At 53.2% G+C, this 115343-nt stretch carries 104 protein-coding genes and 1 tRNA gene (2 of these 105 running past the window's edge); 47 read left to right on the forward strand and 58 right to left on the reverse strand.

Annotated elements, in window-relative coordinates:
• The 5 genes from JFC11_RS04505 to JFC11_RS19135 all read right to left on the reverse strand — a co-directional run.
• Positions 1–594, reverse strand: the 5' portion of a protein-coding gene (locus JFC11_RS04505) for a FecCD family ABC transporter permease (RefSeq protein WP_198348809.1). Its footprint begins 456 nt before the window's first position; only the first 594 of its 1050 coding nucleotides appear in the window; it begins with the start codon at positions 592–594; the stop codon falls past the left edge of the window.
• A 3-nt stretch (positions 595–597) separates the two neighbouring features.
• Complete coding sequence (locus tag JFC11_RS04510) at positions 598–1614, reverse strand: FecCD family ABC transporter permease (protein WP_198348810.1); 1017 nt, start codon at positions 1612–1614, stop codon at positions 598–600.
• Positions 1611–2588 carry an ABC transporter substrate-binding protein gene (locus JFC11_RS04515; RefSeq protein ID WP_198348811.1) on the reverse strand — a complete coding sequence of 326 codons (978 nt, stop codon included), beginning with the start codon at positions 2586–2588 and terminating at the stop codon, positions 1611–1613. The genes JFC11_RS04510 and JFC11_RS04515 overlap by 4 nt, the downstream gene beginning before the upstream one ends.
• Positions 2589–2595: 7 nt before the next feature.
• Positions 2596–4740, reverse strand: coding sequence for a TonB-dependent alcaligin siderophore receptor FauA (gene fauA / locus JFC11_RS04520; RefSeq protein WP_198348812.1), 2145 nt, complete (start codon positions 4738–4740; stop codon positions 2596–2598).
• Positions 4741–4867: 127 nt separating this feature from the next.
• The gene (locus tag JFC11_RS19135) at positions 4868–5803 is read right to left on the reverse strand and encodes a helix-turn-helix transcriptional regulator (RefSeq protein WP_198348813.1); all 936 of its coding nucleotides are present in this window, start codon (positions 5801–5803) and stop codon (positions 4868–4870) included.
• Positions 5804–6175: 372 nt separating this feature from the next.
• On the opposite strand from JFC11_RS19135, the gene JFC11_RS04530 reads away from it, so the two are divergent.
• The 7 genes from JFC11_RS04530 to JFC11_RS04560 all read left to right on the forward strand — a co-directional run bounded on the left by JFC11_RS04530 (position 6176) and on the right by JFC11_RS04560 (position 12790).
• The gene (locus tag JFC11_RS04530; protein WP_009723133.1) at positions 6176–6478 is read left to right on the forward strand and encodes an urease subunit gamma; all 303 of its coding nucleotides are present in this window, start codon (positions 6176–6178) and stop codon (positions 6476–6478) included.
• 38 nt (positions 6479–6516) lie between these two features.
• Complete coding sequence (locus JFC11_RS04535; RefSeq protein WP_198348903.1) at positions 6517–6837, forward strand: urease subunit beta; 321 nt, start codon at positions 6517–6519, stop codon at positions 6835–6837.
• Positions 6834–8549, forward strand: a complete 1716-nt coding sequence (gene ureC, locus JFC11_RS04540; protein ID WP_198348814.1) for an urease subunit alpha — start codon at positions 6834–6836, stop codon at positions 8547–8549. The genes JFC11_RS04535 and ureC overlap by 4 nt, the downstream gene beginning before the upstream one ends.
• A 207-nt stretch (positions 8550–8756) precedes the next feature.
• Positions 8757–9329, forward strand: a complete 573-nt coding sequence (locus tag JFC11_RS04545; RefSeq protein ID WP_198348815.1) for an urease accessory protein UreE — start codon at positions 8757–8759, stop codon at positions 9327–9329.
• Positions 9319–10041, forward strand: coding sequence for an urease accessory protein UreF (locus JFC11_RS04550; protein WP_198348904.1), 723 nt, complete (start codon positions 9319–9321; stop codon positions 10039–10041). Before JFC11_RS04545 ends, JFC11_RS04550 begins: the two co-directional genes overlap by 11 nt.
• A gap of 23 nt (positions 10042–10064) precedes the next feature.
• Entirely contained in the window at positions 10065–10697 is a 633-nt protein-coding gene (gene ureG / locus JFC11_RS04555; RefSeq protein WP_198348816.1) for an urease accessory protein UreG, read from the forward strand.
• A 302-nt stretch (positions 10698–10999) separates the two neighbouring features.
• The gene (locus tag JFC11_RS04560) at positions 11000–12790 is read left to right on the forward strand and encodes a methyl-accepting chemotaxis protein (protein WP_198348817.1); all 1791 of its coding nucleotides are present in this window, start codon (positions 11000–11002) and stop codon (positions 12788–12790) included.
• A 167-nt stretch (positions 12791–12957) separates the two neighbouring features.
• Here JFC11_RS04560 and JFC11_RS04565 read toward each other — a convergent pair whose 3' ends face one another.
• From JFC11_RS04565 to JFC11_RS04575, 3 genes are read right to left on the reverse strand one after another with little or no spacing between them, the layout of a single operon-like run.
• A complete protein-coding gene (locus tag JFC11_RS04565; RefSeq protein ID WP_095603489.1) occupies positions 12958–14220 on the reverse strand; it encodes a TRAP transporter large permease in 1263 nt (420 codons plus the stop codon).
• Positions 14217–14741, reverse strand: a complete 525-nt coding sequence (locus JFC11_RS04570; RefSeq protein WP_198348818.1) for a TRAP transporter small permease — start codon at positions 14739–14741, stop codon at positions 14217–14219. Before JFC11_RS04570 ends, JFC11_RS04565 begins: the two co-directional genes overlap by 4 nt.
• Positions 14741–15781 carry a TRAP transporter substrate-binding protein gene (locus JFC11_RS04575; RefSeq protein WP_198348819.1) on the reverse strand — a complete coding sequence of 347 codons (1041 nt, stop codon included), beginning with the start codon at positions 15779–15781 and terminating at the stop codon, positions 14741–14743. The genes JFC11_RS04570 and JFC11_RS04575 overlap by 1 nt, the downstream gene beginning before the upstream one ends.
• Before the next feature lie 290 nt (positions 15782–16071).
• On the opposite strand from JFC11_RS04575, the gene JFC11_RS04580 reads away from it, so the two are divergent.
• Positions 16072–17463 carry an FAD-binding oxidoreductase gene (locus JFC11_RS04580; protein ID WP_038479275.1) on the forward strand — a complete coding sequence of 464 codons (1392 nt, stop codon included), beginning with the start codon at positions 16072–16074 and terminating at the stop codon, positions 17461–17463.
• Between the two features lie 35 nt (positions 17464–17498).
• On the opposite strand, the gene JFC11_RS04585 is transcribed toward JFC11_RS04580, so the two are convergent.
• Positions 17499–18446 (reverse strand): LysR family transcriptional regulator, encoded by a 948-nt coding sequence (locus JFC11_RS04585; RefSeq protein WP_038479272.1) that lies wholly within the window; start codon positions 18444–18446, stop codon positions 17499–17501.
• Between the two features lie 121 nt (positions 18447–18567).
• Entirely contained in the window at positions 18568–19563 is a 996-nt protein-coding gene (locus tag JFC11_RS04590) for a TRAP transporter substrate-binding protein (RefSeq protein WP_038479269.1), read from the reverse strand.
• Positions 19564–19706: 143 nt separating this feature from the next.
• Between JFC11_RS04590 and JFC11_RS04595 the strand changes: the two genes are divergently transcribed.
• Positions 19707–19783: transfer RNA gene (locus JFC11_RS04595), tRNA-Arg, on the forward strand.
• A 599-nt stretch (positions 19784–20382) separates the two neighbouring features.
• Here the strand turns inward: JFC11_RS04595 and JFC11_RS04600 are convergent.
• The 15 genes from JFC11_RS04600 to JFC11_RS04670 all read right to left on the reverse strand — a co-directional run bounded on the left by JFC11_RS04600 (position 20383) and on the right by JFC11_RS04670 (position 31346).
• Complete coding sequence (locus JFC11_RS04600; protein ID WP_198348820.1) at positions 20383–21753, reverse strand: phage terminase large subunit; 1371 nt, start codon at positions 21751–21753, stop codon at positions 20383–20385.
• Complete coding sequence (locus JFC11_RS04605) at positions 21740–22144, reverse strand: hypothetical protein (RefSeq protein WP_051233849.1); 405 nt, start codon at positions 22142–22144, stop codon at positions 21740–21742. Before JFC11_RS04605 ends, JFC11_RS04600 begins: the two co-directional genes overlap by 14 nt.
• A 40-nt stretch (positions 22145–22184) precedes the next feature.
• Positions 22185–23174: a hypothetical protein gene (locus tag JFC11_RS04610; RefSeq protein WP_198348821.1), complete on the reverse strand. Its 990-nt coding sequence runs from the start codon at positions 23172–23174 to the stop codon at positions 22185–22187.
• A 154-nt stretch (positions 23175–23328) separates the two neighbouring features.
• A complete protein-coding gene (locus JFC11_RS04615) occupies positions 23329–23907 on the reverse strand; it encodes a hypothetical protein (protein WP_198348822.1) in 579 nt (192 codons plus the stop codon).
• A complete protein-coding gene (locus JFC11_RS04620) occupies positions 23900–24280 on the reverse strand; it encodes a hypothetical protein (protein ID WP_198348823.1) in 381 nt (126 codons plus the stop codon). Before JFC11_RS04620 ends, JFC11_RS04615 begins: the two co-directional genes overlap by 8 nt.
• Positions 24280–25785 (reverse strand): YfjI family protein, encoded by a 1506-nt coding sequence (locus JFC11_RS04625; protein ID WP_198348824.1) that lies wholly within the window; start codon positions 25783–25785, stop codon positions 24280–24282. The genes JFC11_RS04620 and JFC11_RS04625 overlap by 1 nt, the downstream gene beginning before the upstream one ends.
• On the reverse strand, positions 25778–26284 hold the full coding sequence (locus JFC11_RS04630; RefSeq protein ID WP_198348825.1) for a CHC2 zinc finger domain-containing protein: 507 nt from the start codon (positions 26282–26284) through the stop codon (positions 25778–25780). The genes JFC11_RS04625 and JFC11_RS04630 overlap by 8 nt, the downstream gene beginning before the upstream one ends.
• Positions 26269–26499 carry a hypothetical protein gene (locus JFC11_RS04635; RefSeq protein WP_198348826.1) on the reverse strand — a complete coding sequence of 77 codons (231 nt, stop codon included), beginning with the start codon at positions 26497–26499 and terminating at the stop codon, positions 26269–26271. Before JFC11_RS04635 ends, JFC11_RS04630 begins: the two co-directional genes overlap by 16 nt.
• Positions 26496–26672, reverse strand: a complete 177-nt coding sequence (locus JFC11_RS04640) for a hypothetical protein (RefSeq protein WP_193053234.1) — start codon at positions 26670–26672, stop codon at positions 26496–26498. The genes JFC11_RS04635 and JFC11_RS04640 overlap by 4 nt, the downstream gene beginning before the upstream one ends.
• A complete protein-coding gene (locus tag JFC11_RS04645; RefSeq protein ID WP_198348827.1) occupies positions 26669–26917 on the reverse strand; it encodes a hypothetical protein in 249 nt (82 codons plus the stop codon). Before JFC11_RS04645 ends, JFC11_RS04640 begins: the two co-directional genes overlap by 4 nt.
• Positions 26914–27057 carry a hypothetical protein gene (locus JFC11_RS04650; RefSeq protein WP_198348828.1) on the reverse strand — a complete coding sequence of 48 codons (144 nt, stop codon included), beginning with the start codon at positions 27055–27057 and terminating at the stop codon, positions 26914–26916. Before JFC11_RS04650 ends, JFC11_RS04645 begins: the two co-directional genes overlap by 4 nt.
• Complete coding sequence (locus tag JFC11_RS04655) at positions 27054–27266, reverse strand: helix-turn-helix transcriptional regulator (protein ID WP_035536438.1); 213 nt, start codon at positions 27264–27266, stop codon at positions 27054–27056. Before JFC11_RS04655 ends, JFC11_RS04650 begins: the two co-directional genes overlap by 4 nt.
• A 534-nt stretch (positions 27267–27800) precedes the next feature.
• Positions 27801–29096 carry a tyrosine-type recombinase/integrase gene (locus tag JFC11_RS04660; protein WP_198348829.1) on the reverse strand — a complete coding sequence of 432 codons (1296 nt, stop codon included), beginning with the start codon at positions 29094–29096 and terminating at the stop codon, positions 27801–27803.
• A gap of 437 nt (positions 29097–29533) precedes the next feature.
• Positions 29534–30499 (reverse strand): SLAC1 anion channel family protein, encoded by a 966-nt coding sequence (locus tag JFC11_RS04665; protein ID WP_198348830.1) that lies wholly within the window; start codon positions 30497–30499, stop codon positions 29534–29536.
• Between the two features lie 373 nt (positions 30500–30872).
• Positions 30873–31346, reverse strand: coding sequence for a Dps family protein (locus tag JFC11_RS04670; RefSeq protein WP_038479262.1), 474 nt, complete (start codon positions 31344–31346; stop codon positions 30873–30875).
• A 696-nt stretch (positions 31347–32042) separates the two neighbouring features.
• On the opposite strand from JFC11_RS04670, the gene JFC11_RS04675 reads away from it, so the two are divergent.
• The 5 genes from JFC11_RS04675 to JFC11_RS04695 all read left to right on the forward strand — a co-directional run bounded on the left by JFC11_RS04675 (position 32043) and on the right by JFC11_RS04695 (position 37427).
• Positions 32043–32690 carry a peroxiredoxin gene (locus JFC11_RS04675; RefSeq protein WP_038479256.1) on the forward strand — a complete coding sequence of 216 codons (648 nt, stop codon included), beginning with the start codon at positions 32043–32045 and terminating at the stop codon, positions 32688–32690.
• Positions 32691–32781: 91 nt separating this feature from the next.
• Complete coding sequence (locus JFC11_RS04680) at positions 32782–33690, forward strand: MBL fold metallo-hydrolase (protein ID WP_038479253.1); 909 nt, start codon at positions 32782–32784, stop codon at positions 33688–33690.
• 36 nt (positions 33691–33726) lie between these two features.
• A complete protein-coding gene (locus JFC11_RS04685; protein WP_095603495.1) occupies positions 33727–34161 on the forward strand; it encodes a protein tyrosine phosphatase family protein in 435 nt (144 codons plus the stop codon).
• Between the two features lie 14 nt (positions 34162–34175).
• Positions 34176–35924 (forward strand): SulP family inorganic anion transporter, encoded by a 1749-nt coding sequence (locus JFC11_RS04690; protein WP_198348905.1) that lies wholly within the window; start codon positions 34176–34178, stop codon positions 35922–35924.
• Between the two features lie 36 nt (positions 35925–35960).
• Positions 35961–37427, forward strand: coding sequence for a dihydrolipoyl dehydrogenase (locus tag JFC11_RS04695; RefSeq protein ID WP_038479247.1), 1467 nt, complete (start codon positions 35961–35963; stop codon positions 37425–37427).
• Positions 37428–37473: 46 nt separating this feature from the next.
• On the opposite strand, the gene JFC11_RS04700 is transcribed toward JFC11_RS04695, so the two are convergent.
• The 6 genes from JFC11_RS04700 to JFC11_RS04725 form a co-directional block, all read right to left on the reverse strand.
• Entirely contained in the window at positions 37474–38367 is an 894-nt protein-coding gene (locus tag JFC11_RS04700; RefSeq protein ID WP_051626391.1) for an alpha/beta hydrolase, read from the reverse strand.
• Between the two features lie 106 nt (positions 38368–38473).
• Positions 38474–38821 carry a carboxymuconolactone decarboxylase family protein gene (locus tag JFC11_RS04705; protein ID WP_038479244.1) on the reverse strand — a complete coding sequence of 116 codons (348 nt, stop codon included), beginning with the start codon at positions 38819–38821 and terminating at the stop codon, positions 38474–38476.
• A 109-nt stretch (positions 38822–38930) separates the two neighbouring features.
• On the reverse strand, positions 38931–39929 hold the full coding sequence (gene cydB, locus JFC11_RS04710; protein ID WP_038479241.1) for a cytochrome d ubiquinol oxidase subunit II: 999 nt from the start codon (positions 39927–39929) through the stop codon (positions 38931–38933).
• The gene (locus JFC11_RS04715) at positions 39926–41350 is read right to left on the reverse strand and encodes a cytochrome ubiquinol oxidase subunit I (RefSeq protein WP_038479238.1); all 1425 of its coding nucleotides are present in this window, start codon (positions 41348–41350) and stop codon (positions 39926–39928) included. The genes cydB and JFC11_RS04715 overlap by 4 nt, the downstream gene beginning before the upstream one ends.
• Before the next feature lie 274 nt (positions 41351–41624).
• A complete protein-coding gene (locus tag JFC11_RS04720) occupies positions 41625–41966 on the reverse strand; it encodes a DUF5368 family protein (protein ID WP_038479235.1) in 342 nt (113 codons plus the stop codon).
• Positions 41967–41978: 12 nt separating this feature from the next.
• Positions 41979–43361: an NAD(P)/FAD-dependent oxidoreductase gene (locus tag JFC11_RS04725; protein ID WP_038479232.1), complete on the reverse strand. Its 1383-nt coding sequence runs from the start codon at positions 43359–43361 to the stop codon at positions 41979–41981.
• A gap of 355 nt (positions 43362–43716) precedes the next feature.
• Here JFC11_RS04725 and JFC11_RS04730 point away from each other — a divergent pair, with 355 nt between their 5' ends.
• The 3 genes from JFC11_RS04730 (at position 43717) to JFC11_RS04740 (ending at position 45457) form a co-directional block, all read left to right on the forward strand.
• Positions 43717–44151 (forward strand): hypothetical protein, encoded by a 435-nt coding sequence (locus tag JFC11_RS04730; protein WP_198348831.1) that lies wholly within the window; start codon positions 43717–43719, stop codon positions 44149–44151.
• Positions 44152–44243: 92 nt separating this feature from the next.
• Entirely contained in the window at positions 44244–44702 is a 459-nt protein-coding gene (locus JFC11_RS04735; RefSeq protein WP_095603500.1) for a copper chaperone PCu(A)C, read from the forward strand.
• A gap of 137 nt (positions 44703–44839) precedes the next feature.
• The gene (locus tag JFC11_RS04740; RefSeq protein ID WP_319618679.1) at positions 44840–45457 is read left to right on the forward strand and encodes an SCO family protein; all 618 of its coding nucleotides are present in this window, start codon (positions 44840–44842) and stop codon (positions 45455–45457) included.
• A 221-nt stretch (positions 45458–45678) separates the two neighbouring features.
• Here the strand turns inward: JFC11_RS04740 and JFC11_RS04745 are convergent, their stop codons facing one another.
• From JFC11_RS04745 to JFC11_RS04755, 3 genes are all read right to left on the reverse strand, one after another.
• Positions 45679–46290 (reverse strand): ankyrin repeat domain-containing protein, encoded by a 612-nt coding sequence (locus JFC11_RS04745; RefSeq protein WP_198348833.1) that lies wholly within the window; start codon positions 46288–46290, stop codon positions 45679–45681.
• Positions 46291–46362: 72 nt separating this feature from the next.
• Positions 46363–49473 carry an efflux RND transporter permease subunit gene (locus JFC11_RS04750; protein WP_198348834.1) on the reverse strand — a complete coding sequence of 1037 codons (3111 nt, stop codon included), beginning with the start codon at positions 49471–49473 and terminating at the stop codon, positions 46363–46365.
• Positions 49470–50717 carry an efflux RND transporter periplasmic adaptor subunit gene (locus JFC11_RS04755; protein ID WP_198348835.1) on the reverse strand — a complete coding sequence of 416 codons (1248 nt, stop codon included), beginning with the start codon at positions 50715–50717 and terminating at the stop codon, positions 49470–49472. Before JFC11_RS04755 ends, JFC11_RS04750 begins: the two co-directional genes overlap by 4 nt.
• 330 nt (positions 50718–51047) lie before the next feature.
• On the opposite strand from JFC11_RS04755, the gene JFC11_RS04760 reads away from it, so the two are divergent.
• On the forward strand, positions 51048–52148 hold the full coding sequence (locus tag JFC11_RS04760; RefSeq protein WP_198348836.1) for a flavin monoamine oxidase family protein: 1101 nt from the start codon (positions 51048–51050) through the stop codon (positions 52146–52148).
• Positions 52149–52293: 145 nt separating this feature from the next.
• Here the strand turns inward: JFC11_RS04760 and JFC11_RS04765 are convergent, their stop codons facing one another.
• Complete coding sequence (locus JFC11_RS04765) at positions 52294–53142, reverse strand: sulfurtransferase (RefSeq protein ID WP_198348837.1); 849 nt, start codon at positions 53140–53142, stop codon at positions 52294–52296.
• Between the two features lie 194 nt (positions 53143–53336).
• On the reverse strand, positions 53337–54329 hold the full coding sequence (locus JFC11_RS04770; protein ID WP_038479212.1) for a YeiH family protein: 993 nt from the start codon (positions 54327–54329) through the stop codon (positions 53337–53339).
• A 111-nt stretch (positions 54330–54440) separates the two neighbouring features.
• Between JFC11_RS04770 and JFC11_RS04775 the strand changes: the two genes are divergently transcribed.
• The 4 genes from JFC11_RS04775 to JFC11_RS04790 all read left to right on the forward strand — a co-directional run bounded on the left by JFC11_RS04775 (position 54441) and on the right by JFC11_RS04790 (position 61378).
• Positions 54441–55349: a LysR family transcriptional regulator gene (locus tag JFC11_RS04775; RefSeq protein WP_332838105.1), complete on the forward strand. Its 909-nt coding sequence runs from the start codon at positions 54441–54443 to the stop codon at positions 55347–55349.
• A 400-nt stretch (positions 55350–55749) separates the two neighbouring features.
• Complete coding sequence (locus tag JFC11_RS04780; protein WP_198348838.1) at positions 55750–57099, forward strand: purine-cytosine permease family protein; 1350 nt, start codon at positions 55750–55752, stop codon at positions 57097–57099.
• A gap of 263 nt (positions 57100–57362) precedes the next feature.
• Positions 57363–59408 carry a hydantoinase/oxoprolinase family protein gene (locus JFC11_RS04785; RefSeq protein WP_198348839.1) on the forward strand — a complete coding sequence of 682 codons (2046 nt, stop codon included), beginning with the start codon at positions 57363–57365 and terminating at the stop codon, positions 59406–59408.
• Positions 59405–61378, forward strand: a complete 1974-nt coding sequence (locus JFC11_RS04790) for a hydantoinase B/oxoprolinase family protein (RefSeq protein WP_198348840.1) — start codon at positions 59405–59407, stop codon at positions 61376–61378. Before JFC11_RS04785 ends, JFC11_RS04790 begins: the two co-directional genes overlap by 4 nt.
• On the opposite strand, the gene JFC11_RS04795 is transcribed toward JFC11_RS04790, so the two are convergent.
• Complete coding sequence (locus tag JFC11_RS04795) at positions 61366–61515, reverse strand: hypothetical protein (protein WP_198348841.1); 150 nt, start codon at positions 61513–61515, stop codon at positions 61366–61368. The genes JFC11_RS04790 and JFC11_RS04795 overlap by 13 nt on opposite strands.
• A gap of 15 nt (positions 61516–61530) precedes the next feature.
• Here JFC11_RS04795 and JFC11_RS04800 point away from each other — a divergent pair, with 15 nt between their 5' ends.
• The 6 genes from JFC11_RS04800 to JFC11_RS04825 all read left to right on the forward strand — a co-directional run bounded on the left by JFC11_RS04800 (position 61531) and on the right by JFC11_RS04825 (position 67957).
• A complete protein-coding gene (locus JFC11_RS04800; RefSeq protein WP_198348842.1) occupies positions 61531–62454 on the forward strand; it encodes an AraC family transcriptional regulator in 924 nt (307 codons plus the stop codon).
• 57 nt (positions 62455–62511) lie between these two features.
• Positions 62512–62796 carry a cupin domain-containing protein gene (locus JFC11_RS04805; RefSeq protein ID WP_038479197.1) on the forward strand — a complete coding sequence of 95 codons (285 nt, stop codon included), beginning with the start codon at positions 62512–62514 and terminating at the stop codon, positions 62794–62796.
• Positions 62797–63291: 495 nt separating this feature from the next.
• A complete protein-coding gene (locus tag JFC11_RS04810) occupies positions 63292–64281 on the forward strand; it encodes a Bug family tripartite tricarboxylate transporter substrate binding protein (protein ID WP_198348843.1) in 990 nt (329 codons plus the stop codon).
• 104 nt (positions 64282–64385) lie between these two features.
• Positions 64386–64886 carry a tripartite tricarboxylate transporter TctB family protein gene (locus JFC11_RS04815; protein WP_198348844.1) on the forward strand — a complete coding sequence of 167 codons (501 nt, stop codon included), beginning with the start codon at positions 64386–64388 and terminating at the stop codon, positions 64884–64886.
• Between the two features lie 31 nt (positions 64887–64917).
• On the forward strand, positions 64918–66426 hold the full coding sequence (locus JFC11_RS04820) for a tripartite tricarboxylate transporter permease (RefSeq protein WP_198348845.1): 1509 nt from the start codon (positions 64918–64920) through the stop codon (positions 66424–66426).
• Positions 66427–66550: 124 nt separating this feature from the next.
• Entirely contained in the window at positions 66551–67957 is a 1407-nt protein-coding gene (locus JFC11_RS04825; RefSeq protein ID WP_232482772.1) for a hypothetical protein, read from the forward strand.
• 9 nt (positions 67958–67966) lie between these two features.
• On the opposite strand, the gene JFC11_RS04830 is transcribed toward JFC11_RS04825, so the two are convergent.
• The 3 genes from JFC11_RS04830 to JFC11_RS04840 all read right to left on the reverse strand — a co-directional run bounded on the left by JFC11_RS04830 (position 67967) and on the right by JFC11_RS04840 (position 70803).
• Positions 67967–68680, reverse strand: coding sequence for an SDR family NAD(P)-dependent oxidoreductase (locus JFC11_RS04830; protein WP_198348846.1), 714 nt, complete (start codon positions 68678–68680; stop codon positions 67967–67969).
• Between the two features lie 103 nt (positions 68681–68783).
• The gene (locus tag JFC11_RS04835) at positions 68784–69935 is read right to left on the reverse strand and encodes an acyl-CoA dehydrogenase family protein (protein WP_198348847.1); all 1152 of its coding nucleotides are present in this window, start codon (positions 69933–69935) and stop codon (positions 68784–68786) included.
• Positions 69936–69981: 46 nt separating this feature from the next.
• The gene (locus JFC11_RS04840; protein WP_198348848.1) at positions 69982–70803 is read right to left on the reverse strand and encodes an IclR family transcriptional regulator; all 822 of its coding nucleotides are present in this window, start codon (positions 70801–70803) and stop codon (positions 69982–69984) included.
• Between the two features lie 279 nt (positions 70804–71082).
• Between JFC11_RS04840 and JFC11_RS04845 the strand changes: the two genes are divergently transcribed.
• The 9 genes from JFC11_RS04845 (at position 71083) to JFC11_RS04885 (ending at position 80327) form a co-directional block, all read left to right on the forward strand.
• A complete protein-coding gene (locus JFC11_RS04845; RefSeq protein WP_198348849.1) occupies positions 71083–71874 on the forward strand; it encodes an enoyl-CoA hydratase in 792 nt (263 codons plus the stop codon).
• On the forward strand, positions 71874–73403 hold the full coding sequence (locus JFC11_RS04850) for a 3-hydroxyacyl-CoA dehydrogenase (protein WP_198348850.1): 1530 nt from the start codon (positions 71874–71876) through the stop codon (positions 73401–73403). The genes JFC11_RS04845 and JFC11_RS04850 overlap by 1 nt, the downstream gene beginning before the upstream one ends.
• A gap of 40 nt (positions 73404–73443) precedes the next feature.
• A complete protein-coding gene (locus JFC11_RS04855; protein WP_198348851.1) occupies positions 73444–74667 on the forward strand; it encodes a CaiB/BaiF CoA transferase family protein in 1224 nt (407 codons plus the stop codon).
• A 119-nt stretch (positions 74668–74786) separates the two neighbouring features.
• Positions 74787–75518, forward strand: coding sequence for an oxygen-insensitive NADPH nitroreductase (gene nfsA / locus JFC11_RS04860; RefSeq protein WP_198348852.1), 732 nt, complete (start codon positions 74787–74789; stop codon positions 75516–75518).
• Positions 75519–75903: 385 nt separating this feature from the next.
• Complete coding sequence (gene aroQ / locus JFC11_RS04865) at positions 75904–76347, forward strand: type II 3-dehydroquinate dehydratase (protein WP_198348853.1); 444 nt, start codon at positions 75904–75906, stop codon at positions 76345–76347.
• Between the two features lie 331 nt (positions 76348–76678).
• Complete coding sequence (locus JFC11_RS04870) at positions 76679–77497, forward strand: CoA transferase subunit A (protein ID WP_198348854.1); 819 nt, start codon at positions 76679–76681, stop codon at positions 77495–77497.
• Positions 77497–78270 (forward strand): CoA-transferase subunit beta, encoded by a 774-nt coding sequence (locus JFC11_RS04875; protein ID WP_198348855.1) that lies wholly within the window; start codon positions 77497–77499, stop codon positions 78268–78270. The genes JFC11_RS04870 and JFC11_RS04875 overlap by 1 nt, the downstream gene beginning before the upstream one ends.
• Positions 78271–78280: 10 nt before the next feature.
• Positions 78281–79483: a 3-oxoadipyl-CoA thiolase gene (gene pcaF, locus JFC11_RS04880; protein WP_198348856.1), complete on the forward strand. Its 1203-nt coding sequence runs from the start codon at positions 78281–78283 to the stop codon at positions 79481–79483.
• Positions 79484–79493: 10 nt separating this feature from the next.
• A complete protein-coding gene (locus JFC11_RS04885; RefSeq protein ID WP_232482773.1) occupies positions 79494–80327 on the forward strand; it encodes an alpha/beta fold hydrolase in 834 nt (277 codons plus the stop codon).
• A gap of 215 nt (positions 80328–80542) precedes the next feature.
• Here the strand turns inward: JFC11_RS04885 and catC are convergent, their stop codons facing one another.
• The 3 genes from catC to JFC11_RS04900 are packed head-to-tail and all read right to left on the reverse strand — an operon-like array spanning position 80543 to position 82550.
• Positions 80543–80833, reverse strand: a complete 291-nt coding sequence (gene catC, locus JFC11_RS04890) for a muconolactone Delta-isomerase (protein WP_198348857.1) — start codon at positions 80831–80833, stop codon at positions 80543–80545.
• Between the two features lie 39 nt (positions 80834–80872).
• A complete protein-coding gene (locus JFC11_RS04895; RefSeq protein ID WP_198348858.1) occupies positions 80873–81169 on the reverse strand; it encodes a YciI family protein in 297 nt (98 codons plus the stop codon).
• A 46-nt stretch (positions 81170–81215) separates the two neighbouring features.
• Positions 81216–82550 carry a short-chain fatty acid transporter gene (locus JFC11_RS04900; protein ID WP_198348859.1) on the reverse strand — a complete coding sequence of 445 codons (1335 nt, stop codon included), beginning with the start codon at positions 82548–82550 and terminating at the stop codon, positions 81216–81218.
• A gap of 169 nt (positions 82551–82719) precedes the next feature.
• On the opposite strand from JFC11_RS04900, the gene JFC11_RS04905 reads away from it, so the two are divergent.
• The 6 genes from JFC11_RS04905 (at position 82720) to JFC11_RS04930 (ending at position 91390) form a co-directional block, all read left to right on the forward strand.
• Positions 82720–83625 carry a 3-hydroxyacyl-CoA dehydrogenase NAD-binding domain-containing protein gene (locus JFC11_RS04905; RefSeq protein WP_198348860.1) on the forward strand — a complete coding sequence of 302 codons (906 nt, stop codon included), beginning with the start codon at positions 82720–82722 and terminating at the stop codon, positions 83623–83625.
• A complete protein-coding gene (locus JFC11_RS04910; RefSeq protein ID WP_198348861.1) occupies positions 83622–84650 on the forward strand; it encodes a cyclase family protein in 1029 nt (342 codons plus the stop codon). The genes JFC11_RS04905 and JFC11_RS04910 overlap by 4 nt, the downstream gene beginning before the upstream one ends.
• A 116-nt stretch (positions 84651–84766) precedes the next feature.
• On the forward strand, positions 84767–86533 hold the full coding sequence (locus JFC11_RS04915; RefSeq protein WP_198348862.1) for a sensor histidine kinase: 1767 nt from the start codon (positions 84767–84769) through the stop codon (positions 86531–86533).
• Positions 86530–87912, forward strand: a complete 1383-nt coding sequence (locus JFC11_RS04920; RefSeq protein WP_198348863.1) for a sigma-54-dependent transcriptional regulator — start codon at positions 86530–86532, stop codon at positions 87910–87912. The genes JFC11_RS04915 and JFC11_RS04920 overlap by 4 nt, the downstream gene beginning before the upstream one ends.
• A gap of 239 nt (positions 87913–88151) precedes the next feature.
• On the forward strand, positions 88152–89177 hold the full coding sequence (locus tag JFC11_RS04925; RefSeq protein ID WP_198348864.1) for a TAXI family TRAP transporter solute-binding subunit: 1026 nt from the start codon (positions 88152–88154) through the stop codon (positions 89175–89177).
• Positions 89178–89257: 80 nt separating this feature from the next.
• Positions 89258–91390: a TRAP transporter permease gene (locus tag JFC11_RS04930; protein ID WP_198348865.1), complete on the forward strand. Its 2133-nt coding sequence runs from the start codon at positions 89258–89260 to the stop codon at positions 91388–91390.
• A 91-nt stretch (positions 91391–91481) separates the two neighbouring features.
• Here JFC11_RS04930 and JFC11_RS04935 read toward each other — a convergent pair whose 3' ends face one another.
• From JFC11_RS04935 to hppD, 8 genes are all read right to left on the reverse strand, one after another.
• The gene (locus JFC11_RS04935; RefSeq protein WP_198348866.1) at positions 91482–92408 is read right to left on the reverse strand and encodes a YihY/virulence factor BrkB family protein; all 927 of its coding nucleotides are present in this window, start codon (positions 92406–92408) and stop codon (positions 91482–91484) included.
• A 131-nt stretch (positions 92409–92539) separates the two neighbouring features.
• On the reverse strand, positions 92540–93055 hold the full coding sequence (locus JFC11_RS04940; protein ID WP_198348867.1) for an RNA polymerase sigma factor: 516 nt from the start codon (positions 93053–93055) through the stop codon (positions 92540–92542).
• An 82-nt stretch (positions 93056–93137) separates the two neighbouring features.
• Entirely contained in the window at positions 93138–95585 is a 2448-nt protein-coding gene (locus JFC11_RS04945; protein WP_198348868.1) for a GNAT family N-acetyltransferase, read from the reverse strand.
• A 2-nt stretch (positions 95586–95587) separates the two neighbouring features.
• Positions 95588–96763, reverse strand: coding sequence for an MFS transporter (locus tag JFC11_RS04950; RefSeq protein ID WP_198348869.1), 1176 nt, complete (start codon positions 96761–96763; stop codon positions 95588–95590).
• Positions 96760–98088 (reverse strand): lysine N(6)-hydroxylase/L-ornithine N(5)-oxygenase family protein, encoded by a 1329-nt coding sequence (locus JFC11_RS04955; RefSeq protein WP_198348870.1) that lies wholly within the window; start codon positions 98086–98088, stop codon positions 96760–96762. The genes JFC11_RS04950 and JFC11_RS04955 overlap by 4 nt, the downstream gene beginning before the upstream one ends.
• 18 nt (positions 98089–98106) lie before the next feature.
• A complete protein-coding gene (locus tag JFC11_RS04960; protein WP_198348871.1) occupies positions 98107–99684 on the reverse strand; it encodes a pyridoxal phosphate-dependent decarboxylase family protein in 1578 nt (525 codons plus the stop codon).
• Between the two features lie 343 nt (positions 99685–100027).
• The gene (locus JFC11_RS04965) at positions 100028–100393 is read right to left on the reverse strand and encodes a Rieske (2Fe-2S) protein (protein WP_198348872.1); all 366 of its coding nucleotides are present in this window, start codon (positions 100391–100393) and stop codon (positions 100028–100030) included.
• 46 nt (positions 100394–100439) lie between these two features.
• Positions 100440–101546, reverse strand: coding sequence for a 4-hydroxyphenylpyruvate dioxygenase (hppD, locus tag JFC11_RS04970; RefSeq protein WP_038479155.1), 1107 nt, complete (start codon positions 101544–101546; stop codon positions 100440–100442).
• Positions 101547–101675: 129 nt separating this feature from the next.
• Between hppD and JFC11_RS04975 the strand changes: the two genes are divergently transcribed.
• The 3 genes from JFC11_RS04975 (at position 101676) to JFC11_RS04985 (ending at position 105640) form a co-directional block, all read left to right on the forward strand.
• Complete coding sequence (locus tag JFC11_RS04975) at positions 101676–102152, forward strand: Lrp/AsnC family transcriptional regulator (protein WP_038479152.1); 477 nt, start codon at positions 101676–101678, stop codon at positions 102150–102152.
• Between the two features lie 72 nt (positions 102153–102224).
• The gene (locus tag JFC11_RS04980; RefSeq protein WP_198348873.1) at positions 102225–103787 is read left to right on the forward strand and encodes a sigma-54-dependent transcriptional regulator; all 1563 of its coding nucleotides are present in this window, start codon (positions 102225–102227) and stop codon (positions 103785–103787) included.
• A gap of 392 nt (positions 103788–104179) precedes the next feature.
• Entirely contained in the window at positions 104180–105640 is a 1461-nt protein-coding gene (locus JFC11_RS04985; protein WP_038479146.1) for a sodium-dependent transporter, read from the forward strand.
• Positions 105641–105715: 75 nt separating this feature from the next.
• Here JFC11_RS04985 and JFC11_RS04990 read toward each other — a convergent pair whose 3' ends face one another.
• The 3 genes from JFC11_RS04990 to JFC11_RS05000 all read right to left on the reverse strand — a co-directional run bounded on the left by JFC11_RS04990 (position 105716) and on the right by JFC11_RS05000 (position 108154).
• Positions 105716–106162: a DUF6455 family protein gene (locus tag JFC11_RS04990; RefSeq protein ID WP_038479143.1), complete on the reverse strand. Its 447-nt coding sequence runs from the start codon at positions 106160–106162 to the stop codon at positions 105716–105718.
• Positions 106163–106385: 223 nt separating this feature from the next.
• Positions 106386–107441 carry a TRAP transporter substrate-binding protein gene (locus tag JFC11_RS04995; protein WP_038479140.1) on the reverse strand — a complete coding sequence of 352 codons (1056 nt, stop codon included), beginning with the start codon at positions 107439–107441 and terminating at the stop codon, positions 106386–106388.
• A gap of 230 nt (positions 107442–107671) precedes the next feature.
• Positions 107672–108154, reverse strand: coding sequence for an Lrp/AsnC family transcriptional regulator (locus tag JFC11_RS05000; protein WP_038479138.1), 483 nt, complete (start codon positions 108152–108154; stop codon positions 107672–107674).
• Between the two features lie 177 nt (positions 108155–108331).
• On the opposite strand from JFC11_RS05000, the gene JFC11_RS05005 reads away from it, so the two are divergent.
• Positions 108332–111847: an indolepyruvate ferredoxin oxidoreductase family protein gene (locus JFC11_RS05005; protein WP_198348874.1), complete on the forward strand. Its 3516-nt coding sequence runs from the start codon at positions 108332–108334 to the stop codon at positions 111845–111847.
• Positions 111848–111918: 71 nt separating this feature from the next.
• On the opposite strand, the gene JFC11_RS05010 is transcribed toward JFC11_RS05005, so the two are convergent.
• The 4 genes from JFC11_RS05010 to hmgA form a co-directional block, all read right to left on the reverse strand.
• On the reverse strand, positions 111919–113109 hold the full coding sequence (locus tag JFC11_RS05010; RefSeq protein WP_198348875.1) for a multidrug effflux MFS transporter: 1191 nt from the start codon (positions 113107–113109) through the stop codon (positions 111919–111921).
• Between the two features lie 135 nt (positions 113110–113244).
• Positions 113245–113889 carry a maleylacetoacetate isomerase gene (gene maiA, locus JFC11_RS05015; RefSeq protein ID WP_198348876.1) on the reverse strand — a complete coding sequence of 215 codons (645 nt, stop codon included), beginning with the start codon at positions 113887–113889 and terminating at the stop codon, positions 113245–113247.
• 35 nt (positions 113890–113924) lie between these two features.
• On the reverse strand, positions 113925–114944 hold the full coding sequence (locus JFC11_RS05020) for a fumarylacetoacetate hydrolase family protein (RefSeq protein ID WP_198348877.1): 1020 nt from the start codon (positions 114942–114944) through the stop codon (positions 113925–113927).
• A 36-nt stretch (positions 114945–114980) separates the two neighbouring features.
• Positions 114981–115343 carry the 3' portion of a homogentisate 1,2-dioxygenase gene (gene hmgA, locus JFC11_RS05025; protein ID WP_038479123.1) on the reverse strand. The gene runs 945 nt beyond the window's last position, so 363 of the gene's 1308 nt are visible here — the last part of the coding sequence; its start codon lies off the right edge, out of view; its stop codon occupies positions 114981–114983.

Raw genomic sequence — 115343 nt, forward strand, 5'->3', positions numbered from 1 at the left:
CATTGCGTCTCGCGCTTGCTCTTGGCCCAGCCAGGTCAAATTTAGCTGCACGCCTGCTAGGGCTAAGGCATTGATAGCGATGCCAGCAATAATCATTGAAGAGGGGTGGCGAAAACCGCGCCCAGAGCCGCTATAGACCGCCAGCGTGCCGATGATCGCACCCAGCGCGGCCCCCGTTGTGGTAGAGACAATGCCCACCAGCCAACTGCTTGCCAGCAGTGCTCCCAGGCTAGCGCTGGCGGTAAGGCCGATAATATCGGGACTACCTAATGGGTTACGGGTGATGCCTTGAAACAGGGCACCCGATACGCCTAGCGCAAAGCCAGCACACAGCGCGACGAATGCCCGTGGTAAGCGCAGCGTAAACGCCTGCCACTGTTCAAACGGTGTCGCATTACCTTGGATAAGGTGCCCAAGCGCTTCCTTGCTAAGCCCTTGGCTTCCTAGCATGAGAGAACCCAGTAATAGCCCTAAAGCGATAATGCTGGCCAACACGTAGGGAGCTAAAGCGCGGGGTGGCAAAAGACAGGGTGGTAAAATACGGGGAAGTAAAAGGCAGGGGGATGGCAGTAACGTATTCAAGCGTTTCATCATGTTTCACACACCGCGCTGGTTTATGCGCAGAGCAACTAGCAGAAATGGCGCGCCTAGCAGCGCTGTCAGAATCCCTGTCATGATTTCAGAAGGGCTTAGCAAAAGGCGTGCGAGCAGGTCTGCCACTATCATCATTAGAGGGCCCATCACTAGCGCGATGGCAAGTTGCCAATAAACGTAATGACCAGCAATTTTTTTGGCCAATAACGGCACGGCTAAGCCCACGAAGGCGATAGGGCCCACCGTGGCGGTTGAAATCGCCGCTAGCAACGCGCTACCGCTCAGCACCGCCAGCCTTAAACAACCCGCACTCAGCCCCAGCGCTTTGGTCACGCCGTCACCCATTTGCAGGACGTGCAAAAAGCGCGGGAGGATAAACGACAGGCCTAGCCCGACCGCTATCCAGCCCAATAGCCGCTGGGCTTCATCTAGCGTATGCCCATTGATGGACCCAACGATCCAGAAGCGATAGTTGGCAAATAAGGCGGGGTGAGTAAGGGTGATGGCTTGTACGTAGGCAAATAGAACGGCGTTAAGCGCCGCCCCTAACAGCAGCAGGTGTGATGGGTCATGCTGGCGATAAGCGCTCTGAACGCCGACTAAAACAGCCACGCAAAGCGCGCCAGGTAGCGCTAACCAAAAAGCGCCTGCAGGCAGCGAGCCAAGCACCAAACCAGCGGTTACCAGAGAGGCGGCTGCGCCTGCATTGATGCCTAGAAGCCCAGGCTCGGCAAGCGGGTTGCGGGTTAAATTTTGGAGCAGCGTACCGGCGACAGCAAGCGCCGCGCCGGTAGCGATGGCGAGCAGTGTGCGTGACAGGCGTGCTTCCACTAAGTCGTTGGCGTAGCTGGGGCCTGCCGCTTGAAGCGCCCGCCATACTTGATAAGGGGAAAGGTGTTCTGCTCCCACCGAGAGGTTGACCCAGCCAAACAGCAGCACCGCCCCTATTAGCCCTGCCAGCCAGCGTGTTCGTTGCCGTAAAGAGGGAAGTAGACCGTTCATACCCGCTTCAGCATTCATCGCCGCTCAGCTGCCTCGGCAAGGCGTGGCAATAGCCGCTCGATCATCCATTGAGTCGCTAGTGGTGAACCGGCAGAACTAGCAACGATTAATGGTTGATCGGTCAGCGCCAGATAGCGGCCATCTGAAATGGCTGGCAACGAGGCAAAAAGCGGTAGCTCAGCCACTCTATCGCGCTGCTCTTCGCTGTGATACCAAGAGACCACTAAATCGACATCTTCGAGCATGGGAAGATGTTCAAAACCTAGGTAGTGCGCAAAGTGATTGCCGCTTGGCGATAGGCCTTCAACCGTTGGTGACAAGAGAAGCCCAAGGCCTGTCAGTGTGCCAACGCGAGGGTCGTCTGCTAAATACACGGAGACGTTTCCGGAGGCTGGGTCGGGCCGAACATAAGCAAAAGTGGTCTCCGCAAGACTTGGATAAGACTCGCCTGCAGAGCTCAGCGATGTGTCGAGATGACGTATTAAGGCAGCGCCTTGTTCCGGCACGCCAAGCGCTTGTGCAATACGTTCAATCTGCTCATCGACAGAGGTGAGATAAGGGCGCTCTGGGTAAGCGACAATGGGTACCAGCGGCGACAGCAGATCGTAAATGGCGTCTGGAACACCACTGGAAGGCGCCAGAATTACATCCGGCTCCAGCGCGAGCAGTGCTTCAACATCCAGCTCGGGGTATTGGGTAATCGTTGTGGGGAGCGGCGTTGCCTGTGCTTCCAGAGCATCTCGTACCCATGGCCAATAGCCGTCCTCATCGCCGCCCCACTCCGCACGGCTGACCCCGACCGGCACCACGCCAAGTGAAATGGCAATATCATCAGCGCCAACGCCAAGGGTGACGACGCGCTGCGGTGGCTCGTCAATGGTGGCTGTTCCCAGTGGGCTTGGGATGACAACGGGAAACAGAGAGGTATCAGCCACTGCCCCCATCATGGGGGCAGCCGCAATTAACAGCGTGATGAATGAGCGCAGCATCATTAGCTTCTCACCAATCCCAGTTGATTGACATGACGGCACTACGCGGTTCGCCAAGCCAATACTGGCTGTAGAAACCAATTTGCTCGTAGTAGTCCTTGTCAAACACGTTGTTGATGTTCAGCTGCGCGCTTAATTGATCGTTGAAGCGATAGCGTGCCATCAGGTCAGCAACGGCGTAAGCGTCTTGCCCAACCTTAACTTGGCCATTGGGGCTAGATGTGTTCCGCCAAATATCGCTTTGCCAACGTGCCCCGCCGCCCAGTGTTAAGCCACTCCATGCGCCCGGCAGTTGGTAAGTGGTAAACAGTTTTATCTGTTGGCGCGGATGGGTCGTGTTGGTACGCTCGCCGTCGGAATTTTCTGCATTGGCTAGGGTGTAGCTGGCGCTCACATTCCAGCCCGAGGCCACTTCGCCAATCAATTCGACCTCTACGCCATTGACCTGATTACCATCAACACTGCGGTGGGCGGACGTTCCAGGCTGGCCGATCACATCAACGCCAGGAATAGCTTCGGCCACACCGTTTTGCTCTGTTCTAAACAGTGCAATGCTGCTATCCAAGTGGCCGTTCAGAAGGGTTGCCTTAGCGCCCAGCTCATAGCTGCGACCCTGAATAGGGTCAAGCAGAGAGCCATCCTCACGGCGGGCATTCTGAGACTGGAAAATCTCGGTATAACTCGCGTAAACAGAGGCGTAGTCATTAATATCGTAAATAATGCCCGCATAAGGCGTTATTTCGTTGCTGTATCGGTATTGCCGCTCAGACCCATAGTAAGTCTGATCCAATTCCCAATCGCTCAGGCGTGCGCCAACAATGAGATTAAGCGGATCACTCAACGAAAAGCGCGACACCATATAGCCGCCGCTTTGCGTTACCTGCATATTATCTGAGCTGCTGAATTCCCCCCACTGAGGCTTGGCCACCACACTGTCTCGCCAATTAAAGTAACTGCCCGCGGAAGGCGGTGTGCCAACCGGGGTGGCCAGTTTTATCTCAAAGTCATCTTCGTTATGCATCCAGCCAAAGCCCAGCTCATGTTGGCGGCCAAATAAGCTGAAATCACCTTCGGCTGTAACGTTCACGGTTTGCTGAGTGCGGTTGCCGCGGTAATTCAAGAAGGAGCTGGACATACCAAGGCCTGTCTCCCTGTCTGGGAAACCGCCGCGATAAAGGTACTCTAGGCCATAGTTACCGTCGTTATGGCTAACGGCGGCGCGTAACGTCCAGCCGTTATCCAGTTGGTGGCTAAGATCAGCGAACACGCGAGTGGTCTCGTTGTAAAACGTTGACCAGTGGGTGTTGTTTGATGCGCTGCGGTCAAAGTCCGTTCGGCTGCCGTCAGCATAAAAAGCCGGGACACTGGCCCCTGCGCCAACCGTCTCGTTGTGCTGATATTCAACCCCTACGGTTAATTGAGTCGCGGGGGTAAGCTCGCTACTGATAACACCGTAAAGTGTCTCATGGTCATCTTCGAGATGAGAGATAAAGCTATCGTTCTGGCCTTTGGCCACGACCAAACGGGCCCCTGTCGTGCCATCGCTGCTTAACGGTACAGACACATCCGCGGTGGCGCGGCGACGATCCCAGCGGCCGATGCCTGCGGAAACAGACGCAGCCGCTTCGGACAACGGGCGTTTGCGAATAAAGTTAACGCTTGCCGAGGGTTCGCCAGCGCCGGTCAATAAACCGGTTGCCCCGCGCACCACTTCAACACGGTCATAAATCGCCGCATCCCAGTCGGTATCGCCAAAATTCCAAAAACCGCTGAGCGGAATGCTGAGCCCGTCAAACTGCACGCTACGGATTGAGAAACCACGCGCGGCATAGCTAATTCGGTTGCTGTCAGCTCGGCTTGGCGAAACGCCGGGTACTTGAGCTAACACATCACCGCCTGTCTGTGCCGCACGGTCGTCGATCTGCTGGCGAGTAATAACACTTGTTGATTGGGGCGTCTCGCGTGGCGTTAATGACAGCCCGACCGCACTGCGGCTAGCGGGCACTGTGTAGCGTTGAGTGCCTTCACTGCTGGTGCTGAGGCGCTCACCGGTCACTAGCAAATTGTCCAATGTTTCGTCAGGAGCTTCAGCAAAGGCAAGCAAAGGGTAGGCAAGAATAAGAGCAGTGCATGTTGATCGATATAACAATGGCATGGAGCGGTTTTCCAAAGTGGATGTTGCTAGTAGTTAATATTTCATAATGAGAATTATTCCACTTATGCTGGGCGGGCGGTTATGCCCGCCGCGCAATTGATTATGCGCAAACGTCAGCCGTATCGTTTTAGGAGCGTTTAAGGGAACTTTCCGTCAAAGCACCCGGCGAGATACCGTAGTTTTTCTTGAAAGCAGTAATAAAGTTGCTGGCATGGCGGTAGCCGCTTAAATGTGCCGCTTGTTGAACGCTGTGGCCGCTCAGCAGCAGCTCGCGGGCTAGCGCAAGCCGACGCTTGCGCAAATAGTCGATGGGCGCTAGGCCGTAAGCCATCTTGAAATGCCGCATTAGCGTACTTGGGCTCATGGCCGCGCGATCCGCTAAGCGTTGCAGCGTGTGGTCAAACGACGGCTCTTCATCCAGCCAGCGGCGTATTAGCGCCAAGCGCTGTCGATACAGTGCGCCACTGTCAGCCGTATATGGCGAACGGCAGTCCAGCCCCTGGGCGATGATTTGCAGTGCCAGCCCTTGAAAGCGCATGCGTTGCGACTCAGCGCTACTGGAAGCACAGCACGCTTCATCGATGGTGAGCTGTAATCCAGGACTGAGCTGCCAGACATGGGGGGAAGTCGATGAAATGTAAGAACCATACCAAGCCTGCATCGCTGGTGCGTCGAGCGATAGGCATAGCGTGCGAAGCCGTTGATTAGCAGGATGAAAAGCGCTTAGCGTTAAACCTGTGTCCAGCCTTAGCCAGCAAGCTTCCCCTGCCGTTATCCAACGCTTTTGGCCATCAATATCGAAATGTGCGCAGCCCTCTAACATCACCACAATCAGCAGGTCGGTATTGCCCTTAGAGAACGATTGATAAGGTCGCAGCACATCCAAATCGGAAATAAAAAGCTCCACACCCGCCGCTAGACTAACTTCTTCTACATGCCCTTGGGCGATCGATGTTTTCGGCGTGCAAGCAGCGCTGGAGGTTATGGGAAAGCAGTAATCGATACTGTATCGGCGTCCGTAGCCTAAAAAATGATCAACGGTATAGCGGGTGCTAATGGTCACGTGGTGTGTCTCAACCTGGTGTAGAAATAGAGGCTCAACAAAAGCCTTATTTAAAAGACGCTCTTAAATAGTAATGTGTTTTATTTCTATTTGATAGTAAATGCTAAGTGGGAGTTTTGTTGCACTGTTTTGGTGCGATTAAAGGATTGGTTAATTGGCGTGGTGCAATTTTGGTGCGAATAAAGGAAAGTCGGTATTTTTCAAGCTATTGAATAATAATGACTATTTTTTCTATTCACCATTTTGGTACGGCGGTTGCGCTGCATTGCTTCAAATAGGCGTGCTCGGTTTCGATAGTCTGGGAGCGTTGTTCCAAATCCTGCACCGTCGTTTCTGTTGAGCGCTCCCACTGATCGAGCCAATGGAGCCCCCATGGAACTGACCCCACGAGACAAAGATAAGCTGCTGCTATTTTCTGCTGCCCAGCTTGCCGAGCGCCGCAAAGCACGCGGCCTAAAGCTTAATTACCCCGAGGCTGTCGCGCTGATCAGCTTTGAAATTATCGAAGGTGCCCGTGACGGCAGAAGTGTCGCCGACTTAATGAGCTACGGCCGTGAAATCCTTAGCCGTGATGACGTCATGGATGGCGTGGCGGAAATGGTGGATGAGGTGCAGGTAGAAGCCACCTTTCCGGACGGCACCAAACTTGTGACCGTTCACACGCCAATCAACTAGTCGTCAGCAACCAGGAGGCTGCCATGATTTCCGGCCCAATGATTCCAGGACAGTACCAGTTAAAAGACGGTGATATTGAGCTATGCGTGGGCCGCGAGCGGATTAGCGTCGAAGTGGCCAATACCGGCGACCGCCCCATTCAGATCGGCTCTCACTACCACTTCGCTGAAGCCAACCCCGCGCTGGTATTTGATCGTAGCAAATCCCGTGGCTTTCGCTTAGATGTGGCAGCGGGCACCGCGATTCGCTTTGAGCCAGGCCAGACCCGCGAGGTCACGCTAATTCCCTTCGTTGGTAAGCGCGAAATTTACGGCTTCCGTGGCGATGTGATGGGTACGCTCGATGGAGATAAACAATGAAGCCGGTTAACAAAATCAGTCGGCAAGCCTATGCCGATATGTATGGCCCCACTGTGGGCGACCGCGTGCGCCTGGGCGATACCGAACTGTGGATCGAAGTGGAGCAAGACGCTACCCACTACGGCGATGAGGTGAAATTCGGCGGTGGTAAGGTCATCCGCGACGGCATGGGGCAAAGCCAGCGTAACGACGCCACGGTGATGGATACGGTGATTACCAATGCGCTGATTTTAGACTGGTGGGGCATTGTTAAAGCCGATGTCGGCCTGCAAAACGGGCGCATTGCCGCGATTGGCAAGGCAGGCAACCCCGACACCCAGCCCGATGTAGATATAGTGATTGGCCCCGGCACTGAAATTATCTCAGGCGAAGGCAAGATTCTCACCGCTGGAGGTATCGACGCGCATATTCACTTTATTTGCCCCCAACAGGTAGAAGAAGCGCTGATGAGCGGCGTGACCACCATGCTGGGAGGCGGCACTGGTCCTGCAACGGGCTCTAATGCGACAACCTGCACTCCCGGTGTCTGGCATATTGGCAAAATGCTGCAAGCGGTGGACGACCTGCCGATGAATATTGGCCTGTTGGGTAAAGGCAACGCCAGCTTGCCGGAAGCGTTGGAGGCGCAGCTGGAAGCCGGTGCCATGGGGCTTAAACTCCACGAAGACTGGGGCACCACGCCTGCTTCCATTGATACCTGCCTCAGTGTGGCAGAAAAGTATGATGTGCAGATCGCAATCCACACCGACACACTCAACGAATCCGGCTTTGTGGAAGACACCCTGGCGGCGTTTAAAGAGCGTGGCATTCACACCTATCACACCGAAGGGGCAGGCGGCGGTCACGCGCCGGATATCCTGACCGCCTGCTCAAAAGAGTACGTGCTGCCGTCTTCCACTAACCCGACGCGGCCTTATACGGTTAACACCATCGACGAACACCTGGACATGTTGATGGTCTGCCACCACTTGGACCCCAACATTCCCGAAGATGTGGCCTTTGCTGACTCACGTATTCGCCGTGAAACGATCGCCGCCGAAGATATTCTCCACGACTTGGGCGTGATCTCGATGATTGCCTCGGATTCCCAAGCCATGGGGCGAGTGGGCGAAGTGGTCTGCCGTACCTGGCAAACGGCCCATAAAATGAAAGTGCAGCGCGGTTTATTGCCCGAAGATGAAGCATTGGGCGCTGATAACCTGCGCGCCAAGCGTTATATCGCCAAATACACTATTAATCCCGCGATTACCCATGGCATTGCCCATGAGGTGGGCTCCATCGAAGTTGGCAAACTGGCTGATTTAGTGCTCTGGAAACCGGCATTTTTCGGTGTAAAGCCCTCGCTGATTTTAAAAGGCGGCATGATTGCAGCGGCGCCCATGGGCGACCCCAATGCGTCGATTCCCACGCCTCAGCCGGTGCATTATCGCTTTATGTTTGGGGCGTTTGGAAAGGCCGCCAGCCAAACGCGGCTCAACTTCGTGAGCCAAGCGGCGATTGACGCAGGCATTAAAGAGCGGCTGGGCCTGCAGAGCACGCTTTCCGCCTGTAAAAACGTACGCGGCGTGCGCAAAAAAGATATGAAGCTCAACGACGCCTGCCCAGAACTCACCGTCGACCCGCAAACTTATGAAGTGCGCTGCGATGGCGAGCTACTTACCTGCGAGCCCGCCACCGAACTGCCGCTAGCCCAGCGTTATCACTTGTTTTAATTGGGGCTATTTCATTTAGGTAGAGGTGACGGGGGTAGGCCGTAGAGAGGGTCTTTTGCCATGGCCGGAAAATGTTCCCTACATTTCCGGCATTTCCTCCATCCATGGAGGTCAGGTGGCAAAAGTAGCGTACAGGGATGTATTCACAGCGCCCTCTCGTAGGCCTACCCCCGGCACAGCCGCATAGATAGCGAAAGGACGGTAGAGATGCTGAAACTGATAGAACGTTTAGGGCCGGTGGAAGAGCGTGCCGCCAGCGACACGCTGACACTACCCTTCGAACTGCGCATTCGCGGGCGCTTAAAAGCCCAAAGCGATAGCGGCCGCGAGCTGGGGCTGTTTCTAGACCGTGGCCCAGTGCTGCGCGATGGCGAAGGCTTAAAAGCTGAATATGGCGAAGTGGTGCGCATACGCGCTGCCATCGAGCCGGTGGTGACCGCGCGAGTCAGTACTGGCCTACCCCTGGCACGGCTGGCATACCACTTGGGCAACCGCCATGTACAGCTGGCGCTGGGCGAAGATGAAAAGGGTGGCTGGGTGCGTTTCCCACCCGACCATGTGCTAGAAGAACTGGCGGAACTACTGGGGGCTGAGCTTGAGCACCACAACGCCACCTTCGATCCAGAACCAGGGGCCTATAACCAAGTAGGTGGCGGTGGGCACTCTCACGGACATTCTCACGGGCATTCTCATGGTCATGGGCACTCCCACGACCACGCTCATGACCACGCTCATGACCACGACCATTCACACGCGCATGAGCATCATCATGCCCACTGAGTATGCCGCACCAGAAAGCCATGACTTAGCCCTGCTAGGGCTAATGCAGCTGGTCAGCCCCGCGCTACCCATTGGTGCCTTTGCGTTTTCCCAGGGGCTGGAAAGTGCCTTTGAACTCGGCTGGGTAAGTGATGAGAAAAGTCTGGCTGAGTGGCTTTCGGGCGTACTGGAAGATGGCCTAACCCGCTGTGAACTGCCGCTGATCGCGCGCTTTTACACTGCCCTTGAGCAGCATGACAGCGATGCAATCGCTCAGTGGGACGAGTGGTTGGCGGCCACCCGCGAAACCGCTGAATTAGCCGCTGAAGATAGCCGCTTGGGTGCTTCGCTCAAGCGCCTGCTGGGCAGCCTGGATTTATTACCCCGCCAGGATGAGCGAAGTGAAGGCTTTCAGCCGCCTTTATTACCTGCCCATGCAGGCTATGTGACGCTATTTAGCTACGCCGCTTTTATGCGCCGTGTGCCCCCGCGCCAAGCGCTATTAGGGTTTGGCTGGGCGTGGCTGGAAAACCAGCTGGCAGTGGCCTGCAAAGCACTTCCCCTGGGCCATACCGCCGCCCAGCGGGTGATTGAACAGCTGCGCGGGGAACTGGTGGCGGCCGTCGATCAGGCACTATTGCTGAAAGATGATGACCTTGGCCCGGTACTGCCCGGCGTGGCGCTGGCAAGCGCTCTGCACGAAACACAATATTCACGCTTGTTTAGAAGTTAAACGCTTATGAGTAGGAGATGACAATGACGCACTGTTTACGTGTAGGTGTGGGTGGCCCGGTGGGTTCCGGCAAAACGGCACTGCTTAAGCAGCTTTGTTCGGCACTACGGGATTACTACGATATCGCTGTCGTAACCAACGACATATATACCCGTGAAGACGCCGACTTTCTGCTCAAGCACGATGCGCTGCCTGCTGACCGCATCTTAGGTGTGGAAACCGGCGGTTGCCCGCATACCGCCATTCGCGAAGATGCCTCGATGAACCTGGCGGCCATCGATGAGCTACACGCTCGCCATCCAAAACTAGAGCTGGTACTAGTGGAGTCCGGCGGTGACAACCTCTCTGCGACGTTCAGCCCCGAGCTTTCTGACCTCACGCTTTACGTGATTGACGTTTCCGCAGGCGATAAGATCCCCCGTAAAGGCGGGCCAGGCATTACTAAGTCAGACCTGCTGATTATCAACAAAATCGATATTGCCGAGCAGGTTCATGCATCGCTTGAGGTGATGGAGCGGGATTCGAAGAAAATGCGCGGCGAGCGTCCCTTTGTGTTTACCAATCTTTACGACGGGGTAGGTCTTGAAGAGATCATCCGCTTTATTCTCGACAAAGGCATCCTGGATGAGCGTCGGCCCCAGGCAGCAACGGCATAAGCGTTGTGATGCGAAAATCGCCCCCAATAAAAAACTGCCCTGCCCCAATAGGGGGCAGAGCAGTCAAAAAGACGTGGCTAGCGGCTTGCTAAAACGGGCCGTCCTTGGCCACCACACCCCTACAGTGAGCGGATAGGGCAAAGATAACCTTAACGCAGGTTATGAAAGTCCTATTTAGCGACGTTAATTCGCTGTTCATAAACAAAAAACACGAGAGATGGCTCAAGTCGACACAGGTTAGGTCGATAAAGAATGCATAAAACTACTAAAAATTCTTCCGATGACCTACTGAGAAACACTTTATGGCTACTCCTCCTTCTTCGACTCCGCAAAAACGAAGCCTTAGCTTACAGGCTAAGGTGTTGACGCTTGTCCTACTGCCACTTTTCATAGTGACAGCAGGGTTAGTCGCGTTTAATGCCTATGAGCGCATTCAAAACACCCGCGAGACGCTGGCGAATCAGCGTGAGGTGCTGATTGAAGAGCGCCGCAATGCAGTGCGCGACATTGTGCAAATGGCGACGTCCGCTATTTCTCCTATTTATGAGCAAGCAGGTGTTAATGATGAGGAAGCCAAACAGCAGGTAGCAGAGCTCGTGCGCGCCATGCGCTTTGAAGGTAATAACTACGTTTTTATCTACGACTTCGATGGTAACAATATCGTGACGGCCCCTGCGCCAGAGCGTGAAGGTACCAACATGATGGACGTAAGAACCCCAGACGGAAATTACCTTATTCGCGATATTCTTCAGGTTGCCAAGAACGGTGGCGGTTTCCATAGTTACTTATGGGAGTACCCAAGCACCCGGGAGATTGAGCCGAAGCACTCGTATGTAGAGAGTCTAGAAAAGTGGGGCTGGATGATCGGTGCCGGGGTTTACGTCACTGATGTTGATGCAGTTGTCGCAGAACTTGAGGCGACCGCTAACGCGGATCTAGGCCAGTCTATCCTGTTCGCTATTTTGTTGGGTGCCGCCTTATTTCTAGCAGTGGCGCTGCTCGCATTTGGTTTTGTGCGTCGCACCGTCGGGCCGATTAAACGCACCGCCAGCGCTATGCATGATATCGCTCAAGGCCGTGGTGACCTTACCCGCCGCCTAGCGGTAGAAAGCAATGACGAGGTTGGTAACCTAGCGGTTCAGTTCAATGCCTTTGTCGAGCGCATGCAGGAAACCCTGCGTGATGTGCGCCGTAGCACCATGAGTGTTTATCATTCGGCGGGGGAAATTTCCCATAGCTCCGAGGAACTGGCCACCCGTACCGAGCAGGCCGCTGCCAACCTGCAAGAAACGTCAGCTTCCATGGAAGAAATTACCTCGACCGTGAATCACAGTGCAGATAATGCCCAGCAGGCCAATCAGCTGGTGCAGTCCACTGCTGAAGTAGCTCACCATGGTGAAGAAGCCATGGGACAGGTCGAGCGGACGATGCACGATATCAACGACTCGGCGACGCGTATCAGCGAAATCATCACCATGATTGATGCCATCGCTTTCCAAACCAACATTCTGGCGCTTAACGCCTCGGTGGAAGCCGCACGGGCGGGTGAACATGGCCGTGGCTTTGCGGTCGTCGCGCAAGAAGTACGCACACTGGCTAGCCGCTCTAGCAACGCGTCAAAAGAGATTCGTACGCTGATTGATAGCTCTGTTAAGCACACCCACACCGGTGCCGAGCTAGTACGTAAGGCGGGTGCGACGATGCATGACATTGTGGAAAGTGTCTCCAAGGTGACCGATGTGATCGGTGAGATTACGGCGGGTGCCAAGGAGCAAAGTAGCGGTATTGGCCAGATCAACACCGCCGTCGCGGAAATGGATACCATGACCCAGCAAAACGCTGCCATGGTGCAGGAATCCACCACAGCTGCTAGCAACATGCGCCGTCATGCCGAGCACCTTAATGAGCTGATTAACACCTTTGTGCTTGGCGACGATGAGCCACAAGCTTCATCGACACGGCCAGCGTTAAACCAACCGCGTCAGTCTCTGCCTTCTAGCACACCAAGTGCGCAACAGGCGCTCAAGCGCCCTGTGCTCTCTTCTAAGCCTGCTCCGGTTAACGCTGGCGAAGACGACTGGGAAGAGTTTTAAGCCTAACGCTATGCTCCTGCTGGCTGAAAATACGCCTTGTTAAACAGCCAGCAGTAGCAAACACGCCCAGTAGACGAAACGTCGTCGAAAAAAACGTAGTAGAAAGAACGTAGTAGAAAAAAAAGGGGCTGCCACATGGCAAGCCCCTTTTTCATTTCAGCCCAGCGTTAACTTCCCGACCAGCCCAGCAGGATCGGTACATAAACCACTAATAGCAGCACCCCAATCAAGCCTAAAAGATACGGGATAATTGCCCGAGTGATGCGCTCCAGCGGTAGCTGAGTGACTGACGAAGCCACATAGAGGTTGATCGCAACCGGCGGGGTAATCATGCCAATCGATAGCCCCACCACAATAATCAAACCAAAGTGGATCGGGTCGATGCCCAATTGCAGTACCAGCGGCAGCAACACCGGGGTAAGAATAATTAAAGCGCTAGCGGTCTCGATAAACACCCCCGTGAGCAGAATCACGGCCACGACCAGCAGCATAATCACGTAGGGGTTGGTGGAAAGCGACAGCACTGCCTGGGCGATGGCGCCGGGTACCTGCCAGCTTGAAAGTGTCCAGCTGAGTACTGCCGACATGGCAATCACCAGCATAATCACCGCGGTGGTCATCGCCGAGCGAATCAGCAGCTTATACACCTGGGGCAGGGTTAAATCCCGATACACAAACAGCGACACCAGCAGCGCATAGTTGACTGCGACCACGGCCGCTTCTGAAGGCGTGAAAATGCCCGAGAAGATACCGCCCAGAATAATCACCGGCGTCATCAGCCCCCAGCTAGCCGCTTTCAGCGTGCGCCAAATGGTCGGCAGCGACAGCGGTGTACCTTTGGGGTACTGGCGCTTATAGGCCTGAGTGATCGCAATGGCCATCAGCCCCAGCCCCATTGCCAGCCCCGGCAAAAAGCCGTTCAAAAACAGCTTTGATACCGACTGCTGAGCAATCACCGCGTAGATAATCATCGGCACCGAAGGGGGAATCACAACGCCAATCGTACCGCTAGCAGCAATTAAGCTCGCCGCTGAGGCAGGATCGTAGCCTTTGCGCTTAAGCTCCGGCACTAGGCTTGAACCCACCGCTGCGGTGGTGGCTGCACCAGAGCCGGAGATAGCTGCGAAGAACATGCCTGCCATTACCGATACCACCGAAAGCCCGCCGCGCATAAAGCCGACTAACGAATCGGCAAAGCTCACCAGCCGCTCGCTGACCTTACCCTGGGCCATTAAGTCACCGGCCAGAATAAACATCGGGATAGCGACCAGAGCAAACGAGTTAATGCCCTGGAACATCTGCTGGGTGACCACCATGAGAGGCACGCCCGACTGGTACAGCGCATAAAGCGTGCTTGCGCCAATCGCAAAGGCAATCGGCACTCCCAGTAGCATAAACAGGAAGAACAGCCCGAACAGCACCAGAGTCATAGTGGCTCCTCCGGCGCGGCGACCGTCGGCTCACCGTTCACCAGTACGTCGATCATATCCATCAGGGCGTACCACGCCATGATGGCGGCAGAAAGTGGAATGACTGCATAGATGTAGGTCATCGAAAGCCGCAGTGAGGCGGATTTCTGAAAGCTTTGCACCTGCATATAGCGGTAGCCAATCACGATTAGCGCGATCATAAACGCCAGCACCACCGCCAGTGCAGCCAAGCGCGCCAGCTTGCGCAAGGGCAGGGGAAGCGCATCCACGGCAAAGGTCACGGCGATATGCCGCCCGCGCTGGAAGGCTAAGCTGCTGGCTAAAAACGTAATCCACACCAGTAGAAAGCGCGCGACTTCTTCCGTCCAGCCAACGGCGCTGAACAGCACCCGCGACACAATCTGCAGAGTGATCACACCAATTAATGCTGCCATGCCTGCAAAGACCACGGGCTGGATGATGGCATCCAGCCCGCGTTCGCTACGTTTCAATAGTGTTAAAAGTGGCTGTGCAAACGCCATCACTGATTCAGCGCCTCCTGAATGCGCGGTAGGTAATCACCAAACTGCTCGCCATACTTCTCATACACTGGCGCCACGGCGGTCTGGAAGGCTTCAATATCTGGAGTTTCGTTGATCTCCATGCCCGCCTCGCGAAGCTCAGCCAGTTGTTCAGCTTCCATGATAGCATTCTGCTCTCTTGCGTATGCAGATGCTTGCTTGGCGACATCCAGCACAACGGACTGAAGCTCTACCTGGAGGCCGTTCCAGGCGGGAAGGCTCATAATAAACGTTGCTGGCGCATAAATATGCCGAGTCATCGTTAGGTAGTCCTGGGTTTCCGCAAGGTTGAAGGCATGGATAGCGTTAACGGGGTTCTCTTGGCCATCAATAGTGCCTTGCTGCAAGGCGGTTAATGCCTCTGTCCAGGCCATGGGTACAGCGTTGGCACCGAGCCCGCGGAATGTATCAACATAAACCTCATTTTCGATGACCCGCAGCCTTAGGCCTTGAAGGTCTTCAGGGACATTGATTGCATGCTGGCTATTAGTGATATTCCGAAAGCCACGTTCAGCGTATGCCAATCCTTTCAGGTTCACATCCTGTAATTTGCCTAGGATTTCCTGGCCGATTTCACCATCCAGCACAGTATAGGCCGCTTCGGAGCTGGGAAAGAGAAACGGGAGCTCAAAAACGGAGAACTCATCGACGAAGTTAGCTACAGGACCGTTGGTGATAATGCCCATATCCACAGTGCCGATTTGCATACCTTCTAATAAGGTGCGCTCATCGCCCAGCGAGGCATTCGGATAAATTTCCACGCTAACCGCGCCATCGGTACGTTCGCTAATCAGCTGTTGGAAGCGCTCAGCAGCAATATGGTAAGTATCTTCCGTATTCACCACATGGGCTAGGCGCAGCGTAGTAGGGGCTATCTCTTCCGCTTGTCCAGCGAGGGGCAAACTGAGTAGACCTACACCAATAAGGGGAAGAGTTAGCTGTTTAAGTTGGCGTGCCGGTTTAGTCACAGCGTTCAGCGTAAAGCAGGCAAGGATATTCACATTATCTCCTAAGAATTAGTGGTTTTAATTATATTGAGGCGTGGTTTTATTATTTTCTTAATGCTCATCTATATCACATTGATTATAGGGGGCAAATTACTTATTTTTATTCCACTATTCGTTCTTCTAATCCGAAAAATCTTTATATAACTTGTACTTGAGTGATTTTTAGGTTGGCGATAACCTGCAAGAGGTTACTTTTAATTGCGCACTTTTGAATGAAGCACTACAGGGTTTTAAACGCCAAGTGCTTAAACCAATGGTGTGGTCAGCTAAATCAGGAATAAGAAATGGATAAGTTGCTGAACGACCTTGTTGCAATCGTCGGTCCTTCGGGGGTACTGCTTGGTGATGATGTCTCGCAGCGTAGCGTAGATTGGTTTACAGGGGCGCCGTGTCGCGCTAAGGCGATTGTTAGGCCGCGCAGCACAGAACAGCTGAGCCGTGTTATGGCTTTGTGTTATCAGGCCGACCAGCCTGTGGTGACACACGGGGGCATGACCGGTATTGTGCATGGCGGGATGGCAAGTCCAGATGAAATCGTCGTGTCACTGGAGTTGATGAACCAAATAGAGGAGATCGACCCTGTTGGTTCCACAATTTTAGCTCAGGCTGGGGTGACCCTGCAGCGCGTACAGGAAGCAGCGCAAGAGATCGATATGCAGTTCCCACTAGACTTGGGGGCAAGAGGCTCTTGCACCATTGGTGGCAACATCGCCACCAATGCCGGTGGTATACGGGTAATTCGCTACGGCATGATGCGCCAGCAGGTACTGGGACTAGAGGCGGTACTTAGCGACGGCACCGTAGTGAGCTCATTGAATAAAATGCTGAAAAACAATGCAGGATACGATCTGAAGCAACTGTTTATTGGCAGTGAAGGTACGCTGGGAATCGTTACCCGTGCAGTACTACGGTTACAACCCGACATGCCCAGCGAGCAAACGGCATTAGTAGCGGTGCCCTCTTTCGATGCGTTGACTCAGCTGCTGAATCTTGTCTCTCGTGAGCTAGCCAATAGCCTCAGTGCCTTTGAAGCGCTGTGGAATAATCACTATAAACTGATGACCACAGAAAGTGGTAAGCATGCGCCTGTACTAGCGGATAACTCACCTTTCTACGCCATTATTGAAACACTGGGGCTGGATGAGGCCGAGGACGCTGAGCGTTTTTCCCAAGTGCTGCAAAAGGCACTAGAGGTCGATTTGATCACCGATGCGGCCTTGGCGAGCTCCCAAGCCCAGCGTCAGGCGATCTGGGCCATAAGAGAAGATATCGAAGTGCTGGTGAACGAGCTGAAACCGATGTTCTCCTACGATGTCAGCCTGCCGATTCCCAGTATGCAAGCGTATGTCGATATTTTAGAAGAGAACCTTGAAACCCAGTGGCCTCAATCAGGAAAAATGGTGGTATTTGGTCATCTTGGTGATGGCAACTTACACATTATGATCACGGTACGTGACGATAGCCCGGACAGCCGACGCCAGGTTGAACAGCTTGTCTATTCGTCTCTGAAAGCGTTTGGCGGTTCCATTTCTGCAGAACACGGCATTGGTCTTGAGAAAAAGGACTATCTGTCAGTTTCCCGTACCAGTGAGGAGATTGCCTTAATGAAACGCCTGAAAACCGCGCTGGATCCCAAAGGTCTATTGAACCCCGGCAAAGTGATAGCGCTGGACTAGCGTTTGCCTGAATGGTTAGTAGGTATCGCCAGCCTTTAGGGAGCGGGTGTTATCAGCTCCCTAATTAGCGATCTTAACCAGTGTATACCGGAGTCGTGATCCTTCCTTTCATCCCAGCATAGGCATACTTTAAAGGGCGCTACATCCAGGGGCAGGGCGTAGAACTTCAGGCTATTATTGCGACAAATCACCTTGGCGGCACTCTCAGTCACCACGCAGAGTAAATTCGTCGAGACCAGTATCTCTTGAAGAGGAGTGATATAGGGTGTTTTGGCGACGATTTTGCGCTCTAACCCCAGTATTCTCAGTTTCTCATTGATTAATAGTGGGCTATCTTCGCGGTGAGATAATGCGATTTGTGGGGCGTTTAAAAAAGCGTCAAGTGTGATCGTGTTGTTGTCTCCGTATAGGGAAGCATCACCAACACAGCCAATCACATCATCAAACAGGTATTCGTGATAAGAGGTGAGTGGCAAGCTTTCCAACTGCACCATGGCGAGGTCGATATCGTGGGCTTGTATGGCGTTCTGAGCATCTTCGGCACTGGCTATGCGGGTAGACAACATATTGAAGCATAAGTCGGGCGCATGAGTTAAACAGTGCTGAATAAGCTTAGGTTGTAACTGCTGGCTTACATAGTCCACTAGGCTGACACGAAACTCGCGTTTCGATGTGGCCGGTGAGAACTCGCTGTTGCTATACACCGCCTGATCGAAGTAGAACAACCCTTTGGCCACAGCGGCATCCATCTGCCGGGCAAGCGGAGTTGGCTGCATACCATCCAGCGTTTTAATAAATAGCGGGTCATCCATCAGCAGGCGCAACTTCTTTAGCGAATGGCTGACAGCTGGCTGGCTTAGGCAGAGCGCTTCTGCGGTAAGGGTTAAGCTCCTTTTCCAATAAAGCGTATGAAAAACCAATAATAAATTGAGATTTATCTTATGCAGTCTCGTTGCCAACTTTATATTGGTTGGTTCAGTCATCAGGCGTCTCTAATTGGCAAAGGCTGTTCACGCAGTATATTGACACTGCGCAAACAGCTATCGGTCACTTCAATAAAACCAACCTCACGCTACGGGAAGTCGAGCAGGTAGCAAAGACCGTTTACTTAAGTGCCTCCTGAATGCGCGGCAGGTAGTCACCAAACTGCTCGCCGTACTTCTCGTACACCGGCACAACAGCAGCTTGGAAGGCTTCCATATCCGGCGTTTCGTTGATTTCCATACCGGCTTCGCGCAGCGCCGCCAGTTGGTCGGCTTCCATATCCGCATTCACTTGGCGCTCATGTTCGGCGGCTTCTTGGGCGGCTTCTTTCAGTACGGTTTGTGCCTGTTCTGGCAGCTGGTTCCAAACGGGCATGCCCATTACAAAAATGGCCGGGGCGTACGTATGGCGGGAAAGGGTCATGTAGTTCTGGGTTTCATCCAGTTTGAACGAATGGATCACGTTCACCGGATTTTCCTGGCCGTCGATGGTGCCTTGCTGCATGGCGGTCAGCGCTTCTGTCCACGCCATGGGAATAGCGTTGGCGCCCAGCTCGCGGAAGGTGTCGGTGTACACCGGGTTTTCCATCACACGAATGCGTAGCCCATCCAGATCTTCCGGCGAATTCACCGCGCGTTCGCTGTTGGTCAGGTTGCGGAAGCCGCGCTCTGCGTAGGCCAAGCCTTTCAGATTCACATCAGACAGTTTATCCAGCAGCTCCTGGCCGATCGGGCCATCGAGCACGCCATAAGCGGCTTCTGGTGAAGGAAATAGGAACGGCAGTTCAAATACTGCCATCTCTTCGACAAAGTTGGCCACCGGGCCGTTGGTGATCAGCCCCATATCCACGGTGCCGATCTGCATGCCTTCCAGCAGCGTGCGTTCGTCACCCAGCGAGGCATTGGGGTAGATCTCGATGTTGACCTTGCCATCGGTGCGCTCTTCCACCAGTTCTTCAAACTTGGTCGCGGCGATATGGAAACCATCTTGCTCGTTGACCACGTGGGCCAAACGCAGGGTAACGGGGTCCATATCAGCAAAATCAGCGGCATTCGCGGCGCTTACTAGCGTCAGTGAAATGCCCAGTGCCAGCGTGTTACGTGCAAAAGTTTTCATTATAGTGTGTTCCCAGTTTTACTAAAGATAGGAAGTGCTCCCAAAGCATGCACCACACTGCGGAAAACGGTCAATCAAAGCGCCTGTAAAACCGCTGACTAGCTGGACACAGCGCGCCCACACGGGTACGATACGCACCCAAAGCGCCCGTAGCTCAGTTGGATAGAGTGTCGGCCTCCGAAGCCGAAGGTCGTAGGTTCAATTCCTACCGGGCGCGCCAAACATATCAAGGGCTTACGTTAATGCGTAAGCCCTTTTGTTTTGGCCAGTCAGCAGCTATAACCACGCTAGTAACCACAAGCGGCAATCCCAAAGTGTTATGAGTCGGCATTATTTGGTGTTGCGTTTTGTTGCCTTGGTTGTTGCGCTCCCCTTTTTTAAGCTGGGGGAAGCGCGGGAAAGCTAGCACTACGAAACTTTCGTAATACCCGGCATTGGGGGGATTAGATGGAATAACCTCCTCACATTAGGACAGAGTGTCTTTAAGCGACTCTGTTAGCGCCTAGGGAATCGGCTAGGTTCCAAGCCCATTAGCGTTACCCAATGAACGGACATCGCCGGGAACGCCAATTTGGCCGTCTGGGGGTGGTCAGCGTGACCGCGGCTTGAAGTGACTCAGGCTCACAATTAAAAGATGGGAATCCTCACCTTTTCTCGGTTTCAAACCGCAAAATTCACTGCCTCGGTTTCAAATAAAAAGCCCCAGCGTTAGCCAGGGCTTGAAGCGCCTACCACCGTCACTACTACTCGGAACGTTGACGCGCAGGCTGTCGGGGTTTTCTCATGTCCGGGGCACTCTCCGACTAATCCCCTGTGCTTCTATCTGAATCCAGGCACTCGAACCATCCTTGCCCTTTGCGGCTCCTTCCTCAAACAACCATAACGTACAGCGTCGGCGGCGTGATCTGGCCCCGTGGTTTCCATATCCTCTATCCGCTTTTGATCACGGGCTAAGTAAGGCACGGTATCCCAGAAATACTCACAGTGCCGGGCGATATACAGGCCGGGGCGGTCGGGCTTGCCAGCATCCCCCAGTAGGCGGCGCATGATGTTCCACCCGGTGATACGGTCAGCCTTCTTCGCAGGGTGAAAGGTAACGCCAGCTTTCTGGAATTCATCGGCAATGCTTCCGGCCCCTGAACCTGTCTTGGCAAATATCGCATCGTCGGCCACGCCTTCGGGTTTCACGTCCCAATGCTGGCACCACTTGACGATCTCCTCACCAAGCACGGGCACTGTCCAGCCTAGTCCGCGGTCTGGGTTCTCACGTCTGGCGGTGTGCATTTCATCCACCAGCACAATAGAGCCACGCGGGTAGAAGCGATCATCAGGCCCAAAGCCACCCGGTGATACAGCACAGATATACGTCACGCTGGGGGCGCTGCTTCCGAAGTCGTGGGTAAGGTATACCGTCCAATCGTCGGGGATTTCCTGCCAGGTGGGTACGGCGTTGCGGCTCTCCTCCAACACAGACGCGAAGTAGGCGCCACGGTTAACGGCCCAATCTCCCTCTACCCATGCCCTCAATAGTTCAGGATCATCAGGGCACGCGCTTTCTAGCTGGTCGCGGTATTGCTCACGGTCTATCAGGTGGTTGCCTTGGAAGGTGGAAGGGCAGTACAGCCATTGGCGCTTGCTCTTTTCCTCGTAAAACGGCTTCCAGGGCTCAGCCTGAAACACATAGCGGCGGGCGATCCAATGATGGCCAGGGCCGCCAGGGTTAGCAGCCACCACCACGCGGATAGGCATGTCTTTAGGGCCACGCAAGTTGGAGCGCATCAGGTCGAGAAGGTCAGGGGTTGGGTACTGTCCCGCTTCATCAATAATCAGCAGCGTGAAGCTACGGCCTTGGTACTTGGCATAATCGCCTTGGGTTTCTAGCTGGCCAAGTTCTAAATATCCCCCGTTGGGGAATTTCCAAACATGCTCGCCTTGGTTATACCGGGCGCTGGTGCCGTACACCATGCCAAACAGCGTGCGGGTTATCAGCTCGAAGTCAGCTAGCCCCTTATAGGTCTTGCGAAGGTAGAGGATGCGGGCCTGATCCCCGTACATTTCAACGTGACGTAAGCACAGTAGGGCCAAGCCGTAAGACTTACCACCACCACGGCCACCGCCTAAAAACAGGTCTAGCTCTTCAGGGGCGGCAAGGGTTCGCTGTTGAAAGTCGTTAAGCTCAATCGCTTCCACGCACCACCTCCCCATCTATTGTGCGGCTGAAGTCTTCCAGTGATTGCGGCCCCGGTAGCTGGAAGGTCACGCTTACACGGTTGGCCAATTCGCCTTGGTCGCCTTCACGGTAGCCATGACGGCACTTCAGCAGGAAGATAGCGGCTGTTACGTTGCCGCCTTCGGCTTGATCCATTAGGGCGCTTCTTAGCTTGGTATGCTCAATCTCTCGCCCTTCATCTAGCGCGTTTTGTAGCTCGGGGTGATTTTCCCGCCATGCTTGGAATAAAGCGGTGCTGATACCTAGCCCACGGGCCATGGCTTTGAGTGACAAGCCCCGCTGACTCATATCAAGAATTTTCTTTTCGGTGCCCTTGGGGGGCTTCTTTTGGGTTCCGGCGCACTTCGCCATATCTTGCCTCCTAAATGGCCCCCGTAGGGGCCAAGGTCGGTTATTGAGCGCGGGCGATAAGGAAGGCCAGGGGTACGGCCTTACGCTCTACCACGCGGCTCCAATTGGCGGGAAGGGCTAGCTCGGAAAGGCTGGGGGATTCGTCGGCAACGGTATCTTCCACCCACGTAAAGCCAGCAGGGTGCATACCCATGTTCATGCGGCTGTGCAGGATTTGTTGACCGCCACCACGACCAGCAGACGGTAGATTTTCAACTTCCGTACCATCAGCAATGCTCGGCTCAGCAGCGCCATAGCCCACGGCACCAGCACCAAACAGCGCGCAGGTGTAAGCGCCTTCGTTTACTGGTAAGCCGTCATCAACTACGGTCGCCAAGCCTCGGAAGGTGGCAATCGTTCCGCCTTGGGAATCGGGGATAAATTCGATCAGGTCATTCTTGAGGGCGCGGCGGTAAATGTCGCTGTGCATGGCGATAGAGACTAGGTTGCTCATCGAGTCGCCAAGGGTGCCAGTGGCATCAATCACCGCTTCAGCACCAAACACACCAGCGGCCCCGGTCTCGGCGCTAATATCCAGCACCATATCACCGTCAAAGTTGGCGATGTTGTCGGCCATGATGCCGCGCAAAGACGCCACCAAGCGCTTTTGAAGCTGTCGATCCCAGTAGGCCACCACACGGCTCTGAATCTTCGCTAGGGCGTCATCCCCGGCGATTTCAGACGCTAGGTTCATGGCAGACCAGCTTTGGTGCAGATAGCTTTTACGCACAATCTGCTTCCCGCTGCCAATCTTCTTAGGGGTGGAGTGAATATCCGGGTCATCGTTAACAATATTGGCTTCGTCGTCTTCCAGGTCACGCCAGAAAGGCACGGTGAAGCTATGGGAGCCCGCTTTAAGTTGCTCGGCAATCACATTGTTTCGGACTGCAACACCAGCACGCACCAGGGCGGTTTTTTGCATGGTTTCTTGCAGCGTGTAGCCAGTGAAAGTGGCGGGTTCAATAATATCGGTTAGGCGTACAGTAGCCATGGAATCACCATAAAATATGGGTTAAGTGATTCTCACAGACCATTAGTCTTGGAGGGTGCCCCATCAGGGCTAAGTTACTAACGCTAAGCGGTTAGTGGGCTTTGCCCCATTAGGGCGAGAAGGGCAGCCCCATTAGGGCCACCCGTTTACTATATCACCGCATACCAAAGGTTGGCACGTTATCCGATCCTTCTTTCGGCTTGTCAGCAGCAGGAGCGGGGCGGGAATAATGACGGCCATCATTACCAAGCGCGCCACCGCCTTTAGGCTTGGGAAGGAAAAAATCTAGTTCCTCTAAGCCGCGTTCATCTATTACATCTCGAATATCGTTAAACGTTAGCTCTCGCGGCTCCTCTTTATTGCCGTACTTCCCTTGCTTCACTGTTTTATAAATGGGATTGCCGTCTTTATCGTGAATCCAGAATCGGCCCTCGTATTCATCCTGAATAATACTGAAGTGCTTTTCAAACGACTCTCGGAAGATAGAGCCAGCGCCGCTGACTTCCTTAAACACAGCATTAACCGGGGCGTCGAAGGTAAAGGCGCGAAGCTCTGATTTAAGGCTCTGGTTTTCGGCCTCTAGGGCTTCCAGGCGTTCAGAGTATTCACCGCTACCCTGTTGGGCCTTTTTTACTTTACCCAATAGCTCGGCATTTTTGGCTTTCACCTTTTCCAGTTCGGCGGTAAGGCTTTCGTTATCGGCTTGCAGTTGCTCAATAGTGACTTCAGACATACTCGGCACCTCTTTTTAGTCGAGTGATAATCAAGTTGGCGGCATGACGGCCAGCGTTGTCGCGTTTGTGATAGGTAGGTTCATCGTCGGCAGCGGCGCGCCACTCTTCTACATAGCGTTCAGCCAAGCGTTGCTGCATTCGTGGGTGAAGGCGTAGAAGGCCAGTGGCCACATGGCGGTAATCTTCCGGCACCAGTGGGCAGCGTTCAGCGATCCATTCCAGCCAATCGGTAGACGTTACCGGGTGGTTATCTTCGTTTTTTTCTGAAAAAGGCCCATCTACCTCCCCCCCTAAAGCCCCTAAAGGGCTTTTAGGTGGTTTACGGGGGGTGTCACCATCCCCTTTTTCTATTTTTTCAAGCCAGCGTCCCATTACTCGCCCTCCTGATTCGGCACGTACTCCGAATGCCAATAGAAGTCGATGCGTGGTCTTCCGGTTGTCGGCACCTCCATTTCAGTCAGATAGCCATGTTCAACAAGTACATCTAATGCCCCTTGCACGGCCTCGGTCGTGTCCAACCCTTGCCAGCCGCGTTGCTGTACCTGCTTAACCTTGAAAGGGTTGGGCAGCTTCTGGCGGCGCTTCAAAATCAACTTGGCACCTTGGATGCCACTGTTGGTGGCTGCGCTATACAAACGTTCGGCATGAGTGCGCAGGAAGTCGGCCCACTCAAGGGCTCTTGCGGTAGAGGTCTTGCCCACGCTGCCTTGCTCCCCATCTATCACGGCGAACAGCAGCGCCAAGCTACCCACCGTCTTGGGCATCTTTAGCAAGTGTTCAGCCATTAGCGGGGAGAGGTTGCCGGAACGGCACTCGACGTTGATCTCTGTCATCCACTCGATGAATAGCTCTTGAGCATCGGCGGTGAAGCGCCAAGCGGGTGGGTCTCCATCTTCATCAGTACCCAATTCCAGCGAGTGCAGGCGGTAAAAGACCTGGGAAAAGCGCTCCTTTGCTTTAGGGTCAGGTTTGCGGTCGATCCATTTCCAAGAAGATTTGCCGTCTGGCCAAACAGCCAGTTGGAAACGCTGTATCAAGCCATCGTTAACCGTCCCCTTAGCACCTCGCACGATAGGCGCTAGCTTGCTTGGCTGAATGCCGCCAATGATGTTTAAGGCACACCGTTCAATAGCCACCGTTCCCCGGCCAATGCGGTCATAAGTAAATCGTGAATCACCATTGAAACACTCTAGGTAGAAGGCGCGTTCAGCGGCGTTCTCTTCTTGCTGAAGTTTTGCCAGCAGGCCCGCCAGTTCATCCCGTAAGATGGTTAAGTGGTGATCAAACTGGTTCATCAGTTCGCCCGCTTTTTCCACCGTTGCATCGTTCAGAATGTAGCGCTCAGCAGGCCCGGGGGACTCAGGCTCCTTGATACTCCCCAAGGTCTCTTTGGCTGCATCCATTTCGCCTTTGGCGGCCAGATCCTTAGCCTTTTTCTTAACCGCTGCTTTAGCGATCTCGAACAGCTCAATCTCTTCCTTGTAAGCCTTAACGCCCTTTTCGTGCTCTCTCCTTGCTTCCGCTTCAATGGCGTCAATAGCAAAGCGCATTGCCTTGATTGCCGGGGTTTTCATTGCTGAAGGGTCGCCCACCAGCACCGCCCACAGCACAATGACAATTTCCCAGTCATCATGCTGCTTCGGGCGCATACGCACTTTATGGCCTACCAAGCCAGCTAACAGGGCTAGCGCCGATACTGCACAGTATTCCGGCGGGCACTGGATACGTTGGGCAACGTCGAGCACATAGTCGCGCAGCTCTTCCGGCAACATTTCCGGTTGAAAGCTCGGCACTTCGGGGAGGCTTTGCGGTAACGCCCTCGGGGGCGTCACCTTATCGACTTGCTGGTCTAGCCAGTTTTCAGCCGCGTTAAACATGAGCGCCCACCTCCTTTGCGGCAGCCCTCAGACGGCCAGCAGCCACCGCCAAGCGGTTGCGGTCGTCATCAGATAACAGCGTCCCGCTATGCACAGCCTCAGCCGCTAACAGCGCAATCAGGGCTTCACGCGCTACCGCTGCCAATACGTCACGGGGAACCCAACGCTCCCCAGGGCGCTTGCTAGCGGTGTATGCGTCGTTATCACGTTGAGGAAATAGGTCTTTAAGCTCTAAGCCGATAGCGGCTAGCACGTCCCCCGTTGGGCATCCTGCGAAGCACTTCATCAGGATGGTGCCGTCTGAGGTTTCACGCACCGCCAGACTAGGCGAGCGGTCTTGGTGTGCCGGGCAGCACGCCAGCCAACGCCCCGGCCCGTTTTCTTTCACCTTGTCGAGTCGATCCAAGATGGCGTAAACGTCCGGGCGGGTGCTATTATTGGCTTGAACAGTACTTTTATGCGCTCGGCTTCGGTCGGGCGTTTTTATTGCTCGCTGCATACATAGCCCTCCTCTTGCAGCCAGTCGCGGCGCTCCTCGAAGGTGCTAGACAGCAGCCACAGCGTCTCTATAAGCGCCTCACGTTTCAGCCCATCAATGTCATGGTCGTTAAGCAGCATCGCCACGCCAGCGAGGATTTTTGACGCCTGTTCCATTTGGCGCACGTCCCCAGTAAGGGCAGCTTTCAGAAGGTAGGTTTGATCTTGAGGAGTCATAGGCCAGTCTCCTTGCTAAACGCCTGGGCTTCGCGCTGCATCTCCTTGAACTCAAGGTGATTGACTAAACCGCTAGCAAGCGCCTGCTCGGCTGTTAAGAAGCGATCCGGGTTAGTGAACTGGAAGCGAATAGTTCGGGTGCGTAGGTCGCAGTTAATGGCTATGGGCATCATTGGACCACCTCCTGAGAATCCAGGTAGGCAACAGCGCCAGCCAACGCGCCCTTTACGGTCTGGGCACCGATACCGTGCGGCATATCGGCATCAAGCCAAGCGGCTACTGGAACGGCGGCTTTTTCGTGGTGAGTTATGTGGCAAGCGTCACTGCGTCCAGTTTGGCGCACAGCATCACGCCAATCGGTGGCTTCAATGACGGTTTCTTGACCAGTACGGGCGAAGGTGATTTTGAACAGGCTCATTGGCTCACCTCCGCGTTGCCGTGGCTATTCCCTTTGGCTAGCGCTAGGGCAAGGTCTATAACCGGGCGCGTTAGCTTTTCCCCACGATAGGGGGCGAGGATTGCCGTCAGGCGGGCGAGTTGATCACGGGTAACTATCATGCCGTTGCCCCCTTGGTAACTTGCTCGATCCAGGCGTCTAGGTCGGCAATGTCGTAGCGAACGGCACGGCCTAATTTTTGGTGTTTAGGTGGTTTGGTTCCGGCGAGAATCCCCATACAGCGGGATTGACGGAAAGTGGCAGGGCGATAGCCAAGGTACTCGGCGGCTTCGCGTTCGGTGAGTAGCTTTCTCGGAATTGCAGTAGTCATACGGACTTACCTTTAGTAAGGCCAGTTTGACTAACAGGAATAGGCGGGGAGCGATAACCACAGATACAAGCAATACTTGCACCGTGTGGATAAGTTGTCCTAATATGAGGGCACTCATTTAGCTCCACGCTAAACGGGTTCGCTCTTTAACACGGTCACGCACCACTCCGCATGACGTTAGCGCGTCAAGCATTAAGGAGTGGTGCGTTTTCGTGTTGCTGAGCATCCGCTTTTCCCTTGTCAGTCTTACTGGCTTGGGGCTGTAGGCCAGGGTTCGGTTTCGGTCGCCAAACTTCTACCGGGTTCTGGCCTTCTCTTTAATCGCTGCATGTCTGTATAGACAAACAGTGATCATCTAATGCTATAACTTATCTTAAAAAAAATTCAATTCAAGCATATATGGTATTTTTTCATCCACTATATATAGACAGCCAATACCCCTGTCTTTACCAGCATTGCGCATCCCTCGCCTACCCGGCTCGCCTTTAGGGGGTTTAGGGGGGGTGGTAGATGGGCCTTTTTTAAAATATTCCATTATTCAGCTTTCCTCATTGGCACCACGTTACTTTGCTCGGCTGACTCTGCATTAGTGATTAACTGCCCCCATGCCTGCCAAGCTAAGCGCTGCTCTTTGGCGTAGTCGTGTCGCTGGTATGTCTCTATTAGGCGATCCGTTGGCGCGTGGTTCAGCATTTGCTCTACAACGTGAGGTGCGGTGCCAAAGTGTTTTAGTAGGCCCGTAGCGAATGAGCGGCGCAGGTCGTGAACGCTGAAGCGTGGCATATCGGCAAGTGGCGCTTTCATGTCCTGTTTTGCCAGCTTGCGCCCCTGTAAGCGCGCAATGGCAGTGGTTAGGCTGGCGTCACCAATCGGTTGGCCGCTGGCACGCTGGCTTTCAAATACGTATTCCAGGCTACCAGTCACGGCTTGCTGCTCCCGTAGTAGGTCAACGGCAGCGCTTGAAAGGTAAACGGTATGCTCCCGGCGTGACTTAGTGGTTATGGCTGGCAGTGTCCAGGTGGCACCGTCTAGGTCGATATGATCCCACTTGGCTTGCAGTAGCTCCCCCCGGCGTTGCCCGGTCAGTATTAGCAGCTTGAGTGCAGCGGCGGCGCTAGTGTCCAGGCGAGCGCTTTCTATCGCATCCCATAAGCGCTTGATCTCTGAAAGGCTTAGCACACGGTCGCGCGGTGCTGACTTAGTAGCGCCTAGTTGGCTTGGCTGGATGCCTTGAGCGGGGTTGGTGTCGATCTGGCCATGCCCTTCCGCATAAGTCAGCATTGCCCGCAGCATGGTTAAGCACTTGCTTGCTTGGTTGCGGCTCTGGTTTTCGGCTATTTCTTTAACCGTACTTTTTACCGTGCGGGCATCAATTCGCTTGACCAGCAATGAACCTACACGTCCCTTTAGATAGTGGCCCCAACGCCAGCGCGCTTGCTCTACAACAAGTGGTGAAGGTGTGCGCCTAGTACGTACCGTGGGCGTCTTTGCGTAGCTCTGAAGCCAACGCTCGAACAGCTCGGCCATTGTCCAGGCTGACTCATTTCGTGCCTTTTCATCGCGCTGTGCGTGCTTTGGGTTAATGCCTTGGGCGTGAAGGGCTACGGCTTCACCGTGGCTTTCCCTCGCTTCCAGCAAGCCCACGCTTGGGTATCGACCAAGGCTGTAGGTGTCTTGCTTACCATTGAAGCGGTAGCGGTAATACCACGCCTTTGATCCAGTGGGCTGCACACGAATAGCCAAGCCGCCACCATGAGGTGACTTCACGCTTTCCCAATAAACGGTGCCTTTGGGCTTTAGTGCCTGAAGCTGGCGATCTGTGGTTATCATGGCTGACTCCTATTCAGTACCACTCTGGTAACTGCAATTTGAGTCTATAACCACAGACGTAAATAGACAAGCGCTAACAATAAAAAATGATAGATGCCTTGTTTTGATAGGTTTTTATTGTCTATTGGGATATGTGAAAGTTAAAGAGTTTAGTCCTCCGAAGCCGAAGGTCGTAGGTTCAATTCCTACCGGGCGCGCCAAACATATCAAGGGCTTACGTTAACGCGTAAGCCCTTTTGTTTTGGTTGTGACAAATCTGTGGTCACAATATCTGCATTACAAGTTTTGTATGCTTATTCAGTTATGGTTTTTGAGGTATGTTGTAGTTAGTGTCATTCATCGTGATCGTCAGGGATAAGAAGACAACGTGCAGCTCAAGTGGTCGCTACACTAAGTGAGTGCTAAGAACCCGTAAAAAGAGTTTGAAAGCCCTAGTTTCAATCTTCAATACAGATCGATCTCATGCGTACAGCTTGAAAAGTCCTGGTAATAAGCATGCTAATCAAAAATGTTAATAACCCCAAAAGAGTGAAACTCAGCACTTTAAAGAATGGTAGTTGTAGCTGTTCAAACATCAAAAAACTGGCAATGGTAATAGCTGCTATTGGGAATGAATAAGCCCACCAGGATAAGAAAAAATCAAGCTTTATAAATCGCGTTGTTTGAGTTAGTAGCATTAAGGTAAGAAATAGAGCGATATAATAGAGAATACGGCCAAAAGCGTTGATTTCCCCTACCAGTTGAAACCACGAAATGGATCCCACCGCTGGTGGTGCAATTAGGATGAATAACGTAGGCAACAGCTTAGCGGGCAAGGGCTGGTGAAAGAACATTCGATAAAAAATGATGGTCAAAAGTACACCCCAGAAAATGAGCCCGATGCTGAAGAAAAACCAGGAAATTTCAGGTGATGCATGCTCTATGCCAGCAATAGGTACAAGAATGTTTCCCACGACAGGAATAAACCAAGCTGGGTTTATATGGGTAACTTCAAAATGTGTCTGGTGCAACCAAGCTGATAGAATATAAAGCGTGAAACCAAGATGAAGTACTACACCAACACTCCATAAAATGAAGGAAACTCGGTTGCTGTATGGCAAAAAAGCAATGCTTAATAAGATTAGCCCAATAGATATAGTTGGAAAAAAATTAAGCTTTATGGGATGAGAGAATTCAGATTTAACCTGGCTTGGATACTTTGCTATTTTAGTTATATAAAGTGTTAGTAAGACAAAAAAAGTGACTAAAGTGGTGATGAGAAGAATTGGGCTAATTTTTATTGTAATATTTAATAAAGATTCTGCTCGGTGCCAAGCAATAGTAAATCCTGTCATTCCCATAATAAGAGAAAACCATGAGATTGGAAAGTTTTGTAGTCGAGAAGTGTGAGCACTAGAAGTCATGTTATTTCCTGTTCGATATTGTATTCATATATCATTAGCGTGGGTGGGTTTGGTAAAACAACTGATAAAAAATATCTGCAAGACGAAAGGGTGACGTATTTTCACTAACCTAAAACAGGGGGCAGTAGGGGGCTAAATGATATCGGATGCTGATTTTTATAGGCTATTAAAAGAAGAGCGTCGTTTATCGCCATTGAAAAATTCACTCTAGTTTTCATTAATAGGTTGACAGCTATTTTTTATAAATTAATGAAGTCTTCTATCATGAAGTAATAATTCTCATCGTTTTTTAATCTTACAGTCTTACCCTGATCTGATCACAACCACGGAAAATATTATGCTGGGTATGGTTGTGATCAATTTTTTACTTTTACTACGCGAGATGGGATGTGAGCATCCACACGATCTTTTCTTGCTCGCGAATATAGTCACCGGCTTGAGCAGCAGTCCCTTCATCCTCAGCATTTGAGGCCAATGATAGAAGCTCACGCTGTAGCTCAATTAAGATCTGATAGCCCTGGAGTACTCCACGCACGCAGGCTTCGCCGTCTTGGACATTTTTATCCTCTTGGATCTTGGCAATTTTGACGTAATCACTGTAGGCATGTACCGGTTGATGGCCAAGAGTGAGAATGCGCTCAGCGACTTCATCGACCTTGGTTAGCAGGTCTGTGTAAAGCTCCTCAAATTTCTCGTGAAGCTGAAAAAACTGAGGGCCTTTTACATTCCAGTGATATCCACGCACGTTCATATAGAAAATTTGATAGTTGGCAAGTAGCTCGTTGAGCTTCTCGGCCAGCTGACTAGCACTAGTCTTGTTCAGACCAATAGTGTTGTTGATGTTCATGCGATCATCTCCTTATCATAAAATAAGTATTAATACTGAATTACGTTCTATTGATAGGGATAGACTAAGCAGACATCTCGCTTATTCTCCTTTAAAAAAACAGCGACTCACTCCCTACCGCGTCGTACATATTATTCCTATCGAAAGCCGTTCTGTGGGCTACTTGGTTAGTTTTTAGGCATCTACGCCTATTAGCTCATGCGACTACAAAGGGCTATCATGGCACTAAAACGAAGCTTAATGTCTCAACTATTGTGCTTCTCGTAAGTCGCTCAATACTAAGGTTAAAATAATCTAAGAAAATAAGCATTGTTTTCATTTTTTAAAGCTTAGGACATGGATAAGTTTTTTGCATGGGGCATTTGGACACACCTTAGTATCGATTAATACTCGCGCTAAAAAGCCCCGCATCAGCATGCGCCAACTTTTTGTCAGTGGTAGGTATCGTTTGAGATGCTTCTACAGCCATCTTCACAGTAGCGTTATTTCTACTAAAAAAGCTACGTTAGCTTCATTTGACTAGGCTTTCGCTAGGCTGGACCTGTGCTGGCTGCATTTGATAGGTAAAAAGAAGTTAGCCGTAATGCATGCTGGAGATGAGTATCTCTATTGCAACTATAGCGCGTGCCTATTCGCCTTATATAACAAAATGAGCTATCGTTATTCCTGTAATCATTCAGCCAAGAGGAAATTGCTATGTCTAACGATACGATTCAGCCAGTCATGCCTCAGATTAACCGTCCAGCGCCCGATTTCACGGCGAAAACCACCCACGGCGAAAAGTCGCTGAGCGACTATCGTGGCAAGTGGTTGGTGCTTTTTGCTCACCCCTCCGACTTTACCCCGGTATGCACCACAGAATTTTCGGCCTTTGCGAACTACGCTGATCAGTTCAAAGCGGTGAATACCGAGCTGCTGGGCTTGTCGATAGACAGCATCCACTCACACATTGCCTGGACCCGCAGCATCAAGGAAAACTTTGGGGTTGAGATTACCTTCCCCATCATTGCGGATTTGAGCATGAAGGTGGCCAACGCCTACGGCATGATTCAACCAGGTGCGAGTGATACGGCTGCCGTCCGCGCGACATTTGTGATTGACCCTGAAGGCGTGCTGCGGGCGATGCTGTACTACCCCATGAGCAATGGCCGTTCCGTTGAGGAAGTCCTTCGCTTGGTTAAGTCGTTGCAAACCAGCGATGAGCATGGGGTGGCAACCCCAGAGGCCTGGCTACCGGGCCAGCCGGTAATAGTGCCGCCCCCCCATACCTCGCAAGACGCAGAAGCACGCCAATCAGAGGGGTATGAGTACACCGACTGGTACTTCTGCAAAAAGTCTATTTAACGCCTGCTAACAGCGACGTGATGACTGACTGCGGTCAGTCATCGCTCTATTTTTCAGGCTGTTTTTCAGCTAACGGTCAGGAGCGTCCTATATGAACACCTTCGCACACTCTGAGCATACGACAGCGGGCACGCCTGATGTGGCCGGCTTTTTTGATCCGCGTACTTTTAGTGTCCAATACGTGGTCAGCGACCCTGCGACGAAGCAGTGCGCGATTATTGATCCCGTCTTGGATTTTGATGAGAAATCAGGGGCGACGGCCACGCATCACGCCGATGAGCTGCTTACCTACATCGCTAAAGAAGGCCTGTCGGTGGAGTGGATCCTCGACACCCATCCCCATGCTGACCACTTCTCAGCAGCTCAGTACTTAAAAGAAAAGACAGGCGCTCCAACCGCGATTGGCGAGCATGTCACTAAAGTACAGGCACTGTGGAAAGAGATTTATCACTGGCCGGATATGCCCACCGATGGGCGTCAGTGGGATAAGTTGTTTGCCGAAGGCGATACATTCACGATTGGCGAGCTAAATGCCCGAGTTATGTACTCCCCAGGCCATACGCTTGCGTCTATTACCTATGTGATTGGCGACGCGGCGTTTGTTCATGACACGCTCTTTCAACCCGATTTTGGCACTGCACGGGCCGACTTTCCCGGTGGCGATGCCCATGTGCTGTGGAACTCTATTCAGCAAATTCTGGCGCTTCCAGAAGCTACCCGCGTGTTTACCGGGCACGACTATATGCCCGACGGACGAGAGCCACAGTGGGAAAGCACAGTAGCGGAACAGCGCGATTGCAACCCCCACTTAGCAGGCGTCAGTGAAGCGGCGTACATCGCCTTACGCCGTAAGCGCGATAGCGAGCTACCCATGCCGAAGCTAATCCTGCACTCTCTACAAGTGAATGCTCGGGGTGGTCGCTTGCCGGAACCAGAGGCGAACGGCAAGCGTTATCTAAAAATCCCGCTGGATGCGCTAGAGGGGGCTGCTTGGGATTAACGTTTCGATATTCGCGTTCTAAATGAGGAAAAGACCATGCAAACGCAACCGTTAGAAATGGGCATTGAAATTACCTCATTTCTCAGTATCGATGATTTAGAGGACGTTAAAGCCAAAGGTTTTAAAGCGGTTATCTGTAACTGCAAAGCAGGAGAGAGTGACGCCTTTCCTAATGAAGCTGTTTACCGCCATAAAGCCGACGCGCTAGGACTTCAGTGGGTGCATATTCCGGTAGTGCCCGGTGAGTATGGCCCAGCAGACGTTGCGGCATTTGCCGAGGCGGTGCAGCGGCTGCCGCGCCCCATCCTGGCGTTTTGTCGTTCAGGCAAGCGCGCCACGCACCTGTGGGCTTACGCCAAGCGCCATACGGAGCAGTGCGATCTGGCCGAGCTGTTTTCTGCTGCTAAAGCCGCGGGGTTTGATTTAGAAGAGCATCGGCAGGGGTTAGAAAACGTTACTGGCGAAAAATAAAGTGAGTGCGCATGATGAGCCTTAAACGCTGGATCCCTATCGTCGGCTGGGTGCGTCGCTACCAACGAGCGCAGTTCTCTCGGGATGCGCTGGCCGCCGTCATCGTGACGCTCATGCTGGTGCCGCAAGCGCTGGCTTATGCGCTGTTGGCCGGGCTGCCCCCGGAAATGGGCCTATACGCCAGCATGCTTCCGCTTGTGCTTTATGCCATTTTTGGCACCAGTGCCAGCTTAGCGGTGGGGCCGGTCGCGGTGGCGGCACTGATGACGGCCTCTGCGTTAAGCACGTTTGCCACGCCTGGCAGCCCTGAGTACATCGGGGCAGCGTTGGTACTGGCGGCCCTTTCAGGACTTATTCTGATCGCCATGGGCGTGCTGCGGCTGGGATTTTTGGTTAATTTTTTAAGCCACCCAGTCATTTCTGGCTTTATTACCGCCTCGGGCATTTTAATTGCCATTAGCCAGCTCAAGCACATTGTTGGCGTTGAGGCGTCTGGCCATAACGTGATTGAGATGCTCAGCGCGCTGCTGGCCCAGTGGCAGCAGGTGAACCTCACCACGTTGGCGATTGGAGCTAGCGTTTGGGGGTATTTATGGCTCTGCCGCCAACGGCTGGTGGGCTGGCTGTTGGCGCTAGGCATGTCTGCTAGTGCATCAAGTATTGCGGTGAAAGCCGTGCCTATCTCTGCCGTCGTTATCACCACGTTGCTGGCCTGGGGACTTAACCTTGCGCAGTATGGTGTTGACGTAGTGGGCTTCGTGCCCAGTGGGCTGCCGGCGATTGCCCTGCCCGGCCTTGACCAATCGCTGTGGCTGGGGCTGCTGCCCGCGGCGCTGCTGATCAGCTTGGTTGGCTTTGTGGAGTCGGTATCCGTTGCGCAAACGCTGGCGGCCAAACGTCGCCAGCGCATTGACCCCAATCAAGAGCTGATTGCCCTGGGTATGGCGAACCTGGGTGCGGGCATCAGCGGCGGCTCGCCGGTGTCGGGCGGCTTTTCGCGCTCAGTGGTGAACTTTGAAGCAGGCGCCGCCACACCGTTGGCAGGCGCCTTCACGGCGCTGGGGATTGTGCTCGCCACGCTGTTACTCACCGATTTACTGGCGTTTCTCCCCACGGCCACGCTAGCCGCAACGATTATCGTCGCGGTGAGCACGCTGATTGATCTGCCTGCGGTCAAGCGAACGTGGCAGTACTCCCGTAGCGATGGGTTGGCGATGATCGTAACGCTGCTGCTGACACTACTGCATAGCGTGGAAATGGGAATTGTCAGCGGTGTTGTGCTCTCGCTAGGGCTGCATCTCTACCGCACCAGCCAGCCCCACAGCGCGGTGGTAGGCCGGGTGCCAGGCACCGAACACTTTCGCAATGTGAAGCGTCATCAGGTCGAGACTGATAAGCGTGTCGCTATTCTGCGCATTGATGAAAGCCTCTACTTCGCCAACGCCCGCTACCTGGAAGATACTGTAATGGCCCTGACCGCCCGCGCCCCGTCGTTACAACATATGGTGCTGACATGCCAAGCAGTCAATATCATTGATGCGTCAGCTCTGGAGAGCTTAGAGGCCATTAACGCACGTCTAAAGGATGCGGGCGTCATGCTGCATTTAGCTGAAGTCAAAGGGCCGGTGATGGATCGCCTAAAAGACACCGAGCTTTATCATGAACTCACTGGACAGATGTTTTTCACCACCTTTGAAGCTTGGCAAGCGTTGGTGCATCCAGGTCAAGCGCTGACGGCAGCCGAGTGCCAGCACGCATGCTGAGCAAAGTGATTGAACACAAGGAAGGGGAAACACGTTATGCAACAGCAGCAAACTAACATCGCTATTATTGGCGCGGGCAGCGCGGGGCTTAGCGCATGGCACGCAGCACGCAAGCACACGGATGACGTGGTGTTAATTGAAGAAGGGCCGTATGGCACTACGTGTGCTCGGGTGGGCTGCATGCCTTCTAAGCTACTGATAGCGGCTGCAAACACGGTCCACAGCGCTCAAAATGCAGGAATGTTCGGTGTCACCATTAACGAGGTGGCGGTTGATGGGCATGCGGTGATGGCTAGGATCAAAGGTGAGCGCGACCGCTTTGTTGGCAATGTGTTGTCCTCCATGAAGACGATTCCCGAGTCACACCGCTTGCAGGGGCACGCGCGGTTTATCGACCCCTACACGCTGGTCATAGATGACCATACCCAACTGACAGCCAACGCCATTATTATTGCCACCGGCTCGCGGCCAACGTGGCCGCGCCTGCTGGAGGGGGCGGGAGACCGCTTAATCATCAATGATGATGTGTTTGACTGGGAGTCGCTGCCAGCCTCCGTTGCCGTAGTAGGACCAGGCGTTATTGGTATGGAACTTGGGCAGGCGCTTAGTCGATTAGGTGTGCGCACACGCACCTTTGGTGTTGGCGGTGCTGTGGGGCCGTTTCAGTCTGACAAGCTTAGGCAACTGGCCGATGAAACATTCAATCGAGAGCTCTACTTGGACCCTGATGCCACTATTGAGCAGGTTGAGCAGCAGGGCGATGGCGTAGCCATCACCTTCTACGAGCGGGAAAGCAGGCAAAAAGTCACGGAAATATTTGACTACGTGCTAGCCGCAACCGGGCGTAAACCTAACGTCGACCAGCTGGATATCGAGAACGCAGGTGTGGCGCTCGATAAGCGTGGCGTTCCTCGGTTTAATCGTTTTACCACGCAGTGTTTAGCCAATGACAACACGCTTAGCCATATCTTCATCGCGGGAGATGCAAACCAGTCCGTTCCGCTACTCCATGAAGCGATCACCGAAGGAAAAATTGCCGGACGCAATGCTGCTTGCTTAGACGATGTGCAAGTGGGGCAGCGTAATGTTCCGCTCGCGGTGGTGTTTACCGAGCCCCAGATGGCCATTGTGGGTGAAAGCCGTGCAACGCTAGAGGCGAACTATGGAGGATGTGACTTTATTGCTGAGGGAGGCGTGTCATTTGACGACCAAGGCAGGGCGCGAGTGATGGGTGAAAACTATGGTTACTTAGCGCTTTACGCAGAGCATGGCAGCGGGCTTTTCTTGGGGGCAGAAATGTTAGGGCCTCGCGCAGAACATATTGCCCACTTGCTTGCCTGGGCCTTAGAGCAAAAGTTGACCGTTAGCCAAATGTTGGCAATGCCCTTTTATCATCCTGTTATTGAAGAAGGCGTAAGGTCGGGGCTGCGCGATTTGCAGGCTAATCTAAAGCAAGGGCCAAGCATTACTGAGCGTTGCATGGAGTGTGGCCCAGGCGACTGATAATGGGTGTAGATAGTACGTTAGCAAGAAAGTGATGAACTGAAGGCTAACTTGCGAGGCACATCGCTTCCTTCGAAGCGACAGATGCCTGTAAAAATGCTACCAGTTCATCACTGTGCTGCGTCATGCTTGGTGTTAAGTCGTGCCCTCCACGCACTAAACGCAGAACAGCGTTACCCCCTTGGTTCGCCAATTTATAAGCGTCTGTTTGAGGTATTACGCAATCACTGTCGCCATGCACTAACAGGACAGGGCAGGAGATGTGCGCTAATGTATGCAGCGGAGCAATAGTATCGAAACGATATCCAATCACTCGCTCTACATAGCGAAGTACGTACCAGCCTAGGGGGAAAAAGGGGATGCCTTTTTCTGCTAACCATCGCTTCATCATGTCTGCTGGATGAGCAAAGCTCGAAATACTAACAACAGCGGTTATATCGCTTCGGCGTGACGCAGCTAGCAGCGTGGCAGCAGCCCCTACTGAATGACCAATCAGAGCCGTAGCACGACGATCATAGTTGCTATGTAACCAGGAGAGTGCAGCGTTAATATCCTCTGCAAAACGAGGCATTGAGGAGAAGGTATCCTCATCACTATTGCCATGATTGCGCACGTCAAATGCCAATACATTCCATCCGGCCGCCAGCAATACGGGAACTAACGGTAGAAGGGCAGTACGATTAGAACCCCAGCCATGGGTTAAGAGCACATGTCCTTTTTGCTCATACGTAGTGGTAAACCACCATCCTTCTAATGTGAGCCCATGCGTCGTCGCAAAACGGATGGTTTGTCGATTGGAAGAGAACGCATTTTCTACGGCAGTCACTGATTCACGGGTAGGGGTAAGTTGTTGGCGCAGGCGCTGATGAAAACAGTGAAAGAGTATAGCGACCAATATGCTGGCGATGAGAGTGCCAGCGGCTAATAGCCATAGGTTCATGCCTTATCCTTACTACACGGTGCCAACGATAACTTGTCTTCATTAGGGAAGCTGGCTTGGCCCTCTTTTATACTTAAAAGAGGGCGGAAATGCATGATACGGCTGCTTAGCTTTGATTGGCGAAACTATCGAACGCCTCAAGTGCTTGGGCTGCATAGGTGAACGCTGGCCCACCACCCATATACATACAAACGCCTAGCATCTCCATCACTTCCTCGCGAGTTGCGCCAAGCTCCGCCGCAGCTTTTGAGTGGAACGCAATGCACCCATCGCAGCGCACGCTAATACCAATGGCTAGAGCCATCAGCTCTTTGTGTTTGTGTGAAAGCGCACCCTCTTTATTTGCCCCTTTCGCCATTTGGGTGAAGCCCTTAGCAACATCAGGAATGTTTTTGCCAATATCCTGCATGAGTGCCGAAAGATCTTGGGTCGTTTTTTGCCAATCTTTATGCATAACTATCTCCTAACAAAGCGTTGGGTGTGTTGATTCAGGGCAGCATGACAATAGATACGCGCGCACCTATTGTCATGTGTCTACGCCCCGCTGATTAAAGTAGCAAGCATCAATGATAGCCTTCACCCACTTTAACTTTGCCTCGAAACACCCAGTAGGTCCATGCGGTGTAGGCCAGCACAATAGGGATCACAAACAGGAAGCCGATCAATAAGAACAGCTGTGACTCCGGGGCAGATGAAGCATCCCAAATGGTGTAGTTAGGCGGCACAATCACCGGCCATTTGCTAGCAATCAGACCCAGGTAGGTAAACAGGAAGATACCTAGCGCCATGACAAAAGGTAGCCCTTCATCTTGGCGCTTCACCGAACGGTACACCAAGCCTGAACAGAGCAAGGCTAGTATAGGGAAGATCCAAATCAGTTGGAACGTATCCATCCAGCGGCTATACACCTCAGGGCTTACCAGCGGTGTCCAGATACTGACAATGGCAAACACGGCTAAGACGGCAAGTAACAGTTTAGGCGTGATCGCATAGGCCCACTGTTGTACATGGCCTTCTGACTTCATAATCAGCCAGGTAGCGCCCAGCAGAGCATAGCCAGCCATTAATCCTAATCCGGTTAACACGGTGAACGGGGTTAGCCAGTCGAGCGCGCCGCCCACATAGCGAAAATCTTCAACGGCAAACCCTTGGATATAAGCACCCACCACGGCCCCTTGGGCAAAGGCGGCGATAGCGGAGCCCAAGAAGAAAGCCCGGTTCCACCAGCGGCGGTTTTTGTGCGACTTAAAGCGAAACTCAAAGGAAATGCCGCGGAAGATCAGACCGGCAAGCATTAAGAAAACACCAATATAGAGCGCTGGTAAGAAGACTGAATAGACCAGCGGAAACGCACCTAAAAGCCCTGCGCCACCGAGTACCAGCCAGGTTTCATTACCGTCCCACACGGGGGCGACAGAGTTCATCATGACATCGCGTGATTCTTCGTCAGGGGCGAAGGGATATAGGATCCCTAAGCCCAAGTCGAAACCATCCATAATGACGTACATGATGACACCAAAACCGATGATTACCGCCCATATTAAGGCTAAGTCGATACTCATAATGTGTTCGCTCCTGCGGTGGTCTCGCTTAAATCATCATCTAGCGGGGTGTGAGCGGCGGATAGTGGGCGCTTGGGACGCTCAATCTCACCGTCAACCTCGACGGGGTTATTCAACATGCCGTTACGCACCACGCGTGTGAGATAGTACACACCCACCACAAAAACAACGCTATATACCGCGATATAACCAATCAGCGTGAACAGAGCCATGCCGCCTGTTAACGAGGGAGTAAGGCCTTGCGCGTGTGTCATCACGCCATATACGAGCCAAGGTGCTCGGCCCGCTTCTGTCACAATCCAGCCAGAGAGCACCGCAAGAAAAGGCGTGATAATCATGGCGACTAAGGTTTTGAGAAACAGTTGGTTTGTAAACACTCGCGCTTTGCGACGCATCAATAGCCCGACTAGTGCGACGCCTATCATTAAGAAGCCAATGCCCACCATGATGCGGAATGACCAAAACACAATAGCGACAGGAGGCTGCTCATCGGGTGCTGCATCTGAAATGCCGGGGACGACCCCATCAGCGCTATGGGTGAGAATAATGCTGGCCATGCTAGGGATGCCAAGCTCGAAACGGTTCGCCTGGTTTTCCTGGTCGGGCAGCGCAAAGAGCAGCAACGGTACATTAGAGCGGGTTTCCCAGTTGCCTTCCATGGCCGCCACTTTCGTTGGCTGGTGCTCTAGGGTGTTTAGCCCGTGGAAATCACCGATCAATGCCTGAGCGGGTGTCAAAAAGAGGAGTAACCATAGGCACATGGAGAGCGCTTTCTTGTTGGCCTCTAAATCGCGGTTGCGCAATAGGTACCACGCGCTAACGCCGGCCACCACAAAACCTCCGGTGAGGAACGACGCCATGCCCATGTGCGCGAAGCGGTACCAGAACGACGGGTTAAAAATGGCCTCAAGCCAAGAGATAATATGGAAGCGGCCATCAATCAGCTCATAGCCTGCCGGCGTTTGCATCCAGCTGTTAGCTGAAAGGATCCAAAAAGACGAGATGAACGTACCGATGGCCACCATGATAGCGGCAAATAGGTGAACTCCTTGCGGTACCTTGTTGCGGCCAAAGAGGAGAACGCCTAAAAAGGCTGCCTCAAGGAAGAAGGCGGTCACCACCTCGTAGCTGAGGATAGGGCCAAGGAAGTTCGATGTAGCGTACGAGAAGTTGCTCCAGTTAGTGCCAAACTGGAAGGACATCACAATACCCGACACTACGCCCATACCGAACACTACGGCAAACACCTTGGTCCAGAACTGGGCTAAACGATCCCATGCCTGGTTGGCTGTTTTATAGAACAAACCATGCAACACCGCGATATACGAAGCCAAACCGATAGTGAACACCGGAAAGATAGCGTGGAAAGACACCACAAACGCAAACTGTAGACGGGATAAAACCAGCGGATCGAGCTCCATCGTGACCTCCAAGGGCATGAAGCATGATAAGAGATGTACGAGTGTTTAACGCGTGGTAAACAAGAACGTAATTCTCTTATATTGCTTTGGGTAATATGCTTATTACATATTTAATGGTACAAGAGGCGAAGCCGAAGTAACACACAAAAGTGGAGGGAAAAGTGATGGCGTATTGTCGCATCATGGGGGCGTAGATTAGCTGCGCCCCCCCCTTATGTAGGCTGATTTATCGGCATGAATAAAAGCTAATGCTTCACGTGCTGCAGTAGTGAAGTTATTTCTCGTTTTGAAGACGAATTAAATAGCTCAATGGATGCAGGGTGATGAAAGCAATCACGAACGTTGCAATAGCAGCACCTATGAGCGCTATCCAGTCAACTACCGTCGCTACATAACCAAGAGTCGAGTGAGTGAGCCAAGGAACCCAGAGAAATGCCGTTAGCCCAATCAATACGGCTAGTAGGGAGGCGAGGTGGCTATGGTGATGAGTGATCTGATAACCGCGTAGATAGGCGAGTAAGAGCAGGCCAATGATAATGGTTAACCCTATCATTAGCAGCCATATAAATGGCGCTAAGGTGTACATCAGTATGGTTAGTATTCCGCCAATGGTCATATTTTTTTCTCCTTACGCTTGGCCTTCAAGCACTGCGTAGTAAGCTGGCTGAAGCATGCGGTCTTTCATTACCCATACGGCCCAGGACTCTTCAGTAGGATCAATAAATGGGAATGACGGCATAAACGCGAAATTATCAGCGTAACCAAACTCCACTAGCATAGCCTTGCCAATGCCGGTAATCATGGGACACGAGGTATAGCCCATATGGCGTGCAGGAAGCGCATTACCTTGCATCACGGCCAGTAGGTTCTCTTCGACCACCGGTGCTTGCGCCTTAACACTGGCGGCCGTTTTATTGATCGGTGCGCCAATCACATCGCCAATGCCAAATACCTCTGGATAACGATTGTGCTGCAAGGTGTGAATATCGACATCCAGCCACTCGCCCCTAAATGGGCCATCTTGCGCGATAAGCGCGCTTTGTTTAACAAAATCGTGAGCGCTCATAGGTGGCACGACGTGAATGAAGTCGTAGTCAGCAATCACGGTGGGTCGGTTATCACGCCTAAATTCTGCTTCGCGCAGCTCATGGTGCGAGGTGAACTCGCTTTCTGGCCCCACAAAAGCAAACTCAGCCTGTTTGGCGTGAGGGTCGATGGCGGAAAGGCGGTAGTAGTGTCGCCGATTAACGCTTTGATCATCAAAGCGTTGTTTAACAAACTCATCGACCCAGGGCTGGGAGAAGAGTCCTGCCCCTGGTGCCATATAGTCCACCGTGAAGGCGTCACGCTGCCCAGATGCTTCTAGCCTACTCAGCGTAGTGAAGGTCATTTTCAACGGCGCACCAGCACACTTTACGGGAGTGGGGGCAGCGGTAAAAATCCCTTTGCCCTGACCACTACTAAGCCACGTTTGAATAGCTTGGTTAGTTCGTGAAGCCCCTTCTATGCTGGCATAAACACTGCCAATGCCATGCTGTCCCACCAGTTCAGGCGTCATGCCCTCAATTAAGTGGTAATTGAGCTGAATGCCGGTTGCCACAATCAAGAAGTCGTATTCAAGCGTTTCGCCATTGGCTAGCGTAATGCGCTTGTTGTCGGCATCGATATCAGCGGCATGTTCACGCACCCAGTTCACGCCGCGAGGCATAAACTGCGCATTTGGACGCATGGTTTTCGCTGCGTTCCAAACGCCGGACGCCACCATTGTCCAGCCTGGTTGGTAATGATGTGTCTCGCGTGGTTCAACGAGGGTAATTGTGCCGCCTTTTAGTCGTTTGGTTAGTCGGTTCGCCATGGCCATGCCCGCCGCACCGCCACCAAGAATTACGATGTGTGCTTGCGTTTGCAACGTGTTGGCAGAAAGGGAGCTGAATGGTAGTAGGCTACCTACCCCCAGACTAGAGCCAACTTTTAACAGTTCTCTACGCGTCAATAATGGCGGCTTTTGCATAGGGGGCTCCTTAAGCGAATGCTAAGATATATCTTTTCGTAATATCATTATTCCATTATGGATGTTGTGTGTGAAAAAGCCATTATCATTTTGTCCAAGGTGACGAAAAGTATCACATCAATAAATTAATGAAGGCTCATTCGCGTTACGTAGCGGTAAGCCGAGCGTTTGCGTGCTCTGGGTCTTTTCCGCGGTACTGGCGGTAGTAGTAGAAGGTGAGCATGGTAATGCTGTTATTGACCAGGGTATCCGGCAAGCAGCCAGCCAACCCTCTAACAGGTGCGACAATCTCTCACATTACGGTGAAGGTTACAGAGTCGTAGAGTGTTCGCTTATTCCCTGGTGAGATAACGTTATGCTAATTGGTAAAATGTTGTTAACAACTATCTTCATTATCCCATTGGGGGTAAGTGTTGCTACTGCACAAACTGTAAGTGAATCTCGCGATGTTTCAGAGCTTTCTAGTCCTATTGTACTTTTGACCCCTGTCGTTGCACGAAATGCTGATCACTTGCAACTGGACATTGATCAGCGATCTGCTTTGCAAGATTGGATGGCTAAAAGCCCTGCAGTACGTGAGGCACTGGAAGATCTCGTAGTTGCTCAGCGCAACGAGCTGCGCCAAATGATTCTCAGTGGTGCTGACATTGAAGCGCGCACTGAAAAAGCAGCGTATGTCGGTCAGTTGGAATCCGAGTTGCTAATGATGCGCTCTAGCTGTGTTGAATATTGGCGTGAAACACTTAATGAAGAGCAGTTTGCTCAAGCCCTTCAATTAGCCGATATCTAAGGCATTAATTTATATGCGTAAACTCTGATCCTTGGCGTTTTCTTTCTAGTCTCTGCTGAGGTGAGATGATGGTTTGATAGGAGGTATGCAGTATGTTGAATATTCGTTCTACTTTTTTAGCGATAAGCGCAATAGTATTTTCTTCCTTTGTAAATGCAGACTCGCTGACCGTTGAAAATCCTTTTGTGCGCGAGGTGCCGCCTGGCTCACCTGCGACGGCTGCCTTTATGCAGCTGTATAACCAAAGTGATGCGCCAGTGCGTTTAATAAAGGCCCAAAATAGCATCACAGATTATACAGAGTTACATGATCACGTAGTGATTAATGAAGTAATGCAAATGCGCCAGGTCGATGCTATTGAAGTTCCAGCCCGTGGGGAAGTTCAGCTTGCGCCTGGAGGGCTGCATTTAATGCTTATTGGTTTAGACCAGCCGGTGAAGGAAGGCGATACCTTAACGTTTAATTTGATTTTTGATAATGGCGATGTGCTGGAGTTTGAAGCCCCTGTACGCCCTGTGATGCCTATGCATCATTCATCTTCAAGTGAATAGTTTTTATCGTCTGAGATAATGCAAGAGTGTTAGCGCTTGTTATTTAAAATAGGCATGCTAAAAGCGGTATCGTACGCTGTGCTTACTCGTATGTGGCGATTGCTAGCTAATTATGAATATTACTAAAGGAAATGGCCATGTTTAAAGCATCTTTATCTCGGTCGGTTCTAATTACGCTATTGGCTGGGTTGTTAGTTTTCAGTTTGGTCGTCGTCGGTACGCTGATGTTTAAGACAATCCTCTCTGCTCAAGGTCGTAATGATGAAAAGGTTGGCGGGCCGATTGAACTGGTTTCTACAAGGGGAGATTTTTCCTTAACTGATTTGGGTGATCATCAAGTAGCCGTTGTGACCTTTGGCTATACCTACTGTCCTGATGTTTGCCCGATGAATCAAGCCGTCAAAAAGCAAGCTTTGCTAGAGCTCACGGAAGAAGAGCGCGAACGTGTTGTACCGCTGATGATTTCAGTCGATCCTGAGCGAGACAGCTTAGAGAGACTGCAGGAATATACCGCTTTTTTCGGTGAAAGTTTTATCGGTGCTACTGGAACTAAGCAACAGTTGGAAGAACTGACTGATCGTTATGGAGTCATTTGGCGGAGAGTAGAAGCTGATAGCTCTGCAATGGGTTACACCATTGACCATAGCGCATCCTTGTATTTGGTTAATCGTGAGGGCGATATTATTCAACAAGTTCTCTATTCCTCTAGTCCGGAAGGGCTCGTAAATGCGATTAAAGATTTTTTTAATAGCTAGCACCAATGCTTATGCATACGCTTGTGAGCATTTAACTCTATCGATCTAGTAATGGTGTTCAGGGGGGTTAATAGAACTGACCGTTTTCTTTCTAGTTTCTAGTTTCTAGTGAGGAGAGTGCTTTTTGTTGGTGCGTCTTCTGAATGCGATTGTGGATATAGTTTTTTAAATATAGCTTTGTGGGTATGGTTTTAATCGTCTAGAAGCCTAGTGTTACATACCTATAGCTTGCTACCCAGCAGCATTACGATTGACTGATTGCCTTCTAGTGCGGCCCAATGTATCGCATTTTGACCTTTGTTGTCAGTAAGAAGGGGGTCTGCACCATAATTCATTAACAGTTCTACCGCCTGGCTATCATTTTGCTTGGCGGCCCAAATAAGCGCTGTCCAGCCGAGATTATCTTGATGATTTACTTGAGCGCCATGGCTTAAGAAATACGCTAAAGCCTCAGTTTGGCGGCTTACTACGGCAATCATAACCGAGGTATAGTGACTTTCATCATGGTGCTCTATGTCGGCTCCCGCTTCATTTAGTTGTTTGAGAGCAGACATGTTACCCAGCGAAGCTGCTTTCATTAATGGCGACCAGCCGCAGTTATCTGAGCTATTTAGGTCGGCACCACGGTCGATTAGGGATGTGACTTTTTCACTATTACCCTCCTCAACAGCACGAAATAGTTCAGTGCGGCCTAAATGGTCGCGTTGATTAATTTCCTGGGTCACTAGTTGGTAACTGATGTAGGCAAATGCGGCGACAATAATGGGAAGTACAACACCACTTGTCATGGGGAAACGTGTTAGTAATGTGGTTAGTTTAGCCAGTGGTCTCATGTTTTAGTGTTTCCAGTGATAGTTACAGGCTGTCAGTGAATACGGTGGTTTGGTAAATAGCCTGCTAATAAATTAACGTCCCACCGGCCAGCGTTGGCGGCCATGCTCCACCCACGAAAGCAGCGCAGGGATAATAAACATCACCAGCAGCGTAGAGCCACCCAAGCCAAAGGCAATCGAGGTGGCCATGGGTATCAAGAATTGGGCCTGCAGCGATGTTTCAAACAGCAGTGGTAACAGGCCACCAATTGTGGTCAGTGATGTGAGCAGCACGGCCCTGATCCGTTGCACAACGGCTTCATTGAGTGCCTCGTCAATTCCCAGGCCTTTTTCACGCTGCTGGCGATAGAAGCTGACCAGAATAATGGCGTTATTAACCACTATGCCAGATAGCCCAAATAGGCCGAAGAGCGACAAAATGGTTAAATTAATCCCCAGCGCCCAGTGCCCCAGCAGGGCACCTACCAGGGAAAAGGGGATAATTGCCATCACGATCAGCGGCAGGGTCCAGGACGCAAACACCCAGGTTAAAACGCCGTACATCAAGCCTAAGCCAATCATCAAGCCGGTGCGCATATCCGCCATGGTTTCACGCTGGTCAGCAGCACGCCCCTCGAAACTGGTGGTCAAAAAGTATTCACGCTCTAAACGGGGCAGTAGCCCAGCGGAGAGGCTTTCTAGCACCTGTTCTGCGGACGTGGTTTGGCTGTCAATCTCAGCGGTCACTTCAACGGCCAGCTGACCTTCAGCATGGCGTAAGGTCTCGAACCCTTGGCGGTGGGATAAATCCATCACCTGAGAGAGCAGCACCTGACGACCATCCGCTAGCGTTATCGCTAGGCTGGAAAGGGTAGATAAGCGCTCGCGTTGGTGCCTGGGCAGTTGAACGCGCACTTTGATTTCATCGGCTCCGGATTGATGTATCTGCACAATCTGACCATCAAAAGCGGTACGTAGCTGGCTACCCAGGTCGTCAGTGGTCAGGCCGAGCGCTTGGCCATAGGCGTTAACGCTGTAGATCAGCTGCTCGCGCCCCCAGGGCATATCATTTTCCGTACTGAGTACGCCGGGCAATCCAGCCATGGCCTCGCCGAGAATATCGGCGGCATGGCGCAGGCCCTCGGCGTTTTCACCGATCAGACGGATGTTGACATCCTTGCCCGGTGGGCCAGCGGCACGTTCGGTGATATTCAGATTATCCAACCCGGCCGGTGTTTGTATCCGTTCGCGCCAGGCGCGAATAAATTCCACATTGCGGACGTCACGGGCATCAGGCGAGGTCAGCTCGACCATCACTGAACCAACGCCATCGCCAGTGCGTGCCGGTGCGCCGCCTGCCTGGGTGCTGCCGTAATGGGCAACTGCTGTGCGCACTAAGCCGCCGCCCATGGCGTCATCGGTTTCTTGTAAGGTGGCCTGCAGGTGGTCGACAAAATCCGCCACTTGCCCGCGATGGGTGCCCGCCACAAAGCTGGCGTTGGCATATACGATGCTGGATTCCGGCGAAGGAAAGAAGTTGAAGCCTATGCGGCCACCGGCCAGTAACCCAGCAGTGACCAGCGTGATGGCCAGCGCGGTGGTTAGCGTAACGCCACGGTAGCGTAGCGAGCGTTGGGAAAAGCGACGGAAGGGGCCTTCGCGGAACTGATCAAAACGCGCTTCAAACCCTTGGCGCAGCCGCTCAATACCACGGGCAGGATGATTGGCCTTATTAGCGGGTATAAACGCATTGCGCAGGTGTGCAGGCAGCACCACAAAACATTCCAACAGCGAGGCGATGAGCACGCAGATCATAATAATAGGAATATCGCCGAGGATATTACCGATCACCCCACCGACCATTAATAGTGGCATGAAAGCCGCCACCGTGGTGAGTGACGAGGCGACCACTGGCCAGAGCATGCGGCGGGCTGCGCCAGCAGAGGCCAGTTTGGGGTCTTCGCCCATGCGATGATGGGCGTCTGCGTCTTCGCCCACCACAATCGCATCATCGACAATCACCCCCAGTGCCATGATGAGAGCAAACAGCGACATCATGTTAATCGAGCCGCCAATACCCCAGAAAACCCCTAAAGAAGCGAGAAACGCGGTAGGAATGCCGATAGCGACCCACAGTGCTACCCGGGCAGGAAGAAAGAAATAGAGCAGGATCACCACCAGCAGCAGACCGGTTAGGCCGTTGCCCAGCAGTAATGAAATGCGCTCGTCGATCAGTTGCCAGGACTCATCGTAAACCGCTAGCTCGACACTAGGCGGCAGGGTGGGGCGCGTTGCTGCCAGCCAGCGCTCTAAGTGCTGCGCGGCTTGTAGCGAGTCGCCACTTTCCGCGCGCTGCAAAATCATCTCAACGGCGGGCTGACCACGGTAAGTCAGTTCGACTTCCCCATCTCTTGCTTCCTGATGAATGAACGCGATGTCACCCAGGCGCAGCTGCAGGCGGTCATTACTGAGAACTGGCATGTCCTCGAAGGCAAGCGCATCACGGTGTTGTTCAAGTGAGCGCAGTTCCCGAGTGCTGTCTTGTTGCCCCAATAAGCCCGCCGGTAAGTCCCGAGACATGCCCTGCACCTGGGCGGCCACTTCCCCAAGCGATAATCCGAGCGCTTGCAGGCGTTCGGTAGGCACTTCGATACTAATTTGTTGGGCAGGAAGCCCGTTGAGCTGAATACGATCAATCCCTGCCATCAGCAGCGAGTCTTCAAAACGATGGGTGAGTTGGCGCAGTTCATGGGGGGCAAGGTCGCCATACACCAATAGGCGCGCGACGGGTTCGTAACGAGCTTGGCGAGAGATCTCCGGCGGGTCGGCGCTGGCAGGAAGGTTCGTAAAACTATCTACTTGCTGGCGAATGTCATCTAGCGCTAGTACTGGGTCACTGCCTTCTTCCAGTTCCAGGGTGATATTGGCAATGCCCTGGGCCGAGGTGGACGTCATGCGCTTCAAGCCATCTAGGCTTCGCAGCCGCTGTTCAAGCGGGTTGGTAATGCCCTGTTCAATGTCCTCGGCAGACGCACCGCTCCACATCACGCGCACGTTAACTACATCGAGCGCGAAGGTGGGGAAAAACTGGATATTCATGCGCGCAATACCTAGCGCACCGCCCAGCAGCATCACCAGCATGACTAGGTTGGCCGCCACCTTGTGGCGAACAAAAAAGCCGATAAAATCGCCGCGCTGGGTCATGGGTTGGCCTCAGCGCCAGCCAAGGGTTGGATGACCTCTACCGGCAGCCCGTGAACAGCGTTGGGCAGGTGGGTCGACATGACGCGGTCGCCTGCTTCCAACGTTTCAGCGCGCACTAATAGCCAACGCTCTCCGTCTTGCTGGGCTACTTCCCCCAACCGCTCAACGCGCTGACGCTCTAGGCGGTTATCGTGATTAATGCGATAAAGTAGATCAGCCCCGTGCAAGGCAGAGTAGGGCACGGCAACGGCATTTTTCACCCCAGGACGGCGAAGCTGAACGGCCACCATGGCCCCTGGGCGCAACCCATGGTGTTGGCCCTGCACTGAGAGAATGGCTTCGGTGCCGGTTGGGTCGCTTTCCCCCGCTAAGCGCTCTAGTACGAAGCGCTGGTTGCCATTCGTGGCGGTGGCTTCCAGCGGTGCGCCGCTTGGCAGGTGCGCTTCAAGTTCCGCGTGATACGGTTGGGGAATTCGGGCGCGTAGTTCCAGGCCATCTAACGGATAAAGCGATAGCAAGGCGGCGCGCGGGGCCACATCGTCGCCTTCAGCGACTTGCACCCGCGTCACGCTGCCAGCGAAGGGCGCGTGAACACGGCCACGCTCTAGACTGCGCCGCGCATCGGCCGCTTGCACCTGAGCCCTGGCCAGTCGGGCTTCCAAACTGGCCAGCCGAGAAGGATACTCGGCAATAGCGCTTTCCCGCGCTGACACATTCAGCTGGGCACGAGCGACGGCGTCGCGGGCCGTATCGACGTCTGTTTGAGACGTCAGGTTACGTCCTTCCAGCGAACGATTGCGTTCCAATTGGCGGTTAGCGCTGGCAAGAAGAGTGCGCTCTTGGGCTAATACTTGGCGGTTATTCTCATGGCGGATGCGCTCGTTTTCCAGCTGGGCTTGAAGGTCGGCAAGTTCAGCCTCGGCTTGGCGCAGAGGCGATGACAGGTCGTCTTCATCCAGTGCTATCAGCAACTCACCCTGGGCTACCCGCTGGCCGTCGCTTACCGGCCGCTGAGCCACCCGCGCTTGAACTGGCGCTACTAGGGTGACCATGTCCGGCGCGACCACTTCCCCGAACAGCGAAAGCAGTGGCACATGTTCGCTGGGAGAAACGGTCAATGCCTCAACGGGCCAGCGGCGCTCCTGAGCCTCCACTGGGGCTGGCTCAGGGCGTGTGTAACGCAATGCCATAAAGCTGACAATGCCAAGAATGAGAATCACCAGAGGAAGCAGGCGTTTTAGCATAAGGATATCTTTATATGGAATAAGGCCTGCTTATCTTAACGCGCTTGTATCCAAATAATATCGGTTAATAACACTGTTGCGACAATGCGGCGCACTAAACTTCAGCGTTATCTCAGATGGATTGGACATAAGGCGTCGTGACCGTGGATGGAAGATCCCTTGCTCTACATTTGTCACTATCTGGGCAGCGGAGCAACGTCTAGTGAGGCTAAGGCCTGTACGCATTGGCTGTTAAAGGCAGCTTCGAGGATTTAGACAGGTTGGGATGACGGCTATCTACACATGATACTGCGGTATGCTTTCGGTTTTTATCAACCATCGAGACTTTTCATGCATACATCACGTATCGCCATTATAGGCGCTGGGTTGGCGGGGCTGTATGCCGCGTATTTATTGGAACAACGGGGCATCAGCGATTATGTGATGCTGGAAGCACGAGAGCGGGTGGGTGGACGTATTGCAACGTTAATACCCAGCGGAGAGGTGCCGGTGGTGGGGAGCGCAGAGTCTTTTGATTTAGGACCTTCTTGGTTTTGGCCTGAGTTTCAACAGGCGCTTGGAGCGCTGGTGGAATCGCTGGGGCTGTCATCGTTTGCCCAGTATGAAACTGGCGATATGCTTATGGAGCGCTCCCACCAAATGCCGCCGGTTCGCATGCAGGGCTTTGTAAATCAGCCGCCTTCTATGCGGCTACGGGGTGGCATGCAAGCGCTGATTGATGCATTGCATCAGCGCATTGGTCCTGAGCATATTTTTACCGGCCAGGCCGTTCAGTCGATGGCACTCACTTACAATTGTCGTGTGGAGATTCTGTGTACTTCTGGGCAGCGTTATAACGCCCAGCATGTGTTACTGGCTGTGCCGCCGAGATTAGCGGCGCAGGCAATGATGTTTTCACCGGCGTTACCTGAGGGGCTTACTCATCAGTGGGCGAGCACTGCTACCTGGATGGCCCCCCACGGCAAATATGTCGCCCTGTACCCCACGCCTTTTTGGCGAGATGAGCATCTTTCGGGGGAGGCGCGCAGTCTACTGGGCCCGCTGGGTGAAATTCATGATATGTCTCACCCAGATGGTCACGGCGCGCTGTTTGGCTTTTTTAGTTTGCCCGCCAGTACGCGAGCGCAACTTGGTGATAAGGCACTACGTCAGCACTGCCGCGCACAGCTGGCCAGGCTGTTTGGCCCTCAAGCTGCTAGCCCGAGAATGGATGTGATTAAAGACTGGGCGCAGGAGTCGTTCACCGCTACCTATGCTGATCAGATACCCATCGAGCATCACGGTACTGCGCCCCCTGCTCGGGCGGCTGATGGGCCTTGGGAGCCTCGCTTAACGGGTATTGGTAGCGAGTGGGGTAAGCACTATGCCGGCTACCTGGCTGGTGCCATTGAAGCCGCTGAGCGGGGCGTCGCGGATATGTTAGCAAAGTAGGGAGCTTGCCTTAGCGTTTGCCATCGTGTTGAGACTCATAGCCTCTGTGTGCTTGGAGTGTAGCGAATTCAAGCCCGACGCTTGCTGTTTGCGTAGAGGTTTGTGAAGCGTCCATTGCTATTGGTCAGAGCCATTCATACAAAGCCTAAGCCACTGGGAGTGACTCATCGCTCCCCCAGTCTGCCCAAGAACCGTCGTACAGCGATAGCTGATGGTATCCCACCAGTTCGGCGGCCAGCAGAATGATGCAGGCGGTGATGCCCGAGCCACAGGAAAACACCAGTTGGGGTTCACTGTTGGATTGGAGAGATGGAGCAAGCGCTATAAAGGTGGCCTTCAGCTCGCTAACAGGTTTAAAACAATTTCCCTCTAGCACCTCTGTAAAAGGCAGATTATGAGAATTGGGGATATGACCACTGCGCACCCCAGGTCGGGGTTCAGGTACCTGTGCCAGGAAGCGTGAACGCGATCGGGCATCAACAACGGTTACTTGGCTATCGTCCAGGTATTGCAAAACGTACGCTGAGTTTCGCACTCGGCTGTGATCAAGGTTGGCGACGAAGTTGCCGGGCTTGGTTGTCGTTTCCGCGATGGTAGAAACAACGTCCCGCTGTTCGGCTAGCCACTGTGGCAATCCTCCATCCAGTACAAAAACGTGTTCAACGCCCATTGATCGGAAAATCCACCAAGCCCGAGGCGCCGAATAGATGCCTTGGTTATCGTACAGTACGACGAGGCTTTCGGTCGTAATGCCTAGCTTTTGAGCTTCCTCAGTGACTTGCTCCTCTGTTGGAAAGGCGTGAGTCTGAGAAGAGCCGGTATCACAAAGCACACTTTCAAGATCGATCTGGCGGCTACCCGGTATCCACACCGGGCGATCATAGACGATAGGCTCTTTACCAATCACCGTCGCCATGCTCGCATCGATCAGCACTAACCGTTCGTTATCTAGGTTGTCTTGCAGCCATTGGGTCGTCACAAGGGGGGATGACATGATGTTCTCCAATCAGGGACTAGCAGTTTGTGCTATTCGGCGATAAGCAGAAATGTGTTATAGCATCTCTACCGCAAACGCCGCTATCTGCCGTCGAGCGCTTGAAAACTCCACGCCTACTAAGTGAATTGGCTTGCCAGTCGCGCGGTGTTTATTGGCATAGTCGGATGAGAGCGTGATATCGCGCAGGTTGTTCAGCCCATCAGAAGCTGACTGGCTAGGCCACCTCCCACCAGCAGTAAGGCAAACAGGATGAACCCCAGTATAAAAGGGCGGATACCCAACTCCTTGAGCTTTTCGATTCGGGTTTCAAACCCCAGTGCGGCCATGGCCATGGTCAACGCAATCTGACCCGCCAGAACGAGTATCTGATGGAGGCCGCTAGGCAAGTGGATAACACTGTTGAACACAATCATGGCGATGAAGCCGAAGGCAAACCAGGGGATTACCGGCTTGCCCGCTGCTGACCCTGATTCACTGGCCTGCTGACGAAGCCACCATTGCCCGACGATCAATAGGAAGGGCAACAGCAGTATCACGCGAACCATTTTGACAATGACCGCACTGGCCAATGCCTCGGGGCCCACCGCATCAGCAGCGGCCACGACCTGGGCGACTTCGTGGACAGTCGCGCCGATATAGACCCCAAAGAGACCTTCGTTCATTCCCGCAAGCGGGTATAAAAGAGGGTAGACAAGCATTCCCATTGTGCCGAACAGCACGACAGTGGCGACGGCTATGGAGGAGGCCGCGGGCCGCGAACGAATGACCGTTTCGGTTGCGAGCACCGCCGCTGCACCGCAGATGGCACTGCCTGCACTTGTTAATAGTGTTGTTTCACGATCCATACCCAGGATGCGGGTGCCGATCTGATAGCCGATGATGAGAACACTGCAGATCACCACCAGATCCAACAGCAACACCTTAAAACCAAGGGCGAAGACCTGTTGCAGGGTTAATGACAGTCCAAACAGTACAATGCCGCCCCGCAGCAGCCAGCGGGTGGCGAATGTTAATCCTGGTTGAGTACTGGGAAGGCGGTGTGCAAGAGGCAGGTTACCCACAGCCAGGCCTAACAGTAAGGCGAATACCAATGGGCTAATACCTTTGGAAGCGAGTCCGGGGAGGTTAGCCAAGCCAAAACCTGCCAAGGTTAGGGTGCTACACAGAATCAGACCTTGCCACATGATGCTTTCTCTTGTTGGTGCGTACGTGGCTAGCATAGGGGCAAAAATGCTGTATGGTTATCAACATATAACCATATGGCTGTTCGGTAAAAACGATATATGACCCCTCATGTGACTTTTCGCCAGTTACAGGTTTTTGTCGCTGTTGCTCGTGACGGCACGGTTATTGCTGCTGCTGATCACTTAAAGCTATCTCAATCAACTATTAGCCAATCGCTCTCAGACCTTGAGCGTCACCTGGGTGTCGAGCTCTTCGAGCGGCTTGGCCGACGCTTGCAACTCAATAGTATGGGAAGCTACCTATTACCCCGTGCCGAGCGCCTTCTGGAAGGCATGGCCGATTTTGTTGCTGTCGCTGAGGACCCTGAAAGCCAATTGCAGGGCACGCTTAATATATCGGCCAGCGCTACCACAGGTACCTATCTGCTTCCCCCTCTGGCTGGATACTTCAGCAATCAGAACCCGAGGGTGGATCTTCGGCTACGATTGCGTAATACCGGAGAGGTGATTACGGATCTGCTGCGTTTTGATGCTGATTTGGGGCTGATCGAAGGGCAGTGCCACGAATCGCGCCTGAAGAGTGAAACATGGTGCGAAGACCAGCTTGTGATTGTCTGTTCCCCACAGCATTCCCTTGCCAGCAAGGAGTGGCTTGATGACGCTGATATTAGAGCTGCCGCCTGGATACTGCGTGAACCTGGGTCAGGCACGCGTGAAGTATTTGAGGCCGCTGTGTTACATCATGTCGAACGATTGCAGGTGCGCATGGAACTCAGTCAGCATGAAGCCATCAAGCAAGCAGTGAAAGCTGGCCTCGGTTTGGGCTGCCTCTCTCATCGCAGTGTGGAAGGGGAGCTTGAAAGAGGGGAGTTGGTTGCGCTGAACAGTGGGTTAAAGCTAACCAGGATTTTTTCATTGGTGTGGCATCCAGAGCGTTATCGGAGCCCGTTGTGGCAAGCGTTTAAGGTTTTTTTGATCGATAATCATGGCAATCCTCCGAAGCCAGGCAGGCCACAATAACTGGGTTCGAAATGTACAGCTAAGATGTCGTGCACAGAGCCTATTGATGACACTGCTTTTTACGTTCAGGCTGTTCGTAAATGGCATCAATTTGGTCACATCAGAAGCTCATCAGAAAGTACGCTTCTTAAAAGTCACGTTTGCAGATGCCTTAACGACGGCGATTTGTTCCCAGAGAAGCCTGCGGTGCACGTCAGGTTAATTGACAGTACACCGCAGGCCAAACACTTATCGGTTGTAGAAGCTATTGTTTAGGTGCATCAGCGCTTTCTCACGGGACAATAAAAACTACCCCCATAATAGCGGTTCACTACTCAATAACATTTCTCTTTAAATTACAGAGAAATTGTTGCTGGACTGTTGTTTCTAAAATAAACGAAACAATATAAAGGAAAGTGAAATGAGTAATAAAAATCAAAATAAATCATCTGATCTCGACTTCTCAGAACGGCCGGTTCCACTCGAAGGCAGGATGCCTAAATTAAATTTAATGATGGCTTGGTGGGCAGTTTGTAGCGCCATTTTTTATATGGTGGTGGCAGCGGCCATGGCCCGTAGTTATGGCACTACTAACGCACTGATCGGTATTGTGCTGACGGTGATTGCCTATGGCGTTATTAATGGTGTAATCAGTCGCTACTCAATGAAAACAGGGTTAACAGTTGCTTTGTTTTCAAAAATTTTATTTGGCCATTTTGGTGCTGTAGTTGCAACTTTAATATTTTTTGCAACAGCTCTCTATTACGCCGTTTTTGAAGGTTACGTTATGGCCCTGGTGCTCTCTGAATGGAGCGGCACTCTTCCCATGGCTGTAGCTACTGCAATCGTGGTGTTTTTTGGGATTGCATTGATATTTGGAAGTGTGCAGCACTGGCTCGATAAGTTTAATGGTGTGCTATTGCCGGTCTATGTAGTAGGAATGTTGATTGCGGTTGGCATGGCGATCGCTGAGTTTGGTTATCCCACTGGTTGGCTGACGCGTGTACCAGACAGTGGCGCCCCAAGCTTGGGGTGGTTACATACCTTTGCCTACTATATGGGTGTCTGGGTATTAATGATGTTTACCTTTGACTATGCGCGGTTTGGACGTACTGAAGACTCCGGCTTTCACACTCATATCACTTTTGGTATTCCTTTCTACGCTATGACCTTCCTATTTAGTGGGGTGGTAGGCATTTTATTAGACTCTATGATACCTACGGACGGTCTTTCCGAAGCATCAATCGTATTAGGGTTACTGGAGTTGATGGGATTTGGTGGTTTGTTGCTGGTTTGGGTGACACAGAGTCGTATCAATACGGCCAACTTCTATCTTGCAACCGTCAATTTTGAATCCTTTATCCGCAAAGTAACAGGCATTCAGATGTCAAAAGTGGTTGCTGGGTGCGCTATTGGTGTCATTGCTTATGTATTGATGATGGCAGATGTATTTTCGTACATCCTCCAGGCGTTGGCATATCAAGGGGTCTTTGTGGTTGCTTGGGTGGGCGTCGCATTAGCGCATATCTTATCCAAAACCTATCAGGATCGTTTCAATGGTCATGTCGAATTAGATAACGCCTATATACCTGCCTTTAATCCTTGTGGTTTGCTGGCCTGGTGTGGCGCCACATTGACGGGCATTGTGATAATGAATATTCCTGCTATCGCTGGCTTCTCTGCTCCAGCCACTTTTGCTTTTGCCTATGTTGCTTATAGTCTTGGTCTAAAGTTTGCAAGAGAAGAGTGGTATGTTGCTAGTCTTAAATAGTAGCACCCAATCGACTTCACCCCCAGATTGAATAGAGCTTTGCGTGGGCAGTTGAGAGCAAGTTGCTAAATTTTAGAGCAGCTCTGTCCACGTTTTTTTAAGACTTTTTTTAATAGCTTGTTAATACGTTTTTTACTGGTTATTAATAAGAGTTCTTTATTTTAGATGGTGTTGGTGTGTTTGTGTTGGTGTGAAAATATAAATATATATTTTCTTCTTATCTCAAGCGAAAAAAATGAGTAAAACAATTATAAGGAGTCGATATGCCTGATATTAGAGTTGCCGTTGACGCAGGTGGAACTTTCACTGACGTGTGTATTTATAACTCGTCCACTCAAGAATTTCGTGTCACTAAAGTACCCTCTACGCCAAATAACCCCATGCAGGCAGTGATCAATGGGGTTAGGCGAGGTGAAATCGAACTGGCTGATGTAGACCTGTTCTTTCATGGAACGACTGTCGCTACGAATGCGTTGATTACACGACGCTTCCCAAAGGCATCTTTGGTGACGACCAAAGGCTTCCGTGATGTTATCGAAATCCGCGATGGTACTAAAGATAATCTCTGGGATGCTTATGCGGATGTAAGCGGCCCCTATATTCGGCGGCGTGATCGCTTTGAGGTCACTGAGCGCGTTGATTATGCCGGTGAAATTGTCACCCCGCTGAATGAGCAGGAGGCGAGAGAGCTGGCACGTAAACTTAAGCGACGAGGCACCACAACGATCGCTGTATGTTTTATGAATTCTTATGCCAATGCACATAATGAGCAGCGCATGCGTCAGATTCTCGAAGAAGAGATTCCCGGCGCCAATGTATCTACGTCCTCAGAGATACTGCCCGAAATTTTTGAGCATGATCGTTTTAATACTGCAGTAGCCAATACGGTATTAGGGCCGCTGGTATCCGATTATGTTAAGCAGTTGGATGATGAGTTGACAGCTGGTGGCTACGTCAATGATTTACTGCTTTTACACTCTGGTGGCGGATCGATGACACCAGCGATGGCCAAACATTTTCCTGTACGTCTGGCAGCATCTGGCATTGCGGCCGGTGCCATTGCAGCTAAGCATATCGCCGAACAGTGCGGCTACCAAAATGCAGTCGGCCTGGATATGGGCGGGACATCAACAGATATTTCCCTAATCCATGATGGTGAACTGCGGGTAACCAAGCAGTGGGGTGTGGAGTACGGCCACCCAATTGTATTTCCTAGTATCGAGGTGCTGACCATTGGTGCTGGCGGCGGCTCGCTAGCCCATATCGATATTGCTGGTGCCTTACGCAATGGGCCCCAATCAGCTGGCGCGGATCCAGGTCCAGCTTGCTACGAGCGTGGTGGCATGGAGCCTACTAATACTGATGCCAACATAGCATTAAATCGCCTGGGTACTAGCTTGGCCGGTGGAGCACTAGAGCTTAACCGAGATAAAGCTATTGACGCGATCAAAGATAAAATCGGCCAACCGCTATCGCTAGAAACAGCCGAGGCTGCCCAAGCTATCCTAAAGGTAGCGAATGCCAACATGGCGGATGCTGTTCGCTTAGTTTCCATTCGCCGTGGTCTCGATCCGCGTGATTTTGCCCTGATTGCTTTTGGAGGAGCAGGTGCATTGCATGGCGCTGAAGTTGCCAGAGAGCTTGGTATCCCTGCAGTGATCATACCGCCCAATCCGGGGGTTACATCAGCCATGGGCTGCTTGCTAGTGGATATCCAGCATGATCTGTCGATGATGTATACCGCATCCGCTGATAGCGCTGATACTAATGATCTTGAGCATCAGTTCTGTGGCCTGGAGAAGGAGGCAGCCGATCGCCTGCGCCATGAAAACGTTGCGGATGAAGATGTCGTGCTTCAGCGAGGGATTTCAATGCGCTACCAGGGGCAATGGCGTTCACTGCAAGTGCCGATGAATAACAGCGCCCACTCACTAAAAGATGCGATGGAAACCTTTCATCAGGAGCATGAACGCCAGTTCTCATTCCGCCAGGATACACAGCCGGTCGAAATCTATCAGTTGCATCTTCGTGCCATTGGTAAAACTCCTAAGCCGTCGTTCACGCCCTTTGAAAAGATTGTCGGTGTAACCGTAGAGTCGCATGCCCAGAGGGATGTGTTCTTTGATGGCCAGTGGCACGCCACGCCCATTTATCAACGTGAAACACTTCCACCCGGTTTTGAACTGGCAGGCCCAGCGATTATTGATCAGTTGGATTCTACAACTGTCGTTCCCCCTAACACGACGGCGTTCATTGATGAGTGGAAAAACATCCGGATTCAGATCATCGCAACAGGAGAGCGCGCATGAACATGCACAACAAAATTAACGCTGGCACCCTAGATCCGGTGACGTTTGAAGTACTGAAAAATGCATTTGCTACAAGCGTCGATCTCATGAGCGAACAGATCTTGCGTACCTGTTATTCGTTTGTGATCTATTCCCGCGACTTTTCTTCTGCACTTTGTGACGCCAAAGGTAATACCGTTATGCAGGGCAGTGGTGACATCGCCGTGCACGTGGGCACTCTCCATTTTCAATGTAAAGCAGTATTAGAAGAGTTTGCCGATGATATTAAGCCAGGTGACGTATTTGCCATTAATGACCCCTACCGTGGAGGTACTCATCTTAATGATGTTAGCTTCATCCGGCCGATTTTCGTCGCTGATGAGATTATCGGTTTCGCCCAAAATAAAGGGCACTGGGCGGATATTGGAGGCAATGTTCCTGGATCTTTTGATGTCAATGCTAGTACTCACTTTAGTGAAGGGCTACGGATTACTCCGATACGGGTCTGGCGTCAAGGAGCCTTCTTACATGATGTTGCTCAGTTGCTGGTTTCCAATACGCGGGCTCCGAGTCAGGCGCTAGGCGATTTGCATGCGCAAGCGGAGGCCACTGCCGTGTGCGAACGAGAAATCCTGCGTCTAGTTGAGAAATATTCCAAAGAAACAGTTATCGAAGCCATGCAGGAGACACAGGACTACGTCGAACGTATCGTATTGAAAAGCTTGGCAGACATGCCTAAGGGCGAATGGGAAACAGTAGATTATATTGATGTCGATCCTGCACAGGGAGAAGGCATGGTTCCTATTTGTATTAAGCTGAAACTAGATGGTAATGGCATCCACTATGACCTATCAGGCTCGGCACCAGCCGTCTCCACCTTTCTAAATTCTGGTTATGGCACAACCCACTCAGCCATTTACGCTGGTACTAAGACATTCTTTCCAGATGTACCGCTAAACTCAGGCTTTTATCGAGCCGTGACAGCAAATATTGGTGAAGAGGGCAGTGTGGTTAATGCAGGCTGGCCGCATGCAGTGACTGGCTTCTGCTCGGGCCCCTACGAAAAAATCATGAATGGTGTCTTCGAATTATGGAGCGGTATCATGCCGGAACGGGCCATGGCCTGTGCCTTCAATTTAGAGTATTTGTTGATTGGCGGTAATGATGGACGAACAGAGTCAACTAACTACTTTATGTGGTATGACTGGATGGCGGGAGGCTGGGGAGGCCGCCAAACGAAGGATGGGTCTTCGGCAACATCCCCTGTTTTTGGTACAGGTCTCGCTGTGCAGCCTGTAGAAGGTCAGGAACGTCTTAACCCAGTGTTGACGATGTGTCATGAAATCAGCATGGACTCAGGTGGCCCAGGGCGTTTTCGTGGTGGATGTGGGGTGCAGAAAGGAGGAGTGCTTACCAAGGTCGACAAGACAGTGATGAGCTATTGCTGTGACCGTGGTCGCTCGGTAACTTGGGGGCTTAATGGCGGCCTACCTTCCGTTCCACACGGCGTGTGGATTAATAAAGGCACTCCAGATGAAAAATATCTGGGCGCAACATTCTCCAATGTGCCAGTGCATTCAGGCGATACGTTTACACGACCCTCCGCAGGTGGAGGAGGCTTTGGGGACCCGCTAAAGCGTTTGCCGGAAGAGGTGCTTGAAGACGTTATTGATGGCTACGTCTCAGTGGCTCGGGCTGAGCTAGATTATGGGGTGGTGATTACCGTAAACGATGCAGATATTGATGATTATGCGATAGATACTGAAGGCACATCTAAAGTTCGGGATATGATACGTAAAGAGCGCCATCAATGGTTGCAGTCACCGCCTGAACAAGTGGCTCGCCAATACCGTGATGGTGATTTAGATGTACTGGATGTGATTCGTCGTTATGGCGTGGTGCTTGATTGGGGAACTGGCGAATTGCTTGAAAAATCAACCCAGCAATACCGTGAGTCACTGCGCAGGCGTTCATCGGATCATTGGGCATGATCCAGGGTATTTTCATCGCCATTAACAAAAGCCATTGAGGCCAACGACTCGTAGCCCCGCCGCAAATTTTGGTGGGGCTCTAACGACTCGATGATGAGGCGAATAAAATGAATAATGCCAGCATCGATAAAAACCATTCTAGCTCCATGTTAATGTCTAGCTCGCAGGAACGCTGGACCAAGTTGGTTTCACAGACTTATTTCCCATTAACCCTGAATTACGGGAATCCGGAAGCGCGCTTTCAAGGATCTTTGAAAGTATGGAAGGCGCAAGGCAGTGATTTTTCACTATCGAGACTGTGCTCTTACCAAGCAGAGTACTCACGCTGCCAATCGCAAATAGCACAAGATGACCACGCTTCTTTTCTGGTCACAATTCCACTGCGTACCCATGTGTTCTTTACTCAACACGGCCGCAGCCTGAATTGTCCCCCAGGTCATTTTATTGTTGAACAGGGGGATGCCCCTTACCGCTTTGGCTATGAATTACCTAATGATATGTGGGTATTCAAAGTGCCTAGTCAATCGATGAAGCACAGAATTCGCAGGCCAGAACGATATTCGCAGCACTGTTTTTCAGCAGAAAAAGGTATTGGCTGTGCCTTTGTAGAATTCTTGATGATCTGCTCTCAAAGGGTCAATGAATGTAGTATCAATGACCAGAACCGCTTGTTTGAGCAGGCGTTAAATATGCTAACACTCGTTTTAGAGCAGGATGAGCGTGTGCTTAATAGTGATCAGTCGCACCTTAAAACCGCACATCTTATGCGTATCGAGCGCTATATTTCTGCCAACCTTGGTGACCCTGACTTGACACCTGCTCGCATCGCTCACTACAGCGGCATTTCATTACGTTATCTGCACAAACTATTTTCCGGTTCGGGCTATACCGTGCGTGAATGGGTAAAGGTGCAGCGCCTTGAAGCAGCCCATCGAGACCTGGAAGCGACGCCCACTGGTATTAATATCGGTGAGATCGCTTATCGCTGGGGGTTCTCCGATCAGTCCCAATTCTGTCGAGCCTTCAAACAGCATTATGGCTACTCGGCCAGTGAACTGCGGTTTCAGGTAGTTTAGGTATTTCTAGAGCTTCTTCCCCCCAAAAATAAACTTAAATCAGTGCGAGGCAATGTTATGACCAGACCCCAAGCAAGCAGTCAGCGACAAATAGATAACGATCAAGTAATCGTCACCCGTTGGGACTTCCCTCCTGAAGCAGAAACCGGCTGGCATCGTCACGATCATGATTATGTGATTGTGCCAATTCATGACGGCAAGATGTTACTCGAAACGCCAGAAGGCAACCGTGAAGTGATGCTACAAGCAGGTGTATGCTACAACCGTGTAGAAGGCACCGAACATAATGTCATCAATATTGGCGAGAACGCTTTTTCTTTTGTTGAAGTTGAACTGAAGTAACGCAGGCAGCCTCAAGTAAGCTAAAGGCTTGAGGCGTTTTCCTGAGCTTTTAGGCTTATCAAACATGCTTTTCCCTTCTTGAAAGGAAAGCCGTGTCCTTCGGGGTTAATGCATTGCGAACTTGTTGCCCCAGACCCGCACTGGTTGAAACGCCGTAGGGAGAAGCGTTTCTGCGAAAAAAGATCATGGGTTTCTTGGGAGACGTAAAGCGGAATGACCATTAAGGAGCTATGCCGTCAGAATGGTTGTCCGTAAGCCAGTTACTATTGCTATCGATAAGCCCTGAAAAGCCCTGTTGAGCTCCCACCATGAGATAGACCCCATTCCATCAGCCTCGCCATTTTTGAGCAGCGAGTCACATTTGTGGCGTGGTATAAACTAAAGTCGGGGTTTCTGGCATGAGTTCGATGGCAGTAACCTATGGGTATAAAACGCGAATAGTTGTTCGTCTTGCGAACTTAAATTATAAGTACTCTAACCCATGAAGAGTCCACTATGAAAAAAATTCTAAACGCTCTTTGCACTGCCACCTGCGGTGGTGCAGTCGCACTATCTCTCTCCGTGTCCACTGCTCAGGCGCAGGATTGGCCCACTGATGATGTACGCTTGGTGGTTCCCTATGCGCCTGGTGGAACTACTGATGTGTTGTCACGTCGTGTGGCCGACTTGCTGCAGGAAGAGCTCGATACCAATGTGGTGGTAGAAAACCGCCCAGGGGCTGGCTCTACTGTTGCTACTGGCCGTTTGGCTCGCGGTGGTCGTGATATCGATCACACCATATTAATGGCGTCACCTGGGCATACCATTGGCGCTGCTATTTATCCTGGTCTCACCTACGATCCGGTCGAGGACTTCGTATTCATTCAGAATATGATTGATATTCCTAACGTGATGGTGGTGCCTGCTGACAGTCCTTACAACAGCGTGCTTGAGTTTGTTGAGGCAGCGAAAGAACAGAATATGACCTTTAGCCACAGTGGTGTGGGTAGTTCTATCCACATGTCTGGAGAGCTGTTTAAGACGCTGACTGAAACCAATATGACTGCGGTACCTTTTGCTGGCAGTGGTGCAGCCTTACCAGCCTTACTGGGAGGTGATGTAGATGTCTCTTTCGAGAACATGCCGACTGTGTTCTCGCATATTCAGTCCGGCGATTTGAGAGCGCTGGCGGTCACTTCAGCTGAGCGTTCTGAATTTCTACCAGACGTGCCAACCCTCAAGGAAATTGGTGAGTATAACCTCGACCAGTTTGTCACTACCGCTTGGTTTGGCCTGATTGCCCATCACTCTTTCCCCGAAGAAGCGACAGCTGCCATGCAAAAAGCGTTGCAAGAGGTGATGGAGCGTGAGGAGTTCACTAGCTTTGTCGAACAGCTGGGTGCAGAAAAAGGCACTATCGCTGGTGATGAGTTCAAAGCCTTCATCACTGATGAAGTTGCTCGCTGGGACGAAGTAGCAACTGAAGCCGGTATTCGTCAAGAGTAAGTCATTGGCTAGTACATAGCATGGTGAGGCGGGGGTTACGACTCTCGCCTCAATTGGTTTCCTTGTAGAGCTTTTTTACGTCTTTACGTTGAGAGAGTACCCCGATGACGAAGTTTCACTCTACCGGTGGCACGTTGATCAAGGATCCGTGGGATGTAGTCGCCGGGGTTATGCTGCTGGGCTTCTCCCTGCTGCTGCTTTTCTATCTGGTTCCCAATTACATTGGTCAACCCCCGATCATGCAGAATCCGATGATGTCTCCGCGTTGGTTGCCAAACATTGTGGGCTGGTTGCTGCTCGTGTTCTCGGTACTGATGATTATTCAAGGTGTGCTAATTGCTGACGATGCGGAGGATAACGGGCGTCGCTTTGAACGCGGTCCATTATTGCGCTTTGCTCTGATGGCACTATCTCTGATTGTTTACGCTGGCCTGTTTGAAATGTTAGGCGCGGTAATCAGTGGCATCCTCGCCACTTTGATACTTTTCATCGCCCACCCGGTGCGTACTTGGTGGGTTTACGGTCTAGCTATCGTTTTCCCGGCGGGCGTGACGCTACTGTTTACGGGGATTATGAACGTGCCGCTGCCGATGTGGCCGTTCTGAGCTCACTGCCACCTTTAAGATCTGGTGATTTATGGAAAACATTACAGAAGTACTGCAGCTGTTTCTGGCCACAGAGAACTTTGTGGCAATAGCTGTAGGGGTGGTGATTGGCGTTACTGTTGGCTCTATCCCGGGTCTTACTGCCACTATGGCGGTGGCCTTGGCACTACCGTTTACTTTTTCTATGGAGCCGGTCGCGGCCATACTGTTGTTGGTAGGTATTTATAAAGGTGGTATGTATGGCGGCTCAATCACCGCTATTTTGATTCGTACGCCGGGTTCGCCAGCTTCGGCCTGTACGTTACTAGATGGCTATCCGATGGCGCAGCAAGGAGAAGCAAAAAAGGCGCTCAAGATGGCGCTCTATGCGTCGGTGATTGCGGATTTCATTTCTAATATTGCATTGATCTTTTTTGCTGCTTATTTAGCCAAGATTGCACTTAACTTCGGTGCGCCGGAATTCTTTTGGCTGATCTGTTTTTCTTTGACTATTATCATCTCGCTTGCCAGTGGTTCAATGATCAAAGGGTTGATTGCGGCTCTTTTGGGCATCCTGCTCTCGTTGGTAGGGCTCGATTCAGTGTTTGGCTCGCAGCGCCTGACCTTTGGCAACTACAATCTGATGGACAGTATCTCGTTCATTCCGCTATTGATCGGTCTGTTTGCGATACCTGAAATTATCGAATTTTATCGCAAAAAGGTGATACCTCACCTACGTGCCAAGGCGAGTGGTGCTGGCGTGTCTTTCAGCGAGCTCAAGGGCAGCCTCAAAAGCATCGTTCGAGGTAGTTTGATAGGTGTCATTATCGGCGCTATCCCAGGCACTGGGGCAACTGCAGCGGCTTTCATCTCGTACAGTGATGCCAAGCGTCGTTCGCCTCACCCAGAGCGCTTTGGAAAGGGAGAAGTAGAAGGTGTCGCTGCTTCCGAAGCAGGAAACAACGGCGTCGCTGGAGCCACGCTGATCCCACTGCTGTCGTTAGGAATTCCCGGCGATGTGATCACCGCCATTATCCTGGGAGCCTTCATGGTCCATGGGCTGACCCCTGGCCCACTGCTGTTTCAGGAAAACCTGCCGCTCATCTATGCACTTTTCCTCGGTATCATGCTCAGTTCCGTGATCTTGTTATTTGTGGGGAATGCGGCAATCCGTTACTTCTCCCTGATCGCAGATATTCCCAAATCGATTCTTTTTCCGATTGTGTTGATGTTCTGCGTATATGGGGCTTATGCGGTCAATAATGATACTTTCGATGTGTGGTTGATGTTGGCTTTTGGGGTTCTGGGTTATGTGTTTAATCGTACCGGTATCCCGGCTGCTCCCTTCCTAATAGGCTTTATTTTGGGGCCTATGTTCGAGGATAACCTGCGTCGCTCGCTGTTAATCGGTTCCAACGATCTGTCGATTTTCGTGCGTGGTCCGATCACCTGGTTCTTCATCGCTCTAACCTTAGGCTCCATATTGCTGGCCCTTTATCGTTTTATTACCTCGCGGCAAAAAGCGAAACAGAGTGCGAGTGAGCCTGGGGCGGGAGCGTGATGCTGTCGACCTTACGCTAAGTGGTGTTTTGCCTTAAGCCCGCGAAGTGGGCTTAAGGCGCAAGGAAATCGAGCCGGCCACCGTAGGGTGCCGGCTTTTTTTTACTAGTGAGGTGGAGCCAACCATGAGTTCCCGCATAAAGATGCCAGTTACAAACGTATGGTCTAGCCGTTTGCTAGCGGGTGTGGCAGTGCTAACCGTGGTGCATTTGTTGAGTGGCGCAACGTGGGTCGCAAGCTTGGCTCAACTACTTTTGGCAGGCTTTCTAGTGCTTGGTTGGATCCGTTTTAGCGCGATGGCTCGCATGCTAGCGTTGGCCTGTGTTGCAGTGTCATTTTTTGCACTGTGGCGACTTCCTTCTCCTTGGGTAGTGCTTTATGAGGCGGCTAATGGCTTTGTCTTTCTGGCGGCGTTCATGACGGCACTTGCGGTGCTGCGCTTGCCGGCTTATCGGTCGAGACTCATTCGCCGCTGTGGACAGAGCCTACTATTGCAGCCTCCCACATGGCGTTATCCGATGCTCTCGTTGGGTTCTACCCTATTCGGTATCGTGCTCAACTTTGGCGTGTTGAACTTGTTCATGTCGATGATCGATAAGGCTAATACTCTCGGCTCGGCCCAGGGACGAGTGTGGCTGCAGGAGGTGCGTCGCCGACGCATGCTCTTGGCAACCTTACGCGGCTTTACCCTGGCACCTCTGGTTTCCCCGTTAGGTATCGGCGTTGCGGTGGTTTTGGGTAATCTGGAACCGCTGACCTGGGGTGAGCTCTTTCCTTATGTGCTGGCATCGGCAGTCGTGCTATTTCTGATGGGGTGGGCTTGTGATCAGATTGCTGGTCCTCGTCCGAGAGCCAGCGCAGCAGGGAGTGAGAGGCCCTCATTGATGCCGCTAGTAGCTTTTAGCCTGCTGCTGCTGGCTCTGGTCCTGCTTGTTTTTGCACTTGCCACCATGCTATCTCTGCGATTGCCTCAGGCTGTTGTGATCGGTGTACCACTGGGAGCATGGGTATGGTTGGCCTGGCAGTGCCGTGATATTGGGCATGCTGGCGTGGGGTCAGCCACTGCTTTGCTCTCCCGTCGTCTGCCTGATGTGCTGGGTGGTATTGGTAACGAGGTTGTCGCGTTGGGCTCAGGTGCTTATCTTGGATATCTCAGCGTGGCGCTGCTTAATCCGGCCCAGCTCGATGGGATGGCATCACTCCTTATCGCTGCTGGCAACTGGTTGCCAGCACTAACGCTATTACTGATCGTGGTGCTTGCCCAGATAGGCGTCAATCCAATTATCAGCGTGACCTTCTTGACCAGCATGGTCGCCCAGGTCGGGCTAGAGGGTGTGTCATTGCCGCTATTGGCGGCGGCGATGCTGGTGGGGTGGTCATTGACGATGGTGTCGTCGCCATTCACGGCGGCAATGATGATTATGTCGCGATTCACAGGTATAACGGCGGGTCAAATTGGCCTGCGCTGGAACGGAGCATTCCTGGCGGCCTCGTTGATGATGGCCGCCGTACTTTTTCGATTAGCAAGCTGAGCTATTGCCTCAACCTACCGTGACACCACCGCAAACGAATAATGTTTGTCCCGTGATGAAACTGCTGCGTGGGTCGCAGAAGAAACTAACTGCTTGAGCAACATCGTCGGGTTGCCCCATACGCTGGACAGGGATGTTCTCAATGATACGGCGCGCACGCTCTGAGTCGGGTGGGTTGTTCTCCCAGAACGCTGTCGTGGCAATAGGTCCTGGTGCCACACAGTTAACCGTAATGCCATCAGCAGCTAGTTCTAGCGCCCAAGTGCGGGCCATCGACTGTAATGCTCCTTTCGTCGCGCTATAAAGAGTGCGGGCCTCCTTGCCGAGCACCACGCGACTGGCGTTCATAACAATGCGTCCCTGGCCATGCTGCCGCATATAGGGAAGAAGAGACTGAGTACATACCAACGCGGAGCGCACGTTGAGATGCATCAAAGAATCGAAGTCCTCAATACGGGTGTCGTCGAGAAGCGCAGGACGCACTATGCCAACATTATTGACAAGACACGTCACCGGGTGGGCGTCAGCAATTTTTTCGAGCACTTGGCGGGTCGCATCAATATTACTCAGGTCGACTAGGTGTGCATCGGCCTTTAATGATTCTGCCTCTGGCGCCTCAATGTCGAGGACAATGGTGCGATAGCCATCTTGTTGCAAGCGCAACGCAATGGCTTGGCCGATGTTGCGGGCACCGCCGGTGACGATAGCAAAGGGTTGTGGCATGGTTACATCCTTCTAGTTAAAGGCGCGTAGGGCGGAATAGCGGACGAGGGGGATGAATGACCCGGCGGCAACGGGGAGGCCTACGGTCATCAGCAAACACCCGCTATTGAGCGTCGCGAATCATGTTGCGCGAGATGATTACCTGTTGGATTTGGGTGGTGCCTTCATAGAGCCTGAATAGGCGTACATCGCGATAGAACCGCTCAACGGCGTATTCGCTTATATAGCCAGCGCCGCCATGAATTTGCACACCGCGGTCGGCGACCCTGCTGCACATTTCGGTAGCGAACATCTTTGCGCAGGAGGCCTCGGTGCTAACGTTCTGGCCCTCATCACGCTTGCGTGCGGCATCTAGAACCATGCAGCGAGCGGCATAAATCTCGGCCTTGGAGTCGGCCAGCATGCCCTGGATAAGCTGGAATTCGGCAATAGGCTTGCCAAATTGTTGGCGTTCCATTGCAAAGCGTAGAGAGTCATCTAGAACACGCTCAGCGGCCCCTACGGCAATGGCGGCAATATGCAGGCGTCCCTTATCCAAAACTTTCATGGCGGTCTTAAATCCGACGCCTTCTTGTTCGCCAATCAGTGCGCTGACCGGTACGCGTACATTATCGAAGATTACATCAGCGGTGTGAGCGCCTTTTTGGCCCATCTTCTTATCGCGTTTACCAATGGTAATGCCGGGGGTGTCGGCTTCAACGATAAAGGCGCTAATGCTCTTGGCGCCTTTGACCTCCAGGTTAGTGCGTGCCATTACAGTAAAAATACCGGCATGCGGGGCGTTGGTGATGTAGCGTTTGGTACCGTTAATCAAGTAGTCGTCGCCATCTTTTATAGCGGTAGTGCGCAGCGAGGCGGCGTCAGAACCAGAGTCGGGCTCCGTTAGGCAGAATGCACTCAGAATCTCGCCGCTGGCCAATCGGGGCAAGTAGTTAGCTTTCTGCTCGTTGGTGCCGTCTAGCAGGATGCCGATTGAACCGATGCCGTTGTTAGTACCGATGAAGGAGCGGAAGGCGGGAGATGTCCTGCCCAGCTCGAAAGCAATATTGACTTCTTCCTCCATGGTCACACCAAGACCACCATATTCTTCGGGAATAGTGAGCCCAAAGAGACCCATATCACGCATCTGTGAGGCAATGTCATCGGGGATTTCATCGCTTTCAGCTATTTCTTCCTCACGTGGAATTAACGCTTCTTTAACAAAGCTACGTATGGAGTCGAGCAGGAGCTGCATGGTTTCCTGGTCACGAATCATGTGTGCCTCTTAATGTAAGGTAAGTAGATCGTTGGAGTAGTGGGTTTTACGAGATCTGGGTCTTTATATCGTTGACCAACTGGACTAATTGGGGCCCGATAGACTCTTCCAGCTTTTCCCGTGATATCTGGAACTCAGGACCACCACAGTTGAACGATAGAATTCCCAACTGCGGGTGATGGAGCGGCACCGCAACGGCATTCACTTTTCGTTGCCATTCTCCAATCGACAAACAGTAGCCGTAATCGGCGTAGTCACGAAAAGCACGTTCTAATGCTTTGCGAATAACAGGCCAGTCGCCGGGATAAGACTCCCGCAGGTGGTCCATTAGTGCGTCTCCCTCTTGTGGAGGTAGAGCAGCCAAATAGGCGCGTCCCGCCGAGCTTTGATGAAGGGGAAGACGCGTACCGGTTTGGCGACGGATGGTGGAACGTAGAGAACTCTGAACCACATCTAGATAAACCATGTCTAGGCGATCTCGGGCAGACATGGCCACTGTCGCACCGACTTCGTCGGCGAGATTTACCATCAAAGGTTGGGCAATCGCGCGAATTGGCAGGTTGGATAGCATGGAATAGCCAAAGGCCATAACGCCCACATCCAATTGATACTTCCCTCGTGATATAGGGCGAAGATAGCCCAGCCGGGCGAGAGTATGCGTGAGCCGGCTAACGGTGGGGCGTGGCAGCCCCGACTTCCTAGCCAGATCGAGGTTGCTTAGGGCACTCTCGCTTGGAGTGAAGCAGCGTAGTAGTTCAAGCCCTCTCGCCAACGCAGTTACGAACTGCCGGTCTTTCTCCTGCTCGCCCGCCGCATTCATCGGGTCTATTACGATCTGAAAATCGCCCTGATTGTCTGTTGTCTTCACCGATTTCTGCCTCGTTAGAGGTTTTTGGACAGATTGATTTTGCAGCTTGTTGTCGATAAATGTCAATCATGCAGTCTTAATGTCCGTATGGCGGACATTTTAATGTTGCAATATAGAGCGTTTTAGAAATTGTGTATTTATTATAAGTATTTGATAAATATGTATTTTTATTATGGTTGTTTTTCGATAGATTGACAGTTATTCCAAAAGCTGTGTAAGTTTTATCTCTTATAAAAACATTTGTCCGTAATGCGGACATTATTGGTGGCGAAATTTTGAATGATAAACAAACAGCGCTCTTCCGAGGTCTATCTTGCCTCGCTTGATGATGGGGTGGCGGTGGTTCGTATTGATCGGCCGCATGCCAAGAATGCTCTCAATGGAACGGTGAGGTGCCAGTTAGCCGAGCTTTTTTCGTCTCTAACCCGGCAGGATGAGGTGAGAGTCATTGTACTGACCGGGGGCGAGCAGGTGTTTGTTGCAGGTGCTGATGTAAAGGAGTTTGCTGAGGCTTCTCCGACTGAAATGCATCTACGCCACAATGAGCGTTTCTGGGAGCCGGTGGCACGCTGTCCTAAGCCAGTGATCGCCGCAGTTAATGGGTTTGCTCTGGGAGGTGGCTGTGAGCTTGCCATGCACTGCGACATCATCATCGCGGGGGAGTCGGCACGGTTTGGGCAGCCAGAGGTAAAGCTGGGTCTAATGCCTGGTGCGGGTGGGACGCAACGGCTAGTACGAGCAGTAGGGAAATTTCAGGCCATGCGCATGCTGATGACCGGCTGCATGGTATCAGCGGCAGAGGCGTTGGCCATGGGACTGGTTAGCGAAGTGGTGAGTGATGATCGGACACTGGAACGCGCCACAGTACTGGCACAAGAAATCGCGAATTTGCCTGCTCTAGCGCTAGAGCACATCAAAGAAACGGTGCTCATGGGGGCTGATCTGCCCTTAGAGAGCGCTTTGGTTCTCGAACGTAAAGCTTTTCAGCTGCTTTTTGACACTGTGGATCAGAAAGAGGGGGCTGCTGCCTTTATCGAGAAGCGCAAACCGAGCTACCGAGGAGAACCCTAATGGCGAGAAAAGTGAACCGGCTGGGGATTGTCGGCACAGGAGTGATGGGGGCTGGAATAGCCCAGATCGCTGCGCAGGCAGGGCTGGAGGTCGTGCTGTTTGATAGCCGCGATGGGGCAGCCCGTGCTGCACGTGATGGTTTGCAAGGAACGTTCGATAAATTGGTTAGCAAGGGCAAAGTATCGCGGGAGTCTGCTGGAGCCGCTTTGTCTCTTCTTACCATCGCCGAATCGATGAAGTCTTTTGCGGATTGCGATGTGGTTATTGAGGCAATCGTCGAGGATCTGGGAATCAAGCAGAGCTTATTTGGCGACCTCGAAGCGATCGTTTCGCGAGATTGTATCCTCGCTACCAATACCTCTTCACTCTCGGTCACCGCTATTGCTGCGGAGCTAACTTATCCTGGTCGAATGGCCGGTTTTCACTTCTTCAATCCTGTTCCACTGATGAAGGTCATTGAGGTGATCGGGGGAGTCAATACCGATGAAGCTGTCGTTAATACACTGCTGGAGTTGGCAAGCCAACTTGGACATGCTGGTGTGCGTGCTCAGGACTCCCCAGGCTTTATTGTCAATCATGCTGGACGTGCCTACAGCACGGAAGGCCTGAAGATTTTAGAAGAGCAGGTGGCGCCGCCTGACGATATCGACCGGATTCTTCGCGAGGAGGCTGGTTTCCGAATGGGGCCACTCGAACTTTTTGATTTGACTGGCCTCGATGTTTCGCACCCTGCGATGGAGTCGATTTTCACGCAGTTCTATCACGACCCGCGTTATAGGCCTTCTTATATATCCCGGCAAATGTTGAAAGGGAATCGCCTGGGCCGCAAGACGGGGGTGGGCTTTTATCGCTATGAAGGAGGACAAAAAATCGCCGCGCTGGCGCCACAGCCTGTGCCCACGATCAGTGATTTTCCGCCGTTCTGGGTGGGATGTGAGGATATCGACCTATGTGAGCAGGTCGTGTCACTGCTGGTGTCGCTTGGCGGGCGAGTAGAAAGGACAGATTCACCATCGGAAGAAGCGCTCTGTTTACTACTGCCCTTTGGTGATGATGCGGTGAGTGCGAGTGCGTATTTCGGTGTCGACCCTGAACGCACACTCTGCCTTGACACATTTATGGGGCTGGAGCGGCATCGCACACTGATGATGACACCCGTCACGCGACAGCAGATGTGCGACGCTGCTCACGCATTATTGGCCTCTGATGGAACCGGAGTGACCGTGATTCGTGACAGCGTGGGGTTTGTCTCTCAACGTGTGCTGGCCGCAGTGGTTAATCTAGCCTGTGATATTGCTCAGCGTGGGATTGCCACGCCTACCGATATCGATAATGCCGTTAGATTGGGACTTAATTATCCCTATGGACCGTTGGCATGGGGAGATGCGTTAGGCCCGCAGAGGTTGCTTGCCATTCTTGAGCGCATCAATGCCTTAACGGGAGATCCTCGCTATAGGCCAAGCCCGTGGCTGCGGCGTCGCGCAACGCTTGGCGTATCACTGTTACATGAAGCACCGAATGTTCGGTGATGTTGAGGTTGATTATGTTAGTTGAAACGAGGTGGGTGTCATGGGAGCACTGACGGGAATTCGTGTGCTTGACCTAAGCCGAGTACTGGCTGGCCCCTGGTGTAGCCAAGTATTGGCCGATCTTGGCGCGGATGTCGTCAAGGTAGAGCGCGTAGGGCGAGGCGATGACACGCGTGCTTGGGGCCCTCCATACATGAAAGATGCTCAGGGTAACGAGACTCCGGAAACCTCGTATTACCAATCCTCCAATCGCAATAAGCGCTCGGTGGCTGTCGATATTACCACCGAAAAAGGGCAGGAAGTTGTTCGTGCATTGGCGGCTGAGAGCGACGTGCTGGTCGAGAACTTCAAAGCGGGCTCCCTAAAGAAGTATGGGTTGGATTATGAATCACTCTCCAATCTCAATCCGAGATTAATCTACTGCTCCATTACGGGGTTTGGCCAGACAGGGCCTCGCGCGCAGGAACCTGGCTATGATTTCATTATCCAGGGAATGGGTGGGCTAATGAGCATTACCGGGGAGCGTGATGGCGTTCAGGGGGGCGGCGCGCAAAAAGTAGGGGTGGCTGTCACCGATGTGATGACAGGGCTTTACTCGGTTATTGCCATTCAGGCTGCGCTACTGGCACGTGAAAAATCTGGTCGCGGCCAGCATTGCGACATGGCGCTCCTGGATGTGCAGGTGGCGGCATTAGGCAACCAGAGCCAGAACTATCTAAGCACAGGCGTTTCACCTGGGCGCTATGGTAATGCGCATGCCAACATTGTGCCTTACAACTCCTTTTGTGCCAGTGATAAGGACTTCATTATTGCTTGCGGCAACGATTCTCAGTTTGCCGCGCTAGCCAGCGCTATTGGGTTGCCAGAGCTTTCTGCTGATCCTCGGTTTTCAAAGAATGAAAATCGGGTCAGAAATAGAGATGCGATCACCCAGATTCTCTCAGAGCATTTTAAACGCGATACAGCTGAAGCGTGGGTAAAAAAAATCAGCAACGTTAGGGTACCGGTCGGGCTAATTAACGATATTGCCGACGCACTAGCAGAGCCCCAGGTGGATGCCCGTGGCATGCTGGTTAATATCCCCCATTCTCTGAATCCTGACTTCAAGATGGTGGGTAGCCCAATTCATCTTTCCGACACGCCCGTAGAGTACAGAAGACCAGCACCACTGCTGGGACAAGATACTAACGATGTACTCGCCGAGTATCTTGGTCTTTCGCCAGAGCAGTTATCGCAGTTGAAAAATGACGGCGTACTGGGGTAACCCATGCCTCCAAGTCGCCGACGACGGCTTGGTGGGTGATCTTTGCGAGGTTCTACCAGGGCTCAAGGGTAAGCTGTAATGTTAAACACCAATTAAATATTATTAGATGGGCGTGCATAATGAACGACACGATTAAGTTATTGAAATCTCATCGCTCAATTAGAAAGTTTGAAGAGCGGAAAGTTTCGCCGGAGTTATTGATAGAACTGATTCGTACAGGGCAAGCAGCAGCAACCTCCAGCCATATACAGGCATATAGCATAATACATGTCACCGATAAGCATTTACGCGACCAGTTAGTCGAGCTGACAGGTGGACAAAAATACGTAGCGAGCAGCAGTGATTTCCTAGTCTTTTGCGCCGATATGAAGCGTCCACTTGAAGCGGCGAGAAGCACAGGGGAAAACGTCGTGAGTGGTATGACCGAGCAGCTTTTGGTTGCTACGGTAGACGTTTCACTGGTAGCACAAAACATCGCGATTGCGGCGGAGTCAGAAGGGCTAGGAATTTGCTACATAGGAGGTATACGCAATAATCCACAAGCCGTGAGCGAACTGCTAAGTTTGCCACACCATGTATATCCTGTATTTGGTATGTGTATTGGTTATCCTGCACAAGATCCGGATATTAAGCCGCGGTTACCCGTTGAAGCTATCGTCAAAAAGAACAGATACAGTGATGATTCAGAGCATGTGAATGCTTTTAATCTCACCATGCACCACTATTACCAGACCCGCAAAGGGGGAAATAAAGTTTCAGACTGGTCTCAGAGTTTAGCCCCACTTTTTAATCAAAAGCTGCGTTCGCATATGCAAGAATTTCTTATTGATAAAGGCTTTGAAATGAAGTGAGGAATAGTTTTCAGATCTAATAGACAGTCTATCGCCACTCTTTTGTGTGGCTGGCTGGTTGATACAAGCTTATATCCAGCTGTTTATGGCGAGCCGTCTAGTTGAGTGTTTGATACAGGCGGCTTGCTTGGTTGGTTTAACGGATGATCGCCGTTACGAAGCCGCGGTCATCAGGTTTTAACCTTTCATCTTAGCCTTTTTCCTCCATCAGTGCCCCCTCGCTGAAATAACCTTACTAGCACATAGCCAATATAGTATGTTGTTCGAATAGCGCCCAATTGAGCGATTTTCAGACATTATGAAGACAGATTAAGCACTAAACGACACGTTATTATAGGCATAACGACTTCCGACGATGACGTAATGCCACGAAAGGAGATGAGCAGTGGGACAACCAAAAGTAACGGTCCTTCACGGACCTAATTTAAATCTTTTAGGCGTTCGTCAACCAGACGTTTACGGCTATGAGACGCTGGATGATGTTAATAACGCTTTGGCTGAAACAGCTGAGAAGCAGGGCTGGGATATAAGCTGTTTTCAAAGCAATCATGAGGGCGAATTGATTGACGCCATTCATGCGGCGCGTCTCGATGGCACGCTGGCTATCATCATCAACCCGGCCGCCTATACCCATACGTCTGTCGCTATCCTCGATGCGCTCAATGCCTTTGAAGGTAGGGTCATTGAGGTACATATCTCAAATGTCCATAAACGCGAAAGCTTCCGTCACCACTCCTATGTCTCGCAGCGGGCAGATGGGGTCATTGCGGGGCTTGGGACGGAGGGTTACCAGGCCGCTTTAAACGCCATCATAAAATCCTGCGTTTAAACGGTACGCGAAGCAGTACGAGGGCAAAAAGCAGTACAAAGACCATAAAGATACCTCCTTCATGAAGAGCTGCGTAACGCTTGTGACCCGACGCTATACCTTGGTAGTAGCTTACGCCAAGTAGCGCGTGCATCTGCCTGGCTGAAGAATGAATAATTATTTGAAATGATAAGGTTTTTACCGATGTTAACGAGAGGGGAGGCTTAGCCTCCCCTTTTGTATGCGTGCTTGGTGGGGTTTGACGAGTGAATATGACGGGAGTAAATTGTTCGCACTACAAATCAAAGTTCGTTATTCGAACTTGTCGAGAGTCACTGCCAGGAGGAGACCTATGGCTGAGTTCTTGAGCTTGCATGACGCGGTAGCGCGCTACGTCGAAGATGGCGCCACCGTTGCCATGGAAGGCTTTACCCACCTGATTCCGTTTGCCGCGGGCCACGAAGTGATCCGTCAGAAAAAGCGCGACCTGACGCTGATCCGCATGACCCCCGATATCATCTACGACCAGTTGATTGGCGCGGGCTGTGCTAAAAAGGTGATCTTCTCCTGGGGCGGTAATCCCGGCGTGGGCTCGCTGCATCGACTGCGCGATGCGGTTGAGAAAGGCTGGCCGCGCAAAATTGAGATTCTTGAGCACAGTCATGCCGCGATGGCCTGCGCCTTTGAGGCCGGGGCTGCTGGCCTGCCAATGGCTGTGCTGCGTGGCTATGTCGGTAGCGAGCTGCCGAGCGTGAATGATCAAATCAAATTTATTGAGTGCCCGTTTACCGGTGAACGCCTAGCAGCGGTTCCTTCTGTGCGACCGGATGTGTCGATCATTCACGCTCAACGGGCGGATCGACAGGGTAATGTGCTGGTGGAAGGTATTGTTGGCGTACAGAAAGAGGCGGTGTTGGCTGCTAAGCACAGCATTGTCACCGTGGAAGAGATTGTCGATGACCTGAACGCTCATCCCAATGCTTGCGTGATCCCAGGCTGGGCGATTAGTGCCGTTGCCGTGGCAGAAAAGGGCGCGCTGCCTTCGTATACCCATGGCTACTACGGTCGCAGCAACCGCTTCTATAAAGAGTGGGATGCCATTGCTCGTGACCGCGATACCTTTACTCAATGGATCGACAAGAATATCTACGGTGCAGAGGAGCAAGCCTAATGAGTCAGGAATACACCTCTTCTGAAATGATGACTGTGACCGCTGCCCGTGCGTTAGAAAATGGCATGACCTGCTTTGTGGGCATTGGTCTACCTTCTGAAGCCGCCAACCTGGCACGCCTAACCCATGCGCCTGAGGTAGTGCTGATTTATGAGTCCGGCACCCTGCAAACCAAGCCTGAGATTCTGCCGTTATCCATTGGTGACGGTGAGCTGTGCGAATCAGCGTTGACCACGGTGGCCGTGCCAGAAATGTTCCGCTATTGGCTGCAGGGTGGCAAAGTCAACGTGGGCTTTTTAGGCACTGCGCAAATCGACCGCTTTGCCAACCTTAACACCACACTGATCGGTGATTACAAAGCGCCTAAGGTACGCCTGCCGGGCGGCGGCGGTGCGCCGGAAATAGCCACCAACGCTGGTGAAGTGTTTATTACCTTGAAGCACTCAAAGCGCGCGTTTGTGAAAGATGTCGACTTCGTCACCACGCTAGGCTTTGGCCGTGATGGTAAAGGGCGCGATAACGTGCCCAATATTGGCAAGGGTCCCACGCGGGTCATTACTGACCTATGCGTGATGAAGCCCGACCCGGACACCAAAGAGCTGGTCGTCGTCTCGCTACACCCCGGCGTCACCCGTGAAGACGTGATTGACGCAACCGGTTGGGATATTCGCTTTGCCGAACAGCTGGAGAGCACGCAGGAACCGAACCCCAACGAGCTTGAAATATTGCGCGAACTGAAAGCACGCACCGAGCGTGCCCACGCGGGTGAATAAGGAGCTTTGTATGAGTGATGTCTATTTATGCCACCCGCGCCGCACTGCCGTTGGCCGCTTCGCTGGTACCTTGGCCAGCGTGCGCCCCGATGATTTCGCCGCGACGATTTTTAAAGCCGTACTGGCGGAAGCGCCGGATCTTGACCCTGCTGCCATTGACGAAGTGTTTATGGGCTGCGCCAACCAGGCCGGTGAAGACAACCGCAACGTGGCACGTATGTCGTCGCTGCTGGCGGGCATCCCGACCTCGGTACCCGGCACAACCATGAACCGCCTGTGTGGTTCGGGCATGGACGCGGTCGGTACCGCGTTTCGCGCGATTAAAGCGGGCGAAATGGAGCTGGCACTGGCAGGCGGCGTGGAGTCCATGTCGCGAGCGCCCTACGTGATGGGCAAGGCTGAAGGCGCTTTTGCGCGCGGGCAAAAGATCGAAGATACCACCATCGGCTGGCGCTTTATCAACCCGCTGATGAAGAAAGCCTACGGCGTTGATTCGATGCCAGAAACGGCGGAAAACGTCGCCGAGCAGTTCACTATCTCTCGGGAAGATCAGGATGCCTTTGCCCTGCGCTCTCAGCAGAAAGCCGCTGCCGCCCAAAAAGCGGGGCGCTTTGCCCAAGAGATCACCGCCATCGAGATTCCCCGCCGCAAGCAGGCGCCGCTAATCTTTGATCAGGATGAGCACCTGCGGGAAACCTCCCTGGAAAAACTGGCAGGGTTGCCTACGCCGTTCCGTGAAGGCGGTAGCGTGACCGCAGGCAATGCGTCGGGCGTTAACGATGGCGCGGCGGCGATGCTGGTGGCCAGTGACGCGGCGGTTAAACAGCATGGTCTGACACCGATGGCGAAAATTATTGGCATGGCCACGGCCGGCGTTGAGCCGCGCATCATGGGATATGGTCCGGTACCTGCTGTGCAAAAACTGCTTAAACGCACTGGTATCACCATGGATGATATCGATGTGTTTGAGTTCAACGAAGCGTTCGCTGCCCAGGCACTGGCCTGCATGCGTGACTTGGGCCTTAAAGACGACGATCCACGCGTCAACCCTAACGGCGGCGCGATTGCCCTGGGTCACCCGCTGGGTATGTCCGGTGCGCGCCTGTTAATGACCGCTGCTCATGAGCTGCAAAACAGCGGCAAGCGCTATGCATTGTGCACCATGTGTGTAGGCGTGGGTCAGGGTATTGCCACGCTGATTGAACGCGTTTAACGGAGGTAGCATGGCCTTTCATACTATCAATGGCCGCAGCGTCGCTTACCGATTGCTCGGCTCGGATGTGAATCCACTTATCGTGCTAGCGCATCCACTGGGCATGAGCCAAGCCGTGTGGGACGACATCATTCCCGCGCTGCTACCCCGCTACCGGGTGCTGACCTGGGATCTTCCCGGCCACGGTGCTAGTCAGGCAGCCAGCGGTGCACAAATCACTCCCGCTGATTTAGCCGCTGAGGCTCTAGCATTGGCAGAGCTGGCGGCTGCTGAGCGCTTTCACTTTGCCGGTACGTCCATTGGCGGTGTCGTCGGCCAGCAGTTGATTGCTGAGCATAGCGACCGGCTGCTCTCCGCTACGCTGACCAATACTGGCGCAGTGATCGGCAATCCTGATCTCTGGAACACCCGCGCAGGCCGAGTGCGCCAGGAAGGCCTGGCAGCGATGTCTGAAGAAATCGTGCCGCGCTGGTTTGCACCACAGGCGTTTGAGGAAAGTCCAGCGCTGAAAGCAGGATGGTGCGTACAAATGGGCCGTGGCGACGATGAGTCCTACGCCCAGCTATGCGAAATGCTTGGTCGTAATACGTTCTCTGGAAAGCTTTCTGGTAAGAACGCCCCTCATAAGGTCGTTCCTAATAAGGTCAAAGTACAGCTGTTTGGCGGCAGTGAAGATATGGCCACGCCGCCCGCAACGTTGGAAGCCTTGGCTGCGGAGCTAGATGGCGCACCGTTGGAGATATTTGACGGTGTGGGGCATGTGCCGTCGGTAGAAGCTCCGGTGCTGTTCGCGAAAAAGCTCATTGCTGTGCTTTCCACCGACTCGAACCACGGTGTGGCGTAAGCCTCCGGACTGGAGACTCGCAAACAGTTATAGACGGAGAGAAATATTCCTATAACCGCATACCCGTCATGCCCACTAAGCGCTAGAGACACACTACGATACTATAGCGTTTGGTGGGCATGACGTTAGCGTTTCTATAGATTCGACGATATGCCGCGCTCGTTAGCTATTAAGAGCCTGTAAGAAAACGCGGCGGAGTCGATAGAGCAGAGCTGTTATGCGTCACCTTCGTGTATAGATGAAGGATGACCGCATAATGGCTTCACATGGATATCCATATAGGGAAACAGCGGCAAACCGCTAATAAGATCGTGGAGTTCAGCATTGTCACTGACGTCGAAGATGCTGACGTTGGCGTAGCTGCCAGCGATCCGCCATAGGTGGCGCCATTTGCCTTGCCGTTGTAGCTCCTGAGAGTAGGCTTTCTCCTTTGCTTTGATGTCAGCTACTTGCTCGGCGGGCATATCCGACGGCAGCTTTACGACCATTTCTACATGAAACAGCATTGCACTTCTCCATGGGTAGTTGTGCTACAGGTATTCGCGCTACAGAGTGTTTTTTCGATTTAAATAGGCTTGTCGCCAGCGCACGATTTTAACCTCGGCGAATAGCCCCGCTTGGTGAAATGGATCGGACTCGATGAAGTGCTCGGCCTCCTCGCGGCTATCCAAGTCGACTAGGTAGATACCGCCAGACGCCGTTTCGCCATCATCGGAAAGCTTGGCGCCACAGGCCAATAAGGTCACTACGTTGGCATCCAGATACTCCAGGTGCGCTTGGCGTACCTCCAGGCGTAGTGCCTGCTGGCCGGGCTTGTCGAAAGTTTCGATCAAAAAAGGCATGGGGCAGTCCCGTAAGTCAAGAGTCGTTAAGCGTAGATAAGAATGGTTAGGCGCCGAGGTAGCCCCAGATCAGCATCGCGCTGGCGTAGATGACCCCGAGGTAGATTAGGATCAGCACCATGTAGCCCATCACATCACGTAACTTCAAGCCGGAGATGGCTAACACCGGGAGGATCCAGAACGGCTGAACCATGTTGCTCCATTGGTCACCAATTTGGACGGCAAGCGCCGTGGCTGCCTGGGAAGCACCAAGTTCTGTGGCGGCTTGAACCATAACAGGACCTTGGACAGCCCATTGGCCGCCACCGGATGGTGCCAGCAGGTTGATGATGGCGCCGCTGATAAATGACCAGATAGGCAAGGTTTGCGCACTGGAGATATCAACGAAGGTATTGGCGAACGAAACCACCAGCCCTGACCCCACGAGAATTCCCATGATCCCCGCGTAGAAAGGGTACTGCACGATGATGCCAGAGACGATACGAATCCCATCCGTCAAAGCGGCTAGGTAGTTGGCAGGCGAGGCAAATAGCAATATACCCAAAAACAGGAAGGCGAAATTGATGGTATTAAGGTTCAGCGAACCGCCATCGAATGCATACAGTGCAATATACAGCATGCCTAGCGCGCCAATGCCAATGCCCACCACTTTGCTGCGATTCAAACGTTCGGCGATGGTGGTTTTTGTGTCGTTGGGAAGCGGAGCTACGGAGGGCTTGGCTACCGTGGTTGGGTCGATTTCGACGATATCTTCGGCGTGCTTGGGATGCAGCCAGGCATTGAAGAAAGGAAGAGTGAGAAGAATAAGAGCGCTGGTGATCAAAAGAATGGGCGAGAAAATTGTTTCGCTCAGTGGGATTAATCCAATCGTATCCTGAAGAAAGTGCCCTTCGGTGGCGATCAGTAGCGGCACGCTGCCAGACAGGCCGATACCATAAAGAGCAAAGCCAGAATACGCCGCAGCGATCACTAGTGGGTAATGTAAGCCTTTCACGTTAAGCGCCAACTTCTGGGCGACTATACCGCCGATGACCAAGCCGAAACCCCAGTTTAGCCAGCTACCGATACCTCCCACCAGAGTGGCAACAACAATCGCGACGAAGGGCGTTGTGACGCGTGCTGCGACGCGGTTGAGTATGCCGTCAACCAAGGGCGTTTTGGCCAGGATATAGCCCGCTAGAAGGATGACCGTCATTTGCATGCTGAAGGCCAGCAAGTCCCAGAAGCCATCGCCCCAATAACGCACCGCATTTAAGGGGCTGGTGCCCTGCATTAACACTGCCAGGAGCATTGTGAGCATGGTTAGAAGGATCGCGATGACGAGAGGATCGGGCATGTAGCGGTTAACGAGCCGGGTGAAGAAATTTGCCAGCGCATTCATAGGAAGCCCTCTTATTGTCGGCGTGCCTGTCATTGTCTACTATGTACGCATAGCGCACATAAGTTCGTTTTTCGTGAGTGATCTTTGACTCACGACTAGTTTTATTCAATGCGACATTTGTCTAGGTTCACTTGAATGATCTCCGAGCCAGACGAAGGAGGAAGTACTGATGCAGGACGATTCATTGCAAGCTGCTGTGGTAGGTGCGGGAACCATGGGCACCACGCTGGCCAAGTTAATGGCGACGCATGGTGTCAAGGTCACTGTGGTTGATACCAACCCGAAGGTACTGGAAGCCAGTCGCTTGAGTGTGGGGGAGAGTGCTGCAGTTATTTGCTTTACCACGGATTTGGAGGTGGCGAAGAGTGCTGATTTTGTCATTGAGAGCGTGACAGAAGACGTCGAGATTAAGCGAAAGGTCGTGGCGCAAATCGAGTCTGAAGTGGCCGATACTTGTATCATCGTGACCAATACATCGGGTATTCCGATTGATGACATCGGCAGTGCCATGCGTGTGCCGCAACGGTTCCTGGGGACGCACTTCTTTAATCCGGCGGATATCATACCTGCCGTGGAAGTGGTGCCAGGCAGCCATACCGAGGCGGCAGTAGTGGAAAAGGTGTGCGGTTGGCTAAAGCGTTGGGGGAAACGCCCTGCGGTACTGAATACCTGTGTACCTGGCTTCGTCGCTAACCGGATCCAGCATGCGGTTATGCGTGAATGCCTCTCCCTGTTGGAAAAAGGGATAGTGGAGGCCGAGGCGCTGGATGATATCGTGCAGTACTCCATTGGTGTGCGTATGGCGTTGAACGGCCCCTTATGTCAGCGCGACCTTAACGGGTTGGACACCCACCTGAATATCGCCCATTACCTCTATGCGGATCTCGAAGCACGTCAGCAACCTGCCGATCTACTTGAAGAGTACGTTGCCCAAGGTCGCCTAGGTGCCAAGGCTGGGCAAGGTTTCTACCAGTGGAGTGATGAGACGCGCACCCAGCACCAGGCCCGGGAGCGGGAAAACCTGCAGCGTATCATTGAAATCGCTACCCAACATGCCGGTGGAGACAAGTCATGAATCAGCCTCGCTGGAAGAAACGTCCTGAAGGTAGCAACTGGGGCGAGTTTGGCCCTGAAGATCAACTGGGGCGAGTCAACCTGATCGGCACCGAACAGGTGCTCAAGGGTGTGAAGGAAGTCCACGAAGGGGTGACATTCTGCTTGTCGTTACCTCTGGATATCCCCGGCGGAAAGGTGTTGAACCCCCGTCGTTCGCCTCCGAAGCTAACCCCGACAGCTCTGGGTGATGACCAGTACATCAACTTTCCCCTGGCGACTCATAGCCCCGCGCTGCATGACGTTATTAGTGACGACCAGGTTCAGCTATCGTTGCAGTACTCCACGCAGTGGGACTCCCTGGCTCACGTGGGCGCTCTGTTCGATGGCGATGGTGATGGCACGCCAGAACGCCGCTACTACAACGGCTACCTGGCCGAGAAGGATGTGCTCGATCTGAGCGGAGAATCGGCCCAGTGGCACGACTCCTATGCTAGACGCCTGGGAGTCGAGACACTGGCAACACATGGCATGCAAGGCCGAGCCGTATTGGTCGATTTGGTGAGAGTTTTCGGTGCGGGAAGAACGCTGGTAGGGCACCTGGAGTTGATGGAAGCGCTGAAACAACTGAACGTGGTGGTGGAGCGTGGCGATATGCTGGTATTGCGCACAGGGTTCGCCGAGGCGTTGTTGGATATGCAGGGTACGCCGCAGCCAGAGGTGCTGAAAAACACCGGGGCAGTGCTTGATGGCAGTGATTCAGCCTTGCTGGAGTGGATCACTGAAAGCGGCATTGCGGCGATCTGCGCGGATAATTATGCGGTGGAAAACTTAGACCGTGAGTTGGCGTCGAGCTGCTGCTCTAGACTTCCATTGCACCATCATTGCCTGTTCAAACTCGGATTGCCGCTGGCGGAGTTATGGTATCTGAAAGATTTAGCGGAATGGTTGCATAGCCGCCAGCGCAACCGGTTCTTGCTAACGGCGCCACCACTTCGGCTGCCAGGCGCCATTGGCTCGCCGGTGACGCCTGTGGCAACCGTATAGTGATGAGTTTGCTGTTGCGCTGGAGGGCGTTAGAGATACCTTCGACAATGGGAGTGCTTACGCCTGGGTGATAAGCTCTTAGGTCTGATCAATTCGACCATTGAGGCAAACTCACAGTGAGCAGAAAGATTTGGCTGTATGCGCTGGTTCTGGCCTCTTTAATCGTGCTGAGCCTTTTGGGGTTATGGTGGTTATGGCATTGGCAATACAGCCACGCCGAAGCAGATGCCCAGCGTCACGCAAATACGCGTCTAGCGCTCTACACCAGCAGCCTGCAAGGTGCGCTTGAGCGCTTTAACTACCTGCCTGACTTACTGGCCCAGCAACCTTTAGTCCAGGCTGCCCTGCGCGAACCTAGTGAGCTATTGTTGTCTCCTGTTAATCAGCACTTGGCAGAGGTCGCTGAGCGTTCGGGCGCTGACGCCATTTTTCTGATGAATGAGCAAGGTGTCACCCTGGCCAGCAGCAACTATGCACTCGAGCAAAGTTTCATTGGCCACGATTATCACTTCCGCCCCTATTTTTACGATGCCATGCAGAGCGGTAGCGGTGAATTCTTTGCGATCGGTGACACAACCGGACAGCCGGGGTATTTCACCTCTTATGTCGTTACGCTTGGCGACGACACTGTCTCTGCGGGTGTCTTGGTGGTTAAAGTCTCACTGGAAGCGCTTCAAGAGGATTGGCGTCGAGCACAAGAAAACGTCATTTTGTCGGATGCCAATGGCGTTGTGATACTTTCTAGCCGCGAGCAGTGGCGGTTTCAGCACATAGATGGGCTTTCTGATGATGCATTGGCGCAGATTAGTGCCCAACGTCAATTTCTCGATAAACCGCTTTCCCCACTCGGCCAGCGCCTGCATGACGATACGCTGGTAATAGGCAACCAAGCACAAGGGGGAGGCGAGCGTTTTCTGGTCGCTTCCCTGCCGCTTGCTACACTGGGTTGGTCGATGCATTATCTCAGCCCGGTGCGCCCACTTTATATCAGTGCTCGCAATGTACTTCTGGCGGGCTTAGTCACGCTTTCCGCTCTTTTGTTGTTTGGCTTGTGGTTGCGTGAACGCCAAAAACGCCAACACATGCGCGATGCTCAGGCGAAAATCATCCAGCAAACCAATATTCGCTTGGAAGAACGTGTCCAGGAACGCACTCAGGCCTTAGAGGATGCGCAAGCTGAACTGGTCCAAGCGGGTAAATTGGCCGCCTTGGGTACCATGGCGGCAGGCATTGCTCATGAGCTTAATCAACCCCTTTCAGGCATCCGTACTTATGCTGCCAACGGTGAGCGGTTGTTGGCGCTCGGCCGTCAGGAAATGGCAGGCGACAACTTCCAACGTATTCAGGTATTAAGCAAACGCCTCGCTCGGCTAATCGAGCAGCTAAAGCTGTTTGCTCGCAAGGGCGAGAGCCGCGAGAGTGTGGATCTTCCGGCCAGCCTGCACTTCGTACTAGAGCTACTAGAGGAGCGTTTCCAGCAGCAAAAAGTGCGTTTGGAGCGTGACGGTGATTGGCAACAGTCACTCTGGATACGTGGCGATGACGTTCGCCTTGAGCAGTTGCTTACAAACCTGCTGCGTAACGCGCTGGATGCGTTGAACGACATACCCAATGGCATCATTCGTCTTCATGTTGAGGTAACTACGGAGCAAGTGCGATTGACGATCCATGACAATGGCCCTGGCTTGCCTCAAGAAGTGATCGAGCAGATGTTCGACCCATTCTTTACGACTAAACCGGTTGGGGAAGGCTTGGGGCTGGGGCTGTTTATTAGTTACGGCATTGCTCAGGATCTTGGCGGTAAGCTCAGCGCTGGCAATCACCCCGCTGGGGGCGCTTGGTTTCGTCTGTCATTACTGCATGGTGAGGAGACACCTTCATGACGCAAGCACCTTCTAGCACCTCAGCTCGACTATCGGCTGCTTCTCTGCCCGTCTGGCTAGTGGACGATGAAGCCGATGTCCGTGACTCTCTTAGCCAATGGTTGGAGGTGTCGGGATTAGAGGTTCGCACGTTTTCACGCGCCGGTAAGGTGCTGAATGCACTTCAAAACGGCCAGCCGTGCGGTGTCGTCGTCAGTGATATCAAGATGCCCGAGATGGATGGCTTGGCCTTGTTTACCGCCGTGCAAGCACTCGATACGCCGCCTCCGGTGATTCTGATCACAGGCCACGGCGATGTCCCCATGGCGGTTGCGGCGATTCAGCAGGGGGCTTGGGACTTTGTGCAAAAGCCCTTCGATCCTGAACGCCTCGAGGAGTGTGTGCGACGAGCGCTAGAGCATCGTGCCCTGGCGCTGGAAAACCTACAGTTACAGCAGGCATTACGGCATAACTATTTAAGCACGCGCCTGCTCGGCGACTCTGCGCTGATGCAACTACTACGGCGCCAAGTGGAAAACTTAGCTGCTAGCCGCGCCAACGTGGTTATCAATGGTGAAACGGGCAGCGGCAAGGAAGTCGTGGCTCGCGCCTTGCACGACTTTGGCAGCGGTAGCCAAGGCGCTTTTGTGGCGTTGAACTGTGGCGCCATGAACAGTGAATTAATCGAATCAGAGCTATTCGGGCATGAAAAAGGCGCCTTTACCGGGGCGGGGGAGCGGCGTATAGGTCTGCTGGAAACCGCCAGCCACGGCACCCTCTTTTTGGATGAAATAGAATCACTGCCACTGTCTGCCCAGGTTAAGCTGTTGCGCGCACTGCAGGAAGGTGAAATTACCCGGCTAGGCAGCAACCAGGTTATCCACCTCCATCTTCGGGTCGTGGCGGCCAGTAAAGAGAACTTGCTGGAAATGGTCTCGCAAGGAGATTTTCGCGAGGATCTTTATTATCGCTTGGCGATTGCTGAGCTGGCGATTCCTCCCTTGCGTGAGCGCCGCGAAGATATTCCCTTACTGTTTCGCCACTTCTGCCATCAAGCCGCTGATGTTCACGAAAGGCCGCTGCGCGAACCCACCACAGAACTGCTGACCGCCCTCGGTAATCATCAGTGGCCTGGAAATCTGCGCGAGCTGCGCAATATTGCCACGCGCTTTATTCTTGGGTTGGATCTGCCCTGGCAAAGCTCGCCTACGCCGCCACATCAAGCGTCTGCGCTCTCTGTGCGTATGGAATCATTTGAGGCTACCGTCTTGAAAGAAGCGCTGCAGCGCCATAACGGCAATATTCAAGCGGTACTTGATGAACTCGATCTACCTCGCCGTACACTCAATCAGAAAATGCAGCGTCACCAGTTACGCCGTGAAGACTTTCTTGCAACCTAAACGGTTGATTCAAGAGTCAATGCGCCAGGGCTGATTCATCGGCCATTTTTTGCCGATGAGGGCAAAAACCATCGGCGAAAAATGGCCGATGGTCGTTCAAGTGTCTTCGCCTTTTGTCGTAGAAGTTAAATTCTAATGTATTGATTTTTATACTTTTGTTTAAAGTTGGCTAGCTTCTCGCTCTATTGGGGAAGGAGTAGTGATTACTCCAACAATTCCAATAAGCTGGGAGCAACACCATGCTGAAACGCCAATTTCTTAAAACCGCTCTTTGTCTCGCTACCGTCGCTGCATTCGGCGTCAGTGCCTCCGCTGTTACTGCCCAGGAATCTACCGAGGGCGGACAATACATCATGGGCACTGCCACTACTGGCGGCACGTTCTATCCGGTAGGCGTCGCACTTTCTACACTGATACGTGTCAAGCTCGAGCCTACCCACGGCATCTCCGTTTCCGCCATCAGCTCGGCGGGTTCTGCGGAAAACTTGCGCCTGATGGATGACGATCAGGCTCAATTCGGTATTCTGCAAGCACTCTACGGCGCCTGGGCATGGTCCGGTGAGGGGCCAGTGCCCAAAGCCTATGACAACGTACGCTCAGTTTCTATGCTGTGGCAGAACGTTGAACACTTTGTGATGCGCGACGCACTGGTCGATACTGGCACCATTGATGATTTGGCCCAGCTATACGGGCGCGGTTTCTCCATTGGTGCGCGTAATTCCGGTACCGAAGGCTCTGGTCGGCAAATTCTTGCCGGTCTGGACATTGATCCGGAGCAGATGGATATTGCCTATCTGGGCTACAGTGCCAGCGCTGATTCCATGCAGAACGGCAATATAGATGGTATGAACATACCGGCAGGCGTTCCGGCCTCTGCCGTGACCAGCGCCTATGCCAATATGGGCGATGACATTACCACGCTGAACGTGACCGCTGAGCAACTTGAGCGCATTAACAGCCAGTACCCAGTGTGGAGCGCTTTCGAAATTCCCGCCGACACTTACCCTGGTCAAGACTCCCCGATCAATACCATTTCCCAGCCCAATATTTTGGTGGTTAACGCCGATGTGCCTGAAGAGCATGTGTATCAGATCACCAAAGCCATGTTCGAGAACCTGCCGTTTCTAAACAACATTCACCCAGCAACGCGTGACATGGCTCTGGAAAAAGCGCTCGACGGTCTGCCGATACCACTGCATGCCGGTGCCGCGCGCTATTTCCAGGAACAAGGCATAGAAATTCCTGAGCATCTTCTCGAAAGCTGAAGGCCTATCGCCCTGCATCTGCCTGGCATAAGCCGGGCGGATGGCCTCCCTATGCCTTACTTAGTGTTATGAGGTACACCATGAGTCATTCGACACCTGATACGGTGCGCGATGAATCCGCAAGCAGCGCTTCAGAGCGCCTTGAGCACCCCTGGCTTGGGCGGATTATGAGCTTGCTCGCCATCATCGTTGCTTTCTCACATATCTATTTCAATACCCTGGGCACTGTCTCAGAGATTTGGGTTAGTGCATTACACTTCGGTATGTTCGGCCTGTTGTGCGCGCTTTCCGTGCCGATGTTCAAAGCGCGCTCGGCTAGCGGTCAGCGCTTATTACTCGCCGTTGATGTGTGTCTTGGTCTAGCCGCCCTAGGCTGTGCGTTCTATTTAATCGGCTTTGAGGATGCGCTTTATGCCCGTGGGGTACGCTTTTCCCTGGCAGACTGGATCGTGTCGATTACCGCTTTGGCGTTGGTACTAGAGTTTGCCCGCCGGACTACCGGCTGGTTTATCCCGCTGTTATGTATCATTGCGCTGACGTACGTTGCCTGGTGGGGGCGCTATGTCGGCGGGGTGTTCAATTTCCCCGGGCTGAACTGGGAAACCGTTCTGTTTCGCAGCTTCCTCGGCGGTGACGGTATGCTGGGCTCGATTGCCCGGATTTCCTGGTCTTACGTTTTCATGTTTATTCTCTTTGGTGCCTTCCTGGTTCGTTCGGGCGCTGGAGAGTTCATCATCGAGCTGGCGCGTTGTGCCGCGGGTCGCTTTGTTGGTGGCCCGGGGTTTGTCGCGGTATTCGCTTCAGGGCTTATGGGGTCAGTGTCTGGCTCCAGCGTAGCCAATACGGTCTCTACCGGTGTGATCACTATTCCCTTAATGCGTAAGGCAGGCTTTCCACCGCGTTTTGCGGCTGGCGTTGAAGCTGCGGCTTCAACCGGGGGCCAGCTTATGCCTCCCGTCATGGGGGCGGGGGCTTTTATCATGGCCTCTTACACCCAGGTTTCATATCTCACCATCATTGGTGTCGCTGCGCTTCCTGCACTGCTGTACTTCCTTTCGGTGGCCATGTTCGTGCGTATCGAAGCCAAGCGTAGCGGTACTCATCAGGTAGAAACGGAACAAGCTCCAAAGCTGATTGATGTATTGAAGGGCGGTTGGCACTACCTGCTACCGCTCGTGGTGCTGGTCGTCGCCCTTATCAATGGTTTCACCCCCACCTATGCTGCCGGTATCGCTATCGTGTCGGTGGTAGTGGCATCCTGGTTATCACGTTCACCGATGAAGCTTCAGGCAATTATCGATGCTTTGGTACTGGGCACCCGCAACATGGTTTCCACCGCCATTTTACTGCTGACGGTTGGTTTGATCGTAAATGTGGTGTCGACGACCGGCATTGGTAACATCTTTTCGTTGATGATCTCAGACTGGGCGGGCGGCAGCCTGTTAATCACCATTGTGTTGATCGCGCTGGCCTCTCTTGTACTGGGGATGGGGTTGCCGGTGACGGCCGCTTACATCGTATTGGGCACACTATCGGCACCTGCATTGTATGGTCTGATGGCACAAAGTCAGCTGTTAGAACTGATTATGGCCGGTGATTTACCTGAGCAGGCACGGGCGATCTTTATGCTTGCCGCGCCAGATGCTTTAGAAGCGCTGAATGCCCCGATGGACGCCGCCAGTGCTCAACAGCTGCTGGCAGTGGTGCCGGACGATTTCCGTTCACAACTCTACGAGCAAGCGCTTTCGTCGCACACGATATCGATGATGCTGGTGGCGGCGCACATGGTGATTTTCTGGCTATCTCAGGACTCCAATGTGACTCCGCCAGTATGCCTTACTGCCTTCGCTGCGGCGGCTATCGCCAAAACGCCACCTATGCGTACCGGTTTTACCGCTTGGAAAATCGCCAAGGGCCTCTACATTATTCCCTTGCTGTTTGTTTGGTCGCCAATGATCACCGGGACACCGGCCGAGATGCTGGTGGTATTTGCCTTCGCGTTATTCGGTATTTACGCCATTATCGCAGGGCTGGAAGGCTATCTGGAAAGCGAGTTGCCCTGGTGGCTGCGCCTAGCCATGTTCCCCATTGGTGCTTTAATGCTGTGGCCTCACGGAAACTTGCTGCTGGACTTCTTGGGCTTGGCACTGTTTCTGATGACGCTGGTGTGGAGTGCCAGACGTGACCGCCAGATGGTTCATGCGACGGCCTGACTCTAGGCGAGCATAAAGGGGGCAGCCCTCTTATAAATAGCGCTCAAATAAATGCCGCCATCTTTTGATGGCGGCATTTCAATGTAATGTCTTAATCAACGTGGGTGATGGGTTGTCGGTCGGGGTCAATATGCCAAGGCAGGCCGAGGCGTGTGTTGCGCTCTAGCTCAGCAATGACCTGCGCGCCCAGCAGCAAAATGATGGCACCGACTTCCAGGCTGAGCAGCACAATCACCAGCGTTGCTAGGGACCCGTAAACGGCGTTGACGAACGAGAGGTGAGTGAAATAGTAAACCAGTAGCAGCCGCACGCCTTCCCACAGCAGCGCCGCGACAAAGCCGCCGATGATCGCTCGGCGCAACGCGATACGCACCACCGGTAGTACCTTATAGATAGCGCTAAACAATAAGAAAACCCCAGCAAAACTGAATAAGTTAAGGACTGGTTCGGAAAACCCTGCAAACGGCAGTTCTCGCTCAAAGAGCGCCATCATCAGCGTATTGAGCGAGCTGGCCAGGGTGACTACCAGCGTTAAGGCCAGCAGCCCCGCCCCTAGCACCAACATGAAAGCGTAAGGCAGCATCACTGAAACCCACACACTGCGCTTGATATGGGGGCTTTCTGGCGCATGGAAGATAATCGCCAAGGCATCTTCGAGCATGCGAAAGGCGAAGGAGCTGAAGAGCAATAGAATGGGTAAGCTAAGGATGCCGATGACGCCGCGAGACTTCAACAAACTGCGGACGGCGTCCATCAACACTTCGGCATGGGCCGGTGCTAGGTGGCGCGCTTGTACAGCAAGAACGCTGAGTAAATGCTGTTGATCTACCACTTTTGTCAACAGCACAACCAATACTGCAAATAGTGGCACGATCGAGAGCAAAATATTATAGCCCACCCCACCGGCGAGCAGGATGCCGCGATTCTTCAGGAAGTGACACACTACACGCCAGGCAAAATGAGCCAGCCGTGGCAGCAACAAAAGTAAGGCATTGAGTGCCGTTTGGTTGCGCCCCATTGTTTGCCATTCTCCTTGTGCGCCAATGCTATGCCTTGGCGGTGTGATTGTGCAGCGACAACAAGCGTCAGTGGATAGACTGACGCACAGACCGGCAAAAAGATAGGCAATGATCGGCGTTGCGTTTATTCCTAGCACAGCGGCGCAGACCCGACCAGCTCATTGCGGCAGCGTTCAAGTGCCTGGGCAATGTAACGCCCCGCCATGCGTTCAGAAACGCCAATGCGTCGGCCGATCTCAGCTTGGGTCAGCCCCTCCAGGCGGTGCCAGGTCAACGCCTGGAGAAGCCGTGGTGGCAACGATGCCATGGCTCGCCGCAATTGGCGCTGGCATAGGGCGCTTTCGGTCGCCGTTTCTGGGCAAGAGTAGGGGCAGGCGAGGCAAAGGTGAGGGTCATCGAGTGGCTGGTGGTCAATGCGTGAGTAACAGCGGCGATGATGATCAATCATCAGGTTATTGGCGATGCGAAACAGATAGGCGCGTGGCTCTTCAAGGCCTTCGTTGCATGGCCGTTGGCTCAGGCGCAAGAACGCCTCCTGACAGAGATCATCGGCGAGGGCAGGGCAGCGAAGCCGTTGTCGTAAATAGCCATTTAGATCACCGGCGTGCAATCGATACAGACGGGTGAGGTCCAGGCGGTCAGTCATGTGAAAACGGTCATAGTGTCAGGGTCTCGAGTGATGTTGGTGCTTGTAGGGCCCGCCCTTACCGCGGGCCCGGTGGGACGGCTCAGGTTAGCTCCATTGGTTGAGTTGCCTTGGTGTAGGTGATGGGCCGGAAAGCAGCAATGGGGTTGGCTAGGTTGCCAGCGAATTTGAGATTTTTTGCTGGGTCAGCCAAATCAAGCATCTGCTGATGGTCGCTGAGCTGAAGCCTGTTTAAGCAGGAGAGGGTGAACGCTGGTGCGAACAGATCGTGCTGGTCGAATTTCTCTGCGAACTCAGGATGGTCCTGCTGGTAATCAATGACGCAGCGTGCAACTTGCTCCCAGAAGGCGTCTTCCGTTATGTCGCCTTGCTCGACAAGAATTCCCGCCATGAAACGTAAGAAACAATCAAACACATCGGTGAATATCGATAATATTTTGAGCGACTCGGGAATATCGAGGCGGATTCGCGAAATGGCCTCGGGTAGCTCCACCTCGGTATTCATGATGGCGATCTCTTCGGCAATGTCCTTCATGATGGCACGCACTGGGACGCCGTCCTTAAGCTGTAAGATCAGGTTCTCACCGTGGGGCATGAAGACTAGTTCGTAGGCATAGAAGCAGTGCAGCAACGGGCGCAGATAAACTTTTAAGTAGCGACCCAGCCAGTCAGCAGTGGAAAGTTCGGAAATAGTGATCAGTTGCGGTAGCAGCGCGCGTTGATGTGCATCGACATGTAGCAAGGCGGCCATTGTCATCAGCTGATGACCTTCGCACTGGTAGCGCATGGGGCTCTCTCGCCAAAGGCAGGCCAGCATCTTCTTGTAGGCACTACGGCTATCGAAGGCTGGCTCGATGGTATCGCGGCGAAAGCCGATTGCAGCCTCCTCGCGGAGGATCGTGAAGCTCTGGGAGCGAAGCTTAGGGTCGCCGTCGACCAATGCCTTGATCCAGTCGTTAATGGTCGGTGTGGCGCGCATGTAATTGGGCGAGAGACCACGCATAAAGCCCATGTTGAGAATCGACAGTGCGGTTTTCACATAGCGCCGATTTGGCTGGCTCACGTTGAACCAGGTGCGGATCGACTGCTGGGCCTGATACTGATCGTGGCCGTAGCCCAGGCAAACAATGCGGTTCCGCGCCACTTCAGCGGCGAAAGTGATGGCTAGTTTGTGAAACCACTGCCATGGGTGAGCGGGCATCAGCAGGTAGTCCGCGGGGTCGAGATGACGATCTTCCAACCGTTGGTGAAAGTCATTTACTGTTGCTGTGCCGAGCTCCTCGCAGAGCAGTGTCTCGTAGTCTAGGCCTTCGATGGCACTGAAATGAGCGTCTTCGCGATGTACTGCGAGCCATACCAGGGTGATGGGTGCTGCGGCCTCCGGGGCAAAGGCGTGGTAATCAACGGCATCAAAGCCCATGCGGCCATTATTAGCCACAAAGACAGGATGGCCCTCCGTCATGGCAGCCTCCAGCGTCTGGAAGTCGGCATCGGCTAACCCATCGGCATCTGGGCGGTTGCTGTCTAGCTTGTAGGCACCACCGAACAGGGTGCTGGCAATTTCTTCCAGGTAAACCGGCAGCATTTCATCGCTGATCCCCAGGGGCTGGCGGAATTCGAGGATGAAGTGCTGTGCGTCGATCTCGGCTGAGACGCCATCGACCCGCTTATCGAGGGAGTCGAGGTCGATCATCCAGTGATCCAGCGCTAGACGACGGGCGCGGAAGTGATATTCGATCGCTGTGTTCGGGGCGGCCAGCCGATAGTCGCCATTGCCTTTGGTATCCACGTGCAGTGCCTCGGGGGCTAGCAGGCGCTCATGGGAGAACTCAGCAATCGCCTTGCGGGTCAGACAGCGGTTGGCCTGAGCCCAGTGGTCGGGGGTTAGGTGGGAAGTGACCCGTGTGGGGTCGGCGGCCAGTATCTGGGTGAGGCGGGGGTTTTCGCGGCTCACCGCCGAGGCGAACGCCTGGCGGTCGCAGAAGGCGAGGTGAGCGGTCTTCTCGGGCAGCTGCACTTCGCGTTCGTAAACAAAACCTACTCGGCGGTTGAGCGGATGGATCTTGCGGTTGTTGACGTCCGGCTCTACCACGATGCGCCGTGTGTCGGGGTCTTCAAACATAAAGGCCAGGATGGTGGTGATCACCTGGACGCTGAAGCCGGTCAGCGGCGTCTTGGTAGGCGCCACCAAAAAGTGCATCCCGCGGTCGCCCTCGGCCACATCATAGTGCTCACTGATGGGATCGTGGCGAGGGTCGTAGCACTCCACCAGAAAAGCAGGTTGATCGTTGAATAGTCCTAGGTAGCCCTGTGCTTGATTGCTTTCCTGCAGGTCGCGGTAGAAGGCAAGAACGCGCTCAGCCGAGTGGCCCTGCATTCCCCAGAAACTTGCTCGGGGAGCGGTAACCCAGTCGTGTATCAGGGGCAGGTCCTCGGGTAGGTGCAGTGGGCGGAGGCTGAAGCAGCCTAGCCCTTGAGCGTGGCGGCTGTAGTTGATGCGTGTGGTCGGGGTCGGTTGAAAGAGGTTCATGGTTAGGTCCTTGCAGAAACGGGATCAGTTGGCTGCGCTTGGTGGTTCGCCGGTGATCCGGCCAGCAGCAGACGATAGGCGAGGGCGCAGAGAGCGAAACCTAGCGCCGCGACGAAAAAGGGGCTGGCCAGGCCCTGGGTATCGACCAAGCGACCAGCGCCCCAGGAGGCGATGAGCACGCCGAGACCCTGGAAGATATGGATTTTGCTGAAGTCGCTGGCGTAACGTACTGGTGTGCTGAGCTGAAATAGGCGCACTTCTAGGCGCACAGAGACGCGGAACAGTGCCCAGCCGAATAGCAGTCGACCCGCGAGAATGGCGATAATGTCGCCACTGGCTTGGAACAGGAGGCCCGTGAGGCCAATTGCCAGGGGCAGGACAATGGCCGCACCACTTGGGCGTCGGCCCAACAGGTCGAACGCCAGCAGCGCTACGGCGACACCGCCGGGAATCGCGAAGACAGCGCCAGCCAGCGTCGCACTCGGTTGGCCCGAGGCTAGCGCCCAGTACTGGGCGAAAAAGGGTCGTGCCAGATAGGCGCTGAAGGTGAACAGCAGCATCACCACACCCAAGCGCAGAATAGCGCCGTTGGCGCTCGGGGAGGTTGGAGTGGCGGGTGCCGCGTGGGGCACTTGTCCGCGGCTGAGCAACAGCAGGCAAACCGCCACCTGGAGAATATCGCTCACCGCCATCAACTGGAACACGCGAGCCGGCTGCCAGAGTTCCAGTACCAAGCCACCGACGATGGCACCGAGAATGCCGCCAGCATGTACCACCACTGAAAGCATGCCGATTAGGGTGGCGTGGCGGTCCTGGGGTTCAAAGTGCATGAGGTACGGGTAGACCAGCAGGTAACTAGCCTTTGCCACCAACATGGCCAGCGACAGCCCCCAGAAAAGCGGAAGTGAGGTGACCAGCGCGCAGGACAGACTCAGGCCGCCGGCGACGAGTTGGGTGCCCACCAGCAGCTGCAGAGTGCCGAACCGTCGGGCCAGCAATGCCCAGATGGGCAGTGCCAGCATCACCACCAGGCAGCTCATGGCCAGGTAGCCGCCGACGTGGGCGGGGTCAGTCAAACCGAATCTATCGGCAAAAAACTGCGGGTAGAAGGGCAGTAGCATGGAGTCGCTGACCACCGCCACGGCGGTGACACTTACCAGCCAGGGCGTCGGTCTCATGCAGGCTCCGCGTCCATCGGTTCAAAGACGGCCTCGCTCGGAGCGCCGAAGTGCTGGTAGGCGATGCGCTTCTCGATGGGGTAGACCTCTCTACCGGTCAAGGCGCGGATGATGCAGGCATTGCGATAGGGTCCCATGCCCAAATCCGGAGCCACCAGGCTGTGGGTGTGCAGTTCGGCGTTCTGCACGAAGAGCTCGCCGCGCCCGCCGTCGATGTCATAGAAGCGGCCTACGGCATAGCGTCCGGCGGTGTCGAAGGCGATGCGCGAGGTGATAGGCGCTAAGAAGTCTGGCATATGGTAGCGGTAGCCGGTGGCCATGATCAGCGCTGGAGTGCGGTGACGGTAGTGGCGCTGCTGCTCGGTGTGCCACAGGATCAGGTCGTACTCGCTGCGCTCGGCATCATAGCGGCAGGTTTCCAGGTTGGTGTTGGTGAGCAGGTCGGAACGGACCTTGCCGCCCAGCTCCTTGGCGTAGCGCAGGTCGTAAATCGCATCAATCAGCTCCAGGTTGATGCCCTTGTAGAGACTCTTCTGGCGCTGCATTAACCCGTTGCGGGTGGCTTCGGGCAGGGAGTGGAAGTAATCGATGTAGTCCGGCGAAGTCATCTCCAGGGTCAGCTTGCCGTACTCCAGTGGGAAGAAGCGTGGTGAGCGGGTTATCCAGTCGAGGCGATAGCCGAAGCGGTCGATGTCAGCGAGCAAATCATGGTAGATCTCGGCGGCACTCTGGCCGCTGCCAATGAGGGTGATAGCCTCCTGGCGCTGCAGCTCGGCCTTGTGCTGCAAATACTCGCTGGAGTGCAGCGGGCGTGGGTCTACTTCTCGGCAGCCCTCCGGCAGATAGGGGCTAGTACCGGTGCCAAGCACTAGTCGCCGTGCCAGATGGATCTGGGCCTCGCCGCTATGGGTGTCGCGGCAGCTCACCCGGTAAATTCCCGCGGGCTCGTCATAATCGATGCGAGTCACTTCGGTGCCGAAGCGGATGCTGTCTAGTTGGGCGGCTGCCCACTGGCAGTAATGGTTGTACTCCTTACGCAGCAGGAAGACGTTCTCGCGGATGTAGAAATTGTAGAGCTTACCCTGTTGTTTCAGGTAGTTGAGAACGCTGAAGCGACTAGTGGGGTCGGCCATGGTGACCAGATCTGACATGAAAGGCGTCTGCAGAGTGGCATCTTCAAGCAGCATGCCGGGATGCCAGTCGAAGCCGTCCTGGCGTTCTAGGAAGAGGCCATCAAGTTCATCAATTGGGTCGGTGAGGCAGGCTAGGCCAAGATTGAAGGGGCCAAGGCCAATGGCGATAAAGTCGTGGACAGTCTGTGTCATGGTCATATCTCGCTGGAATCAGGAAGCTACTGCGCGGGTTGGCGTCTGGGCATCGCACCATGCTTGGCCGTGGTGAGAGATACGCTCGATGATGGCCACCAGATCTTTGAGACTGGTATCCGGGTTGAGTAGGGTGAACTTGAGGTAAAGCCGCCCTCCGACGCGAGTGGCGGAAATTACCGCTTCGCTGTTGCGGGACAGTGTCGAACGCACGTGGGTGTTGAGCTCGTCTAGCTCTGTTTCGAGTAGTTCTGGTTCATGTCGTTCTGCTTCCTGCAGGCTCGCCGGGCGGTAGCGGAACACCACGGTGCTCATGGGAGGATCGAGCAACACCTCGAAGTCTGGGTGGCGGATCAGCTCGTTGTAAGCCTCGCTAGCCAAGTCGATGACCCGCTCGAACATCTCGCCGAGCGCATCGGCGCCCATGATGCGCAGGGTCAGCCATGGCTTGAGGGCGTCAAAGCGCTTGGTCGTCTGCAGGCTTTTGTTGACCTGGTCAGGGGTGCCCGCCTCGGCTTGGCATTGCGGGTTAAGGTAGTCGGCGTGATAGGTCACGTAGCGCAGGTCGCTGCGACGCCTTACCAGGAACGCGCTGCAGCTCACCGGTTGAAAGAAGGTTTTGTGATAGTCGATAGTGACCGAGTCTGCGTGCTCGATGCCCGCTAAACGGTGACGGTAGCGTCGCGAGCACAGCAGCCCACCGCCGTAAGCGGCATCCACGTGCAGCCAGATACCATGCTCCCGGCAAAGTGCGGCGATCTCCTCAAGGGGGTCGATGCTGCCGAAATCGGTGGTGCCAGCAGTGGCGACCACAGCGATGGGAATCAGGTTCATCGCCACACACTCTTCTAGGCGCGTCTTGAGGGACTCGGGGCTCATACGGTAGTGGTCGTCGCAAGCCACCGGCATCACCGCCTGATAGCCAAGCCCAAGAATTGCCGTCGACTTTTGCAAGCTAAAGTGACTGACCTCCGAGCCGAGAATGCGCAGTCGCCGAAAGTCTGCCGACAGGCCCTCATGCTTATTGCCGCCGTGCCCCTCAAGAGATGCGCCGTAATGGTCTCGGGCGATCATCAACGCCATCAGGTTCGATTGGGTACCACCACTGGTGAAGACGCCGTCGGCGTCCTGGCCTAAGCCAATGCGGGCAGCGGTCCAGTCGATGAGCGACTGTTCGACGAAGGTGCCTCCGGCGCTCTGATCCCAGGTGTCGAGGGATGAGTTGATCGGTGAGAGAATCGCCTCGGCGAGGATGCCTGGTAGCACAACGGGGCAGTTGAGGTGTGCCACGTAGCGAGGATGGTGGAAGTAAACGGCATCATCCAAATAGAGCCGTGACAACTCTTGCAGCGCAGGCTCTAGGCTGCCAAGCGGAGCGTCAAGATCGATGGCCTGGAACAATCCGCGCAGCTCTTCTGGTCGAGCGCCGGTGAAGGGGCGGTCTACTTGGGCGACCTTGCGCCTTACTAAGTCGATGCAACGAGTGGCCTGTTGCCAATAGGCTTCTGAATGGTCGGCATTGAACAGTTGGTTTGTTGCCAGCGGAGCGAATGCGCTGCTGAGGGACTTGCTCTCGTCTAGAACCTTTGTCGTCATGGTGTCATCTCGTTTATCCGTTGCGCTGCAAGGCAGTAGGTTCGCCGGTAGCTATTGATTGCGTCTCTTGCTGTGGCGCCGAGTGTTAGTAACGCCATTAAATTTCATGAAATGATAATCATTACATTTTGTTCATAACACACGACGTATCAGCCGTCGCTTTCTGAACCGGCAGAGGCAATTTTTTTGTAAGGTGGCGGGCGCCAGCGTCTAACGAGGAAAAAGAGGGCACATGAATGTCGCGATCTATAGGCGTCAGAAGACGCCTACCTGGTCATCACGAGTAGGTGTTAATTGATAATTGCTAGAGGGGCTTCTTAAAAGAGTTTAGTTTAATATCAGCTTAACCAATGCATACATTACTTTCCTGGTCTTCAAATACCGGTATTGCGTCAAGTTTATCGAAGGCGCCCGTTAAACAGTTGCCTGTTTTAATATCAAACGCTGCGCCATGAGCACTGCATAGCAAACGGCTTCTATCTGACGAAATGATACTTTCCGACCGGTAATTTAATGGTAAGTATTGGTGGGGGCAGGCATTAACGTAGCAATAAATGACACCATTTATGCGCGTTATAATGACGGGGAAAGATTCATCGTTACTGATAACTTCTATGCAGTGTGCATTGCCTTCTTCTATAAGATGAGAAGGGCAAACAATAGCCCCCTCTTGGGGGGCATTTGCATAATTACGCCAAGCGTCTTGCACAGTGTTTCCTTTTCGTCAGCGCTAATTTTGTTATTTAGCATTTTTTCTATTCTGCAGTACTTTGCAGCACGCCTCGGTTAATTTGGTCCTCTTCGATGGATTCGAAAAGTGCTTTAAAATTGCCCTCTCCAAAACCATCATCGCCTTTACGTTGGATAAACTCGAAGAAGATCGGACCAATCACTGTTTTTGAGAAAATCTGTAGCAAAATTCTAGTTTCACCACCGCCCACGACACCTTCGCCATCAATCAAAATGCCGCGGTTACGAAGTTTATCGAGAGGTTCCTGGTGATCTTTTACGCGCTCAAGTGATTTTTCATAATAGATGCTCGGCGGGCCAGGCATGAATTCAAGCCCCGCGTCAGCGATTAAATCAGTGCCGGTGTAAATATCGTTCGTTGCAATGGCGATATGCTGAATACCTTCGCCGTTATACTCGCGCAAGTACTCTTCAATTTGGCTGTGATCGTCGGCACTTTCGTTAATCGGAATACGGATTTTGCCATCGGGAGAGGTTAATGCGCGGCTAGTAAGACCGGTGACTTTACCGGTGATATCGAAGTAGCGTATTTCACGGAAGTTAAAGGTGTCGTGATAAAACTTATACCACGTATCCATATTGCCGCGAATAACGTTATGAGTGAGGTGGTCAAGATAGTAAAAGCCAAACCCTTTAGGCTTAGGGTTTACCTCATCTAACCACTCAAACTCATTTGAATAACAGCTGCCTTTTTCGCCATACGTATCAATAAAGTAAAGCAGCGAGCCGCCAATACCAACAACTGCAGGTGCATCGATGGATTTATTGCCAGTGAACTCTTCAGCCCCTAACTCAACGGCACGTTTTAGGGCGTGCTGAGCATCAACAACGCGCCAAGCCATGGCCGGTGCACAAGGGCCGTGCGCCTCAATAAACGCTGACGCGTGGGAGTTAGGCTCGCTGTTAAGCAGATAGTTAATATCACCCTGACGATAAACGGTGATTGACTTATCACGGTGCTTTGCAACGGGGACGAAGCCCATTTGCCGAAACAGGCTGTCTAACTTTTCCGGCTCAGGATGGGCAAATTCAACAAATTCAAAACCATCGGTGCCCGCTGGGTTTGCATCGCTTATGGTTACTTTTGGCGCGTCATGAGGAAAAGGTCCCATCGCTGTCTCTCCTATTATTATCTTGTAAGTGAACAAGCTCAGTATAGGGAAGAGGCGGTGCAATTAGGTTGCAAACTAACCTAAGATATCGCCAAATAGCGCACAGCTTGTGCGCAACTGGAGTGTTCTATGCACGGGATTTCTTTGGATCGATATGATCTTGCAATTTTATCAGTATTGCAGAAGAACTCAGCCCTCACCAATTCAGAGTTGGGAGAACGGGTCAGCTTGTCTCCCTCTCAGTGCTCCCGGCGTAAAGCGCGGCTAGAAGCCGAAGGGGTGATTAAGGGATATTCGGCGAGGCTTGATGCCTCCCGCCTGGGGTTTGGCTTGCGTGCGATCACTCGCGTTAATCTCAAAGCGCATGGTGAGAGCATGGATGATGATTTTGTAACGTTACTGACGAAGCACGCCATGGTGCGTGAGGCTTATTCTGTGTCGGGGGATGCGGACTATGTATTGCACGTTATTGCCAAGGACCTCACCGAGTTTTCAGACTTTATTCACCACCATTTATTACCTCATCCTAATGTCACCCAGGTTCGCTCTGAAATCATACTGCGTAGTATGAAAGAGGAGCAGGGGCTGCCGGTGAGTGGTGGCTAGGCGATGTCCGAAATCACTGATTTTTCAGGCAAAGCCTAAGTAGCTACGTTAGTTTTGTGCGGTGAGGGTTCTATGCGTCTTAAATTTTATTGTCAGAATCGAATCGGCATTCTTCGCGATATAGTGGCCCAGTTTGCTGACTACCGCATAAATGTCGCGCGGGGCGAAGTTGGTGGGGAGCAGGGCAATACCATCTATTTGCATGTCCCGAAGTTGCTTAATGCTCAACTGATTACGCTTAAGCCGGCACTGGAAGCTATTCCAGGGGTGTTTGGCGTCAAACGCGCGAGCTTGATGCCCAGCGAGCGTCGTCATTTGGAGTTGGATGCATTGCTGTCTTCGCTTTCTGACCCCGTTATGTCGATAGATATGCAGGGCCGCATTGTAGCGGCCAACCGTATCGCCGTTCAGGTATTGGGGGTGCGCGTTCAAGAAGTACCCGGGCTATCGCTGGATCGCTACCTTGACGAAGTCGACCTTCCCGAGGTGATTCGCCGCAACAACTCACGTATCAATGGGCTGCGGATCAAGCTGAAAGGCGATACCTATCTCGCCGATATTGCGCCACTGCACACCGAAGACACCAAGGTGGATTCATTAGCCGGGGCGGTGGTGACATTGCATCGTGCCGACCGTATTGGGGCACGTATTTATCAGGTGCAGCGCCAGGAACTGCGTGGCTTTGAGGCCATCTTTCAGTCGAGTTCGCGATTGGCCGCCGTGATCAATGAGGCGCGGCGTATGGCGCCACTGGATGCCCCGTTGCTGATTGTAGGAGAAACGGGGACTGGGAAAGAACTGGTCGCCAGAGCCTGCCATTTGGCAAGCCATCGCGGGCAAGCGCCGTTTGTGGTGCTCAACTGTGCTGGGCTGCCAGAATCAATGGCCGAGACAGAGCTTTTCGGTTACGCGCCCGGTGCTTTTGAAGGCGCTCGGCCAGAAGGAAAACTTGGCCTTCTGGAGCTTAACGAAGGCGGCACCGTGTTTCTCGATGAAGTCGGTGAAATGAGCCCACGTCTGCAGACAAAACTGTTGCGTTTTCTTCAGGATGGCGGCTTCCGGCGTGTGGGTAGCGACGAGGAAACCTTCCTGGATGTCCGGGTGATCTGTGCCACTCAACAGAACCTGCCGCAGTTATGTAGTGAAGGGCTGTTTCGGCTGGATCTTTATCACCGACTTAATGTGCTGTTGCTACAGGTCCCTCCCTTACGTGAATGTTTGGATGGTATCGAGGAGTTGGCTGCCTATGTGCTTGATCGTGCGGCGCGTCAGATAGGCTGCCCTTTGCCTGAACTTTCACCTGCTGCGTTGGAAAAAATCATCCGCTACGACTGGCCGGGCAATGTGCGTCAGTTGGAAAATGTGTTGTTCCAGGCGGTGTCGCTATGTGAAGAGAAAGCCATTCAGCCGGTGCATTTGCGTCTTCCTCACAGTGAAGTATCGCCTGAGCTGGCGGGTATTCCATTAGAGGGAAGCTTGAGCGACATGTTAGGCGAGGTGGAAAAGAATATCTTGAGTACGCTGTATCAGCAGCATCCCTCCAGCCGCCAGTTAGGCAAGCGGTTGGGTGTTTCCCACACAACCATTGCGAATAAACTCAAGCGTTACGGTATTGGTGCTCAAGATGGCACTTGAAACCGTACCTGGAACAGCACGTTAAGCCGTATTCAAGACTCTACTTAAGCAAAATCTTAAAAAAGTACGTATAGCAGGTGAATTAACTGTCACGATTTGTTTACAGTTTGTCAGAAAAATACAACGGCAAGACACCACTCTTCGGCATTTTTTTCTGGGTGTAACGATTACTTTACAGTTTTATGCCGCTTCCGCGGGTAGCGCCTCGCCGAATGCGATTTAACCCCATTCCTGCCCTATGGCTATCTCCATAGACTCTTTATAGATTGCTCTTTATGACTGATTGACCGCAGTTGGTTGGCTTTTATAGGCAGTTAATCGCTCTTAAGTAGCTGTTCTAGCTGCTCATAATAAATAGCCTAAAAAACAATATAAATTTATAAGGTTTCCCAATGACAACGACAAATACGCCCCCCAAAACGCTGTGGCTGGGCCGCTGGGGGTTTGTGCTGGCAGCCACTGGCTCTGCAGTGGGCCTGGGTAATATCTGGAAGTTTCCTTACATCACTGGCGAGTTCGGGGGTGGCGCTTTTGTGCTGGTCTATTTGGCCTGCATATTGGCAGTAGGTGTTCCTATCATGATGGCTGAAATCAGCTTTGGGCGTCGCGGTAGGGGTAGCCCGATTGATGCTATCCGTCGAGTGGTACATGAGTCAGGGCGCGGCAGTTTCTGGTCGATCTTCGGCTGGATGGCCATGCTGTGTGGTTTCATGATTCTGTCGTTCTACGTGGTCGTCGCTGGCTGGTCATTTTCCTATCTGTGGAAAATGCTGAGCGGCGGACTGGCCGGTAATAGCGTCGATGATATGGCAGCAATTTTTGCCGCTAATAATGCCAACCCTTTCACGTTAGGCGCCTGGAGCACGCTAGTGACGGTGCTAACCATGTTCATCGTCGGTAAGGGCGTACAAGCAGGTATTGAAAAGAGTGTCAGTTGGATGATGCCAGGCATGGTGATCATGCTGGGCATACTGATTGGCTACGGTGCTTTTTCTGGTGGCTTTGCCGAAGCTTGGTCTTTTCTGTTTTCTTTCAATGCCGAAGGGTTAAGCAGTGAAGGGCTCTTAGCGGCACTGGGGCATGCCTTCTTTACCTTGTCGCTCGCGTCTGGTGCCATTCTTACCTACGGCTCTTACCTGCCAGAAGGGCACTCCATTGCGCGCACGACATTCAGTGTGGCCATTGCTGATACCGTTGTCGCGCTGATGGCAGGCTTGGCTATTTTCCCGATTATTTTCGCTAACGGAATGAATCCCGGCCAAGGGCCAGGGTTGATCTTTATGAGCTTGCCCCTGGCCTTCCAAGCAATGCCGTTTGGTACGTTGTTTGGCGTCCTGTTCTTTGTGATGCTGTCGATGGCCGCGCTTACGTCGTCGATTTCAATGATCGAAGCGACAGTGGCCTGGCTAGTTGCAAGCAAAGGGATGACGCGCAAACGGGCATCCTGGGGTGTGGGCATCGTGCTGTGGTTGGTAAGCACCTTGGCAATGCTGTCTTTCAATATGGGCGCGGATTGGACGGTGGCAGGCCGCACTTTCTTCGATTGGCTGGATTACCTGACCTCCCGTTGGATGATGCCATTAGGCGGTTTAGGTACGGCACTGATGGCAGGCTTCCTGCTGCGTACTGAGCTATTTAGAGAGGAGCTAGGGCTCTCCCGTACCCAACACACGCTGTGGCTGTTTATGGTGCGTTACGTCAGCCCGTTAGGTATCGTGTTAATTTTCATCGATGCGCTGGGCCTTGCCACCCTTCAAGTAGGCACTCAGTGGCCGTGGCTGCTAGCCCTGCTGGTGGTTATTACCGTGGTGGGAGAGTTAGCTAGCCCACGACTGCGGCATCAGGCTTCCTGAAGCAACTCATTAGAATAAGACATTAAGAAGAGTCATCAAAGCGCTCTCATCGATAGTCGATGGGAGCGCTTTGCATTAGCGTGCCGCTAAGGCATCAAAGGCATTGGCGTTAGGGCATAAGCGGCGGCACTCATCAAGCTCGGCACTTGCTCGCATTGCTTTCCAACAATCGCCAACGGCTGCGCAAGCGTTGCAGGTGTCACGCAGTGTACGATAGTCGGCATGCTTCATCAGAACATTCCCATGAAGCTCACTCTCTTTAAGACCGAAGCGCTGCATCATAACTGGCATTAAGGTTTTGGCTGGGCTGAAATGAGCGGGTTGGCCTGCTGCTAGCTGCCTTGCCACTGCCTGCTCAAAGCGTGGCTCTAGCGGTCTTTCCAGGTCGTTGATAAGTGCATCATAGCTAGCGCCTGCTTGCTGGTTTATGTTGCGGGCTAACGTCGCGGTTGATGCTGTATAGCAGCGCTCTGTGAGGCGGCTCCACCAAGAGGTGGTATCTGTATGCTGGGCAGTATCCATGGTCATTCTCCCTCGGCGGTTCTTGATGATGACATCAGTATCAACCGACGAGAGATAAACTATCTTGACGCGGATCAAGTTGGTTTCAAGTGAAACAGAGATGCGGAAGGAGGGAGTGGAGGGAAGTGATAGAAAAGTAGCTGCTTATAGGGCGTCATCAGAATGTGAGTGCTGCTCTCGCCGCCTATTATACGGCCGCGGCGAGAGCATCTAATCAAGCGGCTCAGTGACTAACAACACTCGCTTCGATACGCTCTTCGGCCGCTGCATTGACTAACTGCTCATGAAAGAAGGCAAGTGCGGCAGGCGCGTCAACACCACGACTCTTTATCGACTCACTCCAGGCATCTTGTAAGTTGCTTGCAACGCCCCTCAGGTAATCGATGTCTTGTTCCGATGCTTGGGTAAAGGTGGCGCCATTCTCTTCACCAAATTCAACGCCGCGCTGGTCGGAAATATCCATCATGTAGCCAAACAAGCGTGAAAGCCGCTCACCCGATACGCTTTCAATCGCCGCGCGGTCTTCGTCCGACACTTGGTCCCAGAACATCGGGTTCATAACAATCGCAAAGCTGCCGCGATAGAAACCGCCGTCTACGGTAAGGGTGTGCGGGGCAACTTCAGCCACGCGGAAGCTGCGCAAGCTCTCAAGCGTTAGCATCGCGCCGTCAACAACGCCCTGGGAGGCCGCTTCGTAGGTGCCTGTGGGCGGAATGGAGACACCGGTTACCGACATTGCCTCGGCTAAGCCACTCATCACTCCGCCGCCCACGCGCAGCCGTTTGCCAGCAAGCTCATCAATGGAGCTTATTTGGTCACGGGTAAATATTTGCCCTGGCCCATGTACGCCCATCGCAACGACATCAACACCACGGTGCTCATTGGCTTGCTGCAAATACTCTTGGTGGGTATGCCAATAGGCCGCAGAGGCATCTTCTGAAGAGAACTCCTCAAAGGTAGGGAATTCAGGTAGCTGCGTGGCTAGAAAACGTCCCGCCATATGGGCGTGAAAAATCCAACTGGCGTCTGCAATACCATCAGCAACGATTTCCATTTGTGCGGGAGGAGGCCCCATATCGTGTACCACTTCTACCGTGACACGGTCATCAGTGGCTTCTTCAATCCACGCCTTCCAGGTCGGCCAAACAATGGTATTAATTCCGTGATTCGGCCCACCCCACGTGCTAACGGTGATCGTTGCCTGGGCAAATGAAGACATGCTGAACGCCATGCTGGAAAGCGCGATAGCACCCACGAGTAAGCGAGCTGGTTGTTTCATGCGGAAACTCCAAAACGACGTTATTAACGTCTGTGTTGTTATTGGTAACGCCTAACACCGAGCAAGTAGCGCCTTCTCAGGAGGCGTAAATCACAAAGCTTACCTTGCCTCTAGATAGTTTCAATAGCAACTAATTTAAAGTTGGTTGAGTTGATACTTAAGTCTTAATTTTGAAGTTTTGGAGGTTCGTTCTAGCGGGCAGTAAGGCTTGGTGGTCTCAATCGGCTGATTCAACGAATCGGGATAGCGGTCTCTTCTTTGATATTACGTAGCACGAAATTAGAGCTAACCTGGGAAATACCATCCAAGGTGAAGAGTTTTTCATTCAGAAAACGGTCATAAGCCGCCATGTCTTCGATCACTACCCGCAATACGAAATCGGCGTTGCCGGTGGTGGCATAGCACTGCAGCACTTCTGGATATTGCAGAATGCGATTTTCGAACTCGACGGTATTGTCGATGTGGTGGCGAACTAGCGTCACCATGACCAGTGCTGATAGTGGCTGGCCCACTAGGCTGGGTTCCACCAACGCTGCAAAGCGGCGGATAACGCCACTCTCCTCCAGGGCTTTTACGCGTCGCCAACAGGCAGCGGGGGAGAGCCCGATCTGTTCGGCGAGTTCATTGTTGGTAATACGCCCCTGTTGCTGAAGCAGGGTAAGAATGCGCTGATCATGCCTGTCTAAGGTGATTTCTTTGGTTGCTTCTTTCATGGTGTCATTTCATTTATTTGTGGTTTGTTGAATATCATTGCGTCAAAACTAAAAAAATGAAAGTAATGATTAATAACCAGGCGTTTGAAGAGCTAATTAGCAAGCACCTTTAGTGCGCTCTTGGCTAGACTCAGATGTATTACAACCATAACTCTTCAACCGTACTGGTGAACTCTCATGACAACCCCCTCAATTGCTGAGCAGGCGGGTTCTATTACCCAGCCTCTCGAGATCGCACTCGATAATTATCAGCTGGCCGACCGCTATAGCCGAGGCGAAGGCCGTATTTTTCTTACTGGCACCCAAGCCTTGGTACGCATCGCCTTACGTCAGGCGGAGCTTGATCGCCACAATGGCCGCCAGACGGCAGGACTTATCAGTGGCTATCGTGGCTCGCCCTTAGGCGGTGTGGACCAAGAAATTTGGCGGGCGAAAGCCGCTATGGAAGCGCATCACATCGATTTTGTCCCTGCGATCAACGAAGACCTGGCCGCTACCATGATGCTGGGTTGCCAACAGGTAGAGACAGATCCTGAGCGGCAAGTCGAAGGCGTCTTCGGCATGTGGTATGGCAAAGGGCCAGGTGTTGACCGCGCGGGCGACGCGTTAAAGCACGGTAATGCCTACGGTAGCTCACCGACGGGTGGTGTGCTGGTGGTCGCGGGCGATGATCATGGGTGTGTATCGTCCTCCATGCCACACCAGTCGGATGTCGCCTTTATGGCCTGGTTTATGCCGGTCGTAAGCCCTGCCTCATTGGCGGAATATGAACGCTTTGGGCTATGGGGCTATGCACTTTCACGCTTCTCTGGTTGCTGGGTGGGGTTCAAAGCCGTTTCCGAAACCGTAGAAAGTGGCGCATCGGTGGACGTGCCACCTTTGCCGGAATATGTCACGCCGGATTTCGAAATGCCGGAAGGCGGGCTGCACTACCGCTGGCCTGACCTGCCGGGGCCGCAGCTTGAGACCCGCCTTGAGCACAAGCTGGCCGCCGTTCAGGCGTTTGCCACCGCTAACCCGATTGATCAGTATTTATTTCGCCAAGAACAGGCGACATTTGGGCTGGTTACCACAGGCAAGGGCCACCTGGATTTACTTGAGGCGCTGCGTTTGTTGGGGCTGGATGAAGCGAAGCTGCGTGAATTGGGGGTGGAAATATACAAAGTTGGGATGGTGTGGCCGCTCCATCGCCCCGGCATTCTTGAGTTTATTCATGGCAAGCGCGAAGTGCTGGTCATTGAAGAGAAGCGCGGCATTATTGAAAGTCAGCTTAAAGAGTACATGTCCGAACCCGATCACCCTGGCGAGGTGATCGTGACCGGCAAGCAGGATGAAACTGGCAAGCCCTTGATTCCCTTTGTTGGGGAGCTGGGCCCGCGTCTCTTGGCAGGCTTTGTCGCCGAGCGTCTCGCGCGCTTTTTCAAGATTGATTTTAGCGACAAACTGGCAACCGTTGACGCTTGCCAAGCCGGCGTTAAGGAGCTTGGTGGTGTGCGCCGCATGCCGTATTTCTGCTCCGGTTGCCCACACAATAGCTCGACCAAGGTGCCGGAGGGCAGTAAAGCCTTAGCGGGGATCGGTTGCCACTTTATGGCCTCGTGGATGGGCCGCAACACCGAATCGTTAATTCAGATGGGCGGCGAAGGCGTTAACTGGGTGGGCAAGAGCCGCTTTACCGGCAACGGTCATATTTTCCAGAACTTAGGCGAAGGCACCTGGTTTCACTCGGGCTCAATGGCGGTGCGCCAGGCAGTGGCTGCCAACGTCAATATTACCTATAAAATCCTGTTTAACGACGCGGTTGCCATGACGGGCGGTCAACCCGTGGATGGGCAAATCAACGTGCCGATGATCGCCCGGCAATCGCTGGATGAAGGTGTTCGTCGGGTAGTGGTGGTCAGTGATGAACCCGAAAAATACCGCGGGCATGAGAAGGAGTTTCCTAAGCAGGTAACCTTCCACGGGCGCGAAGAGATGGACACGCTGCAACGTGAACTGCGCGAAATTCCTGGCTGCACCGTGTTGATTTATGACCAGGCATGCGCGGCTGAAAAACGCCGTCGGCGCAAGCGTGGTTTGATGGAAGACCCCGCCCGCCGGGTGTTCATTAACCATCATGTTTGCGAAGGTTGTGGTGATTGTTCTGTACAGTCCAACTGTTTATCGGTGGTGCCACGTGAGACCGAACTAGGCCGCAAGCGCAAAATCGATCAGTCGTCCTGCAACAAGGATATGTCCTGCGTCAGTGGCTTTTGCCCCAGTTTTGTCACTGTTGAAGGCGGCGGGCTGCGTAAAGGCCAAGGCGTCACCGCAGATAATGTCTTTTGGCAACGCATAGCGCATTTGCCTAACCCCTCCATTGCTACTTTGACGGCCCCTTATGACTTGCTGGTGGGAGGCGTTGGCGGCACGGGCGTGGTGACCGTTGGGCAACTGATCACCATGGCAGCACACCTGGAAGGCAAGGGCAGCAGCGTGCTCGACTTTATGGGGTTTGCGCAAAAAGGCGGGGCAGTCCTTAGCTATGTGCGTCTGGCATCACAGCCTAGCGAGCTGAATCAGGTCCGTATCGAAGCCGGTCAGGCCGATGCGATGATCGCTTGCGATATGGTCGTGGCGAGTTCGCAGAAAGCACTGAATGTGCTGCAGCCGACCACGCGTATCGTGGCGAATCTGGCCGAGCTAGCCACGGCGGATTATGTCCTTTATCGCGATGCGGATATGCAGCCCAGTAAGCGCCTTAACATGTTGCGTGAAGCGGTAGGAGATGAACGCTTTGCTTCCCTGGATGCCAATCGCCTAGCCGAACAGCTGCTAGGCGATACGGTGTTTTCCAATATGATGATGCTGGGATTTGCCTGGCAGCAGGGGCTGGTGCCGCTTTCTGAACCTGCGCTGCAGCGTGCTTTGGAACTTAACGGCGTCGCTGTGGAGAAGAACCGGCAGGCATTTGCCTGGGGCCGCTTGGCAGCGGTGGAGCCCGACTACCTTCAGCAGCATTTGGACACGATGCCCCTGTCCGCGAATGCTACACTGGACGACGTGATAGCGCGTAATAGTCGCCACCTGGAGCGCTATCAGAACCGTGCCTGGGCTGAGCGTTACGTTACCCAAGTAGCGAAAGTGCGTGAGGCCGAAGCAGCACTAAACGGTGGCCAATCGTTGAGTGAAGCCGTCGCCCATCAGCTCTATCGTTTGATGGCGTATAAAGATGAGTATGAAGTGGCGCGCCTTTATACCCAGAGCGATTTTCTGGATGAGGTCAAAGCGACGTTCTCGGGAGATTACCAGCTAACCTTCCATTTGGCACCGCCGCTGCTGGGTGGTCGTAAAGATGCGCAAGGGCGTCCGGTGAAGCGCCGCTTCGGACCCTGGGTGCTGAAGGCAATGGGCGCGCTGGCCAAGATGCGCGGTTTGCGCAACACGGCGCTTGACCCTTTCCGCTTCAGCGCTGATCGTAAGCTCGACCGCGCTTTATTGGCTGGCTACGAGCAGTTGATTGATGAGTTAGTGGCCCGTCTTGATGGTACGAATCACGCCACGGCCTTAGCGCTTGCTAAGCTGCCGGAAGAGATTCGTGGTTTCGGGCCAGTCCGCGAAACTGCCGCTGAGAAAGCCAACGAGCGCCGCGAGACGTTGTTGAAGGAACTACGTGAAGGTCGCTCGAAGACCATCGCTGTTGAAGCTGCTTAAGGCAACTCAATATAGGTAAAAAAGGCCACGCAATGCGTGGCCTTTTGCTAGGTAGCGAGACAGTGATTCAGCTACGCCTCTTTTCGGCGGCGTACCAGCAGCCAGTGGCTTAGTAAGGCGAGCAGCCCCATCAGCCCAATCGTCAAGGCCATGGTGCGCGAGCTGCCGTCGTGGAATTGCCCGACTAATCCACCTACCACAGCGGCAATCGTCATTTGCAGAAAACCAAACAAAGAAGACGCTGCGCCTGCACATTGGGGGTTGGGCGCCAGTGCACCGGCCATTGTTTGTGGCATCAAAATGCCTACTCCCAGCATGAACACCATATGCGGCCCCACCACCGCCCACGGATGATGAACGCCAACGGTGGCCAAGCCCGCCATGACGACGCCCCCAGTTGCGCAGATTACGCTCCCCAAAGTAACGAGGCGATCACGACCTAGGCGGTGGCTATAGCGGCCGCTGACCAGCGTGCCGAAGAAGAAGCCCGCGACAATCAGCGTGAACAGCACGCCATACAACGTAGGCGCGACACCCAGGTACTCGATGAGGACAAAAGATGAGCCAGAAAGGTACGCGAATAGCCCGGAGAACGCGGCCGCATTCACCAAGGTGTAGCCGATAAAGGCACGCTGAGTCAGTAGTAAGCGGAAGTTAGCCAGTACTGTTTTCGGGTGGATCGATTGCCGTCGCTCCTTCGCCAACGGCTCGGGTAGCATAAATATCAGCACCGCCAGCATCACTGCCGCGTAGAGCGCCAGCACCACGAACACCGATTCCCAGCCAAAAAACAGCAGTAACCCTGCACCCACCACAGGGGCCAGAGCAGGGGCGAGGGCCATCGTGCTTGCCATATAGGAGAGAATGCGCCCAGCCTCGATAGGGCCATGAATATCACGCACCGATGCCCGTGCTAATACCGGCCCAGCAGCACCGCCGAAGGCCTGTAGGAAGCGGCCTACCAGCAACCACTCGACGCTCGGCGCCCAGGCACACAGTAGGCTCGCAGCGAGAAACAGCGATAAGCCCGCGATCATCACCGGGCGGCGGCCAAAGCGATCAGAGATTGGCCCGCACACTAGTTGGGCCAGAGCGAATCCAGCCATATAGAGGCTAAGGGTCAGCTGTATTCGGTCTGGGCCAGTATTCAGCGCTTCTGCCATAGCGGGCATGGCTGGCAAATACATATCCGTCGCCAGCGGGCCGAGTGCAGTCACCGCGGCCAGTGCCACTACGGTGGCGGTAGAGGGCAGCTTTAGCACCCCTTAACTCCTTTTGGTTGGATGTGATGCCCCTTCGGACACGAGTCGGGCGCCTTCCCGAGTGGAAAGACGCCCGCTTATGTTAGCCTGCTTAGTATAGCTTAATAGTATCGCTTTATTGGGCTTGGCTTCAGCTTAGTTGGCGTCAGGCTGTGCTCCGGGGGCGGCTTTTTCGAAGGCTGGCAGCGAACGACAATTGGCAGCGATACGCTGGATCGTCGGGTAGGCTGACAAATCGCACTCGAAGCGCTCTGCGTTATACACCTGTGGAATCAGGCAGATATCCGCAAGCGTTGGGGTGTCGCCATGGCAAAAGTCGCCGCTGCTGGGGTCAGTAGAGAGCGTCGCTTCCAGGGCTGCGAAGCCCTCGGTAATCCAGTGGCGATACCAGGCTAACTTGGCCGCCTCATCCACCCCCAGTTCACTGACGAGATACTTGAGCACCCGCAGGTTGTTGAGTGGGTGAATCTCGCAAGCCACCGACAGGGCAAGCGCACGAACCCTTGCGCGCGCTAAGGCATCAGCCGGTAGCAGCGAAGGCTTGGGGTGTACCTCATCGAGATACTCGCAGATCGCCAGCGACTGGTTAACTACTGAGCTATCGTCCAGTACCAGGCTAGGCACCATCCCCTGAGGGTTGCGAGTTAGGTGCTCGCCACCCCGCTGCTCGCCTTTCACCAAATTGACCGGAACCTGATCGTAGTCCAGGCCTTTCAGGTTTAAGGCGATCCGCACCCGGTAAGCAGCCGACGAGCGGAAATAGCCGTAGAGCGTCGTCATGTTGCCTTCCTTATGTTGTCTTTCTCATATTGCTTTTATTTGGACTGGTACTTTACGACTTGCTGATCGATGGTACCAAATACGTTGTTACCATCGCGGTCAAACATCTCGATGCGTACCCGGTCGCCAAAGCGCATAAAGGGAGTTTTCACCTGGCCGTACAGTATCTGCTCGACCATACGTACTTCGGCCAAGCAGCTATAGCCGACGCCGCCGTCAGCCACTGGCTTTCCAGGGCCGCCGTGGGGGTCTGGGTTGGAAACCGTGCCAGAGCCAATCACAGCGCCCGCGCCGAGGTAGCGGGTTTTAGCTGCATGGGCAACCAACTGTGGGAAGCTGAAAATCATATCTGGCCCGGCTTCTGGCTCGCCAAACTTCTCGTCATTCAGGTGCACGGTCAGCGGCAGGTGCACTTTGCCTTCTTGCCAAGCATCGCCTAATTCATCTGGGGTCACCGCGATGGGCGAAAAAGCAGAGGCAGGCTTGGCTTGGAAAAAGCCGAAGCCCTTCGCCAGTTCGCCTGGAATCAGGCCGCGCAGGCTGACATCGTTAACCAGCATTATTAGTTTAATGTGCTTGGCGGCTTCCTCGGGGGTGACAGCCATCGGCACGTCATCGGTAATGACCGCAATCTCACCTTCAAAGTCGATGCCATGCTCTTCACTCACCGCCTCGATATCTTCGGTGGGCGCCAGGAAGCAGTCGCTACCGCCCTGGTACATAAGCGGATCGGTCCAGAAGGTTTCGGGCATCTCGGCATTACGCGCCTGACGTACCAGCTGGACATGGTTCAGATAGGCGGAGCCGTCGGCCCACTGATAGGCACGCGGTAACGGGGAGTGCAGGGCACGCTGGTCAAGCTCAAAGGCACCTTCGACATCACCACTATTCAGTTGTGCGTAGCGTTCTTCGAGTTGAGGGCTAACGGCTTCCCAGCTTTCAAGGGCCGCCTGAAGCGTGGGAGCAATATCAACAGCGCTCACCGCGCGTGAGAGGTCACGGGAGACGATGATAAGTTCGCCGTCGCGGCCTTTGTTAAGTGTTGCAAGTTTCATGGGCATTCAATCCTTGTCGTCAGGGGGCGATAAGTTTTAGGGCTGGTTTGGGTTGAAGTGCGAACGCAGCGTTGACCAAACATCCACATAGTCACGTTGGCGGAAGTCAGCATCCAGAGCCGCAGGGGTTGGGTGGAAGAAGTAGCGGCTTTCAAACATGAAGGCCAGCGTATCCCCCAGGAACTGTGGCTTCAGCTCAGCGTTGGAAGCTTTCTCAAATGTTTCAGCATCCGGGCCGTGTGGTGACATAGAGTTGTGCAGACTGGCACCGCCCGGAGTGAAGCCTTCCGCTTTCGCATCGTATTCGCCATGAATAAGCCCCATAAACTCGCTCATCAGGTTGCGATGGAACCAGGGCGGCCTGAAGGTGTTCTCGGCAACCATCCAGCGCGGCGGGAA

It is taken from the genome of Vreelandella alkaliphila (assembly GCF_016107625.1).
GTDB classification, from domain to species: Bacteria; Pseudomonadota; Gammaproteobacteria; order Pseudomonadales; family Halomonadaceae; genus Vreelandella; species Vreelandella alkaliphila.

What these genes read in the sequence shown, in the direction of transcription:
- JFC11_RS04985 (WP_038479146.1), top strand. Translation starts at nt 104,180, where the DNA reads ATGACAACGACAAATACGCCCCCCAAAACGCTGTGGCTGGGCCGCTGG.
- JFC11_RS04740 (WP_319618679.1), top strand. Translation starts at nt 44,840, where the DNA reads ATGTTTAAAGCATCTTTATCTCGGTCGGTTCTAATTACGCTATTGGCT.
- JFC11_RS04850 (WP_198348850.1), top strand. Translation starts at nt 71,874, where the DNA reads ATGGCGAGAAAAGTGAACCGGCTGGGGATTGTCGGCACAGGAGTGATG.
- ureC (WP_198348814.1), top strand. Translation starts at nt 6,834, where the DNA reads ATGAAGCCGGTTAACAAAATCAGTCGGCAAGCCTATGCCGATATGTAT.
- JFC11_RS04845 (WP_198348849.1), top strand. Translation starts at nt 71,083, where the DNA reads ATGATAAACAAACAGCGCTCTTCCGAGGTCTATCTTGCCTCGCTTGAT.
- JFC11_RS04585 (WP_038479272.1), bottom strand. Translation starts at nt 18,446, where the DNA reads ATGACTGAACCAACCAATATAAAGTTGGCAACGAGACTGCATAAGATA.
- JFC11_RS04510 (WP_198348810.1), bottom strand. Translation starts at nt 1,614, where the DNA reads ATGAATGCTGAAGCGGGTATGAACGGTCTACTTCCCTCTTTACGGCAA.
- JFC11_RS04895 (WP_198348858.1), bottom strand. Translation starts at nt 81,169, where the DNA reads ATGCCTTTTTTGATCGAAACTTTCGACAAGCCCGGCCAGCAGGCACTA.
- JFC11_RS04980 (WP_198348873.1), top strand. Translation starts at nt 102,225, where the DNA reads ATGCGTCTTAAATTTTATTGTCAGAATCGAATCGGCATTCTTCGCGAT.
- JFC11_RS05000 (WP_038479138.1), bottom strand. Translation starts at nt 108,154, where the DNA reads ATGAAAGAAGCAACCAAAGAAATCACCTTAGACAGGCATGATCAGCGC.
- maiA (WP_198348876.1), bottom strand. Translation starts at nt 113,889, where the DNA reads ATGACGACGCTCTACGGCTATTTCCGCTCGTCGGCTGCTTACCGGGTG.
- JFC11_RS04545 (WP_198348815.1), top strand. Translation starts at nt 8,757, where the DNA reads ATGCTGAAACTGATAGAACGTTTAGGGCCGGTGGAAGAGCGTGCCGCC.
- JFC11_RS04815 (WP_198348844.1), top strand. Translation starts at nt 64,386, where the DNA reads ATGACGAAGTTTCACTCTACCGGTGGCACGTTGATCAAGGATCCGTGG.
- JFC11_RS04820 (WP_198348845.1), top strand. Translation starts at nt 64,918, where the DNA reads ATGGAAAACATTACAGAAGTACTGCAGCTGTTTCTGGCCACAGAGAAC.
- JFC11_RS04535 (WP_198348903.1), top strand. Translation starts at nt 6,517, where the DNA reads ATGATTCCAGGACAGTACCAGTTAAAAGACGGTGATATTGAGCTATGC.
- JFC11_RS05020 (WP_198348877.1), bottom strand. Translation starts at nt 114,944, where the DNA reads ATGAAACTTGCAACACTTAACAAAGGCCGCGACGGCGAACTTATCATC.
- JFC11_RS04870 (WP_198348854.1), top strand. Translation starts at nt 76,679, where the DNA reads ATGGCTGAGTTCTTGAGCTTGCATGACGCGGTAGCGCGCTACGTCGAA.
- JFC11_RS04640 (WP_193053234.1), bottom strand. Translation starts at nt 26,672, where the DNA reads ATGATGCCCATAGCCATTAACTGCGACCTACGCACCCGAACTATTCGC.
- JFC11_RS04515 (WP_198348811.1), bottom strand. Translation starts at nt 2,588, where the DNA reads ATGATGCTGCGCTCATTCATCACGCTGTTAATTGCGGCTGCCCCCATG.
- JFC11_RS04885 (WP_232482773.1), top strand. Translation starts at nt 79,494, where the DNA reads ATGGCCTTTCATACTATCAATGGCCGCAGCGTCGCTTACCGATTGCTC.
- JFC11_RS04580 (WP_038479275.1), top strand. Translation starts at nt 16,072, where the DNA reads ATGGATAAGTTGCTGAACGACCTTGTTGCAATCGTCGGTCCTTCGGGG.
- JFC11_RS04645 (WP_198348827.1), bottom strand. Translation starts at nt 26,917, where the DNA reads ATGAGCCTGTTCAAAATCACCTTCGCCCGTACTGGTCAAGAAACCGTC.
- JFC11_RS04655 (WP_035536438.1), bottom strand. Translation starts at nt 27,266, where the DNA reads ATGACTACTGCAATTCCGAGAAAGCTACTCACCGAACGCGAAGCCGCC.
- JFC11_RS04780 (WP_198348838.1), top strand. Translation starts at nt 55,750, where the DNA reads ATGAGTAATAAAAATCAAAATAAATCATCTGATCTCGACTTCTCAGAA.
- JFC11_RS04700 (WP_051626391.1), bottom strand. Translation starts at nt 38,367, where the DNA reads ATGAACCTATGGCTATTAGCCGCTGGCACTCTCATCGCCAGCATATTG.
- JFC11_RS04650 (WP_198348828.1), bottom strand. Translation starts at nt 27,057, where the DNA reads ATGATAGTTACCCGTGATCAACTCGCCCGCCTGACGGCAATCCTCGCC.
- ureG (WP_198348816.1), top strand. Translation starts at nt 10,065, where the DNA reads ATGACGCACTGTTTACGTGTAGGTGTGGGTGGCCCGGTGGGTTCCGGC.
- nfsA (WP_198348852.1), top strand. Translation starts at nt 74,787, where the DNA reads ATGAACGACACGATTAAGTTATTGAAATCTCATCGCTCAATTAGAAAG.
- fauA (WP_198348812.1), bottom strand. Translation starts at nt 4,740, where the DNA reads ATGCCATTGTTATATCGATCAACATGCACTGCTCTTATTCTTGCCTAC.
- JFC11_RS05005 (WP_198348874.1), top strand. Translation starts at nt 108,332, where the DNA reads ATGACAACCCCCTCAATTGCTGAGCAGGCGGGTTCTATTACCCAGCCT.
- hppD (WP_038479155.1), bottom strand. Translation starts at nt 101,546, where the DNA reads ATGGGACCTTTTCCTCATGACGCGCCAAAAGTAACCATAAGCGATGCA.
- JFC11_RS04935 (WP_198348866.1), bottom strand. Translation starts at nt 92,408, where the DNA reads ATGGGGCGCAACCAAACGGCACTCAATGCCTTACTTTTGTTGCTGCCA.
- JFC11_RS04770 (WP_038479212.1), bottom strand. Translation starts at nt 54,329, where the DNA reads ATGTGGCAAGGTCTGATTCTGTGTAGCACCCTAACCTTGGCAGGTTTT.
- JFC11_RS04665 (WP_198348830.1), bottom strand. Translation starts at nt 30,499, where the DNA reads ATGACTTCTAGTGCTCACACTTCTCGACTACAAAACTTTCCAATCTCA.
- JFC11_RS04565 (WP_095603489.1), bottom strand. Translation starts at nt 14,220, where the DNA reads ATGACTCTGGTGCTGTTCGGGCTGTTCTTCCTGTTTATGCTACTGGGA.
- JFC11_RS04995 (WP_038479140.1), bottom strand. Translation starts at nt 107,441, where the DNA reads ATGAAACAACCAGCTCGCTTACTCGTGGGTGCTATCGCGCTTTCCAGC.
- JFC11_RS04755 (WP_198348835.1), bottom strand. Translation starts at nt 50,717, where the DNA reads ATGCTAAAACGCCTGCTTCCTCTGGTGATTCTCATTCTTGGCATTGTC.
- JFC11_RS04855 (WP_198348851.1), top strand. Translation starts at nt 73,444, where the DNA reads ATGGGAGCACTGACGGGAATTCGTGTGCTTGACCTAAGCCGAGTACTG.
- JFC11_RS04735 (WP_095603500.1), top strand. Translation starts at nt 44,244, where the DNA reads ATGTTGAATATTCGTTCTACTTTTTTAGCGATAAGCGCAATAGTATTT.
- JFC11_RS04925 (WP_198348864.1), top strand. Translation starts at nt 88,152, where the DNA reads ATGCTGAAACGCCAATTTCTTAAAACCGCTCTTTGTCTCGCTACCGTC.
- JFC11_RS04975 (WP_038479152.1), top strand. Translation starts at nt 101,676, where the DNA reads ATGCACGGGATTTCTTTGGATCGATATGATCTTGCAATTTTATCAGTA.
- JFC11_RS04675 (WP_038479256.1), top strand. Translation starts at nt 32,043, where the DNA reads ATGTCTAACGATACGATTCAGCCAGTCATGCCTCAGATTAACCGTCCA.
- JFC11_RS04560 (WP_198348817.1), top strand. Translation starts at nt 11,000, where the DNA reads ATGGCTACTCCTCCTTCTTCGACTCCGCAAAAACGAAGCCTTAGCTTA.
- JFC11_RS04760 (WP_198348836.1), top strand. Translation starts at nt 51,048, where the DNA reads ATGCATACATCACGTATCGCCATTATAGGCGCTGGGTTGGCGGGGCTG.
- JFC11_RS04620 (WP_198348823.1), bottom strand. Translation starts at nt 24,280, where the DNA reads ATGGGACGCTGGCTTGAAAAAATAGAAAAAGGGGATGGTGACACCCCC.
- JFC11_RS04715 (WP_038479238.1), bottom strand. Translation starts at nt 41,350, where the DNA reads ATGGAGCTCGATCCGCTGGTTTTATCCCGTCTACAGTTTGCGTTTGTG.
- pcaF (WP_198348856.1), top strand. Translation starts at nt 78,281, where the DNA reads ATGAGTGATGTCTATTTATGCCACCCGCGCCGCACTGCCGTTGGCCGC.
- JFC11_RS04905 (WP_198348860.1), top strand. Translation starts at nt 82,720, where the DNA reads ATGCAGGACGATTCATTGCAAGCTGCTGTGGTAGGTGCGGGAACCATG.
- JFC11_RS04670 (WP_038479262.1), bottom strand. Translation starts at nt 31,346, where the DNA reads ATGAACATCAACAACACTATTGGTCTGAACAAGACTAGTGCTAGTCAG.
- JFC11_RS04725 (WP_038479232.1), bottom strand. Translation starts at nt 43,361, where the DNA reads ATGCAAAAGCCGCCATTATTGACGCGTAGAGAACTGTTAAAAGTTGGC.
- JFC11_RS04590 (WP_038479269.1), bottom strand. Translation starts at nt 19,563, where the DNA reads ATGAAAACTTTTGCACGTAACACGCTGGCACTGGGCATTTCACTGACG.
- JFC11_RS04550 (WP_198348904.1), top strand. Translation starts at nt 9,319, where the DNA reads ATGCCCACTGAGTATGCCGCACCAGAAAGCCATGACTTAGCCCTGCTA.
- catC (WP_198348857.1), bottom strand. Translation starts at nt 80,833, where the DNA reads ATGCTGTTTCATGTAGAAATGGTCGTAAAGCTGCCGTCGGATATGCCC.
- JFC11_RS04790 (WP_198348840.1), top strand. Translation starts at nt 59,405, where the DNA reads ATGAACATGCACAACAAAATTAACGCTGGCACCCTAGATCCGGTGACG.
- JFC11_RS04615 (WP_198348822.1), bottom strand. Translation starts at nt 23,907, where the DNA reads ATGTCTGAAGTCACTATTGAGCAACTGCAAGCCGATAACGAAAGCCTT.
- JFC11_RS04635 (WP_198348826.1), bottom strand. Translation starts at nt 26,499, where the DNA reads ATGACTCCTCAAGATCAAACCTACCTTCTGAAAGCTGCCCTTACTGGG.
- cydB (WP_038479241.1), bottom strand. Translation starts at nt 39,929, where the DNA reads ATGAGTATCGACTTAGCCTTAATATGGGCGGTAATCATCGGTTTTGGT.
- JFC11_RS04930 (WP_198348865.1), top strand. Translation starts at nt 89,258, where the DNA reads ATGAGTCATTCGACACCTGATACGGTGCGCGATGAATCCGCAAGCAGC.
- JFC11_RS04950 (WP_198348869.1), bottom strand. Translation starts at nt 96,763, where the DNA reads ATGAGACCGACGCCCTGGCTGGTAAGTGTCACCGCCGTGGCGGTGGTC.
- JFC11_RS04960 (WP_198348871.1), bottom strand. Translation starts at nt 99,684, where the DNA reads ATGACGACAAAGGTTCTAGACGAGAGCAAGTCCCTCAGCAGCGCATTC.
- JFC11_RS04630 (WP_198348825.1), bottom strand. Translation starts at nt 26,284, where the DNA reads ATGCAGCGAGCAATAAAAACGCCCGACCGAAGCCGAGCGCATAAAAGT.
- JFC11_RS04955 (WP_198348870.1), bottom strand. Translation starts at nt 98,088, where the DNA reads ATGACACAGACTGTCCACGACTTTATCGCCATTGGCCTTGGCCCCTTC.
- JFC11_RS04900 (WP_198348859.1), bottom strand. Translation starts at nt 82,550, where the DNA reads ATGAATGCGCTGGCAAATTTCTTCACCCGGCTCGTTAACCGCTACATG.
- JFC11_RS04825 (WP_232482772.1), top strand. Translation starts at nt 66,551, where the DNA reads ATGAGTTCCCGCATAAAGATGCCAGTTACAAACGTATGGTCTAGCCGT.
- JFC11_RS04750 (WP_198348834.1), bottom strand. Translation starts at nt 49,473, where the DNA reads ATGACCCAGCGCGGCGATTTTATCGGCTTTTTTGTTCGCCACAAGGTG.
- JFC11_RS04920 (WP_198348863.1), top strand. Translation starts at nt 86,530, where the DNA reads ATGACGCAAGCACCTTCTAGCACCTCAGCTCGACTATCGGCTGCTTCT.
- JFC11_RS04530 (WP_009723133.1), top strand. Translation starts at nt 6,176, where the DNA reads ATGGAACTGACCCCACGAGACAAAGATAAGCTGCTGCTATTTTCTGCT.
- JFC11_RS04800 (WP_198348842.1), top strand. Translation starts at nt 61,531, where the DNA reads ATGTCTAGCTCGCAGGAACGCTGGACCAAGTTGGTTTCACAGACTTAT.
- JFC11_RS04625 (WP_198348824.1), bottom strand. Translation starts at nt 25,785, where the DNA reads ATGTTTAACGCGGCTGAAAACTGGCTAGACCAGCAAGTCGATAAGGTG.
- JFC11_RS04660 (WP_198348829.1), bottom strand. Translation starts at nt 29,096, where the DNA reads ATGATAACCACAGATCGCCAGCTTCAGGCACTAAAGCCCAAAGGCACC.
- JFC11_RS04690 (WP_198348905.1), top strand. Translation starts at nt 34,176, where the DNA reads ATGAGCCTTAAACGCTGGATCCCTATCGTCGGCTGGGTGCGTCGCTAC.
- JFC11_RS04945 (WP_198348868.1), bottom strand. Translation starts at nt 95,585, where the DNA reads ATGAACCTCTTTCAACCGACCCCGACCACACGCATCAACTACAGCCGC.
- JFC11_RS04810 (WP_198348843.1), top strand. Translation starts at nt 63,292, where the DNA reads ATGAAAAAAATTCTAAACGCTCTTTGCACTGCCACCTGCGGTGGTGCA.
- JFC11_RS04685 (WP_095603495.1), top strand. Translation starts at nt 33,727, where the DNA reads ATGCAAACGCAACCGTTAGAAATGGGCATTGAAATTACCTCATTTCTC.
- JFC11_RS04605 (WP_051233849.1), bottom strand. Translation starts at nt 22,144, where the DNA reads ATGGCGAAGTGCGCCGGAACCCAAAAGAAGCCCCCCAAGGGCACCGAA.
- JFC11_RS04990 (WP_038479143.1), bottom strand. Translation starts at nt 106,162, where the DNA reads ATGGATACTGCCCAGCATACAGATACCACCTCTTGGTGGAGCCGCCTC.
- JFC11_RS04785 (WP_198348839.1), top strand. Translation starts at nt 57,363, where the DNA reads ATGCCTGATATTAGAGTTGCCGTTGACGCAGGTGGAACTTTCACTGAC.
- JFC11_RS04745 (WP_198348833.1), bottom strand. Translation starts at nt 46,290, where the DNA reads ATGAGACCACTGGCTAAACTAACCACATTACTAACACGTTTCCCCATG.
- JFC11_RS04940 (WP_198348867.1), bottom strand. Translation starts at nt 93,055, where the DNA reads ATGACTGACCGCCTGGACCTCACCCGTCTGTATCGATTGCACGCCGGT.
- JFC11_RS04835 (WP_198348847.1), bottom strand. Translation starts at nt 69,935, where the DNA reads ATGATTCGTGACCAGGAAACCATGCAGCTCCTGCTCGACTCCATACGT.
- JFC11_RS04805 (WP_038479197.1), top strand. Translation starts at nt 62,512, where the DNA reads ATGACCAGACCCCAAGCAAGCAGTCAGCGACAAATAGATAACGATCAA.
- JFC11_RS04830 (WP_198348846.1), bottom strand. Translation starts at nt 68,680, where the DNA reads ATGCCACAACCCTTTGCTATCGTCACCGGCGGTGCCCGCAACATCGGC.
- JFC11_RS04795 (WP_198348841.1), bottom strand. Translation starts at nt 61,515, where the DNA reads ATGGTTTTTATCGATGCTGGCATTATTCATTTTATTCGCCTCATCATC.
- JFC11_RS04695 (WP_038479247.1), top strand. Translation starts at nt 35,961, where the DNA reads ATGCAACAGCAGCAAACTAACATCGCTATTATTGGCGCGGGCAGCGCG.
- JFC11_RS04705 (WP_038479244.1), bottom strand. Translation starts at nt 38,821, where the DNA reads ATGCATAAAGATTGGCAAAAAACGACCCAAGATCTTTCGGCACTCATG.
- JFC11_RS04730 (WP_198348831.1), top strand. Translation starts at nt 43,717, where the DNA reads ATGCTAATTGGTAAAATGTTGTTAACAACTATCTTCATTATCCCATTG.
- JFC11_RS04910 (WP_198348861.1), top strand. Translation starts at nt 83,622, where the DNA reads ATGAATCAGCCTCGCTGGAAGAAACGTCCTGAAGGTAGCAACTGGGGC.
- JFC11_RS04570 (WP_198348818.1), bottom strand. Translation starts at nt 14,741, where the DNA reads ATGGCGTTTGCACAGCCACTTTTAACACTATTGAAACGTAGCGAACGC.
- JFC11_RS04610 (WP_198348821.1), bottom strand. Translation starts at nt 23,174, where the DNA reads ATGGCTACTGTACGCCTAACCGATATTATTGAACCCGCCACTTTCACT.
- JFC11_RS04680 (WP_038479253.1), top strand. Translation starts at nt 32,782, where the DNA reads ATGAACACCTTCGCACACTCTGAGCATACGACAGCGGGCACGCCTGAT.
- JFC11_RS04875 (WP_198348855.1), top strand. Translation starts at nt 77,497, where the DNA reads ATGAGTCAGGAATACACCTCTTCTGAAATGATGACTGTGACCGCTGCC.
- JFC11_RS04720 (WP_038479235.1), bottom strand. Translation starts at nt 41,966, where the DNA reads ATGACCATTGGCGGAATACTAACCATACTGATGTACACCTTAGCGCCA.
- JFC11_RS04765 (WP_198348837.1), bottom strand. Translation starts at nt 53,142, where the DNA reads ATGTCATCCCCCCTTGTGACGACCCAATGGCTGCAAGACAACCTAGAT.